Here is a 113,911-nt window from a genome sequence, read left to right as displayed (position 1 = left end):
CGAAACCAACTTCCGCGAAGAATGCGAGACCGACCTCTTCGGCGAGCAGGCCGTGCTGTGCGGTGGCACCACCGCGCTGATCCAGGCCGGTTTCGAAACCCTGGTCGAAGCCGGCTATGCACCGGAAATGGCCTACTTCGAATGCCTCCACGAACTGAAGCTGATCGTCGACCTGCTTTATGAAGGCGGCATCGCGAACATGCGCTACTCGATCTCGAACACCGCCGAATACGGCGACATCAAGACCGGTCCGCGCATCATCACTGAAGAGACCAAGAAGGAAATGAAGCGGGTTCTCGCCGACATTCAGTCGGGCCGCTTCGTGAAGGACTTCGTGCTCGACAACCGCGCCGGCCAGCCCGAGCTGAAAGCCGCCCGCGGTCTCGCCAAGCGCCACCAGATCGAGGAAACCGGTGCAAAGCTGCGTGCGATGATGCCGTGGATCGGAGCGAACAAGCTGGTCGATCAGTCGAAGAACTGATCTTCCCAATCAATTCGAAACTTTTGGAAAGGGCGGCTTCGGTCGCCCTTTCTTTTAGTGCACGACAGGCATCGACGAATGCAGTGGACGACAGAAATGTGATCTATATCACTCCGATCTGGAGAAAATGATCACACGATTCCGCCTTGTACCCCGGCTGACGCTTTGTGCCGCCGCGTTTTGCCTTGATGCCGGGCCAGTTCTTGCCGCGGCCAAGGATATGGCGCAGCGGCCGATACCCCCCGTTGTCAGGACCGAAGCCGGATTGGTCGACACTTGCGGCCAGCGTTCTGCGCAAAAGCTGGTTGGCGCGATGTTTTCGCCCCAGTCACAGGCAGCCCTGATCAAAACCATCGGACACGACCGCATCCGCGTGATCCGGCCGGGAGCAATTATCACGCAGGATCGCCGCGAAAATCGCCTCAACCTGATCGTTGATGATGCCGGACGCCTGATGGCGGCGCGCTGCGGATAGCCGCGCAGGCTTACGCTACGACGCCGGGACTTTTACTTGCGTCGATCACAGCACTTTGGCAACCAAGGCGCTCCTTATCCTCCCCAAGGAGATCCCGATGCCGAAGCTCTCTCGTATGCCACGCCCCCTTTTGCTCGCCCTTCCCCTCGCTCTCGCCGCTGCGGCCGCGCCGATGGTAGCGCAGATGCCGGAGGCCCCTGGCAAGGCCGACAAGGCGCGTGTCGTGGCGGGCTCCTACACTGCCGATGCCGGCCACTCACTGGTGGGGTGGCGCGTGAACCATTTCGGCTTCAACGATTACTTCGGCCTGTTCGGCGACGTTTCGGGCACGCTTGACATCGACCCGGCCAATCCCGCCGCTGCCAAGGTTTCGGTCAAGATTCCGGTCAGCAAGGTCATGACGGCCAGCAGCGGACTCACTGCCCACCTGCTCAAGCCGGCAGCTGACGGCAAGCCCACCGACTTTTTCGGTGCGGCTCCGGCCGACGCGACGTTCGTTTCGACCAGCGTGGCGCCAGGCGCCGATGGCATGAGCGCGAAGATCACTGGCGACCTTACCCTGAATGGCGTGACCAAGCCGGTGACCATTGACGCGACCTTTGCCGGTGCCGGCACCAACCCCTTCAACAAGGCTGCCACGCTCGGCTTCCACGGGAAGGCCACGCTCAAGCGTTCGGACTTCAACGTGAAGTACGGCGTTCCCTTCGTATCCGACGAAGTGAAGCTCGACATCACTGTCGCCTTCGAAAAGAAGTAAGCGTTCAAGGCATCAGCGAAAACGCGGCCCGAAGCTCTTTCACGAAAGCTTCGGGCTGCTCCCACGCGGCGAAGTGCCCACCCTTCTCCTGTTCGCCCCAATAAACCAGCTTAGAGCATGTCCTCTCGAACCACTTGCGCGGGGCCGGGATGATCTCCTTGGGGAACGCGCTGACGGCAACAGGGATGTCGATCTGCACAGGGCTGAAACTGCCGAAACTCTCCCAATATAGACGGGCCGACGATGCGCCCGTAGCAGTCAACCAGTACAACATGAGATTATCGAGAATGTCGTCGCGGCTCAGGGCATCCTCGGCACGCCCGGCATTGTCGGTCCAGGCCCACATCTTCTCGTAAATCCAGCCCGCGAGGCCCGCAGGCGAATCCACCAATCCGTAGCCGACCGTCTGAGGGCGGGTGGATTGCTGCTTGAAGTAGCCTGAATCCCACTCCTGATAATGTTGCAAACGCTCGAGCGCCTTCATCTCGTCGGGGCCGAGCGCGGCCATATCCTCGGGCAGCGGTGTTGCGATCGGCATGTTGAGATGGATGCCGGCGCATCCGTCGACCTTCAGCGCGCCGAGCGCAGTCGTCACTGCCGAGCCCCAATCGCCACCTTGCGCCAGCCACCTGTCATAGCCGAGCCGCCGCATCAATTCGCCCCAGCTTTGCGCGATTTTCTGAACGCTCCAGCCCTTGACCGTGGGTTTGCCAGAGAACCCGTAGCCTGGCAGGCACGGGATCACGAGATGAAAGGCATCCCGCGCCGCGCCGCCATGCTCCTCCGGCTGGGACAACGGGGCGATGCAACGGCGAAACTCGAGGATCGAGCCAGGCCAGCCGTGGGTCAGGAGCAAAGGCCGCGCGCCTGCGTGGGGCGAGCGTAAGTGCAGGAACCGGATGATTACGCCATCGATCTCGGTTTCGAACATGCCCCAGTCGTTGAGCTTCTGCTGGCAAGCGTACCAATCATATTCATGACGCCAGTAGGCGACAAAATCCTGCAGTGCGGCGAGCGGCACGCCTTGCGACCAATCGTCAACCGTTTCCCTCTCCGGCCACCGCGTCATGTCGATGCGCCGGTTCAGGTCTTCGATCGCGGCTTGCGGTATCTCGACGGTGAACGGCGCAATATTCATGGCTCTTCTCTCCCGGTCTGCTTGCATTCATTCTGGACAAGTGGCCTGCGATTCACCATAGGCTTGTGGCATGACCGCTCGACTGGACCTTACCCTGCGACTTATCCGCCCTTGGGCGTGAGCTGACGCGCGGGGACTCCCGGCGCGCACGGCGCCCAGGGGATCAGAAGCTCAACCGCCAAAATCCAGAAAATTCGAGTGCACTCTCATGACCATGCTCAAGAACCCTTCGGCCAAGTACCGTCCGTTCCCGCAGATCGACCTGCCCAACCGCCAATGGCCCGGCCGTACGATCACCAAGGCGCCGCGTTGGCTTTCAACCGACATGCGCGACGGCAACCAGTCGCTGATCGATCCCATGGACGCGGAAAAGAAGAGCCGGTTCTTCGACCTTCTGCTCAAGGTTGGGCTGAAGGAAATCGAAGTCGGCTTCCCGTCGGCCGGGGCCACCGAGTATGATTTCATCCGGGGCCTGGTCGATTCCGGCCGCATCCCCGATGACGTCTTCGTGCAGGTCCTCACCCAGTCGCGCGAAGACCTGATCAAGACCTCGTTCGAAAGCCTGGCCGGAGCCAAGCAGGCGATCGTCCACGTCTACAACGCGGTTTCGCCGCTGTGGCGGAACGTGGTGTTCGGCATGGACCAAAAGGACGTGCGCGAGATCGCCATTGCCGGGGCCAAGCACTTGCGTGATCAGGCCGCTCGTTTCCCGCAGACCGACTGGCACTTCGAGTACAGCCCGGAGACTTTCTCCACCGCCGAACTCGATTTCAGCATCGAGTGCTGCGAGGCCGTGATGGAGATTCTCCAGCCGACGACGGACAAGCCGATCATCCTGAACCTGCCGGCGACGGTCGAGGCGGCGACGCCCAACATCTACGCCGATCAGATCGAGTACTTTTGCCGCAACCTGCCGAACCGCGATCGTGCAGTGATCAGTCTGCACACCCACAACGATCGGGGCACTGGTGTCGCCGCGGCCGAGCTCGGCCTCATGGCTGGGGCCGATCGCGTCGAGGGGTGTCTTTTCGGCAATGGCGAGCGCACCGGCAACTGCTGCCTCGTCACCGTCGGCCTCAACATGTATACGCAGGGGATCGACCCTGAACTGGACTTCTCGGACATCGATGAGGTGATCCAGACGGTCGAATACTGCAACCAGCTGCCTGTCCATCCCCGCCATCCCTATGGCGGCGAATTGGTCTTCACCGCGTTTTCCGGCAGCCACCAGGACGCGATCAAGAAGGGCTTCGCAGCGCAGGAGCAGCGCAACGACGAGCTTTGGGCAATCCCCTACCTGCCAATCGATCCGGCGGATCTCGGCCGCAGCTATGAAGCGGTGATCCGCGTGAATTCGCAGTCCGGCAAGGGCGGCTTTGCCTGGGTGCTCGAACAGGACCAAGGCCTCAAGCTGCCCAAGAAAATGCAGGCGCACTTCTCGCGCCATGTCCAGGAGCTGGCCGACGAACTGGGCCGCGAACTGCAGGCGGCAGACATCTGGGGCGTGTTCCGCAAGGCCTATCGACTCGATGCGCCGCAGCACTTCCAGCTGGTCGACTATGAGGAGGCGCGGGGCCCTGATGGCACACGCATCTTCGCCGGCAAGATCGAAGTCGATGGCAAGGTCCAGTCGGTATCCGGACGCGGCAACGGCCTGATTTCCTCGGTCGTCGCCACGCTCAAGGACGGCTTCGGGGTCGAGATCGACATCACCGACTATTCCGAGCATGCGATGGGTGCCGGCAGCAATGCCCGCGCCGCAGCCTACGTCGAATGCAAGACCGCCGATGGCCGCACGATCTGGGGCGTCGGCATCGATGAAGACGTGGCGACCGCTTCGGTTCGCGCGGTTCTCAGCGCAGCAAACGCTGCTGCATGAGCGCTAAATGGGCGGCCTCCGCGGCCGCCCGTTCAACCGATCGCTTAAATACCCGCTTGCCCGCGCAGATCCTTGCGCCATAGTCTGCCCGTGCCCGCAAGAGGCGCGCAACGGGACAGGACTTTATGGCCGACGAAGCGATTCTCGAACCCGACCTGCCGATCATTGATCCGCATCACCATCTGTGGGACTTGCGCCCGCTGATCGCGGCTTTCCCGCAGCCCCGCCATCCTTTCATCGAGACGCTGACGCACTCGGCCTATTACACGTTCGACCAGCTGCTGGCCGATGCGCGTGGTGGCCATAACGTGGTAGCCACGGTCTACATGGAATGCGGCGCCTTCTACCGCGCCAATGCGGAACCCGCGATGAAGCCGGTGGGCGAAGTCGAGTTTGTGAACGGCATCGCCGCACAAGGTGCGAGCGGCCTTTACGGAAACTTCCGCCCTTGTGCCGTGATGATCGGCCATGCCGACTTGCAATTGGGCGATGCAGCACGTCCTGTCCTCGAAGCGCTCGCGCAGGCAGGTAACGGGCGATTTCGCGGCATTCGCCACCAGGGCGCCTGGGATGCCAATCCTGACGTACTCGGGCCGCCGTTCCATGCGCCGCCTGAGCTTTATCTATCGGAGAGGTTCCGTGAAGGCTTCCGCCACCTCGGCGAGCTTGGCCTCACTTTCGATGCCTGGCTGCTGGAGCCGCAACTGGGTGATGTGCTCAGCCTTGCCCGCGCGTTTCCGGACCAGCCGATCTGCCTCGATCACTGCGGCACCCCGCTCGGCACCGCAAGCTATCACGGCAGGCTGCACGAGCGCTTCGATAGCTGGCGGAGCATGATCCGGCAGATTGCCGAATGCCCTAATGTCACGATCAAGCTTGGCGGTCTTGCCATGTCGTTCTGCGGACTTCCCGAGCAAGGCCCGATGGCGGGGCTGTCCTCGGAGACACTGGCAGCCATGTGGCGCCCCTATATCGAAACCTGCATCGAAGCCTTCGGGCCGGAGCGGGCGATGTTCGAAAGCAATTACCCCGTCGACAAATGGGGCGCCAGCTACACCGTGCTGTGGAATGCCTTCAAGCGACTGGCCCATGGCGCGTCCGAGAGTGACAAACGCGCGCTTTTTGCCGGCACTGCCGCCCGCTTCTACGGCATTGAGGACATGCTCCCCTAGACAGGCGACGTGTCATCACCTAGCATTTTAACTGCTCGATTAAGAACCTTGTGAAGGACACGCGCTGAATGCCCCTGCCCCCGCTGTTCGCAAACCTGCGTCTGCCTGTTATCGCGTCGCCCCTGTTCATCATCTCCTGCCCGGAACTGGTCATCGCCCAGTGCAAGGCAGGCATTGTCGGATCGTTCCCGTCGCTCAACGCGCGCCCGATCAGCCAGCTCGACGAATGGCTGCATCAGATTACCGAGGAACTTGCCGCCCATAACCGCGCCAACCCTGACCGCCCGGCTGCCCCGTTCGCCGTGAACCAGATTGTCCACAAGACCAACAACCGCCTCGACGAAGACATGGCGCTCTGTGCAAAGTGGCAGGTGCCCATGCTCATCACCTCGTTGGGTGCGCGCGAGGATGTCTACAACGCGGCCCATGGCTGGGGCGGCATTGTCCTGCACGACGTCATCAATGATCGCTTCGCCCGCAAGGCAATCGAGAAAGGTGCCGATGGCCTCATCCCGGTTGCCGCAGGCGCTGGTGGCCATGCGGGGGCGCAATCGCCTTTTGCACTGATGCAGGAAATCCGCGAATGGTTCGATGGACTCGTCGCACTTTCGGGCGCGATTGCCCATGGGCGTTCGGTGCTTGCCGCACAGGCGCTTGGTGCTGACTTTGCCTATATCGGCTCTGCCTGGATCGCGACCGAGGAAGCCAATGCCAATGCGGCCTACAAGCAGGCCATCGTGGACAGCCGGGCCGACGATATTGTCTACTCGAACCTCTTCACCGGCGTTCACGGCAACTATCTGCGCTCCTCGATCGTCAACGCAGGGCTCGATCCCGATAACCTTCCCGAAAGTGACCCGAGCAAGATGAATTTCGGATCGGGCGGCAATACCGACGCCAAGGCCTGGAAGGATATCTGGGGTTCCGGCCAGGGCATCGGTGCCGTCACCGCTGTCGAACCGGTCGCAAGCCGCGTGGACCGGCTCGAGCGGGAATATCGCGAGGCAGCAGCGAGACTGACGGAAAATTCTGCCGCGTTCCTGCGTTGATTCAGGTCTAGTTCGCTCGCGCCACGACTGCCGTATCTGTCCAGAACAGCTGGGCCATGTCGTCGAGATGGCTGAAATCGAGCGACGGGTCGCGCGTGTTCAATGGCATGCGCGACCAATTGCGTGGATCGAGGAAGCGCCGGCGCAACGCGCGCTGCAGCAAGTCAAAGCGCATCAGGGCGGTGAAATCGGCCGTTGCCGAACCCTTGCGTCGGGCAAGAGACCAATCCGCTTCGATCTGACCGATTCGCTCGATTACCAGTTGGTTATAGGCACGGTGCGGGCCGCGATGGAGTGGCAACCCTGCGCGCAGCGCCGCGTGTTCGGACCCGGGCAACAATTGGCCGTTGCGGCGGAAGTCGTGAATCCCGATTCGTTCGTGGCCAAGCGTATCGATCATTCTCCGGAAGGCCGGAAGACTCAGAACCTGACGGGGAACGAGGTGATGGCGCTGCTGGTCCGGGCAATATCCTGCCTGGCCAGGGATATTCACGCTGCCGAACGGCAGAGAGGCCCTTTCAGGTTGAAATTGGTTCCGTTTCAGTCGCACCGGGCAAGGATAGGACTGCCGGACTCCGCCTCAAGACTGACTGCCCCCGTTCCGGCAAGAATTGCCCGTGTCGGCTGCAGAACGGGGCCATGGGCGACCAGCCAATCAACCAGCCGAACAGCGGTGCGAGCCAGCAGCGACGGATCTGCAGAATTGCCTGCTTTCAGGATAAATTCCTGCCCCATCAACAGATTAAGCCCGCGAGACGCCATCGAGCCATCGTCCAGGCGATACATTGCGACAAAGGCTGGAGCCGGGAAAGGTCCGCCCTCCAGCCATGGCAACACGGCTTGCCTGAATAATCCCGGTTTTAGAACCAGATGGGCGGGAATCCACGAAATCCCTTCCGCCTGGCTCAATTGCGCAAGCTCAGTCAGAAGCATCGCCGCGACTCGGATGACCGGCAAGAGGCCGCCGGCACCTGCGAGGTGTGGCCCAGGTGCAAGCGTCAGCCATCGCATCTCGCCAAGATCCGGTTGGGCAAGACCAAGGGCAGTAGCGATGGGTGGTGCCGCTGCAGGTGGCCCGTCCTTCAAACCGTGCAGATCGAAGGTCAGTCCGCTGGCAAGCAGTTCCACCCAGCCTTCCGAGGCATCGGGCACGTGGGATGCCGAATATCCGAAGCCACGCTCCGGGCCAGCCAGAATATCGGCGAGGGCTGGCAGCATTTCGGCCCTGTAAAGAAGGGCTGCAATGGGTGCGCAAACTGCAGACCGGTCACTCGCGTCCACTTGCCCACCTTTCAGCCACGGCCCCAATTTGCACAGTCCTCCGGATGCGTCGAGTCACGGTGCATCCGGGAAAGCTTGGTTTTGGTCCATAAGCTCGAAAGCTTTAGAAAACTCCCAATGCGAGACCCGCCGCCAAAGCCCGTCCAAGATTTCGGCAATCGTGCAATAGTGCCTCAGGCACACGCTTAGGGCCAAGGATCTCTTCGGGCGTCTGTGCGCCTGTTTTAACGATCAGAGGTTCTGCCGCCCGCCTGAGCCGCCACCCGGTCACAATACGATCAAGCTGACGTTCCGCGCCGCTTCCGTCCGTGCCGGCTGCAATCATGGCCGCATAGGCCCGGCCCTCGATCCTGCCGAGCAAAGGGTAATAGCACCGATCGAAGAATGCCTTCATCTCCCCGGTCATCGAACCCAGGTTCTCGGGGCAACAGAACAGATAGCCCGCCGCACCGAACAGGTGCTCGGGTACGGCGGAAGCGGCCTCGATCAATCGATAGGCACCTTCGGTTTCAGCCCCGCTGGCGGCGGCCTCGGCCATCGCCCGCGCAGTGCCGGTGCGGCTGTGCCAGATGATCGCGAGGCCACCTGTCATCGCTTAGCAGCCATCCCCGCCAGTGCCGGGCACACCGATGGCGCCGCCGATCGCGCCCCCCAGCAAGCCGCCCAGCCCTTTCTTCTTGGGCTTGCATTGCGGCTTGGGCGCATCCTGCTGGCTCGCGGCGGCCCCTCCAAAGCCTTCTACCCCGACAAGGAAGCCTGTGCTGGACCGATGGCGGATACGCGCCGTCCATTCCGGCACCCATTTGGCCTTCGGATCTGCCGGACGAGGAGGATAGGCGAAGGATTCTTCCGGCCCATAGGCATGGAGCGTTCCGAACATGTAGTCAGGCGCCGCCGCCTTGACTTCTGCAGGGACACTGCACGTTGTGGTCTGCGGAGACATGACCGTCTTTTCGGCCACCAGTTTCGCAACCGTCGACGGTGCCAGCCAATCCGACAATCCTCCGCCGAATTGACGCGTGGCGCTCGACGACCACCATACGATGTCCACCATGTCCTGACCCTTGGGCGCCTGCTTCCCGCCGATGATCATCGCATAGTAGCCTGTGGCGTCGGGAACTGCACCCCAACGCAGCAAGGTGGCGCCAGTGCCCATTGCGCTATTCGAGGCGTTGAGTGGGGCCATGAAGTCCTTGGCCAGGTTGAACGCCAGTTCCGGCGAGTAGTTCGAAACCACACGGTGAGCGCCGATGAGGGATGAATCCGGCTTGGCGGACTTGCCGTCATCGCTCGGCCATGTGCCGTAGGTCCTCGCCGACGAAGGCGAGACCCAGCGGTCGATCGGGGCGGCCGTGGTCCATAGGCCCGGGGGGATCTGCCCCGCGGCAAGCTTGCTGAAATCGATGACTACCGGCTGACCCTTCGGCGCGTGTTCGCCGCAGCCCCAGAAGATCAGCATTCGGCCCTTGGGTCGCTGGAACTCCGTCGTTCCCGGTTCGGCGGGCTTGCTGACAGGTGTCTTGAGCAGCACCGATTTCCCGAGCTTGGCGCCGGCCGGCATGAAGTGTTCGGCTTTCGGCTTGCCGTCCGCTGCCGCACGGGACGTTCCGAGATCGAGCCACAGCATGTGCTGGGCCTTTGGCGTCCCTCCCATGGCCATCGCCAGGGCCGCGCCAGCACCGCCACTGCCAGCGCCCATGCCGCCAAACCCCGACATCGTCTCGGCACGCATCTCGTATCTGGCAACGGGAGCGGTCGCCTGTTGCGCCACGACTCCAGCAGCAATACCGCCAAGCGTCAGTCCGCTTGCAATCACGTAACCGGTCATCACACGCATTCCTGCATCCTCCTCAAGGACTTGCGGCAGACAACCGCCGCGACGGATTCGATGCGACCTTATGCGTCGGGGGCTCTTGCTGGCCGGTGCGCCACCGCACACTCCCTTCCCCTTTCCGCAGGGAGCCCCATGGTATAGCGCAAGATCATGATTCCGGTCACTGCGATAACACGATCTCTTTCGGGCCAGGCCTGGCGCTGGCGCGGAGGCAACATGGACTTTGGGCAAAGCGGCAGCGCCCGAGACGGCGAGGAGGCCATTGTTACCCAATTGCTGCTTTCGCGTGGCGTCTCGCCCGATGATCTCGAACGCCATCGCCGCCCGACTTTGCGCGATTTCCTGCCCGATCCTTCGCTGTTCCGGGACATGGACGAAGCAGCCCACCGCATCGCCGATGCCATCCAGCGCAACGAGCAGATCACGATTTACGGGGACTACGACGTCGACGGCGCGACCAGCGCAGCGCTGCTGATCCTGCTGCTGCGAGGTCTCGGCGTGAGCGCAGGCCACTATATCCCCGACCGCCTGCTCGAAGGCTACGGCCCTTCAGGCGAAGCGCTCGTCCGTCTGGCCCAGCAAGGTAGCGACCTGATCGTCACCGTCGATTGCGGAGCGATGGCGCACGAGGCGCTTGAGGCGGCAGCGCAGGCCGGGGTCGACGTGATCGTTGTCGACCATCACAAATGCCCGCCCGAACTGCCCCGGACAGTCGCCCTGGTTAATCCGAACCGGCTCGACGAATGTGACGAGGCCGCCGCGCACGGCCATCTTGCCGCAGTGGGCGTTGCCTTCCTCCTGGCCGTTGCCATCGTCCGCGAACTGCGGGGGCGCGGATATTTCGAAGGCCGCAAGGCGCCAGACCTCATGGGCCTGCTCGATCTCGTTGCTCTCGGCACCGTAGCCGACGTGGCCCAGCTAAAGGGCCTCAACCGCGCGCTGGTAGCTCAGGGTCTGAAGATCATGGCGCGACGCGAAAATATTGGCCTGTCGGCGCTGATTGACGCCAGTCGCCTGTCGCGCGCGCCCACATGCAGTGACCTCGGCTTTGCACTGGGCCCGCGAATCAACGCAGGCGGCCGCGTGGGTGAAGCAACGCTCGGAGTGCGCCTGCTGACAACGCAGGACCCGGATGAGGCTCGGGAAATTGCGGCGCAGCTGTCTCGGCTCAATGAGGAACGGCGCGCGATCGAGCAGGAAGTGCAGGAAGCGGCCGAAGCACAGATCGCCGCGCAGCATAACCGTGCGGTCATGGTTCTGGCCGGGCGCGGCTGGCACCCCGGCGTGATCGGCATCGTGGCCGGGCGAATCAAGGAAAAGACCGGCAAGCCCTCGCTGGTGATCGCGCTTGATGCTGACGAAGCAGGCATGGGCAAAGGCTCGGGCAGATCCATCGCCGGGGTGGACCTGGGCGCTGCAATCATAGCCGCGCGCGAGGCCGGACTGCTCGTGGCAGGGGGCGGGCATGCCATGGCTTGCGGCCTGACGATCGATCCGTCGCGGCTCAATGCTCTGGCAGACTGGCTGGACGAGCGACTCGCGCGCGATGTAACCGGGGCACGAGACGCTCAATCGCTACTGCTGGATCTGTCGCTGGCGCCCGGCGGCCTGCGCCCCTCGCTGGTCGAAACCCTAGAGGCGGCCGGCCCCTTCGGAATAGGCTGGCCCGGCCCGCGTGTAGCAGTTGGTCCGGTAAGACTGGTGAAATGCGATCTCGTCGGCGCCGATCACGTGCGCATGGTGGCCGCAGGCGCCGACGGCAACTCCTTCAAGGCGATCGCCTTCCGCGCTGCGCAGAGCGAAATGGGCCAGACGCTGCTGCACGGTTCGCGAGGCCGACAGTTCTGGCTGGCGGGGCGTGCAAAGATCGATGACTGGGGCAGCCGCCCCGCCGCAGAACTCCATGTGGAGGACGCTGCATTCGCCGACTGAAATTTTTCTGCAATTCGCCGCTTGACGCCCCGCCATCCTCCCCTTAGAGGCGCGGACCTGCCCAGCGGCGCAAGCCCAGTGGCCCCTTCGTCTAGCGGTCAGGACGCGGCCCTTTCACGGCTGAAACACGGGTTCGATTCCCGTAGGGGTCACCACTTGCTTCCCTCCTTCGGGAGGTGAAGCGGCAGCGCAACGCCAAGGCCTTCCAGCGGAATGGCCCCTTCGTCTAGCGGTCAGGACGCGGCCCTCTCACGGCTGAAACACGGGTTCGATTCCCGTAGGGGTCACCACCGTTCGTGGTGGGAATTTCAAATTCATCGGCACGCGCGTCGCAAAGACCAAATGTGACATTGCACGCCGCGCGCTTGCGCGCCCCACCTGCTCTCGCCTATCCGCGCTGCAACGAAGCCGACACATGGATCGGCGATTCGCGGGCAACAACAATCCACACGGCATGATTCGATGAAGGGTTTGTCGCTGCCACTTCCCAGCATATTCGTTGCGCTCTGCGCAGCCGTCGTGATGTTTTTGGGCGGCACCGGATTCTGGATGTCGCTCGCTGTGCTCGTCGTCTGGCTCGCAACACTGTGGCTGGCGCGCCCCGAACCGGTGGTCGAGACGCTCGATCGCGACGATGGCAGCGTGTCGCGTCAGGCGATGATCGAACTGGTCGAGCCGTTCGGCCTTCCTGTTCTCATGCTTGATGGCCAGCGCATCGCCGCGGCCAATGCCGCTGCGCGAGAGGAACTGGGCGCGCATATCGTCGGGCAGGATGCCCGCGTGGCATTGCGCCATCCAGAAGCCATCAACCTGCTCAAGAAGCCGCAGGGCCGCGCACTCGTACGAGGGCTGACGGGCGCACGCTCCATCTGGCAGGTAAGCCGCGTGCCGATCGACGAGCGGTTCTCGCTGATCGAAATGGTCAACCGCACCGCTGAAGCCGACATCAGCCGCTCGCATACCGATTTCGTCGCCAACGCCAGTCACGAGCTGCGCACGCCTCTCGCCTCGATCATCGGCTATATCGAAACGCTTGCCGATCCGGATGCCAAGGTCGACGAGGCAACGACCGCCAAATTCCACGTAACAGTGCTGCGCGAAGCTCGTCGGCTGCAGAGCCTGGTCGAAGATCTCATGTCGCTCTCGCGGATCGAGGCCGAGAAGCACGAGCTTCCGCGCGATCGCATCGATCTGGGCCAGATGGTGGGCAGCATCGCCAGCGAAACTGCCATGACCGTCGGCGAAGGCCGGGTCGTGGTGCGCGCCGACGAAGGTGTGGTGCTTGGCGATCGTCAGCAACTGGATCAGCTTGTCCGCAACCTGATCGACAACGCCTTGAAATATGGTGACCCGACACAGCCGGTCAGTGTCGACCTTGCCGTCCATGGGAGCGAGGCCGAACTTGTCGTGACCGACAAGGGCGAAGGCATCCACCCAGATCACCTGCCCTACCTGACCCGCCGTTTCTATCGCACCGATCCTGGACGCAGCCGTGCCGCTGGCGGCACGGGCCTTGGTCTCGCCATCGTCAAGCACATCGTGGAACGCCATCGCGGCAAGCTGGATATCGCTTCGACCTTGGGAGTTGGCACAACCGTCACGGTGCGAATCCCGCTGGCGCCGACGGCGAATGTTTCCGCAGATTGACTGCGCATTTCCAGCCTTGTCATAAACCTGTCATGGAACCGTCGCATTGGGCCTTTGCCAACACGGATGAAGGCCAAAGACCCATGTCGAAGATTCGCACGATTTCGCTTTCCGCTGCTGCCCTTGGCGCGCTTGCCCTGGCCGGCTGCGGAGGCCAGCAAGCCGCTACCCGCGATCAGGTTCGCGCCGTCGGTTCTTCCACCGTCTACCCCTTCGCGAAGGCCGTTGCCGAATCGCTGGCCAAGTCCGATCCCTCGCTGAAATCGCCGATCATCGAATCGACGGGCACCGGCGCCGGCATGAAGCTGTTTTGCGCAGGTGTCGGCGCACAGCACCCCGATATCGAGAATGCGTCGCGCCGCATGAAGAAGTCCGAATTCGAGGACTGCCAGAAGAACGGCGTGAAGGACATTGTCGAAATCCAGGTTGGTCTTGACGGCGTTGCCTTTGCCGAAGCGCAAGGCGGCCCCGGCATCGCGCTAAGCCCGGAAGACGTTTACAAGGCCCTCGCCAAGAACCCCTATGGCAAGCCCAACACCGCCAAGACCTGGAAGGACGTCAATCCTTCGCTGCCGAACGAGCCGATCCTCGTCTACGGCCCGCCGTCGACTTCGGGCACGCGCGATGCCCTCAAGGAACTGATCCTGACCAAGGGCTGCGACGAGAACGCCGAGATGAAGGCGCTCAAGGACAGCGACAAGGACAAGCACGACAAAGTCTGCAGCGAAGTGCGCGATGATGGCGCCTACGTCGACGCTGGTGAAAACGACAACCTGATCGTCCAGAAGATCGAGGCTAACCCGAAGGCCATCGGCATCTTCGGCTATTCCTACCTCGAAGAGAACAAGGGCCGTATCAAGGGCCTGACGATGAAGGGCGTCGAGCCGACCTACGCGACGATCTCGGACTTTTCCTATCCCGGTGCCCGCCCGCTCTACATCTATGTAAAGAAGGCGCACCTCAAGGCAATTCCCGGCCTGCAGGGCTTTGTCACCGAATGGTCAAAGCTGTGGGGCAAGGATGGCGCGCTTGCCAAGCTCGGCATGGTGGTTGCACCTGACGATGTGCTAGCGGGGAGCGCGAAGGCTGTTGCCGACCTGCCGGTCCTTGATGGTTCGCAGCTGAAGTAAGAATTGGAGTAAGTCGGGGGCCATGTCGTCATCCATCCTGCTTTTGCTCGCCTTCGGGTTGAGCCTGTTCGGTTGGCTGGCGGCACGCTCGCGCGCCTGGGCTTTCCGCAAGGCGGCGCCCGGGGTGCGCCTCCACTCGCTGCCGAACTTCCACGGCTGGTACGTCGCCCTGTGGATCGGCGTGCCAGCCCTGCTCTTTGCCGTGCTGTGGAACGCGATCAGCCCGACGCTGATCACCGGGCAGGTCCTGGCCGACCCGGCCGCCTCGTTGCTGCCCGGGTTCGGGTTCGAGCGCGAGACGATGCTGGCAGAAGCCAGGGCCGTTGCCGAAGGCCGCGCTTTCGGAGTGTTCAACGAGGAAGCGCAGGGGCTTGTCGCCCCGTTCCGCGCGGCGATCACGCTTTATAACTCCATCGGTCTTGTCGTGACGATCCTCGTCGCCTTTGCCGGTGGCGCATTTGCATTCCTGCGCCTCAAGCCCGATTTTACCGCCCGTACCCGCGTCGAACGCGCGGTCATGGCGCTGCTGCTGATCGCCTCGCTGGTGGCGATCCTGACAACGATCGGGATCATCGTCAGTCTGGTGTTCGAGACCGTGCGCTTCTTCGGCATGGTCTCGCCGCTGGACTTCCTGTTCGGCACGCACTGGTCGCCAGACCCGATGAGTTCAGGCACGCCGGATGGAGCCGATTATGGCGCGATTCCGCTGTTCTGGGGCACGATCTACATCGGCGCGATCATCGCCATGATCGTCGCCATCCCGCTGGGCCTGATGAGCGCGATCTTCCTCACGCAGTATGCCAGCAGCGGCGTGCGCAAGGTGCTGAAGCCGCTGCTCGAAATCCTCGCCGGCGTGCCCACGGTGGTCTACGGCTATTTCGCGGCTCTCACCGTTGCCCCGATGGTGCGCGACGCGGCGCAGGCCATCGGCATATCCAGCGCATCGACCGAAAGCGCCGTGGCTGCGGGCCTTGTCATGGGCGTGATGATCATCCCGTTCGTCTCCTCGATGGCCGACGACTCCATCGCCGCCGTGCCGCAGGCCATGCGCGACGGCAGTCTTGCGATGGGTGCGACCACTTCGGAAACGATCCGCAAGGTGCTGATCCCCGCCGCCCTCCCCGGCATCGTCGCCGGCGTGATGCTCGCGGTCAGCCGCGCCATCGGCGAAACCATGATCGTCGTCATGGCTGCAGGCGCTTCAGCCAACCTTACCGCCAACCCGTTTGAAAGCATGACCACGGTGACGTTCCAGATCGTCGCCATGCTGACCGGCGAAGGCAGCTTCGACCATCCCGCAACACTCTCTGCGTTTGCGCTCGGCATGGTCCTGTTCCTTGTCACCCTCACGCTGAACTTCATCGCCCTGCGCGTGGTGAAGCGCTACCGCGAAGCTTATGAGTGAGCCTGCGATGACCGAGACCACTTCAGACGTGCAGGCGCGCAGGCGGGCGCTGATGGACAAGGGGCTGGCGAAGCGCCGTGCCGCCGACAGGCGCTTTCGCTGGCTCGGTTTTGTCGCTGTCGCCTTTTCGGCGCTGATGCTGGCATTCCTGCTGATCAACATGAGCTCGGCGGGCATTGCCGGTTTCCAGCGCAGCGAAGTGCGATTCGACATTCCGCTGGCGGGCTCGATGCAGATCGACGCCAAGCGCCTTGCCCAGCCCGATCCCATGGGCGGGCTGGAACTTGCAGGGCTGGAGAAGGTCGTCGGCAATGCTGCGAAGACCGCGCTCGGCCCCGAAGCCGACGACCTTGTCGGCCAGGGTGCCTGGCGTGAGGTCGCAACTGCCATTATCGCGGATCCCTCGCTGTTGGGCAGCACCTACAGCGCCTCGCTCCCTGCGAGCGACGACCTTGCTTCTGCACAGCGCGGCGAAGGTGAACCGGAAACGCAGCAGCTTGCCGGGAAACTGGCAAGCGAAGGCAAGCTGGTCCGCGTGTTCGACAAGGGCTTCCTGAGCCGGTCGGATGCCACCAGCCCGCAGTCAGTAGGCATCTGGGGCGCCCTCAAGGGCTCGATCCTGACGATGTTCATCACGCTCGTCCTAGCCTTCCCGGTGGGCGTGCTGTCGGCTCTTTACCTCGAAGAATATGCGCCGAAGAACCGCTGGACCGAATGGATCGAGATTTCGATCAACAACCTGGCGGCAGTGCCATCGATCATCTTCGGCCTGCTTGGCCTTGCCGTGTTCCTGGCCATCTTCCCGCACTATCGCTCTGCCCCGCTGATCGGCGGCATGACGCTGGCGCTGATGACCATGCCGGTCATCGTGATCTCCGGCCGCAATGCGATCAAGGCAGTGCCGCCGTCGATTCGGGATGCCGCGCTCGCCATCGGGGCCAGCAAGGTGCAGGTGGTGTTCAACCACGTGCTGCCTCTCGCCCTGCCCGGTATTCTCACCGGCACGATCATTGGCATGGCCCGTGCGCTGGGCGAAACCGCGCCACTGCTGATGATCGGCATGCGCGCCTTCGTGGCCAGCCCGCCTTCCGGCTTCACCGCGCCTTCCTCGGTGCTGCCGGTACAGATATTCCTGTGGTCCGACGAGATCGACCGCGGCTTCGTCGAGCGCACCAGCGCGGCGATCGTCGTCCTGCTCGTCTTCCTTCTCCTGATGAACGGTCTTGCGATCTACCTGCGCAACCGTTTCGAAAAGCGGTGGTAAAATGAACGCTGAAGCGATCCAGACTGCAGTGAAGCAGGACGACAAGCCCTACCTCGATGCGCCGTCGAAGATGAGCGCAAAGAACGTCTCGGTGTTCTACGGCGAGAAGCGGGCGATTGACGACGTGTCCATCGAGATTCCGCAGCGCTATGTCACCGCGTTCATCGGCCCGTCGGGCTGCGGCAAGTCCACGTTCCTGCGCACGCTCAACCGCATGAACGACACGATCGCCAGCGCTCGGGTCGAAGGCGATATCCTGCTCGACGGCGAGGACATCTACAAGTCCGGCATGGACGTGGTGCAGCTACGCGCCCGCGTTGGCATGGTATTCCAGAAGCCGAACCCCTTCCCCAAGTCGATCTACGAAAACATCGCCTACGGCCCCAAGATCCACGGCATCACCGGCAGCAAGGCCGAGCTTGACGAGATCGTCGAGCAGTCGCTGCGCCGGGCCGGCCTGTGGGACGAGGTGAAGGATCGCCTGAACGACAGCGGCACCGCGCTCTCCGGGGGGCAGCAGCAGCGCCTGTGCATCGCCCGCGCCATCGCCGTCGATCCCGAAGTCATCCTCATGGACGAGCCTTGCTCGGCACTGGACCCCATCGCCACTGCGCGGATCGAGGAGCTGATCGACGAGTTGCGTGGCCGCTATGCCATCGTCATCGTCACCCATTCAATGCAGCAGGCTGCGCGCGTATCGCAGCGGACGGCGTTCTTCCACCTTGGCAAGATCGTCGAATACGGCAAGACTTCCGATATCTTCACCAATCCGCGCGAGGAACGGACGAAGGACTACATCACCGGACGTTACGGGTAAGGGGAAGACATGGTGGCCGAACATACCGTCAAGGCTTTCGACGAGGACATCACCCGGCTGCGCGGCCTTGTCGCGGAAATGGGCGGCCTTGCTGAACTGTCCGTGTCCGAGGCGATGGATGCGCTGCTGCGTGGCGACCATGACCTCGCCGCCGGCGTAATCGCGCGCGACAAGCGGATCGACCAGCTCGAAGCCGAAGTTGACAAGCTCGCCATCCGCGTCCTTGCCCTGCGCGCGCCAATGGCCGATGACCTGCGCGAAGTCATCGCCGCACTAAAGATCGCTGGCGTGATCGAGCGGATCGGCGATTACGCCAAGAACATCGCCAAGCGCGTCGGCATCATCGAAGGGCGCAAGCGCTTCGAACCGCTGACCCTGATTCCGGCGATGAACGACCTCGCCGCAGAGATGGTTCACGACGTGCTGACAGCGTTCGCCGCGCGCGATCCTGTTGCCGCGGCCGAGATCGTCCAGCGCGATGCCAAGGTCGATGCGTTCTACGATTCGATCTTCCGCAACCTCGTCTCGTTCATGGTCGAAAACCCCGCCACGATCAGCAGCGCTGCCCAGCTCCTGTTCGTCGCACGCAATATCGAGCGCATTGGCGACCATGCCACCAACATCGCCGAAATGGTCTACTATGCCGCCACGGGCATGAACCTGCCGGATCGCGAGGAAGTGCTGCCGCCAGCATGAGGCCCTTTTGGGGTTTCGTCACAAGGCGGTAACATTGGTCGTGTCTTGGCAAACTGACCGTCAAGGAGGTTTGCGTGCCTGCTCCGAAGTTGCTGCTGGTTGAAGATGACACCGCCCTGGCCGAACTGGTCGAATACCGGTTTCGCGGCGAAGGCTACGACGTGCGCACCACCGACGACGGTGACGAGGCCCTGCTTCTCGCCGCCGAGGATGCCCCCGACCTCGTCCTGCTCGACTGGATGATCGGTGGCACCAGCGGTATCGAAGTATGCCGCCGGCTGCGTCGCAACAAGGAGACGGCGCACGTTCCGATCATCATGCTCACTGCCCGCTCTGACGAAGACGATCGCATCCGCGGGCTTGAGATCGGCGCGGACGATTACGTCACCAAGCCCTTCTCCCCGCGCGAGCTGATCGCCCGCGTCGGCGCAGTCCTGCGCCGGGTGCGCCCGGCCTTGGCTGGTGAGACGATCACGGTCGGCGATCTGTCGCTCGACCCGACAGCACACCGCGTCATGCGTCGCGGCACACCGATGAAGGTCGGTCCGACCGAGTTTCGCCTGCTCAAGCACTTCATGGAACATCCCGGTCGCGTATTCTCGCGCGGACAGTTGCTCGACGCGGTTTGGGGAAGCGGCAGCGACATCGAGCTGCGCACGGTCGACGTCCACATCCGCCGCCTGCGTCAGGCCATTGCCATCCCCGGTGCGGCCGATCCCGTACGCACAGTGCGCTCGGCTGGCTATGCTCTGGAAGGCGTTTGACCGCTACTTGTCGATGCGGACCAGCACCGCGTTGTAATCGAGATCACCCGCCGGTTCGGTGCACGGCCCTTCCCGCCGGAATACGCAGTACTGCTGCTCGAACAGCGGCTTTTTCGGCGACATGCAGCCGACGAAGCGATAGGCTGGCGGCAACTCCCCCATGTGTTCGGCCGGTGCCACCGCAACGTTGTAGCGCGCCTGCGCCTGCGCCGCGATACGGGGAGCCTGCCGCCCCTCGATCAACAGCGTCTGCCCCTTGCGGTTGAGCACCGCGCGCGAGACGAACGGCACGTCACGGATGCGATAGGTTGCCAGCCCGCAGAAGTTCGGCTGGCTGCGCACGGTCCGCATAGCCCGCAGCGGCGCCTTGCCAACACCCCAGTTGATCACGAAAGGCTCTGTCGCCGCCACTTGCACCGATGCCGCCAGCCACAGGCCAAGGACGAGAACAAGGCCTATCCGGCCCAGCTCCCGCTTGCGCCTGGCGGCCAGGCGCTGCGCAAGATCGACCGAACCGATGGCGGCCACCTGTATCAGCAGCAGCACTGCAAGCAGTATGAAGCGATACTCCTTGTGGCCGATTGCCGAATGGATGGCGATCACTGCCGCTGCCGTTGCCACCAGCATGGGATAGCGCCTCGCCCCGAACAGGAGGGCAGGCACCAGCGCTACTGCGATCCACTGCCACTGCCAGATCAGTACCTGCAGATACCATTCCGGTGCCTCGACCCCATAGGCATGGCTGCGGTTGGCGACGACATTGGCAAAGACATTGTTGTAGATCCAGACCAGCGGCATCTCGCCCATGGCAAGGTTGGCCAGCACGTCGCACAGCACACCGCCGGTTGCGCCGACCAGCAGCGGCAGCCATGCGCGACGCAGTTCAAACCGTCCGGCCCACAGAAACGGGATTGCTAGGGCCGGGCCGAGCGGAAACCGCATGATGAAGCCAAGACCCAGGAGGAACCCGCCGATCAGCGCGTCGCGGCGATTGCCTTGGTCCCGAAACCGAACCAGCAGCGCCAATCCCGGCAGAATGGCGAGGACCGAGAAAGTATCGCTCGAAGTGCGCGAGGCGAAGTAGGCAAAGTCCACCCAGACCGCGGCAACGAACCCGGCCGTTATCGCATGTGTCCGGCTGATCCGCGCGCCAAGCGACCACCCGGCCCAGACCGTCCCCAACGATGCCACCGCCATGCACAGGCGCTGCAGGACCAGGTGCAACTCGCCAGCGGGATCGAGCGCATGCCCAAGCCAGACCGGCCCGACCATGACCAGCGGGATCAACCAGCTGCGAATGCCGAGGCGGATATCCCAGGTGCGGATCCAGTCGCCAGTTATCAAGCCGTAGGCCGGCTCGATATACTGCCATATCTCGTCCGCGTGGTGATAGACGGTGAACAGCGAGATCGGAATTCGGAAGAAAAGCGCGAGGACCAGCAGCCATGCCAGCGCCGGGTCTATCCGACGCTGTCTTGTCTCCCCACTCGTTCCAGCCCCCCCAGCCACAGTCAGTGCGGGAAGTAGGTCGTCAAATCGAGGTCGGCCACGGTGATCCAGCCATTGAAATAGTTCGCATAGAAGAACGCAAACATCGCGGCCGAAAGGATCGTCGCACGGATCGCGATCTTGCGCGGATTGAAGTTGCCAGGCGCACTGTCGGCCTGCCCGAGCACCTTCTCCTGCCCGAGCTCGTCATGCGTGCGCACACCGAACGGGAGGACGATAAACGCCGCCATCACCCAGAACAGCCCGTAAATCGCAATGATCGACGTGATCTTCATGGGTTCAGCTTTCCCGCAGCAGCACTTGCACGACCGGCTTCTTGCCCGACCAGCGTTGTCCGGTGCGACGGACCGCCAGCCTGACGGCTTCTGCCACGGCCACGCGATCCCGCTTGCGATCGCCCTTCAGGTTCCGCACGGCCTGTGATGCCTCGACCTTGGCCTCGGCCACGAAGGCCTCCATATCTTCGTCCAACGGAATGCCGATCGAGGCGATCTCCACGTCAGAAACCAGTTGCCCATCGTGCCGCACCGCAAGCGCCGCCGTGATCAGTCCGTTCTGCGAAAGCTTGCGCCGCGCCACGACGCCCTCGCCATCGGCGGGGGCTATGATGTCGCCGTCGAGCACCAGACGTCCAGCGCGTTCTTCCGAAAGCTTCTTCGGGCCATCGGGTGCAAGCCGGATCAAATCGCCGTTCTTCTGCAGGATCGCCTTGGGAATGCCTTCGTCCAGGCCCAGTTGCGCCTGCTCGGCCATGTGACGAATTTCGCCGTGGACGGGCACGAGGATCTCCGGCCGGATCCAGTCATACAGCGCCACCAGTTCAGGGCGACCGGGGTGGCCCGAGACATGGATCATTGACTGTCGGTCAGTCACGATCCGCACGCCCTTCTCTACCAGCGCATTCTGGATGCGCCCGATGGCAAGTTCATTTCCCGGGATCTGGCGGCTGGAGAACAGGACCACGTCGCCCTTCTCAAGCCGCACCGGGTGCTGATCGCCGGCAATGCGAGCCAATGCTGCGCGCGGCTCACCCTGCCCGCCTGTCGCCAGCACGAGCAGTTCGCCGCGCGGCACGTCCATTGCATCGTCGACATGGACCAGATCAGGGAAGTTCTTGAGATAGCCGCACGATTGCGCAACGCGGATGATACGGTCGAGCGAGCGGCCCGCAACGCACAACTTCCGATTGGTAGCCTCGGCCACCTCACCGAGCGTCTGGAGGCGCGCCACGTTGGAAGCGAATGTGGTGACGACGACGCGACGCCCCTTCTGCGCGCCAACCGCCTCGAGCAACCCCGCCCGCACTTCGCCTTCCGAACCCGATGGCTTGGGATTGAACACGTTCGTGGAATCGCAGACCAGCGCCAGCACGCCCTCGTCACCGATCGCGGTCAATTCCTCCTCGGTCGCCGGGGTGCCGATGCGCGGTTCGTCGTCCAGCTTCCAGTCGCCGGTATGGAAGATGCGACCATGCGGGGTGTCGATGAGCAGCGCATTGCCTTCCGCAATCGAGTGCGCCAGCGGCACGTAGCGAATGCCGAACGGCCCCAGTTCGAAGCGATCAAGGTGGTCGATGACGTTGAGCTCGACCTCTTCCTCGATCCCCGCTTCGACCAGCTTCTCATGCACCAGCTTGGCCGTGAAAGGCGTCGCATAAAGCGGTACGCCAAGGTCCTGCGCGAAGTACGGCACGGCACCGATATGGTCTTCGTGCGCGTGCGTCAGGACGATACCGACAAGGTCATCGAGACGCTGCTCAATGAAATCGAGGTCTGCAAAAACCAGGTCGATCCCGGGGTAATACGGGTCGGCGAAGGTCATGCCGAGGTCGACCATCAGCCACTTGCCGTCACACCCATAAAGGTTGACGTTCATCCCGATCTCGCCCGAGCCACCAAGGGCGAGGAAGAGGAGTTCCTTGGCAGGCTTCACGAATCAGACACTCTTTCAGCAAGGATCGCGAGGCCGTCGAGGGTAAGATCGGTATCCACGTGATCGAAAATCTCGGTATGTTCGTCAAACAGCACGGCCAGGCCGCCCGTAGCAATGATCTTGGCCGGGCGACCGATCTCTGAACGCAGCCGCGCGATCAGGCCTTCCATCATTGCGACATAGCCCCAGAACACGCCGATCTGCATCTGGTCTTCGGTGTTGCGACCAATGACCCGGCGGTCGTTGCCTCGCGGCGGCGCGATTGCAATGCGCGGCAGCTTTGCGGCTGCCGTCACCAACGCATCGAGCGACAGGTTGATCCCGGGTGCGATGATCCCGCCCTTGTAGGCACCATTGAAGTCTACCACGTCGAATGTCGTGGCCGTGCCGAAATCGACGACGATCAGGTCACCAGCATACTTGGCGTGGGCCGCCACGGTATTGACGGCACGGTCTGCGCCAAGTGAGCGCGGCTCGTCGACATCTGCCTCGAAGCCCCATTCCACGGGAGCCTGCCCTGCGATCAGCGGATCGAGCCCGAAGTACTTTTGCGAGAGCACCTCGAGGTTGTGCTGCGCGCGCGGCACAACTGTCGAGATGATGATCTTGCTCACGGCTTTTCGGTCAAAACCCTGCAATTGCATGAGTTGCAACAGCCACACTGCGTACTCGTCAGCCGTGCGGCGTGGATCAGTCGCAACACGCCAGCGTGACTTGATCTCGCGACCTTCGAACAGTGCGAAGACGATGTTGGTATTGCCGACGTCAACCGCCAGAAGCATGAGTTCCCACCATATCTATGTCGCCCGCGTGGATGGCACGGACCGCTCCGTCCGCCAAGCGAAGAAGGGCGACGCCGTCATCATCGATACCGGCAAACGCACCCATGATGGTGCCGTGGTCGCTATCCTTGACCGAAACAAGCGTCCCTGTGGGCAAGGTGCGGGAAATCCACTGCTGGCGCAGCAGCGGCCATTCGCCGTAGTGCCACCGGTCAACTGCATCGCCAAGCCGCGCAGCCAGATCGGCGGCGAACCGGTCGCGGGAAATGTCGATGCCGCAATCGCTCAGCGACGCCGTCGACCGGTCAGGTACTTGGGGTGCTTGCGCGAGGTTTACGCCAATTCCGATGACCACCGCATCACGCTGCCGCTCGAGCAAAATGCCCGCCAGCTTTGCATCACCAACAAGCAGGTCGTTCGGCCACTTCAGCCAGAGATCAGCCAGTGTCGGAGCGATGGCACTGACCGTCTCGTGCACAGCCAGCCCGGCAACCAGAGCCAGCGTCTGGGGCAACGGATCGGAACCACGAAGGTTGACGACCGTCGAACCCATGAAGTTCCCGAAGCCGTCGCTCCACGCCCGCCCTGCGCGCCCGCGCCCAGCGCTTTGCCGGTCAGCAACCAGCCAGTCACCTTCGGCCAACGCCTCTCCCCCGCCAAGGCGCGCGAGCAGCGCACCATTGGTCGAGGGAATTTCGGCGACGGTTTCGATCAAGTGATCAGCCGACCGGGAACAGCGCTGCGGCAGCGTATCCCGCGAGTGTATCGAGGCACTTGGTGCCAAGGTAGCCGAGCGGCGAGATCGCAAGGCTCGACAGCACCAGCAGCACGGTATGCGAAGTCTCGCCAGCGCCCTTCACCACATCCGCCGGTTCGTCGAAGTACATGACCTTGACAACCTTGAGGTAGTAGAACGCACCGATCACCGATGCAGCGATGCCGATCGCGGCGAGCACGATCATGTCGGCTTGCACTGCGGCCTGGAACACCACGAACTTGCCCCAGAAGCCGAACAGCGGCGGAATACCGGCGAGGCTGAACATCACCGACGCCATGGCAAAGGCAATCCAGGGGCGCGTTTTCGAAAGGCCAGCCAGGTCGGAGATCGCTTCGACCTGTTCACCGTTCTCGTCGCGCAGCAGCAGCATCGCCACGAAACCGGCAATCGACATCGCCACATAGATCGCGATGTAGACAAGCATCGCCGAAGCACCGGCGCGCGTTGCCGTCGCAAGCCCAATCAGGATGAAGCCGACATTGTTGATCGACGAATAGGCCATCAGGCGCTTGATGTTGTTCTGGCCGATCGCGCCCAGCGCGCCGATAACGATCGACAGCAGCGAAGCGAAGATCACGACCTGCTGCCAGGCATGCGGCTGGCTACCGAAAGCCTCGAAGCTGACGCGCACCAGCAGGCCCAGCGCCGAGACCTTCGACGCAGTGGCGAAGAACGTCGTTACCGGCGTCGGCGCGCCTTCGTAAACGTCGGGCGTCCACATGTGGAACGGCGCCGCGCTGATCTTGAAGGCAAGACCTGCGAGCACGAAAATGAGGCCGAACGTCGCTCCGGTCGACAGGCCGCCCGCAAGCGCAGCATTGATCCCGCCAAAGCTGGTCGTGCCGGTGAAGCCGTAGGTCAGGCTCATGCCGAACAGCAGTATACCTGAAGCCAGCGAGCCAAGCACGAAGTATTTGAGGCCGGATTCCGCCGACCGCTCGTCGGTGCGCAGGAACGAAGCCAACACATAGGACGCAAGGCTGTTCAGCTCGAGGCCGATGTAAAGCGCCAGCAGATCACCTGCAGACACCATCATGCCCATGCCGAGCGAGGCGAACAGCACCAGCAGCGGGAATTCTGCACGCATTGCGCGAGCCTTGTCGAAGAACGATTGCGCAACGATCAGCGTCACGCCAGCACTGGCGTAGATCAGCAACTTGGCGAACGCGGCGAAGGCATCGGCGCGATGCTGCCCACCGAATGCGATCACGTCCGGTCCCATCGCCTGCCCCCACAGTGCAGGCGCAGTAAGAATGGCGCAAACCGTCAGGACAGCAACGGCAAGGATCGAGATCAGGCGCGAGGCCTTGTCACCGCCCCAGGCGGAGATCAGCAGCAGCACCAGACCCGAAACCGAAAGGAGGATTTCGGGTGAGGTGAGAGCGAGCGAACGGGCGAAGTCCATCAGTGTGCCTCCCCGTGCGCGGCTTCATGTTCAGAATGGGCAGCAGCCATCGGCTTTCCAGCAGTTACTTGCGCATCGCCCTTGGGCTTGGCTTGCGCGAGGCGCGCATCGAGCGCGGCAATGTCCTTGCGCATCGGCGCGATGAAGCTCTCAGGGTAGACGCCCATCCACAGCACCACGGCAGCAAGAGGCACCATCATCGCCCACTCGCGCTTGTCGAGATCGAGCATCGCGGCGGCATCGGCGTTCTTCTGCTCGCCATAGGCAATGCGACGATAAAGGTAGAGCATGTATGCCGCACCAAGGATGATCCCGGTGGTGCAAATCAGGGCAACCCAGCTCGAGATCTGGTAGACGCCCATCAGCGACAGGAACTCGCCAACGAAACCGCTCGTACCCGGAAGCCCGATCGAGGCCATCGTGAACAGCAGCAGGAACACCGCGTAATACGGCATGTTGATCGACAAGCCGCCATAGCGCGCAATTTCGCGCGTGTGCAGACGGTCATAGATCACGCCCACGCTGAGGAAGAGCGCGCCTGCAACCAGGCCGTGGCTCAGCATGATCAGCATCGAACCTTCGAGACCCTGTTGATTGAAGGCAAACAGGCCAATCGTCACGATCGCCATGTGCGCGACCGAGGAATAGGCGATCAGCTTCTTCATGTCGTGCTGCACCAACGCGATCAGCGAGGTGATGACCACGGCCGCCATCGACATGCCGAAGATCAGCGGCGCGAACTGCGCCGAGGCTTCGGGGAACATCGGCAGCGAAAAGCGGATGAAGCCATAGCCACCCATCTTCAGCAGGACACCCGCAAGGATCACCGAACCGCCGGTGGGCGCCTGCACGTGCGCGTCAGGCAGCCAGGTGTGGACCGGCCACATCGGCATCTTCACGGCAAAGCTCGCGAAGAAGGCCAGCCACAGCCAGGTCTGCGCCTGCACCGGGAAGTTGTAGGCCATCAGCGTCGGGATGTCGGTCGTGCCGGCTTCGTTTACCATCCAGAACATCGCGATCAGCATCAGCACCGAGCCGAGCAGCGTGTAGAGGAAGAACTTGTAGCTGGCGTAGATGCGCTCCGCCCCGCCCCACACGCCGATGATCAGGTACATCGGGATCAGGCCGGCCTCGAACATGATGTAGAACAGAAACAGGTCCTGCGCCGCGAACACGCCGATCATCAGCGTTTCCATGAGCAGGAACGCCGCGTAATACTCGCCCTGGCGCTTGTCGATCGAGGTCCAGCTGGCGCCGATGCAGATCGGCATCAGGAAGACCGTCAGCGCGATCAGCAGCAGCGCGATGCCATCGATGCCGAGCTTCCACGAGAAGCCCGAGAAGATCGCGGCGCTTTCCGTGAATTGCCACTGCGCGCCGCCGATGTCGAACTGCGCCCAGAGGATCACGCCCAGAACGAAGTCGATCAAAGTGGCGACAAGCGCAACGGAACGCGCCTGTTCACGAGGAACGACAAGGCAGGCCACTGCCGCAACCAGCGGCACCAGCAGCATCAGCGAGAGGATCGGAAAACCGGTCATTGTGCGATCACCCAGCTGATCGCGCCGACAAGGCCGACGAGCATGACCAGCGCATAGCTATAGAGATACCCCGACTGGAGCTTGGCGGCGGCGCGGCTGCCTTGAGCGACGACCCAAGCGGCACCGTTCGGGCCGAAGCGATCGATCACGCCCTGGTCGACAACCTTCCAGAACACGCGGCCAAGCCACATCGCCGGAACGACGAAGAGGTAGTGGTAAAGCTCGTCGAAGTACCACTTGTTGAGCAGGAACTTGTAGAGGAACCCGAACTGCTCGACGAAGGCGGCCGGGAACTTCGTGTTCTTGATATAGGCGTACCAGGCGATCAGCAGGCCGGTGGCCATGACCGCGAACGGCGCCCACTTAACCCATGTCGGCACTGCGTGCATCGCGTGAAGCGTATGCTCGGCAAAGACCAGCGATCCCTTCCAGAACTCGCCCGTACCTTCGCTGATGAAGGCATGGTGGAACACGAACCCGGCAAAGATGGCACCCAGCGACAGCACGCCGAGCGGCACAAGCATGTTCAGCGGGCTTTCATGCGGGTGATAGCCTGCCGTGCCGTCACTGTGCTCGTCATGATGATGCGCATGAGCGTGGTCATCGTGCCCGTGAGCATGATCGTCATGCCCATGAGCATCGTGTACCGCGTGCTGGATATGCTCGGATTGCTCCCAGCGCGGCTTGCCGAAGAAGGTCAGGAACACCAGACGCCACGAATAGAAGCTGGTCAGCAGCGCTGCAAAGATACCGATGAAGAAGGCAAAGTGCCCCAGTTCGGTGCCCTTGGCATAGGCCGCCTCAAGGATCGCGTCCTTCGAGTAAAAACCTGCAAAACCGAACACATCGACAATGCCGACGCCGGTGATCGCCAGCGTGCCCATCATCATCGCCCAGTAGGTAAGAGGAATGCTCTTACGCAGGCCGCCATAGTACCGCATGTCCTGCTCGTGGTGCATCGCGTGGATCACCGAACCGGCACCCAGGAACAGCAACGCCTTGAAGAAGGCGTGGGTGAACAGGTGGAACATCGCCGCGCCATAGGCCGAGACACCTGCCGCAAAGAACATGTAGCCCAACTGCGAGCAGGTCGAATAGGCGATCACGCGCTTGATGTCGGTCTGCGTCGTGCCGACGGTTGCCGCAAAGATGCACGTCATCGCGCCGATGAAGGTCACGAACGACAGCGCCGTTGGGCTGACTTCGAACATCGGCGACAGACGGCAGACCATGAACACGCCCGCTGTCACCATGGTGGCAGCGTGGATCAGCGCCGATACCGGAGTCGGGCCCTCCATCGCGTCAGGCAACCACGTGTGCAGACCAAGCTGCGCCGACTTGCCCATCGCGCCGATGAACAGCAGCAGGCACAGCACGGTCATCGTGTCGAAGCGGTAGCCAAGGAAACCGATGGTCGAGCCGGCCATGCCGGGCGCGGCTTCAAGGATCGCCGGGATCGACACTGTGCCGAACACCAGGAACGTCCCGAAGATGCCCATCATGAAGCCGAGGTCGCCGACGCGGTTGACCACGAAGGCCTTCATAGCGGCGGCGTTGGCGGAAGGCTTGCGGAACCAGAAGCCGATCAGAAGGTAGGAGGCAAGACCCACGCCTTCCCAACCGAAGAACATCTGCACGAGGTTGTCCGCCGTCACCAGCATGAGCATGGCGAAGGTGAACAGCGACAGGTAGGCGAAGAAGCGCGGCTGATCCGGCTCCTCGCTCATGTAGCCCCACGAGTACAGGTGGACGAGCGCCGAGACGCTGGTGATGACCACCAGCATGACTGCCGTAAGCGTGTCGACCCGGAGCGCCCATGCGAAGTCGAGCGCGCCCGACTTGACCCAGTGCAGCACCGGAGTGACGCTTGCCTCGGCCGTTCCGCCCAGGAAAGAGATAAAGATCGGCCAGGACAGCGCGCACGAGATGAACAGCGCGCCAGTGGTCACCACCTTGGCCGGAACTGCGCCCAGCTTCTTGTTGCCGAGGCCTGCGACGATCGCTGCCAGAAGCGGCAGGAATACAATGATCAGGATGGAAGACATTGGTTCAGCCCTTCATCCGGTTGACATCGTCGACGGCAATGGTGCCGCGGCCACGGAAGTAGATGACGAGAATGGCAAGCCCGATTGCTGCCTCGCCCGCAGCCACCGTCAGCACGAACATCGCGAAGACCTGGCCGACAAGGTCGTGCAGGAACGCGCTGAACGCGACGAGGTTGAGGTTCACCGAAAGCAGGATCAGTTCGATCGCCATCAGGATGATGATGACGTTCTTCCGGTTGAGGAAGATGCCAAGCACGCCCAGCACGAACAGGATCGAGCTGACGACGAGGTAGTGTTCGATGCCGATCATCAGATCTGGACCCCCTTGCCCACTTCCGGCTGGAGATTGACGGTCGCCTCTTCCGGGCGACGTGCGTTCTGCTTCGAGACGTTCTGGCCACGCGTGTCGGTGCGCTGGCGATGCGTCAGCACGATCGCGCCGATCATCGCAACCAGCAGGACAATGCCCGCCGCTTCGAACAGGAACAGGTAACGGCTGTAGAGCAGTGCACCGATTGCCTCGATGTTCGAGGCTTCGGCCAGCGGCGCGGCCGAGCCATCGGCCTTGCCCAGCGCAACCGAACCCGCGCCGCGCACGATCAGGCCGACGAACAGCTCGACGAAAAGCACGACGGCCAGCGCCAAACCGAGCGGGAAGTTCTTGATGAATCCGGCGCGCAGTTCGGCAAAGTCGATGTCGAGCATCATCACGACGAACAGGAATAGCACCGCAACCGCACCGACATAGACGATGACCAGCAGCATCGCGATGAACTCGGCGCCCACCAGCACCATCAGGCCGGCGGCATTGAAGAACGCGAGGATCAGCCAGAGCACCGAATGCACCGGATTGCGCGCAAGAATCGTCACCGCACCGCTGAAGATGCAGAGCGTGGCGAAGAGATAGAAGGCGAATACCTGGATCATCAGCGCGGCCCCCTAGCGATACGGCGCATCGGCTTCAAGGTTCGCGGCTATCGCCCGCTCCCACTTGTCCCCGTTCGCGAGCAGCTTGGCCTTGTCGTAGAGCAGCTCCTCGCGCGTTTCCGTCGCGTATTCGAAGTTCGGCCCCTCGACGATGGCATCGACCGGGCAGGCTTCCTGGCAGAAGCCGCAGAAGATGCACTTCGTCATGTCGATGTCGTAACGCGTGGTGCGGCGGCTGCCGTCCTCGCGCGGTTCGGCTTCGATCGTGATCGCCTGCGCCGGGCACACCGCCTCGCACAGCTTGCACGCGATGCAGCGCTCCTCGCCGTTGGGATAACGGCGCAGGGCATGTTCACCACGGAAGCGCGGGGAAAGCGGGTTCTTCTCGAACGGGTAGTTGATCGTCGCCTTGGGCTTGAAGAAATACTTCAAGGTCAGCCAGTGCGCCTTCACGAACTCCCAAAGGGTGAAGCTCTTGATGAGCTGTCCGACGGTCATGCGAAGTGTCCGGTAGCCATGAGGTAGCCGCTGACGAGGAACACGAACAGCAGCGATACGGGCAGGAAGATCTTCCAGCCCAGGCGCATCAGCTGGTCATAGCGATAGCGCGGGACGGTCGCCTTCACCCAGCTGAAGATGAAGAAGAAGAACAGGATCTTGAGCAGGAGCCACACGAAGCCCGGCACGAGGTAGAGCACCGGAATGTCGAGCGGCGGCAGGTATCCGCCCCAGAACAGCACGGCGTTCAGCGCGCACATCAGCAGCACGTTGGCATATTCGCCGAGCCAGTAGAGCGCGAAGGCCATCGACGAGTATTCGGTCTGATAGCCCGCCACCAGCTCCGATTCCGCCTCGGTCAGGTCGAACGGCGCGCGTGCGGTTTCGGCCATGCCCGAGATCAGGAACATCACCCACATCGGGAACAGCAGCGGGTTCGCGACGAAGCCGTTGATGATCCACACGTGGCTTTGCTGCGCCTTGACGATGTCGTTCAGGTTGAACGTCCCCGCCCACAGCACCACGCAGATCAGGATGAAGCCGATCGAGACTTCGTAGGAGATCATCTGCGCCGAGGCGCGCATCGCCGAGAAGAACGGGTACTTAGAATTCGACGACCAGCCCGCGATCACTACGCCGTAAACGCCCAGCGACGAAATCGCGAGCACGTAGAGCAGGCCGACGTTGATGTTGGCCAGCACCGCGCCAGAATTGAACGGGATCACCGCCCAAGCCATCAGCGCAACGGTGAAGGTGATGATCGGCGCGATCAGGAACAGGCCCTTGTTCGCCGCCGAAGGAATGATGGTTTCCTGAAGGAACACCTTCAGGCCGTCGGCAAACGACTGCAGCAGGCCCAGCGGACCCACCACGTTCGGCCCCTTGCGCAGCGCCATCGCCGCCCAGATCTTGCGGTCGGCATAGATGATCATGGCAACGCCGAGCATCAGCGGAAACGCGATCAGCAGGATCCCGCAGATGGTGGCAATGCCCCAGGCCCACTCGTACGAGAGGCCAAGACCCATGAAGAACTCGGTCATTCCGCGGCCTCCGCGAAGCTTGTCCCGTGGAGCAGTTCCGCCGAACAGCGCTGCAGCGTCGGGCTGGAACGGGCGATGGCGTTGGTCAGGTAGCGATCCTTGATCGGGTAACCCGCGATCACACCCTCAGCCCTGGCACCAGCGGGAGCCGAGGGCAGAGCGCCATAATCGGCCAGACCTTCTATGCCCAGCGCCGGAACTTCAGCCACCATCGCCGCGCGAAGCTGCTCGAAGCTGTCGAAGCCGACCGAAACGCTAAGCGCGTCGGCCATGGCGCGCAGGATCGTCCAGTCCTCGCGCGCATCGCCGGGTGCGAACACAGCCTTCTCCGCATACTGCACGCGGCCTTCGGTGTTGACGTAAGTGCCGTCCTTCTCGCTGAACGCGGCGGCAGGCAGGATCACATCGGCAGCGTGCGCCGCCTTGTCACCATGATGGCCGATATGCACGATCATGCTGTCGGCAAACTTTGTAAAGTCCACCTCATCCGCACCCAGCGAGATGACCATCTTCGGCTTGGCCGCAACCAGATCGGCGAGGCCGCCCGTCTGCGCGTAGCCGAGCATCAAGCCACCCATGCGGCTTGCTGCCATGTGCACGACGTTGAAGCCGTTCCAGCCCTCACGCACCAGATTGAACTGTTCGGCAAAGGCCAGACCAGCAGCAAGCGCGCCCTTGCCCAGAGCCGCGCCGCCTATGATGATCGCGGGCTTCTGCGCCGCACCGAAGGCATCGCTGACTTCGGCTGGCAGGTTGCCCAGCACCGCCAGATCATCACCCAGGAACGTCGCCGGATAGGTCGGGTCCCACTGCGGACCGACCACGAACACCTTCGCGCCCTTCTTCACCGCCTTGCGCAGGCGGGTGTTGAGCAGCGGCGCCTCGTCGCGGATCATCGAACCCACGATCAGCACCGCGTCCGCATCCTCGATGCCAGCGAGGCCTGAGTTGAAGTTCACTGCCGCAAGGTTCGACGTGTCATAGGCAATGCCGGTCTGACGGCCTTCAAGCAGCGTGGAACCCAAGGCCCCTGCCAACTTCTTGGCCGCAAACATCGTCTCGCAATCGACCAGATCGCCCGCGATGACCGCCACCGACGAGCCCGGATTGATCTTCGCAACAGCCTCGAACGCCTCGGCCCAGGTCGCGGCGACCAGCTTGCCGTCACGGCGCAGCCATGGCTTGTCGAGACGGCGGCGGGTCAGTCCGTCGACCATGTAGCGGCCACGGTCGGACAGCCATTCCTCATTCACGTCGTCGTTGACGCGCGGCAGGATGCGCAGCACTTCGCGGCCACGGCTGTCGAGCCGGATGTTTGATCCCAGCGCGTCGGAAACGTCGATGGACAGCGTCTTCTTCAGCTCCCAGGGACGCGCTTCGAACGCATAGGGGCGGCTCGTCAGAGCACCGACCGGACAGAGGTCGATCACGTTGGCGGAAAGCTCGTGCGCCGCAGCCTTTTCCAGATAGGTGGAAATCTGCATCGTCTCGCCGCGATAGAGCGCGCCGATCTCGTCCACGCCCGCCACTTCTTCACTGAAGCGCACGCAGCGGGTGCAGTGGATGCAGCGCGTCATCGTCGTCTTGATGAGCGGGCCCATGTACTTCTCGGTCACCGCGCGCTTGTTCTCGTGATAGCGCGAGGCACCACGACCATAGGCGACCGACTGGTCCTGAAGGTCGCACTCGCCACCCTGATCGCAGATCGGGCAATCGAGCGGGTGGTTGATCAGGAGAAATTCCATCACCCCTTCCCGCGCCTTCTTGACCATCTCGGAATCCGTGCGGATTTCCTGGCCTTCCGTGGCGGGCAGCGCGCAGGACGCCTGCGGCTTTGGCGGTCCGGGCTTCACTTCGACCAGGCACATGCGGCAATTGCCGGCAATGCTCAGCCGCTCGTGATAGCAGAAGCGCGGGATTTCCTTGCCGGCCAGCTCGCACGCCTGCAGGACAGTAGCGCCTGCCGGGACTTCGAGCTCTACGCCGTCGACTTTGACTTTAGGCATTATTCTGCTGCCTCTGACAGTTCTGGCCGAGCGTTCTCGGCAATCCGGCGCTCGATCTCAGGGCGGAAGTGCTTGATCAGGCCCTGGATCGGCCAAGCGGCCGCGTCACCCAGTGCGCAGATGGTGTGGCCTTCGACCTGCTTGGTCACGTTGAACAGCATGTCGATTTCCTCGACGTCTGCATCTCCCGTGCGCAGGCGCTCCATCACGCGCCACATCCAGCCGGTGCCTTCGCGGCACGGCGTGCACTGGCCGCAGCTCTCGTGCTTGTAGAAGTACGACAGGCGGCTGATCGCGCGGACAATGTCGGTCGACTTGTCCATGACGATGACGGCGGCGGTGCCAAGGCCCGAACCCAGCGCGCGCAGACCATCAAAGTCCATCGGCGCGTCCCAGATTTCGGCCGCCGGAACCAGCGGAACCGATGAGCCGCCGGGGATCACGGCGAGAAGGTTGTCCTTGCCGCCACGGATGCCGCCGCAGTGCTTCTCGATCAGCTCGCTGAACGGGACGCTCATCTCTTCCTCGACCACGCAGGGCCGGTTCACGTGGCCACTGATCTGGAAGAGCTTGGTGCCCTTGTTGTTCTCGCGCCCGAACGAGGAGAACCACGAAGCGCCGCGACGCAGGATCGTCGGCGCAACCGCGATCGATTCCACGTTGTTGACCGTTGTCGGGCAGCCATAGAGTCCCGCACCCGCCGGGAACGGCGGCTTGAGGCGGGGCTGGCCCTTCTTGCCTTCGAGGCTCTCGATCATCGCGGTCTCTTCGCCGCAGATGTAGGCGCCCGCACCGCGATGGACGAAGACGTCGAAATCGTAGCCCGAACCACTGGCGTTCTTGCCGATCAGGCCGGCGTCATAAGCCTCCTGCACGGCGGCGAACAGCGTCTCGGCCTCGCGGATATATTCGCCGCGAATGTAGATGTAGGCGGCGCGCGCACGCATCGCATAGCCCGCGATCAGCGCGCCTTCGATCAGCTTGTGCGGATCGTGGCGGATGATCTCGCGGTCCTTGCACGAGCCCGGCTCGGACTCGTCGGCGTTGATAACCAGGAAGCTCGGACGGCCGTCCTTGCTCTCCTTGGGCATGAACGACCACTTCATCCCAGTCGGGAAGCCCGCACCGCCACGACCGCGCAGGCCCGAGGCCTTGATTTCCTCGATGATCGCGTCCTGCCCGCGCTCCATCAGGGCCTTGGTATTGTCCCAGTCCCCGCGCCCCCTCGCAGCGGCAAGGTTCCACGGCTGGAAGCCGTAGACGTTGGTGAAGATGCGATCCTTGTCAGCGAGACTCACAGGGCACCTCTAATCGCAAAAATCCGCTCATCCTGAGCCTGTCGAAGGATGATGGCAAAACGCGACGGCAGCGGGCGGGCTTCGACAAGCTCAGCCTGAGCGGGGTTGGGGTGTTGGTTCATCCTACCACTCCCCTCGGTAATCGTGGTTGGCGTCAACCATCGCCGTCAGGTTGCTGAGCGCACCCGCCGGTTCCACCGTATGACGGCCCGGCAGCTGCGTGCCGGTCTTCGGCTGCTTGCCTGCGGCCAGCTCGTCAAGGATGCGCTCCATGTCGGCGGCGGTCAGGTCTTCGTAGTTGTCGTCGTTGATCTGGACCATCGGAGCCGACGCGCAGTTGCCCATGCACTCGACTTCGGTCAGCGTGAACATGCCGTCTGAGGTGGTGTGGCCCTTCTTCAGGCCCTTGCCCTTGCAGGCGGCCATAATGTCGTCCGACCCGCGCAGCATGCAGGGCGTGGTGCCGCAAACCTGCACGTGGAAACGCCCGATCGGGGCGATGTTGTACATGGTGTAGAACGTCGCCACCTCGACCACGCGGATCACCGGCATGTCGAGATACTTGGCCACGTATTCCATCACCGGGATCGGCAGCCAGCCTTGCGTGTTCAGCTCCGCCCCCACCTGGCGCTGTGCCAGATCGAGCAGCGGCATCACCGCCGAGCGCTGGCGCCCCGCCGGATAGCGCGCGACGATCTGCTTGGCCTTCTCGGCATTCTCGGAAGTCCAAGCGAAGTCGCCCCAGCGGGCGCGCAGTTCGGGGCTGTCCGGTTCGATATAGCGATCAGCCATTGCTCCGCCCCCGCTTGATCAGGATGTCCTGCGCATAGTGGAACAGCTCGAACCCGCCGATGGCGGCGATCAGCATCGGCAGCGTCTCGGTCGCCTGCGCGCCGAGGTACAGTTCGCCGAAGTACCACGCAGCGAGCGCGAGGCCCGTCAGCATGGCCCAGAGGCGCATGAGGTCAAACGTGGACTTCACCGGATAAACTCCACCCGAGAGCACTTGTCGCCCTCGAAAGAATAGACTGCGATCACGTCGAACGGCTCGACCAGTGCCGAACCATCGGTGGCGGGCCCGCGCGTCACATGCTCGCGCATCAGCACGTAGTTGCCGATGGCTTGGGCCTCGACGATTTCGGCATGGTTCTGCGGCCAGCGCGCAAACGCGGCGGCAAGGCCGGAGCGCGTGCCCTCCTTGCCCTGACGCACCACATCCCCGCGATAGTTCGCCTCGCAGGCATCGTCGGTCATGTACGAGACGTAGGTATCCACGTCCTGCGCGTTGTAGGCGGCGATCATCGCCTTGGCGGTTTCGAGATTGCTCACCGGTCGCACTCCCCGAACACCACGTCGATCGCGCCGAGGATGGCGGTCGCATCGGGCAGCATGTGGCCCTTGCACATGAAGTCCATCGCCTGGAGGTGACTGAACGCGGTCGGGCGGATCTTGCAGCGGTAGGGCTTATTCGAACCGTCCGAGACCAGATAGACGCCGAATTCGCCCTTGGGGCTTTCGGTCGCCACATAGACTTCGCCCGCCGGAACGTGGAAGCCTTCGGTGTAGAGCTTGAAGTGATGGATCAGGGCTTCCATCGACTGCTTCATCTCGGCGCGCTTGGGCGGCACCACCTTGCGGTCGGTGCTGGCAATCGGGCCTTCGGGCATCTGCGCGATGCACTGGCGCATGATGCGGGCCGACTGGCGCACTTCCTCGACGCGGACCATGAAGCGGTCGTAGCAGTCGCCGCTGGTGCCGACCGGAATGTCGAACTCCATGCGGTCATAGACGTCGTAGGGCTGGCTCTTGCGCAGGTCCCACGGAATGCCCGAACCACGGATCATCGGGCCGGAGAAGCCCCAGCGCAGCGCGTCTTCCTTGGAAACCACGGCGATGTCGACGTTGCGCTGCTTGAAGATGCGGTTGTCGACCACGAGGCTCATCGCGTCCTCGAACAGCGGGAACAGACGCTCGTCGATCCAGTCCGCCATGTCGGTCAGCAGCTTGAGCGGCACGTCCTGGTGCACGCCGCCGGGGCGGAACCACGCCGAGTGCATGCGGGCACCCGATGCCCGTTCGAAGAAGTTGAGGCAGTCCTCGCGGATCTCGAACAGCCACAGGTTCGGCGTCATCGCGCCGACGTCCATGACATGGCTGCCGAGGTTGAGCATGTGGTTGCAGATTCGGGTCAGTTCCGCGAACAGCACGCGCAGGTACTGGGCCCGGAGCGGCACCTCGATGTTCAGCAGCTTCTCCACCGCGAGCACATAGGAGTGCTCCATCGCCAGCGGCGAGCAATAGTCGAGCCGGTCGAAATAGGGCAGCGCCTGCAGGTAGGTCTTGTGCTCGATCAGCTTCTCGGTGCCGCGATGGAGCAGGCCGACGTGCGGATCGATCCGCTCGATGATCTCGCCGTCAAGCTCCATGACCATGCGCAGCACGCCGTGCGCTGCCGGGTGCTGGGGCCCGAAGTTGATCGTGTAGTTGGAAATGACCTCGTCGCCGGTGGTCGGCGACTGTTCGAGGCTCAGGCTCATGCGCCTTCTCCATCGGTCTTCTTCGCGCGCGTCCGCTTGGGCTTGTCGGCCGCTTCGGTCGCGCCCTCGGTATCGGCAGTCTTCGTTGCGCGCGGCTTCTTCGCCGGGCGAGCCTCGGTCGGCTCGGGCGCATCGGGAGCGTCAATTTCAGTCTTCACCGCAACCGGCTCGCCCTGGCCCTGACCCGCGACAGTCCCGCCGGCGGCCTTCGCATCCGAAACCGGCTTGGCCGCCTCGGCATTGGCCTTCTCGCCAGCGCCGGTGTCGGCGGGCTTGTCGGTCGTCTTGGGCACGTCGGCCTTCGGATCGCCCTTGGTGTCGGGCTTGGTCGCCACCGGAGCCGGAGCAGGCGGCGGGGTCGCGGCCTTCTCGTCACCCGGCAGCACGTAGTCCGCACCTTCCCATGGGCTCATGAAGTCGAACTGGCGCAGATCCTGTGCCAGCTGCACCGGCTCATAGACCACGCGCTTGTCTTCTTCCGAATAGCGCAGCTCGACATAGCCGGTCAGCGGGAAGTCCTTGCGGAACGGGTGACCCTGGAAGCCGTAGTCGGTCAGGATGCGGCGCAGGTCCGAATTGCCTGAGAACAGCACGCCGAACATGTCGTAGACTTCGCGCTCGTACCAGCCGGCGTTCGGCCACAGCGTCGTCACGGTCGGCACCGGCGTCGCCTCGTCGGTCGAGGTCTTGACGATCACGCGGTGGTTCTTCGTCACCGAGAGCAGGCAGTAGCATACGTCGAAGCGCTCGGTGCGCTGCGGGTAGTCGACGCCCGCGATGTCCATCAGCTGCTGGTATTCGTGGCCATCACGCAGCAGACGCAGGGCGTCCTCGACGCTGTCACGCACAACGGTGAGCAGGATTTCGCCATGCTCCTCGTCAGCCGAAACCAGCATCGCGCCCAGCGCAGCCGCCAGCGCATCCTTCACGCCCTCGTTCGAGGACCAGCGCGGCGCGGAGTGGAGAACGGTCATTGTTCCTTGCTCCTCAGCGCTCGATCGTACCGGCGCGGCGGATCTTCCGCTGCAGCTGCATCACGCCATAGAGCAGCGCCTCGGCGGTCGGCGGGCAGCCGGGTACGTAGATGTCCACCGGCACGATGCGATCGCAGCCGCGCACTACCGAATAGCTGTAGTGATAGTAGCCGCCGCCATTGGCGCACGAACCCATCGAGATCACGTACTTGGGGTCCGACATCTGGTCGTAGACCTTGCGCAGTGCCGGGGCCATCTTGTTGCACAGCGTGCCGGCCACGATCATCACGTCCGACTGGCGCGGCGAGGCGCGCGGGGCAACGCCAAAGCGTTCCATGTCATAGCGGGGCATGTTGACGTGGATCATCTCGACCGCGCAGCAGGCAAGGCCGAAGGTCATCCACCACAGCGAGCCGGTGCGGGCCCACTGGAACAATTCTTCGGTGCTGGTGACGAGGAAGCCCTTGTCGTTCACCTCGGCATTGAGGCTGTCGAAAAACGCCTGGTCCGGCGCCGTAACGGCACCGGCATTGGCAGTAACGAGCGGGTTAGTGGCCATGTTGCTCATTCCCAGTCCAGCGCGCCCTTCTTCCAGGCATAGATGAAGCCGATCACCAGTTCGCCGAGGAAGACCATCATGGTCGTCCACCCGGCCCAACCGGTTTCCTTCAGGCTGACCGCCCAGGGAAACAGGAACGCGGCTTCGAGATCGAAGATGATGAACAGGATCGCGACGAGATAGAACCGCACGTCGAACTGGCTGCGCGGGTCTTCGAACGCGGGGAAGCCGCATTCATACTCGCTGAGCTTTTCCGCGGTGGGATTGTGTGCGCCGGTCAGGCGCGACACGCCCATTGGCAGGAACACGAATGCGGAAGAAAGCGCCAAGGCGATCCCGAGAAAGATCAGGATCGGCAGGTATTGAGACAGATCGACCAAAGGGCTGACTCGCGAAGCTGCAGGTTCGCCTGCGCCCTAGTCCCGACCGCGCCTGTACGCAAGTGGGGTGCATTGCACTAAGGGCGGAATTGCCTGCCCTTTTCCCAGTGCAGCGTGATTGGGCGACGTAGGGCCGCCGCCCTGCCATTCGTATGCCTTGCTTACTTCAGCTGCATCTTCAGCGTGCGCGCCGTGGCGGCACCATATGGCGGCTTGAGGCCCGCGATCCTGGCGAGGTCGATCTTCGGTTGGCTGAAGACGGCGCGGGCATGGCTGAACGAACGGAAGCCTTCCACGCCATGATAGCTCCCCATGCCGGAAGGCCCCACTCCGCCGAACGGCAAGTCGTCGGCCGAGACATGAAAAATAACATCATTGACGGTCACCCCGCCCGAGATCGTCCGGCTGAGCACTGACTCACGCTCGGCCCGATCCTCGCCAAAGTAATAGAGCCCCAGCGGCCGGTCGTGGGCATTGACGTAATCGATGGCTTCATCGATCCGCGAATAGGTCTTCACCGGCAGGACCGGCCCGAAGATCTCGTCCTGCATGACCTTCATGTCGTCACTGACGTTGCGCAGGATCGTCAGGGGCAGCTTGTTGCCGTTCAATCCTTCGAAGTTCTCGTTGCCCGGATTTACGACAATCGCCTCGGCGCCCTTTGCCACGGCATCGTCGACCAGCCCCGCCAACCGGTCACGGTGACGCCGGTTGATCACGGAGGTGTAATCGTCGTTCGCCAGCAGCGTCGGGTACATCTGCGCCACGCTCGCCTGCACCGCCCCGATGGCCTTGTGCTCGAGTTCCTCGGGCACCAGCATGTAATCCGGCGCCAGGCAGATCTGGCCTGCGTTCATCATCTTGCCCAGCGCGATCCGCTCCGCCGCCTTGGCAACGTCGGCGCTGCGTCCGAGAATGGTGGGCGACTTGCCGCCCAGTTCCAGCGTCACCGGCACCAGATTGTCCGCTGCCGCGTGAAGCACGTGCTTGCCGATCGAGGTCGCCCCGGTGAACAGGAGGTGATCGAACGGCAGCGAGCAGAAGTCCTGGCCCGTCTGAGGCCCGCCCAGAATGACGGCCACCTCCTCTTCACCGAAGAACTTGGGGAACAGTTCGGCCATCAGTTCCGAGGTCCGCTCGGTAAACTCGCTGGGCTTCAGCATCGCCCGGTTCCCCGCCGCAAAGGCCTGCGCCAGCGGCCCCATCGTCAACCCGACCGGGAAGTTCCACGGCGCGACGATGCCGATCACGCCCTTGGGCTCGTACCGCACCTCGGCCCGCGCCCCGAGCAGGTTCAGCGGGAAGTTGACGTGGCGCTTCTCGGGCTTGCTCCATGCCTTCATCCGCTTCTGCGAATAGCGGATCAGGCTGATCGAGGGCATGATATCGGTCAGCATCGACTGCTCGTGGCTGCGGTGGCCGAAGTCGGCGCTCATCGCTCTGGCGAAATCCTCGCCATGCGCCAGCAGCATCCTGGCGCAGCGCTCCAGACGGTCGTTGCGCGTCGACAGAGGCTCAGGCCGGGCTGCCATAAAGGCCTCGCGCTGCTTGCCGAGCGCAGTCATCATTTCGTCGCGCGCCGTTTCCTTGAACATGTCGCCCCGCTCCCCGAATCGCGTTCAGCCCGGCCCCTGCAAAAGGAATAGCAGCCATGCCGTAGCGGCAAGGCAGGTCCCCAGCGGCAGTGCCGTGTTAGCGTCGATCTTACGCTTGCTGACAAGCATGACAATAGCCGCTGCAATGCCGATGATGCTTGCACCAAGCATCGTCTCGACGACACCCAGCGGCCCCAGCCAGAGCCCGATCGCGCCGAGCAGCGGAGGGTCGCCCGAGCCCATCCCCTCGCGCCCGCGAGCCTTGAGATAGAACCTCGCGATCAGCCACAGCAGAGCATAACCCACCACGCCCCCGGCAACGGCTATACCGATCACTCCTGCGTCATCGATCACTCTGGCGCGGGCGATTGACACAAGCAGCCCGCTTGCGGCCAGCCAGCCCACAAGCAACCGCGGCAACCACAAGTGTCGCAGATCGAGCAACGCCAGCAGCAGCAACTGCCACCCCAGCAGCATGGCGGCGAGCGCCAGGCCTTCACGCGCCAGCAACAGCGATGCCACGCCAATGGCGGCGCCGCCCAGTTCGCAGGCAAGCTGCCATCCGCCGATGCGCGCACCGCAGGAGCGGCACTTCCCCCTTTGCATCATCCACGACAGAACAGGCACCAGTTCGACCACCGTCAGAGCCTTGCCGCACCCGTCGCAGGCGGACCGACCGGTCACGACCGAACGTCCCGAGGGCAAACGCTCCAGAGCAGCGCCCAGAAAGCTCCCGACAATTGCGCCCAGAATGGCCGAACCGACCAGCGGAACGCCTGCAGGCAGGCTCGAAAATGCAGGACCCAGCATCTGTTCGACCAATGCCCCATTTGCGTTCGCTGCAGTGCAGCACTATGTACGCGGATGAACGCGGGAGCACACAAGCCCGCGCATCAGCGCCCAGACACAAGGGCCAAATGCAAAGGTCAGTCAAGACATGGCACAGTTCTCGTCAGCCGATCCCGTCGTCATCCTGTCCTATGCCCGCACCCCCATGGGCGCGATGCAGGGAGCCTTGGCAGATGTTTCTGCCACAGATCTCGGCGCCACCGCAGTCAAGGCCGCGGTCGAGCGCGCAGGCGTATCGCCCGATGGCATCGACCGCATTTACATGGGCTGCGTGCTTCCTGCAGGCCTCGGTCAGGCCCCTGCTCGCCAGGCGGCTATCAAGGCTGGCCTGCCCAAGTCGGTTCAGGCGACCACGGTCAACAAGGTTTGCGGCTCGGGCATGCAGACGATCATCATGGGCGCCGAAGCCCTCGCCTCGGGCAGTGTCGATGTCGTTGTTGCCGGCGGGATGGAATCGATGACCAACGCGCCGTACCTGCTCAAGAAGCACCGCTCGGGCGCGCGCATCGGCCATGACACCGCCTACGACCACATGTTCCTCGATGGCCTCGAAGATGCCTATGAAGCCGGCCGCGCCATGGGCACTTTCGCGCAGGACACCGCCAACGCCTATCAGCTGACCCGCGAACAGCAGGACACCTACACCGTCGAATCGCTGCGCCGGGCCCAGACTGCTGTTGCCGATGGCACCTTCAAGGACGAGATCGCCCCCGTCACCGTCAAGACGCGCGCCGGCGAAGTCACTGTCGACACCGACGAGGCACCCGGCAAGGGCCGCCCGGACAAGATTCCGTCGCTGAAGCCTGCCTTTGCCAAGGACGGCACGATCACCGCAGCCACGTCCTCGTCGATTTCAGACGGTGCCGCCGCTGTCGTGCTGGCCCGTGAAAGCACTGCCAAGGCGGCGGGCCTCGCCCCGGTCGCAAAGGTCGTCGCGCTTGCCGCCCACGCCCAGGAACCCAAGGACTTCACCACGGCCCCCGTCGGTGCGATCCAGAAGGTTCTCGACAAGGCCGGGTGGTCGATCGCCGATGTCGACCTGTTCGAAGTCAACGAAGCCTTCGCCTGCGTTGCCATGTTCGCGATGCACGACCTCGGCATCCCGCACGAAAAGATCAACGTCCATGGCGGCGCAACGGCGCTCGGCCATCCCATCGGTGCGTCGGGCACCCGCATCGTCACCACGCTGATCGCCGCCCTCAGGAAGCATGGCAAGACCAAGGGCGTTGCCAGCCTCTGCATCGGCGGCGGTGAAGCGACGGCCCTGGCCATCGAACTGGTCTGATCGGCAACAGTCCGGCACAACGCCCGGAACAACGAAAGACCCCGACCGCAAGGCCGGGGTCTTTTCGCATCAGGAACAAGGCAGCGTCAGGGCTTGCCCGCGCCCCACACGGCGGTCGCCTTGATATAGCCTTTGCGACCGTCAACGTCGAAGCTGCACCAGCCAGCCTTGCAGTCGCCGATCTTGCCCATGACCCCCGGGGCCACGCGCCAGAGCAGACGCCCGGATCCGTCCTTGTTCTCGCGCAGGCCGGTGATGGTGCCCTTGACGATTCCGGTCTGGTCCCTGCTCAGGAATTGCGCGAGCATCCAGCCGCGCGCGCCATCGGGATCTTCGACCAGGCGCCAGCCCCCCATCACGCGCAGCACTTTCATGGGGACGCCCTTGCGCGTGTAGGTCCAGTTGATCCGATATTCCCGACCCGGTCCCACGCGCATGTTCGCGGTGTCCTTGCGGGTCGATACCCAATACGGCACGCCGTCTTCTGCGTCCTGCGCAAGAGCCGTCGGCGCAAGCAGGGCGCAGGCGACTGATGCGATAACGGCAGCAGGGGCACGACTGTAGCGATTGATCATGTACCAGCCGTCGCAAAAATGACCGGCAAGAGCAACACCACAGCGTGCTCTGTCCACGATGGCGGGCCGTCACCATGCTTGACCGCTGCCCCACCCCGGGCCTAGCTTTGCATCCATGCCGAGTTCCGCCGACTATCGCCCGACCCGCCGCGTCGATGGCACCCCGCGCATCGCCGTCACCCGCCGCCTGCTCCCGGAAACGGAAGCGCGGATGAACGAACTTTTCGACGTATCCCTGAATGCCGAAGACCGCGCCATGTCGCGCCACCAGCTTGTCGCGGCGATGCAATCGGCCCATGTCCTCGTCCCCACCGTAACGGATCGCATCGACGCGGCAATGATCGCCGAAGCGGGTCCGCAGCTCGGCCTGATCGCCAACTTCGGTGCGGGCACCGAACATATCGACCTTGCCGCCGCCCGAGCGCGCAAGATCATCGTCACGAACACGCCCGGCGTATTTACCGACGACACTGCGGACATGACGATCGCCCTGATCATCTCGGTCGCCCGCCGCTTGAACTATGGTGGCCGCACGCTGCGCGCCGGCAAGTGGGAAGGCTGGGCTCCTTCCACCATGCTTGGCCACCGGCTCGCCGGAAAGACGCTGGGCATCATCGGCATGGGGCGCATAGGCCAGGCCGTGGCGCATCGCGCCCGGGCCTTCGGCCTCAATGTCCTCTACAACAGCCGCCACCGTCTGCCCGAAGCGCTCGAGACGATGTTCGGCGCAAGTTTCGAGCCCGACCTCGACAGACTGGTCGCCGAGGCGGACATTCTGACGCTGCACTGCCCGGCAACGCCCGAAACGCATCACATGATCGACGCGCGACGCATCAGCCTGATGAAGCCGCACGCCTACATCGTGAACACGGCAAGGGGCCAGCTGATCGAGGAGGAGGCCCTCATCGCAGCGTTGGTCGATGGCCGCATCGGTGGTGCCGGCCTGGACGTGTTCGAACACGAACCGCAGGTCGATGCGCGTCTCCTGGCCCACCACAACGTCGCAATCCTGCCACACATGGGCAGCGCCACATTCGAGGGCCGCATCGCTTCGGGTGACAAGGTCATCGCCAACATCCGCTTCTGGGCAGATGGTCATCGCCCGCCAGACCAGGTGCTCGAGGGTCTCGTCTGACGACTTGCAATTGTCCGAAACTGGAACCGTTCGTCGCGTTTCGCACAACAAACGGTTGCTGGCGCGCTTGTGCGCTGCCGCAATGTTGCTCTAAAGCCCCGCGCGGAGAGGATCTGGTGCAGCACCGCTGCGCGAGGGGGAGAGTCACGCATGCGTAAACTACTGGCGATGGCCTGCGCTGCAGGAGCAATCCTGCTGCCCGCATTGGCCCATGCCCAAGGCGCTGTCAGCGTCGAAGACGTTGCCGATACCGGCGACACCGCCTGGATTCTGGTTTCCTCCGCCTTCGTGCTGATGATGGCGATGCCGGGGCTTACGCTGTTCTACGGCGGTCTAGTCCGCGCCAAGGGCTTCCTTGCCGTGCTCGTGCAAGTGGGTGCAATCGCGGCCGTCGCGTCTGTGCTTTGGGTGATGGTCGGCTATACTCTGGCCTTCGGCGACGTCTCGGGCGGATGGCTCGGCGCTGGCAACGCCTGGATGCTCCTGAACCTCGGAAACGTCCGCGCCGATACGGCCATTCCCGAAAGCGCCTTCGCACTGTTCCAGATGTGCTTCGCACTCATCACGCCCGCGCTGATGGTCGGTGCCTGGGTCGATCGCGCGCGCTTCGGCTGGGTCGTCGCCTTCTCCGCACTGTGGAGCCTGCTGGTCTATGCACCGGTCGCACACTGGGTCTGGGGCGGCGGCTGGCTGGCAAGCCGCTTCGGCACGCTCGATTTCGCGGGCGGGATCGTGGTCCACACCACTGCCGGCGTATCGGCGCTGGTCGTCGCCATGCTGCTGGGCAAGCGCTCCGGCTTCCCCAAGACGCTGATGCTGCCGCACAGCCCTGCCCTCACCATGGCGGGGGCCGCCCTCCTCTGGGTCGGCTGGTTCGGCTTCAACGGGGGCTCGGCCCTCGCCGCCAATGACGATGCCGCCTCGGCCATCATCAACACGCATCTCGCAGCCTGCGTCGCGGCGCTGGTCTGGATCGGCATCGAAAAGCTCAGCGTCGGCAAGGCCACCTCTGTCGGCTTTGCCACCGGCGCCATCGCCGGCCTCGCCACCGTGACGCCTGCCGCCGGGTTCATTGCCCCCGGTTCGTCCATGCTGTTCGGCGTGGTGGCTGCGGCTGTCTGCTATCCCATGATCCAGCTGGTCAAGCAGCGGCTCGAGATCGACGATTCGCTCGATGTCTTCGCCGTGCACGGCGTTGGCGGAATGATCGGGTCCCTGCTGCTGGCGGTGTTCATCTCGCCTTCCTTCGGCGGCACCGGCTTTGCCGAGGGCATGACACTCGGCCGCCAGGTCGTCGCCCAGGTTGCCGGCGTCGGGATCGTGGCGATATGGAGCGGCATAGCGACCGTCGTCTGTTCGCTCATGGTTTCGATGGTCATCCCCATGCGCGTCAGCGAAGACGAGGAGCGCGAGGGGCTCGACATCACCAGCCATGGCGAACGCGCCTGGGAATTCGATTGATCGGTCGCTGGCAAGGCGTGGCTTGCCCAAGTCGCGCCTTGCAGCGGCCAAAGCCCGGCCATAGTCTGTCGCCATGACCGCAACCGAGGCCGAAGCCCCGTCCCTCCTTGAACAGGATCTGTGCACAGGCTGCGCAGCCTGCTGCGACGGCACGATTTTCACGTACGTCGAAGTCAGCCGCGACGAGGAGCAGGCGCTTGGCGATCGTTTCGCGATGCAATCGCGCGAAACCGATGCAATCTTCTTCCAGCCTTGTCCGCATTCGGTCTGCCAGAGCTGCCAGATCTATACGATCCGCCCCGAAACCTGCCGGAAGTTCCGTTGCAAGACGCTGAAAGCCTTGCGCGCCGACGAGATCGAGAGTGCCGAGGCGTTCCGACGCGTGGACGAAATGTTGAGGGCGCGCGAACAGTTGCAGCCATTCCTGATCGCAGGCGAGACGCTCAACGCTGCACGTGAACGCCGCGGACAGATCGCCGCCAGCGCCGAGCGCACCGCATCAGAAACGGCTTTCGTGCTCAAGCTGACCGCGTTCGACCTCCTTCTGGACCGCTATTTTCGCGATCCCCGCAAGGCGATGTTCCGTCATAAGCCTTCCGGACAGGAGGCCGCGTAACCCGCCACCCTACACCACCTTCCTTTAGTTATGATCGGCACCCTGTAGAATTTTCTGTGATTCCATGACCTTCGATAAGTAGCGAGCCTGCGCTGCCGTCAGTATCATCGCGTCCATGCCCGATGCTGACGACCTTTCCACGGCAAGCAGGCTTTGCCTGGCCTGCGGCCTGTGCTGCGATGGTACAGTGTTCGGCTTTGCCCACATCGAGGAAGAAGAGGTCGAGGACACGGCAGGGATCGGCCTGCAGACCATACGCACGACCAATGACGAGCCGGCATTTCTGCTTGGCTGCCACTATCTCGATGGTACGGCCTGCACCCGATACCGGGATTGGAGGCCCTCGGTCTGTGGCGATTACTTCTGCGAGGTCCAGAAGCGCGTGGGCAAGCAAGAGCTGGCCGAGGATGAAGCTTTCAGCATCATTGCCCGCGCCCGGCAGATGACTGAGGAAATCAAGGCCTTGCTGCCACCGGGGGTGCCAATCTCGCAGGCGCGCGGGCTCTTCAAGGATCTCGCAGCGAAGCGCCCGGATATCGCGCCCGATGAAGCCACCTTCGTCGTCAAGATGTTCGTGCTGGAACGCTTCCTCGATAGCGCGTTCAGAGGAGCGAAGCGTGCTCATCTGCGCAGTGCGGCACAACCGGCACCCTCCCGGCAAGACACCGGCGCAGCATAGCGAACCTCGGTCGCGGCCTTGCCTAAAGTTATCCGGGCTTGGTGACTAATTTCCCCGCCATGCTTGCCTTCCGACAAATGGCGGCACGCCGCTGTCAAATGTATGATAGCCGGGATGTCGGCACCCGCACCTGATCTCACGCTGGAAAGTAGGCTTTGCCTGGCATGCGGCCTGTGTTGTGACGGCACGCTCTACGAAGATGCCAAGATCCGCGAAGACGAAGTCCGCGATGTCGAAAGCATCGGTTTGACGACATCGCGCAACGCGCAAGGCCATCCCACTTTCGTATTTGCCTGCCGTTATCTCGATGGCGCCTGTTGCGCCCGCTATGAACAATGGCGCCCATCGGTCTGTTCAAAATTCTTCTGCAGAGTCCAGCAAAGGGCGCGCGCAGGGGAATTGACCGAGGAACAGGCCATGGAAAAGATTGCAGCTGCTCGCCAACTCGTCACCGAGGTCAAAGCTACGCTGCCTGCAGGCATGCCGATAGTCGAAGCGCGTCATCATTTCACGCGCATTGCCGCAAAGAAGCCCGATCTTTCGCCGATGGAAGCCCGCTTTGCGGTCAAGATGTTCGTGCTCGAACGCTTTCTGGATCTCGAATTCCGCAAGCCAGACAAGGGTCACCTGCCAGCCGAACGCAGATCCAGCATTCCGGCCTGAACGGAGCGTCGCGCCGGCAAAGCGCGGGACGCTCCGTTGGCCGGCAAAGGTCAGTCCCCGGTCAGGATCCGGTCGACGAGCTGCTTCACCGTCGGAGTGAAGTTGTTCGAATAGAACGGATCCTGCTTGAAGCGATAGGCCGCGTGGCCTGCGAACATCAGGTTCCTGTCGATGTCGCCGCCGTGCGCGATGTCCTGCAAGGTCTTCTGGATGCAGAAGCTGCGCGGGTCCGCGAGGCGCCCGGTGGTGTAATCGTCATGGTCTTTCCATGAAGAGAACCCGCAGTGCGACAGGCAACCCATGCAGTCCTTCTGATCCTGCTGGATCTCGTCACGCTCTTCCGGTGTCACAAACACCATGGTGTCGTCCGGCGTGCGCAACGCGTGCACAAACCCCGCGCCATGCCATTCACGCGCCCGGGCCAGATCGTTCGGCGTCACCCAGAAGTTCTTGCCCCGCACACCAACGTCCAGCTGCGCGGTATGCTCACCGGCCTCGACGCGCGAGTACGGGATCTGCCGCTCGGAACGTGCTTCCAGGGCGCGTAGGAAAGGATTGCGCACGGCCGAGGAATAGAAGCCCGTGGGCGAGAAGCGGTGCAGCAGCACGTCGCCCGGCTCAAGCGTGCGCAAGTGATCCTTCCACCCCTGCGGGATCGGACTTTCCTCGGTCAGCAACGGGCGCGTGCCAAACTGGAAGGCAATCGCGCCCAGTTCCGGATTGTCGATCCAGTCGTTCCACTCGCGCAGGAACCACACGCCACCTGCCATAACGATCGGCACGTCATCCGAGACACCCTCGGCGCGCATCACGTCGCGCAGTGCCTTGACGCGGGGATAGGGATCTTCCGGCTTCCTGGGATCTTCCGCGTTGGAAAGGCCGTTGTGCCCGCCCGCCAGCCACGGATCTTCGTACACCACCGCCGCAAGCAGGTGCGAGACCTTGTGATAGGCCCGCTTCCACAGTGCACGAAATGCACGGCCCGAGGACACGATCGGCAGATAGTTCACGTTGAACCGCGCTGCGATCTCGGAAAGCTTGTAAGGCATGCCCGCCCCGCAGGTCACGCCCGTCACCAGCCCGCGGGTCTTTTCCAGCACGCCTTCGAGCACGGCCTGCGCGCCGCCCATTTCCCACAGCACGTTGATGTTGATCGCGCCCTTGCCACCGGCAATGTCATAGGCACGCCTGACCTGCTCGACCGCGCCATCGATGGCGTACTTGATCAGTTCCTCGTGGCGTTCCTTGCGCGTGAGGGCATTATAAACCTGTGGAATGATCTTGCCTTCGGCATCGTAGCTGTCGGCATTGACCGCGCTCACCGTGCCGATACCCCCGGCCGCGGCCCACGCGCCCGAGCTCATGTGATTGGTCGCCGCAACACCCTTGCCACCCTCGACCAGCGGCCAAACCTCGCGGCCGCCATAGAGAATCGGCTTCAACCCCTTGAACGCAGACATCAATTTCCTTTCAACGCGCTTGTCGCGCTCGCACCCTTGGCCGTCTTCAGACGGCACGGCTTTATCTCGCCCGGTTCGGGACGGCTCTTCGCCGCGACGAACTGGGCATAATACCCCGCAATCTCTGGTTTACGGTGAAATTCATCCAAGCGAAAGCCCACGGCTTCCAGTTCGCAGATCAGCAACGCCGGAGGAATGCCGTGCCGGTCGGTCGAACGATCGAGATCGACCACCACGATCTTGCCCCCCGCCTTCAATGAAGGCCACATTCGCCACAGGAACGCATAAGGCTCAGTCACTTCGTGATACATGTGGATCATCAGCACGCGGTCGAAGCTGCGTTCGGGCAAGCGCGGATCGTCCACGCCGCCTGGCTTGATCGAGACGTTGTCCAGCCGGTCATGTTCGACACGTGACCCAAGCCGCCGCAAGGCGTCGCCATCGATGTCCTGCGCCAGCACGCGCCCCTTGCTGCCGACCCGCTCGGCAAGGCGTACGGTGTAGTAACCTTCGCCCGCCCCGATGTCGGCAACGCTCATGCCCGGCTGTATCCCGGCCAGGTTCATCACCATGTCCGCCTCGCCCAGGCGGTCACGTTCCTGCTCGTTGGAAAAAGCGTTGCTGACCACGCCGGAAACGGGGCGGTCAGCGGTAGGAAACTCGCGCGACGTTTCAGGACGCTTGTCGTCCACCTGCGGCTTGCACGCAGCAATGGCCAGCGACGCCAACACGGCGAGTGCGACTGAACGATGGGCCGAAGCCCGCCGCATCAGTCGTCATCCTCCACGGTCACCTTCTCGCCCGTCACCTTCTGCGAAAGTGCGGCAGCCATGAACGGGTCAAGCGCGCCATCGAGAACTTCGGTCGGGTTGGTGGAGACCACCCCGGTCCGCAGGTCCTTCACCTGCTGATAAGGCTGCAGCACGTAGGACCGGATCTGGTGCCCCCAGCCGATCTCGGTCTTGGCGGCATATTCGCCGCTCGCCGCAGCCTCGCGCTTGGCCAGTTCTGCTTCGTAGATGCGCGCCTTCAGCATGCCCATCGCGGTTGCACGGTTCTTGTGCTGGCTGCGGTCGTTCTGGCTGGCAACGATGATCCCGGTCGGAATGTGCGTGATGCGCACCGCCGAATCGGTAGTGTTGACGTGCTGCCCGCCCGCACCCGAAGCGCGATAGGTATCTATCTTCAGGTCCGCCGGGTTGATCTCGACCTCGATGTTGTCGTCGATCTCGGGATAGACCCAGACCGAACTGAACGAGGTGTGTCGCCGCGCCGAACTGTCATAGGGGCTGATGCGAACCAGACGGTGCACGCCGCTTTCGGTCTTGGCATAGCCATAGGCGTTCTCGCCCTTGATCAGCAGGGTGGCAGACTTGATGCCTGCGGCTTCGCCCGCGTGATAATCGACCAGATCGACCTTGTAGCCATGGCGCTCCGCCCAGCGCGTATACATGCGCTGCAGCATTTCCGCCCAGTCCTGGCTTTCTGTCCCGCCGGCGCCGGCATGGACTTCAAGGAAGCAGTTGTTGGCGTCAGCCTCGCCGGCAAGCAGGGCCTGCACCTTGTCGTTGTCGGCACGGTCGGCCAGCGCGGCAAGCGTGGCGAGGCCTTCGTTTACCGTGGCCTCGTCGCCTTCCATTTCGCCAAGCTCGATGAATTCTATTGCATCGGCCATTTCCTGACCGATCTCGTTCACCGTCCCGATCGAGGCCTCGAGCCGCCTGCGCTCGCGCATCACCTCTTCGGCCTTCTTGGGATCATCCCACAGCTTCGGGTCCTCGACGCGGGCGTTCAACTCGTCGAGACGGCGCACGGCGCGATCCCAGTCGAGGAACTTGCGCACCAGCGCCAGCGCGGCATTGATGCGGTCGATATGGGCCTGCCCTTCGGCACGCATGGGGCTGAACTCCGGTCAATTCGAAACAAAACGAACTGCGCCGCTTAGCGAAGCGGGCAGGCATGTAAAGCCCAAGCGTGAAATGCCGAGTGCGTAATGGGGCGCGCGTTCAGCCCTTGAGCTTGCGCACCGCAGCAAGCGTCATCTTAACGTGGTCGCGATAGTCCATGTCGGAATGAACCATCACGATCTTGCCGTTGCGGGCGATGACATAGCTGGTGCGCTTGGTCAGTCCGGTCGAGGAACCATCGGGCTTGCGCAGGTCCACATCATAGGCCTTGATCAGCGCGGGGCTGGCGCTGGCTACAGCAAACTTGTCCCGGCACGCCTCGGTCGAGAACTTCTGCAACGTCGCCACGTCGTCGTTCGACATGCCGATGACCGTCGCGCCCGCCGCCTTGAACTGCGCGGTCGCTTCGGCAAAGGCGTGCGCTTCCAGCGTGCACCCTTGCGTGAAGGCCTTGGGGTAGAAGTACAGCACCACCGGTCCCTTCTTCAGCGCCTGATGCAGCTTGAACGAGAACGGCTTGCCAGCCAGCGCCCCTTGCGCTGCGAAATCCGGCGCTCTCGCACCGGTCGGCAGCTCGGCAAGGGCCGGAGCGGAAACGGAAACGGCGAAGGCTGCGGCGGCAGCAAAGAGGGTGCGGATCGTCATGCGGGGACGCTAACAGACCTCACCCCTCATCGCCAATGCCTTTCGGGGCAGCTCTCCGCTCTTCGGCTGATCAGTAGATTCCGCCCTGCTCCTCCAGGAAGTCCTGCTCCACCGGCGCTTCCTCGGCGCCGCCTTCCGGAATGCCGCGCGCGGCACGCGCTCTGCGCAATGCGTCAATCACCGCCTGCTTGGCACTGACTTCACCTTCGCGGGCCGTGCGGCGGGGTTCGGTGTCCGGCTTGAAGGCTTCCCAGATGACCGACGCCTTCGCCACGTCGTTCTCGGGCGTCCCACCGAACACGCGCTTGCCTGAAACGCGGTCGATCTTGACCATTCGCACGCCCTCGGGAACTGCGAAGGGAATGTCCTTCCAGCGCGCCCGGGTCTCCTGTACCAGCTGCTTGAAGACCGGCGCCGCGATGCGCCCGCCCTGTGCGTATCCGCCAAGGCTGCGCGGCTGGTCGTAACCGATATAGACGCCCGCGATGATGTCCGGCGAGCCCCCCACGAACCACACGTTGGTCGGGCCGGAGGTCGTCCCGGTCTTGCCGAACAGCGGCAGGTTGAGATCGCGCAACGTCACCGCCGTGCCGCGCACCACCACGCCTTCAAGCATGTGGACCACCTGATAGGCCGTGCGCGCGTCCATGACCTGCTTGCCGGTCGGCTTGAAGCGCGGCATCGGCTTGCCGTCCCACTGCGCCATGGAGCAGTTGTCGCAGCGGCGGTTGTCGGCGCGCCAGATCACCTTGCCGTTGCGGTCCTGCACGTAGTCGATCAGGCTCGGGTTGTGCTGACGCCCCTGGTTGGCCAGCGCCGCATAGGCGTTGACCATCTTGAGCACCGTAGTGTCCCCGGCGCCAAGCGCCATTGAAAGGTAAGGCTCGTACTCGCCGATCCCGACGTTCTTGATCGTGCGCACCACCTTGTCCATGCCCACGTCGTTGGCCACCCGCACCGTCATCAGGTTGCGCGATTGCTCGAGCCCCCAGCGCATGGTGTGACTGCCCGATCCGCCTTCGTTGCCGAAGTTGCGGAAGCATTTCTCGCCCAGTGCCGCGCCCTGATAGACGCAGAAGGTCCCGTCGACGACCATCGAGGCCGGCGTCATCCCGTTGTCCAGCGCCGTGGCATAGACGAACGGCTTGATCGTCGAGCCCGGCTGGCGGTTGGCCTGCGTCGCGCGGTTGAACGAGCCCAGCCGCGCGTCGAACCCGCCCTGCATCGCCAGCACGCGGCCGTTCTGCGGGTCCTCGACCACCATGCCGCCCGAAACCTCGGGTACCGTGCGCACGGCGTAGGTCGAGCCATTGACCGGCGCCACCGCCGTCACGTCACCCGGCTTGATGCTGTCCGGCAGCCCGATCAGACTGGCAGTCTGTCCATCCGAAAAACCCACCTTGCCCGAAGAGCCGCTGCGCGAAAGCAGCACGCCGATCCGCCAGTTCTGGTAGTTGATCGAGATGTTGCTGGTGATCAGCTCGGTCTGCCAGCGATCGTTATCCACATCCAGCCGTGCGATCGGCCCATGCCAGGCGCGACCACCGGAGTAGCGCAGCAGAGCCGCCCGCAGCGAATTCTGCGCCGCGGTCTGCAACTGCGTATCGAGCGAAGTGCGCACCCACAGCCCCCCGGCATAGACGCTGTGCGGGCCGTCCTCGGCCTTCTCGCCGAATTTCTCGATCAGCTGGCGGCGCACTTCTTCCAGGAAGTAGCCCGCATCGGCCGTGTAGTTCTCCGCCCGACGCGGCTTGAGCCCCAGCGGCATGGCCTGCGCGGCGGCGGCTTGTTGCGGCGTCGCCCAGCCGTTCTTGACCATCTGGTCGAGCACCCAGTTGCGACGCTCGATGGCCATGCTTTCATACTGCGCGCGCCCATAGCGTTCCGGGGCCTTGGGCAGGATCGCAAGGAACGCGGCCTCATGCAGCTGCAGGTCACCCACGTCCTTGTCAAAGTAGGCACGCGCTGCAGCCTGCACGCCGAAGCTCTGCCGTCCCAGCGGAATCTCGTTGAGATAAAGCTCAAGGATCTGCTGCTTGTTCAGCACGCCCTCGATCCTGCGCGCGAGGACCATTTCCTTGAGCTTGCGCGTGATCGAATACTCGTCGCCGATCAGGATGTTCTTGGCCACCTGCTGGGTGATCGTCGAACCGCCGCGCGCACGTTCGCCCGAGCCGTACTTGGTCACATAGTCGACCACCGCCCCGGCAAAGCCGAGGTAGTCGATCCCGCCATGGCTCCAGAAGGTCTTGTCCTCGGCCGAAAGGAACGCATTGATCATCGGCTCGGGGAAATCGACGAAACGCAGCTGCACGCGGCGTTCGCGGGCATAGCTGGAAACGATTTCGCCATCATTGCCCCGCACCATCGTCGGCAAGGGCGGCTGGTAGGTGAGCAGCGTGTCAGCCGAAGGCATCGTGCGGATCACCGCCACCCACAGCACGAACCAGCCTACCAGAATCGCGCCAATGGCGTAGTTCAGGAAGCGGAAGCGGCGGCTCTCGCCCCACTTTGTGCGATACCACCGGGAAAGGTTACCCCACCGTGCACGACCTTCGTCGCGGATGAGCTTGAACCGGGATTGCTGGGACGTCTCTTCGGCCATGTTGCAGGGCCTCTAGCACGCCCGCGCCGTGGCAAGCCAGAGCGAACCTGCAGCCAATGCACTCAGGGCATCGCACTATTCGGCGAAGCGCCAACCTGCCCCTCGGCAAGGAAAATCTCGATCGCCCGCGCCACCGATCCGGAAAACGCGCGCCGCCACGCCGGATCGCGCATCTTCTGCGCATCGTCCACGTTGCTGATATAGCCTGCTTCGATCAGCGCAGAAGGCAGATCGAGCGACTTCAGGACAACAAAAGCCGCTTCGCGCTGGGGCGTCTGGTGAAAGCGTACCGTCTCCTGCCCTTCCCGGACGACCAGTTGCCCGAACCGCAACGACCGTTCCCGCATTTCTCGCCGGGCCAGATCGACAAGGATCGAGGACACTTGCGCCCCCTGCCCTTCAAGGTTCACGCCATTGACAGTGTCGGCCTTGTTCTCCCGCGCCGCCAGCGCCTCGGCAACACCGTCCGACGCCTTGTCGGAAAGCGTGTAGACCGTCGCACCTTGCGCCAGGTCATTCTGCGCAGCGTCGGCATGGACCGATATGAACAAGTCTGCCGCAAGGCGGTGCGCAATGTCGGCACGCTCTTCCAGCACCAGAAACCGGTCCGAGTTCCGGGTCATCGCCACCCGCACCTTGCCATCGGCCAGCAGCGCATCGCGCAGGGATTGCGCCAGCAACAGGGTCAGGTCCTTTTCGCGCTCCCCCGCCGAACCGCTCGCACCGGGATCGTGGCCGCCATGCCCGGCGTCGATAACCACCAGTGGCCGGCTGACATCGGCCGGCCCTTCGACCGGCGGAAGCCCGACACGCCCACTGCTTGGCGGCATCTCCAGCCGCAGCACGGATCGCGGTTCGATTTCGGCAAGGCCCGATGAAAATGCCGCCCACATCAGTGCCGCCGCCGCAACCGGCGCGGCAAAGACCGCGATCAGGACCCCCTTGTTCTCCATCTGAACCGGTCTATGCCCCGCCCCACCCCTGCCGGTCCAGACCCAAAACGTTGGCATGGTTAACGGGCCGTTCCCGGCATTGTTTTAATTGCCGGTTTGCAATTGGGGTGCTAGCACCCATCTACCGGGGCAAGCCAGCACCGGCGCATCCACGCCGAAACCGCCGGAAAGCGCACATCTTGCGCCGCGGTGGGCGAGGGAAAGCCCGCTGGTGAAGATCCCGCCAACGTGGAGAGAAAGAAGCGCAAGCGCCCTCCTCCGCGCCACAAGGTTGATGCCGTGATGATGAGCCGTGTTTCGTTCCTGCCTAGCTGCCCCACTGGGGCGGTCGCGGCTTGGACGCTTGCCGGCACGCGCACTTCGCCGCGAGTTGTCTTCACAGCAGACACAAACCAACCGCCGCCGGGCGGCGAGCGACAGGGCAAGGCAGTCGATACGCTGCGCGCCGCAACGCTCCGATCCGGCAAACCCGCATTCGCGAATGACATTCGCAACGGAGTGATCCGTGCAATTGCCGTTCGTGCATCCCAAACGAACCGCGCCAGAAACGCATTGGTAGCCCCAGAGGCAATCCAGCGGCAGCGCGGCTGGAGTATTTGTAATGACCACGCGCATGCTGATCGATGCGCGCCACCAGGAAGAAACCCGGGTGGCGGTGCTGAAGGGCAATCGGATTGAAGAATTCGACTTTGAATCTGCTGATCACAAGCAGATCAAGGGCAATATCTACCTCGCCAAGGTAACCCGTGTAGAACCCTCGCTTCAGGCGGCGTTCGTCGATTTCGGCGGCAATCGCCACGGTTTCCTGGCGTTCAGCGAAATCCACCCTGATTACTACCAGATCCCCAAGGAGGATCGCGAGGCCCTGCTGGCGGAAGAAGCCGCACACGCCGAAGAAGAAGCCGCCCTGCGTGCCGCTGAAGACGCGGAAGACGAAGACTACGCCGATGGCGAAGGGTACGATTCTGATGAAGGCGTGACCGAAGTCGACACGTCCGAAAAGGACCAGGTCGCCACCATCGAAGGCGGCGTCGTCGAGAACGGTTTCGACCACGAAGGTGAAGAGGGCGACGAAGGCGAGGAAACCTCGCAAGCTTCGGACGAAGGCGAAGAGGGTGACAGCAACCGCCGTCGCGGCCGTCAGGGCCGTCGCCGTCAGGGCGGTCGTTCGCAGGGCAAGGAAGCCGACGAACTGCGCGCCAAGCGCATGGCGCTGCGCCGTCGCTACAAGATCCAGGACGTGATCCAGCGCCGCCAGGTCCTGCTCGTCCAGGTCGTCAAGGAAGAGCGCGGCAACAAGGGCGCCGCCCTCACTACCTACCTCAGCCTCGCCGGCCGCTACTGCGTGCTCATGCCGAACAGCAGCCATGGCGGTGGCATCAGCCGCAAGATCAGCTCCTCGGCCGATCGCAAGCGCTTGAAGACGATCATCTCCGAAATGGAACTGCCGCGCTCGATGTCCTGCATCGTCCGCACGGCCGGCCTCCAGCGCACCAAGCCCGAAATCAAGCGCGACTTCGACTACCTCGCCCGCCTGTGGGACGAGATCCGCGAACGCACGATGAAGTCGGTCGCGCCCGCCCTGATCCATTCGGATTCCGACCTGATCAAGCGCGCCATTCGCGACATCTACAATCGCGAGATCGAGGAAGTCGTGGTCGAGGGCGAGCATGGCTATCGCGCCGCCAAGGACTTCATGAAGCTCCTGATGCCGAGCCACGCCAAGCGCGTGAAGGCCTATGCCGATCCGGTGCCGCTGTTCCAGCGCTATGGGGCCGAAGACCAGCTCACCGCGATGTACGACCCGGTCGTGCAGCTCAAGTCTGGCGGCTACCTCGTCATCAACCCGACCGAGGCCCTGGTCTCGATCGACATCAACTCGGGCCGCTCCACCAAGGAGCACGGCATCGAGCAGACCGCGGTTGCCACCAACCTCGAAGCCGCGCGCGAAATTGCCCGCCAGCTCCGCCTGCGCGACATGGCCGGCCTCGTCGTGATCGACTTCATCGACATGGAATATGGATCGAACATCCGTAAGGTCGAAAAGGCGATGAAGGACGCGCTCAAGAACGATCGCGCCCGCATCCAGGTCGGTCGCATTTCCGGCTTCGGCCTGATGGAAATGAGCCGCCAGCGTCTGCGCACCGGCGTGCTCGAGGCCACCACCCGCGCCTGCCCGCACTGCGACGGCTCGGGCCTCGTCCGCACCGCTTCGTCGGCCGGCCTGTCCGCGCTGCGCCTGATCGAGGACGAAGCCGCCAAGGGCAAGGGCAACGTCGTCACGCTCTACGCCAGCCAAGAAGCCGCAATCTACGTCCTCAACGCCAAGCGCGGCGATCTGGCCGAGATCGAGGAGCGCTACGGCGTCACCGTCGAAGTGATCCCCGAAGGTGAGAACGAAGGCGCCAAGATGCGCGTCGCCTCGCGCGGGCCCAAGCCTGAATTCGTCCCCCGCTTCGAACCGATCATCGAGCCCGAAGAGGACGATCTGGTGGAAGAGGACTTCGACGACGAGGAAGAAACCGAAGAGCAGCCCCGTCAGCAGCGCTCGCGCGACGGTGACGAGGGTGACCGCGAGAGTCGCCGCAAGCGCCGCAAGCGCCGCCGTGGCCGCAACCGCGATCGCCGCGATGAGAACGGCGAGACCGAAAGCTCGGCCGAAGAAGGTGACGAGGCCGAAGGCGAAGAAGCTGAAGGCAGCGAAGCCGAAGGCACCGAAGGCGCTCACACCGACGAAGGCGATGACGGCAACGACCGTGGTCCGCGCAAGCGCCGCCGTCGCGGTCGTCGTCGGCGCGGTGGCCGTGAGAACGGCGAAGGCGCTGGCGAACACGCTGAAGGCGATCAGGGCGAAGTTGGTGCCGAGCAGGGTGAACCTGCCGAAGCCTCGGCAGAGCCCGCCCCGGCCGAACCCGTCGTCGCCGAACCGCTCGTCGCCGAACCGGTCGCAGCCGAAGCGCCTGCCCCGGTCGAGGCCGAAGCCGCTCCTGTTGCAGAAGCAGCACCGGCCAAGCCCAAGCGGACGCGCAAGAAGAAGGCTGATGTCGCAGGTGAAGCCGAGGCTGCCCCTGTAGCCGAGGAAGCTCCTGTTTCTGCCCCTGCAGTCGAGGAAGCCGCGCCTGCGCCGGCCAAGCCCAAGCGCACCCGCAAGAAGAAGGTGGAAGCCGCTCCCGAAGCGCCTGCACCTGAAGCCGAAGCTGCGCCCGTCGAAGCTGCGCCAGTAGAAGCTCCTGCGGCCGAAGCTGAAGCCCCGGCGGAAAAGCCCAAGCGCACGCGCCGCAAGAAGGCCGATGCCGTGGCTTCCGAAGCTGCTCCGGCAGAAACGGTCAGCGCAGAAGCGCCGGTCGCCGAAGACGCCGCGGCAGAGGCGGAAGCCGGCGAACAGTCTGCACCGCGTCGCGGCTGGTGGCAGCGCACCTTCGGCGCCTGACCATCGGCTCCTGACCACAGGCTCCGGCCCCAGACAGAAAGGCCCCGCCAGCAATGGCGGGGCCTTTTGCTATCGGCTCAGCACCCATGCTGCTCTGGTTGACCGGCGCTGTCGGCCCCGCCATGGTAACGCAAACAGCATCTGGGAGATGGACATGCGCAAAGGATACCTGACCACGGCGAGAGCCCTCGGACTGGCCCTCGGACTTGGCTTGGGCGCGATGGCCCCTGCTGCGACGCCCCCCTGCCGCGCCGGTGCTTGATTGCCCCCTCGGCCGCCAGCCGCTCTCCACCCAATCCCCCCTGGCCGACGTGCTCTCTGTTCCCGCCGGCAAGGCGGTGGTCGAAGCCGCCTCGCCCGGCCTTGCCGATGCCATGATGCACCCCTTCGGCGGCGGCGCCCTGCCTCCCGGCTTCGATCGCATCGTCACCCCGCGCTCGGTCCTCGCCATGCTCGGCAAGACCGACCCCGCCCTCAGCGCCCGGCTCGACAAGGACTTGGCCAAGGTGCGCCTCACCAATGCCGATGTCGCCATCCGCTGCCGCACCTACGACAATGACCGCCCCGCGATCCCCGCCGATCTTCCGCGCCCGGCCATCCTCGTCTTCGGCAAGATCACCGGCTTTCGCGACAGCCCCTCGGTCAATGCCGCCGAAACCGCGCTCAAGGGCATCGCGGCCCGCCATGGCTGGGGCATCGTCTTCACTGACAGGGGCGGCGTCTTCAACGCAGCGGACCTTTCCCGTTTCGACGCTGTGGTGTGGAACAATGTCAGCGGCGATGCGCTGACGATCCCACAGCGCGCCGCGTTCCGCAAATATGTCGAAAGCGGCGGCGGCTATGCCGGCATCCACGGCTCGGGCGGCGATCCGCAGTTCTTCTGGAACTGGTACGCCGATACCCTGATCGGTGCGCGCTTCATCGGCCACCCGATGGCCCCGCAGTTCCAGGAAGCCCGCGTCGTGATGGAAGACCGCGCCCACCCGGCAACCCATGGCCTGCCCGGCGAATGGCGCATGACCGAAGAATGGTACTCCTTCGATCGCAGCGTCCGCCCGCTGCCCCGCACCCGCGTCCTCGCTTCGCTCGATGAAACCACCTACAAGCCCGGCGAAGGCTTCGGTCGCAACATGGCGATGGGCGATCACCCGATCGCGTGGACCCGCTGCCTCGGCAAGGGCCGCAGCTTCTACACCGCCATCGGCCACCGGCCCGAGAACTACAGCCAGCCCGAAAGCCTGCAACTGCTCGACCAGGGCATCCTGTGGGCCATGGGCCTCAGCCCCGAAAGCTGCGCCGCGAAGTGAAATCCCCCGGCGCGGCCGATTGCGCCGCGCCGACCTCTTTGCCAGTCTGTCATCATAACAGACGGGGAAATGGGATGGGATTGAAAGCCGTTTGGGACGCGCACGTCGTTCCGCGCGTGATCAAGTGCGCCTGCGCTTCACCGGCCATCATGGAGCTTCTCGCCGGCGTCGTGCCTCGCGCGCAGGGCCGCGTGTTCGAGATCGGCTGCGGCGGCGGCCTCAACCAGCAGTTCTACGATCCTGCCCGCGTCACCGGATTTGCCGGGATCGACCCGTCGGGCAAGCTGCTCGACTATGCGCGCGAGGCCGCCGCCCGCAAGGGCTGGCAGGCCGACATCCGCGAAGGCGTGGGCGAGGACATTCCTTTCGGTGACGAGACCTTCGACACCGCCGTCTGCACCTACACGCTCTGTTCGGTCGATGATCCGGAGCAGGTCCTGTCCGAACTGCGCCGCATCCTGAAACCCGGCGGCACCCTGTTGTTCCTCGAACACGGCCTCAGCCCCGATGCGAACGTGGCGAAATGGCAGCGCCGGATCGAGCCTGTCTGGAAACCCCTGATGGGCGGCTGCCATCTTTCCCGCGCCGTCACCGCCCCGGTCCTCGGTGCCGGCTTCCAGCTCGAACACCCGGGCCACCAGTACATGCCCGGCATGCCGAAGTGGGCCGCGTGGATGGAATGGGGCGCCGCCACCAAACTGCGCTGACCCCATTCCTCCCCGGTGCGCCTGTCCCTGCGGAGGCCGGGAGGAAGAGGGACCATCGAAGATGGTAGAGGGGCAACCCCGCTTCAATTCCTCCCCGCCCCGGGGAGGGGGACCACCGCAGGTGGTGGAGGGGCACCCGCAAGACCACACACCCGCACGTCGCGTCCCGCTAATCCTTCGCCTATCGCAGGATCATGCGACGTCTGTTAGACGGAAGATTTCCTGCACAGCTAGGGCGCGCCAGCCCGTAACTCGCAACAGGATGGCACGTCCGTCACTCCAACGCGCGGTATTGGAAATTGCGGAACAGGACTCGGCCATCGCCCGAAGCGAAAAGCGCAGGCCGCAGGCTCAGCAGGTTGTCGACAGTGTTGGCGTTATAACCGGTCACTTCCGAGCGTACCCCGTGGCGGGTCCAGTTCTTGCCATCGAGACTATAGTAGAATGTCACCACCTGATCGCGGTTGGTGATGCGCATGAACATGCGGCGGGCCGGTGGTGCAGGCTCCGGCCAATAGGACGCCTTGCCACCGCGATAGCTGGTCATCCGCGTGCCATCGATGCCCATGCCGAGGTAAAGCCGGTCGTCAAAGAACAGCAGAAGGCCGCCGGTGACCTGGCCTTGAAGTTCGACATCCACGGTCACCTCGTAGGCGCGGTCACCGACCTGCTGGGTGACGACCACGCCGTTCGACGGACCGGTGCCCTTGGCCTTCAGCGAAAGTGTGCGATCGGCAACGGCGATGCGGGCTTTCTCGGCAGGCGTGCTACCGTAAAGGCTCCACAGCGTGCCGAAACGGTCGCTCTCGAAGGCGTCGGAATGCGGCATCCCATGCACTTCTGCCGCAGCCGCAGGCTTGGGCAGCGGCTTCGAAAGGTCCCCGCCCGTCGCGCGGAACCATCCGTCGGCAGTCCATTCGATCGGTTCGAGCAGGGTCTGGCGGCCGAGCGTGTGATAGCCGTTCTCATAGCCGTGGTAGATCATGTACCACTTGCCGCCCGGCCCTTCGACGCACGTGGCGTGCCCGCGTGACCACCACATTTCATCCTTCGAAAGCGTGCGCTGGATCGGATTGTGCGGGCAATGCTCCCACGGTCCGTTGATCGAACGCGACCGCGCCGCGACGATCATGTGACCGGTGGCCGGGCCGCTGGTGCCGCCGACCGCATTGACCAGATAGAAATAGCCGCCCTTGCGGAACAGCTTCGGGCCTTCAGGAGACCACGCCTCGGTGATCCAGTCATCGGGATATCGCCAGGCCTCGTAGACGGTCTCGATCGGGCCGGCCGTGGCAAGGCCATCGGCGGTGAGGCGAACGCGCTTGCCATCGTTGAAGAATAGGTAGCGGTGGCCGTCCTCGCCGACGACGTGGCCCGGGTCGATCAGTCCGCCAACCTTGAGGTCGATCGGATCGCTCCAAGGGCCGGCCATCGAAGGCGCATGAATCACGTAAGTGTTTGCGAAACTTGGGAGATCGGGCGACCATGGCGCTTTCATGAAAGGGATGTAGATGAAATAGCGCCCGTCATGCTTCGCGATGTCGACCGCGAACACCGTCCCCAGTGGCTTGGCCAGAGCCGGGCCGACCGGACGCCAGTTCACCAGATCGCGCGAATGCCAGATCAGCAGCCCGGGCGCAGAATCGAACGAGGAGTGCGTCATGTAATAGTCGTCGCCGTCCTTGAGCACGGACGGATCGGCGTAATCGCCCGACAGGATCGGGTTCAGATAGCGCCCGTCACCCAGGTCTGCGATGCGCTGGCCTTCGATACCAGTTCGCCATACGGGTGTGGCTGCAGGCTTGGATTTGCCAACGGAACATGCCCCCGCGGACTTGGCGGAAGCGCTGGCGCGAGACCCGGGCAAGCCTGCAATTGATCCCAAGGCACCTGCTGCGGCAAGCTTTATCAACGTTCTGCGCGATTCCACGACCCACTCCCAGAAATTAGGATGCAAATTCTATTTCATAGTGGAGAGCCTTGCAATCCTACAAGGACATTCCTCGAACAACAGGTCGGCGCCTTTGCAAGTGGAGACAGCCGACCACTCTTTGCTGTCCTACACGGCGGCGAAATGGCATGGTGGCGAAATGAGCGCTCAACCCTCTCCGCCTGCCTTCCGGCGCGAAACCTCTCACAAGGACCCCCCCAATTTTTCCGAAGGACAAATGGGAGGGGTGGCTGCCGCCCCAGCGACTGACGGGGGGCACTGCGCTCCACTTCACATATGCGAACAAAACCTGAACACTGCGTCAGGAATCCCCCGAAAGCGCCCAAATCCGACCCACCCCGAATTTCCCTGGACCGTGTAAACCCCGTAAACCCCTCTTCACATCCATGAAGAACCGCACCTCTACCAACGGGCAGTTCAGAGCCTCTTGCCCCCCGCGCTGCAATCGCTAAGGACGACTCAGCAAGCCGCAAAGCACGCAACACAGGACAGAACGATGGCGACCTTCTCGCTCCCGAAGAACTCCACGATCACCGGCAAGGCCCGCCACCACGCGTCGGCCACCAACGGCAAGATCCGCAAGTTCAAGGTCTATCGTTACGATCCCGACAGCGGCGAGAACCCGCGCTATGACACGTTCGAGATCGATCTCGACCAGTGCGGCCCGATGGTGCTCGATGCGCTGATCAAGATGAAGGGTGAACAGGACCCCACCCTCACCTTCCGCCGCTCCTGCCGCGAAGGCATCTGCGGTTCGTGCGCGATGAACATGAACGGTCGCAACGGCCTCGCCTGCACCACCGCGATCGAGGACCTGTCCGGCGAAATCCGCATCACCCCGCTGCCGCACATGGAGGTGATCAAGGACCTCGTCCCCGATTTCACCCACTTCTACGCGCAGTACGCCTCGATCCGCCCCTGGCTGCAAACCGTCAGCCCCACGCCTTCGGGCAAGGAGCGTCTGCAGTCGCCCGAACAGCGTGAAAAGCTCGACGGTCTTTACGAGTGCATCCTGTGCGCCTGCTGCAGCACCTCGTGCCCGAGCTACTGGTGGAACTCCGACAAGTTCCTCGGCCCCGCCATCTTGCTCCAGGCCTATCGCTGGCTGGCCGACAGCCGCGACGAGATGACCGGTGAGCGTCTGGACGAGCTGGAAGATCCCTTCCGCCTCTATCGCTGCCACACGATCATGAACTGCGCGAACGTCTGCCCGAAGGGCCTCTCGCCCGCCCGCGCCATCGCCGAAATCAAGAAGATGCAGGCAGAGCGTCTCGTCTGATCCGGTGAGCGAGCAAGCCTTCCGTTACGAGCCGGCCGAGGACCACCCCGGCTGGTTCACCTGGAACCTGACCGACGAGACCCGCTTCAACGCCCAGACCATGGGCCGGATGCTGACGCGGATCGAGGAAGGCGCCGATGGCATCCGCCGCGCCCGCCTGCGCATGTTCCCGGAGCGTCGGCACTCCAACCTGCTCGATGCGGTCCACGGCGGCGTCACCCTCGCCCTCATCGACATCGCGCTCTTCGCGGCGATGCGCACTCTCCTTTCGGGCGACGCTGCAGGCTCGGTCACCCTCGACTTGTCCAGCCAGTTCATCGGTGCAGGCCGCATCGGAGAGCCACTCGATGCGGTAACGGAAGTGCTCCGCGAAACCGGCCGCTTGGTGTTCCTTCGCGGTCTCGTCGTTCAGGGCGATGACACGATCGCCGCATTCAACGGCACGATCCGCAAGCCGACCAAACGATGATCTCGGTCCTGCAGCGCTACCGCGAGCTGGTGACGGCGGGCGAGTTGCGGCCTGATCCCGAACAGGCCGCCGCCGCTGCTCGGCTTGACGCGCTGCAGCAGGAACTCGAAACGCCGCCGCCCTCACCTGGCCTGTTCGGCAAGCTCTTCGGCGCGAAGCCAGCGCCGCCGCCGCGTGGGGTCTACATGTGGGGAGGAGTTGGGCGCGGTAAGTCCATGCTGATGGACTTGTTCCACGACAACCTCGCTCTACCCGCCAAGCGCCGCGCGCACTTCCACGAGTTCATGCTCGATGTCCACGCCCGCCTGCGCGAGGAGCGCAAGAAGGAAAGCGGCGACCCGATCATCCCCGTCGCGGCGGCCATCGCGGCGGAGACGCGCGTGCTCTGCTTCGACGAAATGGTGGTCAACAACAGCGCCGACGCGATGATCATGAGCCGCCTGTTTACCGCGCTGATGGTCGAGGGCGGCGTAACGGTCGTCACCACCTCCAACCGTGCGCCACAGGATCTCTACAAGAACGGTCTAAACCGCGAACACTTCCTCCCCTTCATCGAACTGATCGGAAGCAAGCTCGACGTCCTCACCCTCAATGGGCCCACCGACTACCGGCTGGAACGCATGCGGGGCGTGGGCACCTGGCACGTGCCGGTTGGACCAGAATCGACCGCCAAGGTGCGCGATGCCTTCTTCCGCCTGACGGACTATCCGCCGGAAGACAGCGAACACGTCCCTTCTTGCGATCTTGACGTCGGCGGCGGTCGCAAGCTGCACGTCCCGAAGAGCCTGAAGGGCGTCGGCGTGTTCAGTTTCAAGAAATTGTGCAGCGAAGCTCGCGGAGCGGCGGACTATCTGGCGATTGCCCGCAATTTCCACACCGTGATCGTCGTCGCGATACCGCGTCTTGGCCCGGAATTGCGCAACGAGACAGCACGCTTCATCACGTTCATCGACGCGCTTTACGAGCACAAGGTGAAGTTGATCGCCACCGCTGATGCCGAACCGGCAGACCTTTACGACTGGGGCGGAAAGGGCGACGACGAAGGTCGCTTCATGTTCGATCGCACGGTCAGCCGCCTGATCGAAATGCAGAGCCAGGACTATTTGGCGCTAGGCCACGGCGAAGACTGACAGATTCTGAAGCGTTAACCAACTCCGTCAACGCGGCTAACCACGAATCGCGTCAAACCTCACGGTGATCCAATGAAACAGGCGCTGCCGCTCATGGAGCGGGCAGCGCCTTTTCGTTTAAGCCCGTGTTTCTCAATGAAAAACTAGGGCCGAAATAGCCTTACTGGAAGATCCAGCGCAGGATTTCGATAACGGCGTTTACTGCGGACATTCGTGCCTCCATCCACGATTGGAGACACATGGTTAACACCGACCTGTATGGTTAACAACTTCTAAACGAAACCAAATCGGCGCTGTCCCATTTTGAGAAGCCCCTGACAGAACTCTGGAAAAGCTTGCGGCCGGCCGAGGTAGTAGCCCTGCCCGACGTCACAGCCCAAATCAACGAGAGCGCGATAGGTCGCGTCATCCTCGATCCCCTCCGCGACAACGGTCTGGCCAAGAGCATGCGCGAGACCAATGGTTGCGCTTATGATGCTGCGTTCGCGATCGTGCGTTAACAGGCGTGAAACAAAACGCCGGTCGAGTTTGAGTTCGTCGCTAGGCAGGTCAGCAAGGTATGCCAGACTCGCCTCACCAGTCCCGAAATCGTCAATTGAAAGGCGAAAGCCCATGGCACGGAGTTGGGAGAGGTTCTGAACTGCGGCGGGACGATTTCGCACGCTCGACGTTTCAGTCACTTCGATCGTCAACAGCCTGGCGTCGATGTTTCGACGACGGACGATCTCGGCAAAGTTGGAGACGAGAGATGGCTTGTCCACCATCTGTGCTGACAGATTGATGCTCATTTGAAAACGTTGGTCCGCTGCATTGAGAGCCAAGGCAGCGGTGATCGCCTCGTCTACCACCCAGTAAGTCAGTGCATCAATTCGGCCAGCGCGCTCCGCTTGCAGTATGAACGCATCGGGTGCGATTGGCCCCCGGGTCGGGTGATTCCATCTGATGAGAGCTTCAGCACCGCAAGCGTGACCCAATCGCATGTCCCACTGGCTTTGGTACGCAAGCCAAATTTCGCCGTTTCGCAATCCTTCATCTATGCGAGCATGAAGCGATAACTCCCAACTCGCTTCGGCAAGCCGTTCCGCTTCGAACAATTCCACAGAGCGGCCAGAACTGAGCGCATCGTTCGCACTCGCGAGCGCCGAATTGACGCGAGTCTGGGCATCCAGCCCTTCATTTCGATCGAGTCCGAAATGAATGTTGGTGTCAAAAGTATAGGTGCCGATCTGCAAAGCCGCAGAAAACAGTGCACGCAGACCTTCAAGGTGATTGAGTTGCATTTCGAGCGGACGTGCTTCTTCGGTCCACGCAAAATGACCACCCTCCCCGTTGAAGATTGTCTCGATACCCGAGCCGACGGATAATCTCCTCGCAATCTGGCGAGCGCATTCTCCATGAAGATCACGCGGCAACGTTGCCAGAATCTCCTCGTAGCGACCGATGACAGCGACGATGACGTCACGTCCGACTTCGAAAGGCTGGGCGCTAAGGGCCAGAAGGTTGGGCAGGCCAGACGTGCTGGTATGCTGGACTCGCCTTACCCGGACTTGCCAGGCGCGAGCCCCGCCATAGATCATAAGCGACAGGAACGCTGCGCCAGTATCAACGGTGACGCCAATCAGCTGAAGAGCCGGAGCAATGACGAAAGGAGCGAACGCTGCAAGAGCGTGCAGTGTGAACTTCGACTTTCGAGAGCCTGCTCGGGATCCCGCTCTGATCAGCAACCACGAAATGAGCAGCAGCGGCAGTTGCCCCAGAGAGAGCGAGATCGGCTTGGCCAGGCCAGATGCCCCCGCGATATCGACGGCCAGAGGGTGTATGCGCCCCTTGCCATAATACCCGATTGTTGGGACATTCTGGGATTGCGTGACCACGATCGTACGACCGGTGAGCAGCCCTGGCGTGTAGGACCCGCTAAGCAGCATCCTCTCGCCGACCTTGGGGATCGTGTCAGGATCGACCAGAAAATCCGGTTCAAAGGTGTCCTGAAGCCCGGAGTACTTCCCAGCAAGGGACGCTGCAAATGTGGGGTAATCGCGCCCGGCGATATTCACTGAATATGGGGACGACACGGCATAATCGATAAAGTTGCCGTTCCACACGGAGATAACTATTGGCGCCACGTCCGACAGCGCCTTTGGCGGCATGCGGACATCTCGAATCGTGAATGTGTGGCCTAGACTCCCGACCGTCTGACCACGCGCCACGAGAGAAACCCCTGATCCAAACGATCTGACTGTTTCAGCCAACAATCGATCGCCCGCAGCATCTGTGCCGTACTTTACTGGTGCGTCTACATAGACCCGATAGGGCATCTGGGGACGGAGCTGCTCCAGCACCCGCGCTAGCCTGGGTGTAGCAACCGTGTCGGAATCGGGGTGGTCACTGTCGCTCTCAAGTTCGACGATGACCGTGGAGCCGTTGGCTTGGCGTTGGTTCAGCTTGTACCTGACATTCCAATAACCATGATCAATAGGTGTCAGAAAATCGGTAAGCGCCAGCAACGCCGGGATCAGCAGCGCGAGATACAGGGGGGTGCGCAGTTTCTTCAGCATGGACCCACAGGCGTTGTTTCCACACCCGATTAGTCCGCAATGGTGAAGATCACCTTACCGAGCAGATAGACTTAATGGCCGGTCAACCAAGGCGATCCAATGATTTCCGCAGCATGAGAAGCTGCCAGATCAATCGGCTGTGGTCGGCACGGCCCGTCATGTGGGCCTCGGCAAGCGCGTCGATGCGTGTGCTGTTGAACCAGCCGGTGGCAGCTAGAGATCCGCTGGCAGCAAGACCGCGCGCTTCCGCTGCCAAGGGACCGCGCAGCCACTGCGCAATCGGCGTGACGAATCCCATCTTCGGGCGAAACAGCACGTCCTGCGGCAGATAACGGCGCATTGTCTGCTTCATGAGCCACTTGCCCGTACTGCCTCGCACACGCATTCGTTCGGGCAGTCGCGCGCCGAATTCGACAAGCCGATGATCAAGCAGCGGTTCGCGCGCTTCCAGACTGACCGCCATGCTCGTCCGGTCGACCTTGGTCAGGATATCGCCGGGCATGTAGAACTTGAGGTCCGCATACTGGGCACGGTCCAGGCCAGAGCGGGCGGGAGCCTTGCGCATCAACTCCATCAACGGCTGTTCGGCCCGGTATTCACCGCGCAGCGACATGAAATCAGGCGTATAGAGCGTGTCTCGCAAGTCCGCCGACGTCACGGCTAGGGCGCGCGCGTATCCTTCCTCACCGCTGCCGGCGAGGCTGAGCAGCGTCGTCCTTGCGCGAAGCGGACGAGGTGCCCAGTCCGCCTTTGGCCACAGACGGCCCATGGTCCCGAACACCGGCTTTCGCAGCGCGGAAGGCAACAGGCCCCTCGCCTGTTCCTCGCGGTGCTGGAATGTCTGCCTGCGGTAACCGGCAAAAGCCTCGTCCGCCCCGTCGCCGGAAAGGGCCACCGTGACATGCTCGCGCGCCAGCTCGCAGACCCGGAATGTCGGGAGCGCCGACGCATCGGCGAAAGGCTCGTCGAACATGGCAGCAAGCCGATCAACCAGCGAGAAGTCTTCCGGCGAAACCGTGCGCTTCCAGTGCTGGGTGCCATATTGCGCGGCGATCCGATCCGCATAAGCGGTCTCGTCGAGCGCTGCGACATCGAAACCGATCGAACAGGTCTTTACCGGTGCCGTACTTGCCTCGGCCATGAGCGCGACGACGCTTGAACTGTCAACCCCGCCCGAAAGGAACGCCCCCAAGGGCACGTCGGCGAGCATGCGCGAAGTGACGGCCTCGCGCATATGGTGGAGCAGATGGGCCTCAAGATCCTGCCGACTGCCGGTGGCACGATCGGCGAAGGACACGTCCCACCACTGCACCGGCGGCGATGGCGGTGCATCGGCTCGAAGCAACTGGTAATGCCCGGCAGCAAGCTTCTGCACGCCCTTGAGGATCGAGCGGTGATCCGGGACATAGCCCCAGGCAAGGTAATCTTCGACAGCCAGCGGATCGATTTCACGCCGCAGCGACGGGTGCGCGAGCAGCGCCTTCAGTTCCGAACCAAAGATGACGGCGCCGTCGGCAAGGCGCGCGGTGAACAGCGGCTTTACGCCAAAGCGATCTCGCGCCAGCAAGGTAGTGCGCTGGCGCAGGTCGTGCAGCGCGAAAGCGAACATGCCGTGAAGGCGCGGCAGGCAGCCGACGCCCCAATGCCGCCAGGCCTGGAGAATGACCTCGGTGTCGCCATCGGTGCGGAAGGTTGCGCCGAGCGCAATCAGGTCACTGCGAAGTTCCCTGTAGTTGTAGATCTCGCCGTTGAAGACGATGGCCGCATCGCCTTCGGCCGCGAGCATCGGCTGTGGCGATCCGGCGAGGTCGATGATGGACAGGCGGCGATGGCCGAGGCCGACGCCCGGCGCCGTCCAGACGCCTTCGCCATCAGGCCCGCGATGGGCGATGGCATCGCACATCCTCCGGACCCGTTCCGGATCGACAGGCTTGAGACCTTCGGTATGGATGATTCCGGCAATTCCGCACATGCGAACGTGACCTAGCGCCCTGCAGCCGTGCGGTCCATCCACGCTTCGACCGGGCCGATCGCGGCAATGGCGGCGCGAAGGGAGGCTTCGGCGGGAGGCTGGCCGGGAACCCCGTCTTCCGCGGACAGGATCAGCGCGGCCGTGCTGCGGGTCCGCAGCAGCAGACGGTCAACGATGTTGGCAAGCTTCAGGCGCGTGTTGCTACCGGTGATGAGCGGGCCGGAGCGATAGTAGCTCTCGGCAAGACGATGGACCGGACCTGCTGCCTGGATGCGCTCAGCAAGGCCTCCGGCGAGCGGAGCAGCGGACCTTTCCCACGCCCACCCGCTGTCGAGCGGTATGGCGCCCTGTCCGAAACCGCCAGCCTCGCGGCCATCGGCCTGCGCCGCGTAGAGCGCGAACGAAATGTCGACGACATGGCCGGAACTATCGCGGAAACGCCCGAGAAGGACGTGCGAGGCGCCGGAATGCAGCGGCTTCCATGGCACCTGAGGCGTGAAGTCGATCTGCTGCCAGCCAGGGATCGGGGCAAAGTCTATCCGTGCCGGCATCGGTGCCTCGAGGCGAACGGCCCAGGCGCTCCACCCGGTAAAGATCAGCGCCAGAGCTGCGAGCGCCGCAAGCGCCCTCGGCGGTCGGATCCGATATTGCGAAAGTGCACTCAGCAGACGGTTGGCCTGGATGGCTTCGGCATCGATCATGCGATCATCGATCGCGCGGTCGAAAAAGCGCCAGGCGATGACCATGACCAGCGCCATCACCAGCGCGAAGAAGATCCATCCGTAGAAGATGTGATCGAACCCGGCGGCGAATTCGATGCCGCGGTGTTCGGCGATGAAGATGGTGCCCCAGGCCCGCACGCCATTCGCCAGGATCGGCATGGCGATGCTCAAGCCCATGAACGCAATGCGACGGCTCCACGAGGCGAAGCAGACGTTGGCGACCAATGCGCCGTACGCGATCATCGCGATGAGGAACTTGACGCCAGAACAGGCCTCGGCCACTTCGAAATAGCCGCCCGGCGTGGTGATGAAGACACCTTCGATATGCGCCGGCACCTGGCTCGCATCGAGCAGCGCCATCGTCATCTGTGCGGTAATCGTCTGCAGGAACGGGATCAGCTCGTCTCCGGCCGGCACCAGAAACAGCATGTAGGCAATCGGAAAGAGCAGACCGGCGCAGACCCTGGGGCCGAGGAGGACCACTGCACTTGCCTGCGCCATCAGGACAACGCCAAGCTGCGTGGCCAGTGACAGACCCGCAAATGTTCCGAGAAGCCAAAGAAACGCCGCACCGCCAAAGAACACCAGACCAGGCCACCAGCCCTGCGGCTCGAGCTTCACCACCTCGCGCCAGCGTAGCGAGATCAGCCAAGCCAGGATGAAGGGGATCAGGAGGACGTGATTGTAAGTCGAGCTGTCCCACCATTGCAGGAACATCTCGCGCCAGTCGGTAGCGAAAAGCGCGACGTTGCAGGCCCAAGCGATGGCAAGACAAGCGAGCGCGTGGCGCCACGCTGCGGGCAGATTGGCCCAGCGCTGCTGGAGCGGCGCTTTCAGGGTCAGATCAGGCTGCGGCACGTGAACCCTCAGGTGCCGTAAGACCGAGCAAGCCGGCCAGCGGGGCAAGTACGCCTGCCCAGCCGCACTTCTCTACGACGAAGGAGCGGGCAGACTGACCGATCGTGCCCGCCCGGACCTTGTCGTGAAGCAAGCTCAGCGCGGCTTTCGCCAAGGCTTCGGCGCCGTTTGCGACTACGAGTTCCTGCCCGTCGCGCGCGGGGATGCCGGTGGCGGCTTCGGGCGTGGCCAGCACCGGGCGTGCCATCGCCATGGCTTCGAGCACCTTGTTCTGCACGCCGCGCGCGATGGTCAGCGGAGCAACGACCAATTCCGCGCCAGCCAGCCACGGTCGGACATCGATCACCGCGCCGGTCACGCGAGTGCCGTGGACGCCTTCGAGCGCGCGAACGGCGAGCGTCGGCGCGCGGCCCACGACGTTGAAGCGGGCTTGCGGAAATACCGCGCGGATCTGCGGCATGACCGCCTGCGCAAACATCTCCACGGCCGCGATGTTCGGGGGGTAGTCCATCTGGCCAGTGAAGGTGATGTGCGGCCCCTGCCCCTCAAGCTCGGGAGCAAGCGGCACTCCTTCAGGGTCAAAGAAGTCGGTGTCGATGCCATTGCCCAGCGCCAGAACGTCGGGGTCAGCGCCCGGCAGAAGGCGCTGGCGAAACAGGGCGGCTTCTTCCGGCGTCACCAGCAGGCTTGCATTGACACGGCGAGCAACATCGCTTTCGAAACGCGACAGCAGCCGAGCTTCACGCGCGTAGAGATGAGCCAAAGGAAAGCGGGCCTGCCCTGCGTAGGATTCGAACTTTGCCGAATCGACGTCGACAAAGTCCATCACGACACGACCTGCGAAGTCCGTCGGCACGTATTGGGCCATCTGGCCGGAGAAAACGTAGATGGCCGAGATCGGACGGGTGGCGAGAACCTTGGCCACGTAAGCCGAGATGCGCTTGTCCGCGAAAGCCGTCAGGCTCACGGGCTTGCCCGACGCCAGCGCCTCAAGCGCGGCGATCTTGAGCGAGCGCGACCGCCGGACAAGGCAATGGGAAGCGGCGACGGCGGCAAGGTCAGGCTCGTGCGCCATATCGCCCTCGTCGTCGGCGAAGCACGCCACGTGCACCGGTGCAAGGCCTGCAATGTGCCGGAGGACGTGGCACGACCGGATCTTGTCGCCGCGATCGGGCGGAAACGGGATGCGATGGGCAAGGAACAGGACCTCGCTCATGCCAGGCCTTGCGCGATCAGCGGGCCGACACGGTTGGCGAGGCCAAGCGGCAGCTTCTGCCACAATGCGATCTTGGCCTTGTACTGCGGGCTGAGCGGATTGACGTCGCGCGGAGCGTGCCCATCGGCGGTCCACGTCGCATAAGCCAGTGGCTCTGGCGTGAAGCCCCAGTTGCGCTTGAAGTGGTAGGCGCCGGTATCAACCTTGGACCTGCCAAAATCGAACCGATCGCAGCCCCGCACGCGCGCATGGTTCATCAGCGCATAGTACATCACATCGTTGGCACGCATCGTCCGCGCCGCGAAGGTGCCGCCGCCCCAGTAGGGCATGACTGCGCCGCGGTGATAGAGGCTCAGTACCGAGGCGAGCGGCTGCCCGTCACTGACCACGGTCAGGATGTCAGCGTCATCGCCGAAGCCGTCCAGCACTGCATCGAACAGGCGTTTCGGGAACACCGGCGTACCGAGATTGCGGACGGATTCGGCATAGACCGCATAGTGCATCGCGCGATCCTCGGCGCTGCTGCCGGTCCGCACTTCCATGCCATAACCCAGGCCACGCCGCACCTCGGCGCGCTGCTTGCGCGGGATGGCCAGTAATTGCGCTTCATCATCTGCGGCAAGCGCCGTGACGAAGCCTGCGTGGCTGTCTGTCTTGATGTGCCAGCCCTCGCCTTCCGGCAAGGGACCGCCGCGAAGCTCGATGGTCGGACAGTTCAGGCGCACCGCCAGTTCCTGCGCGGCAATGAATAGCGCCGGGCTGCCCTCACCGACAACGCCGCCGCCCACGCCAAAGCCGGTGGAGACCAGCGCGCGGCCGAACAGCGGTGAATGGACTTCGTGCAAGGGCAAGACCGCCCGGATCACACCGTCCTGCTCCGAAATCAGGTTATGGCTGCGGTGGCCAGTCGATCGCTCGACCGCGTGAAGCCATTCTGGCCGGTGAAAGGCAGTGGTGTCGGGATGATCGGTCAGAAAGCGCGCCACAGCCCCCCGGTCATCGGGACCGCCGAGGCGTACAACGGAACTGGCGAGAAAGAATGGCGCGTTCATGCTGCGCGGCTCAACGGCGTTCGCGCAGATTCCGTGGCGGCAACCTCGTCCATCCGGCCCCAGCGGAACTCACGCACCAGACGCGACAGCTTTGCCGCCATGACATCAAGATTGGTGTAGTGCCGCAAGCGCGACTTGAGCGGGGCGACGGCGGGGCGCGGCTGGTCGGGGTCGATTTCCCAGGGGTGGAAATAGAACACCGCCGGCCGGCCATCGCGTTCGTTGACCTGGCGGATCGCCCAGCGCGAGACGGCATAGGGCAGCAGCCGGAAGAAGCCGCCACCGCCTGCCGCCATCCGTCTCCCTGCCACCTCTGCCGTCGTGACCGGTATCTCGATCAGGTCCGCGCCCTCGATGGGGCGGAACGCAAACCGCGGTGCCTCGCGCCAGCCATAGTGGTCATGCACGACAGGCGCGACCGAGGAGGAATAGACGTAGCCCTGCTCTGCCAGCACTTCATGCGCCCAGGGAGTGCGGGCATCGATGGAAAAGCTTGGCGCGCGATAACCGGTGACGCGCTGCCCGGTCACGTCTTCCAGCACCTTGCGCGCGCGTGCGATGTCGGCAGCAAAGGCTTCGCGGCCCAGCATGAATACGCGGGCGTGATCCCAACCATGGCTGGCGATCTCGTGCCCTGCGCCAGCGATACGGCGCATCATCGCCGGGTAGCGCTCGGCAATCCAGCCAAGCGTGAAGAACGTTCCCTTCACGCCCGCTTCCTCGAACAGAGAAAGGATCTGCTCGCAATTGCGCTCGACCCGGCAATCGAGCCCGTCCCAGTCCTTGCGGTCAATCACGGTTTCGAACGCGCCGACCTGGAACCAGTCCTCGACGTCGACAGAGAGTCCGTTCAGCATCTGGCCATTCAGCACTTGGCCGTTCAGCACCCCGGACGACATCTGTTCACCCCTTATGACGCCGCTCACGCAGCGGCGCGATGGAAGTCTTCGGCCTCGATCCACTCGATCAGCATGGTCAGGGTGTGGCGAATGGCCTGTTCCTGCTCGCTGGTCCGTGATTCCAGCGCGGCAATCGTACGCTGGGCCTCTGCCAGTGCAGCCAGCACACCGTCATCGCCGGGACGTGCTTCGAGAGCGGCGATGCGGCGATTGGCTTCTTCAAGCTGCGCGGCAAGATCGAAGTCCGGCAGCGGCGCGACTGGCGCGGCGCGCATGTCGGCCAGTTCGATGATCGCCTGCTGGAGTTCGGCAATCTGCTCGTCGCGTTCAGCCAGAGCGGCACGCCATGCGCTCTCGTCCAGGGCCGGCGCGGCAACAGGCGCCTGAGCGGCCGGGAGGTCAACCTGGGGCACATCGGCCAAGGGAGCGGGGGCGACCGAGACCTGCGGCTTGCCGAAAGCGCCGTCGCCCGCAAGGTCCGCCAGCACGGCCTGCAGCATCGCCGCATCGATATGATCGCGCTGCTCCACCGCGCCCATCAGCATCAGGCGGTTGACGATCTGGTTGATCCGGCGGGGCACGCCGCCGCTGGCCTTGGCGAGATCGGCATAGACGCGCGCATCGAACTGCGGACGCCCCTGCCAGCCTACCAGCGCAAGGCGATGCTCGACATAGCTGCCGACTTCAGCCGGCTCCATCGCATCAAGGTGATGCGATGCGATGACGCGCTGGCGCAATTGCTCGAGCTCGGGCGACGTCTGGATCAGCGTGCGGAACTCAGGCTGGCCGAGCAACAGGATCTGCAGCAGCGGGTGCGCGCCCAACTGGAAGTTGGAAAGCATGCGCAGCTCTTCGAGCGCTTCGACCGAAAGGTTCTGCGATTCATCGACCACCAGCAGGCAGCGGCGGCCTTCGCGCGCTTCATGATGCAGGAACGCCTCGATCTGGGCGAGTGCGGTGGCCTTGTCGTGGCCCGCCACTTCCAGTCCGAAGGCGCGAGCGGCGACGTGAATCAGTTCCTCGCCATCGAGCGCCGAGGTGACGATCTGGGCAGCGGTGAGTCGCTGGCGATCGACCGTCGCCATGAGGTGCGCTGCGAGCGTCGACTTGCCCGCGCCGACTTCGCCGGTGATGACGATGAAGCCCTCACCCTGAGCAAGGCCATAACCGAGGTAAGACAAGGCCTTACGGTGCGTTCCGCTCTCGAAATAGAAGCGCGGATCGGGCGTCAGCTGGAACGGACGGCCGGTAAGTCCATAAAATTCATCGTACATCGAAGCCGTCTCCGGGCATCAGAAGGAATAGCGCAGGCCAACAAGGCCCGATGCGATTACTTCGTCTTCAATCACTTTACGGTTAACACTATCCAAACCGACCGCTGCGGTCGCCACGAGGCGGTCCGTCAGGTTGCGGAAGTAGGCGGCGTTGACGCCCACCGTGGTCACGTCGCCAAGGCTCGAAGCGCCTGACTCGAACCACGCGGCATAAGCCGAAACGGCGAAGCTCGACCGCCGGTCGATCGGGCCGTTGAGCCCGGCGTCGACATAGAAGCTTTCGTCCACCAAGCCATTCGCAGCGCCAAGAACCGAATCCTCCCGAGCGATGTACTTGCGGCGGATGTAGCCTGCGCCAACCCCGGCCTGCAGGCGGCCGAGGCGGTGGGCATAAGTGGCGTTGACGCCGCGGGCGCGGAACACCGAACTTGCGACCGAGGACAGCGCGTTGTTGACGCAGCCGCCGGATTCGGAGCCGATGGCGCAACCGCTGATCTGGCCGTTGAACGGATCGCGGTTGACCTGGAAATCGGTCGGCAGATCGCGCAGCGCGCGGTTCACCTGCCCGCCAAAGCCCGACACGTTGTCGTAGACGGCGACTGTCAGCGAGCTGCGCACGTTCGGGTTGTAGGAGAAGCTGCCGTAGTAGGTCGTGCTGTCATAGCGGCGGCCGACAAAGCCAGAGAGTGCAGTGCGTCGGCTCGGCCGCCACATCACGCCTGCGTCCCAGGTAAAGCCTTCGGTATCGTAAGCCAGCTTGCGGGCCTGCGACTTGTCGGTGACGTAGCGGCCGTTGCTGCCGATCACCGGCACGCCAGCGGCATCGCGCACGGCATCACGGGCAGATACCTCCACATCCTCGTATCCGACCGCGGCAACGAGGGCGAGTTCCATCGTGACGGGATAGGTGACCTGCACGCCTGCGCGCATGTCACGCACGCGCTGATCGAGGTTGCTCACGTCTTCCTGGTAGTACGATCCGCTGGCCGTGATGCCCACCGGAAGGACCGTATCAGGCGCAATGCCTGCAGAGACTTGCGCCGACTGCGATACGGAATCGTCGAAGATGTCGGTCAGTGCCTGCCCCGGGGAAAGCTGGAGGGCATCTTTCTGCTGCACCTTGGTGTAACCGAGGATGTAGGAGCCAGACAGCGCAACGTCGCCCACGTGGGTGGAAACGGCAGGTCCGGCGTAGAGCGAATAGACCTGGCTTACCGCGTCGTCGGCGGCGAGCGGATTGAGCGTCGACGCGCCGCTGCCCTCGACGCGTGTGCGGGCAGCAAGCGCACCAGCTTCGACCGAGAGAGTGCGCGGGATCAGGTCATGCTTGACGCGCGCGAGGCCGGAAAGCGTATCCCCGTCACGCACGCGATCCGTCTGCGATATCCGCCGCTCATAGCGGATGGAGACGGCGCCTTGTGTGCGACGACCGTTGAGCGTCATGTCGACACCGGCCGCGATCGTGCTGTAGGTCAGCACTTCGTCGCCGGGCGAGAGCTCCCACAGCACGTTCTGCGTGGCTTCGATGTAGGGCGTGATCGTGGCGCGAGGGCCGCCACCGGCACCGCGCGAGGTCAGGCCCCCGCCCTTGCGCGGAGCATCGGCCTTGCCCGACGGCGCATCACCATCGACGCTCTCGTAATCGAGCGATTGCGCGTGAAGCGGACCTGCCACGAGCATCGCCCCGGGAAGCGCGAGCAGGCGCAAAGGAAGCCGCATCCGGGTCATTCCTTGTATCCATAGTAAGTGCCGAAGCGGCGACCGGTGGTCGAGAACCGCGTGCCGTTGAGCAGGAGCTTGATGTCCTCGCAGGCCGAGAGCAGGCTCACGGCATCGCGCAGCGCGGCTTCGCCGGTGATATCGGCGCGCACCACCATCACGGTCTGCCCGACGTGATTGGCCAGGACGCTGGCAGGCGAAGCTGCCAGTACCGGCGGCGAATCGAATATGACCACGCGGTTCGGGGCATGGGCCGTCAGCCGGGCCAGCACAACCTCGGTACGGGCGGAGGCGAGGTATTCGGTGTCGGACCCCGTCGCATTGCCGGCTGGCAGGACGTAGAGCCCGGCGATGTCGGTGCCGATCACGCAGTCTTCCACGGCAATGTCCGGATCGGCCAGCGCGTCCATCAAACCCTTCCCGCCCGGCAGGCCGAGCGTGGAGAGAACCGAAGGCTTGGCGAAATCGGCATCGACCAGCAGGACTTCGGTGTCCTTCTCCGCCGCCATCGACAGCGCGAGGTTGACCGCACAGAAGGTCTTGCCCTCACCCGGGTGGGCCGAAGCGACAAGAATGCGCTCGCCATGCTCGACCCGCTCGTCTGCCGCCGTGCGCAGCAACTGGCGCTTCACGATGCGAAATTCCTCGAGCAGGCCGGTCACCCCGCCCTCGGGCTCGATCAGGCACTGTTCGCGCAAATGCGCGCGGTCGATCGCGTGGCGCTCGCCAGTGAACGGACGCACCGGCGGCTCGGACCGGACGATCGGTTCAGGCGTGACGGGCTCGGCCACAGACCTGGGCGCTGGCACTGGCGCGACCTTCGGCACCGGCGCGGGCGGAAGGTCGGGCACGACCGGGCGCGTCAACGTGCGGAAATCGAAGGTGCCCGAAGCGCGCTCGATCAGCGAGGGGCCGCTTGCCGGGAGAGGAATCTTGCTCTGATCGGTCATCGCATGTCTCCTCAGGCCACCATGCCGCGCTTGAGCATCTCGACGCCGAGCAGGACGAAGAGGACCACGAACAGGCCCGCCACGCCGCCTGCCCAATATTTCAGGCGCTTGGCGCGCTGGGCACGGGTTTCGCGCGTGATCGCCTCGGAAATCGCGCCGAGCACGGGCAGGCCGGTGGCACGCTCCAGCTGGCCGGTGGTGGAATAGGCGGACTTGAGCTGGCCCAGCGCAAAGGCGCCGCCACAGCCCGCGCCGATGCCGACGATCAGCACAAGGAACAACAGCAGCGGCCGGTCTGGCGCAGCAGGACCGCGTGGCATCGTCGGCGGATCGATCACCTCGAACTTCACCGCATCGCGCTCGGTCTCGACCTGGCCGCGCAGGCGCAGCTGCTCACGGTCGCGCAGGAGCTTGTCGTATTGCTCCTTGAACACGTCGTAATCGCGATTGATGCGCGCAGCCTCGGCTGCCACGGTCGGCTCGCTGTACTGCTGCGCGGTCAGTTGCGAAATTTCTGCCTGAAGCGACGCGCGGCGCGATTGCAAGGAAACGAGGCTGGCCTCGCGGTCGGCCTTGATCGACACGAGCGAGCTATAGGCAGGGTTGGGCGCACCGCCGCCACCGCCCTCGCCTGCCGCAGCCTTCTGCAGGTTGGCAATTTGCGCCTTGGCCGAGATCACGTCGGGATGGCTGTCGGTCAGCCCCCGCGCGCGCATCGATCCCAGATCCGACATGGCCTGGGCCAGAGCGCCCTTGGCCCCGCCCGAAACGCCGGGAATGGCAATGGTCTGCGGGGTGCCCGAAAGCTGGCCGTTGATCGAGGCCAGCGCGCTCTGTGCCGCGAGCAGGTTGGATTCGACATCGCGCATCTGGTTGCGCGCGGCCTCGAGCCGGGTGGTCAACGAACCTGCGCCGGGGATGAAGCCAGCATTCTTCGATTCGAACTCGGTGCGCTTCAGTTCTGCTTCTTCGAGGGCCTTCTTCCGGTCGGCCAGCTGCTGGTCCATGAAGGCCAGCGTGTCGGTCATCTCGCCACGGCCGCCTGCAAGGTTCTCCTCGCGGAAGATGTCGATCATCTTCTGGACCACGTCCTGCGCAAGCTTGGCGTTCTCGCCATCGTTGCGGCCACCGCCTCCAGCCGTGCCGGTAATCTCGAACAGGTTGTCCTGCTGGCTGACCACCGTCACCTGCTTGCCGAGGCTCTCGACCGCGGCCTGCATCTGCTTGTCGGTCGTAACCTTGTCGCCCAGCCGGGTTGCGCGGACGACCTTTTCAAGGTTCACCGCGCTCGTCAGGGTCTGGCGGACACGCTCGATATCGCGCTTTCGGTCGCCACCAATGCCGATCTGGTCGGCCAGGACGTCATCGATCTGGACGAAGATGCGCGCCTTGGATTCATAGCTGTTGGGCACCATCGCCACCACCAGCCAACCGAGCAGGCAGACGGCCCATGTGATGCCCAGCGCAATCCAGCGCCGGTGCCAGATGCCATGGAGCGCAATGCGCACTTCCTCGTAAATGCTGGTCATCGGCGCGCGCTCAGAACGTGCTCTCGGGGATGATGATCACGTCGCCGGGCATAAGCAGCACGTTGGCCTTGGTATCGCCCTTGCGCAGCAGATCGCCGATGCGCACCGCGTATTCCTTCTGCGCGCCCGACTGCTTGTCGAACCGCACCAGCCGCGCCTTGTTGCCCGCGGCATATTCCGAAAGCCCGCCAACCGCGATCATCGCGTCCAGCAGCGTCATGTTGGCGCGGAACGGGATCGAGGCCGGTTTCTCGGTCGCCCCGACGATGCGCACCTGCTGACTGAAGGTCCCGGCAAACTTGTTTACGATGACCGAGACGATGGGCTCCTGGATGTACTGCGAGAGCTGAAGCTTGATGTCCTCGGCCAGCATGGAGGGCGTCTTTCCGACCGCAGGCATATCGGTGATCAACGGCGTGGTGATGCGCCCGTCCGGCCGGACCTGCACGCTCGCGCCGAGTTCAGGATTGCGCCAGACGAAGATGGTCAGTTCATCGAGCGGGCCGATCACATATTCCTCGCCGGGGCCCTCCTGCAGCGCCACGAACGAGGCAGGTGGCAACTGCGGACCTGCCCCAACTCCGCCACAGCCAGACAGGGCAAGGCTCAGCATGGCCGTGCCGGCAAGCATACGGGTCAGGCGGGAATTGAACGGCATGAACTGTCCTTCTTGCTGCGGTGGCTCCTGCGCAAAAGCCTCGTCAGCCGCATGCGCAGGTCCGCAAATCACCGCTGGCTATCGCCAAAAAGGGTGAAGATTGCGTTAGCCTTGATTGCTTGAAGGCGTGACGCCAAGCGCCCATTCGCCGCCGTCCCGTAACGGGACTGGCGCGGAGTCATCCGTTAACAGCCGGAACCTATGCTCTTGTCAGACAAGCATTTCCGCGGCCGGCCCCTGGCCAAGGAACATCGCCGGGCTGGCGCTCGCTCCATAGGCACCGGCGCAGAAAATGGCGACGATATCGCCGGCATCAGCCCGCGGGAAACCACCCTTGTCGGCCAGCCGATCGAGCGGAGTGCACAGGCATCCGACAATGCTCGCCTCCTCCTCTACCGGCCCGTCGAAGCGCGTGGCGATGGCACTGGGATAATTGCGCCTGACCACTGTGCCGAAGTTGCCCGAGGCGGCTAGCTGGTGATGCAGGCCGCCATCGGTGACGAGGTAGATCTCGCCATGGCTCTCCTTGCGATCCACCACGGTCGCAAGATAAACGCCTGCTTCGCCAACGAGATAGCGGCCAAGCTCGATGCAGAAGGCCGTGTCGCGCAGAACTTCGGGCAGATCGGCAAAGCGCTCGGCCAAGGCCGCGCCGACCGCGCAGATGTCGACCGGTTCATCCCCCGGGAAATAGGGAATACCGAACCCGCCGCCGAGATTGCACTTCGGCAGAGGAACCCCGGTTTCCTCGGCAAGGCGCGCCGCCAGTGCCAGGGTCTGGCCCTGAGTCTCGATGATCGCGTCGGCTGAAAGCGCCTGGCTTCCGGCAAAGATATGGAAACCCTGCCAGTCCGCTCCTGCAGCAAGCAACTTGCGCGCGAGCGCCGGTACGCGTTCCGCATCGATGCCGAAGGGCTTGGCCCCGCCGCCCATCTTCATGCCCGACCCTTTGAGGTCGAAATCCGGATTGACCCGAATGGCAAGCCGGGGACGAACGCCCACTCGTTCGGCAATGGCCAGAGCGCGGCTGGCTTCCCCCTCGGATTCGAGGTTCAGGGTTGCTCCCGTCGCAATCGCTGCCTCAAGCTCCGCGTCGCGCTTGCCGGGGCCCGCGAAGCTGACCCGGGCCGGGTCAACGCCCGCCGCGCGGACGATGGATAGTTCGCCGCCTGAGGCGATATCGAAACCATCCACCAGCCCGAGCATATGCTTGAGCAATGGCCCGTAAGGGTTTGCCTTGACTGCATAATGGATGGAAAGCCGTTCCGGCATCGCGGCGCGCAATGCCGCCACCCGCGCCGTCAGAAGATCGCGCGAATATACGAACAGGGGCGTTACGCCCGCTTCCGCAACAAGTTCGGTCGCCTTGCGCCCGGCGATTGCCAGGACACCGTCGATGGCGGTGTAACCCGATGGAATAGGGCCGAGCGGCTTCATGCCTGCGTCTCCTCGGCCAGTTCTGCAGCCAGCGCAACCCGGTCAAGCTTGCCATTGGAACTCACGGGCATGATCTCCCGCCAATGGACGTGGCGCGGCACCATGAAATTCGGCAAGACGCGGGTCAGGGCAGGAACCAGGCCGTCCTTGTCGGCACCGAGCATCGCTCGCGCCACGAGATGGATCGCTTGCCCCAGTTGCGGATCAGGCAATCCCAGCGCTACCGCCTCGGCAACGATGCCTGTCGCAACTGCCGCTTCTTCCACTTCCTGCGGGCTGACTCGATTGCCGCTGGTCTTGATCATGGCGTCACGCCTGCCGACGAAATGCAGCAACCCTTGCGCATCGCGCTTCACCCGGTCCCCCGACCAGACGGCCATGCCGCCAAGCTTCGAGAACGCCGGCGCAGGCCTGAACCGCTCCGCCGTGCGCTCTGCGTCCTGCCAGTATCCTTGCGCAACCAGCGGCCCTGCGTGGACCAGTTCACCTTCTTCCTCGGCTTGAGCTTCTTCGCCCAAGTCATTGATGACAAGAACTTCTGCAAAGGGAATGGCACTACCGATCGAGGTGGGGTGCTCGTCGACCAGCGCGGGATCGAGGTAGGTCGACCGGAAGGCCTCGGTCAGCCCGTACATGGGATAGAGGTCGGCCGCCGGGAATTTTGTCCGCAGCGCGCGGACCAGCGATGGCGTCAAGGCGCCGCCGCTGTTTGTCAGTCGGTTGAGCGATTGCGCGGCGTCCTGCGGCCATTCCAGTTCCACCAGTTGCAGCCAGAGCGGCGGCACTGCAGCGATTGTGGTGATGCCATGCCGGGCAACTGCTTTTACCACATCGCGCGGCGTGAGGTAATCCAGCGGTACCACGCTGCCCCCGGCGTACCACGTGGACAGCAGCTGATTCTGACCATAGTCGAATGCGAGCGGGAGTACGGCAAGCACGCGGTCCTGTGGCGCGATCCGCAGGTAATGCGCAACGCTGACGGCCCCCAGCCAAAGATTGGCCTGGCTGAGCATCACTCCCTTCGGACGCCCGGTAGAGCCACTGGTATAGAGAATGGCGGCAAGGCTGTCCGGCCCTGCATCAGACGGCGGAAGTGTGCCACCTTCGGCCTCCGCTTCGGCCCATACAGCAGCCTCCTCAATCGCCCGGCAAGGTGCGTCGCCCTCCTCCAGCGTATCGAGGCGGCCCTTGTTCGAAATCAGCAGCGCGGCCCCGCTGTCGGCCAGGATGTGCGCCGCCTGTGCGCGCTTGAGCAGCGGGTTGATCGGTACGTGGACCAGCCCTGCCCGTACCGCAGCCAGTGGCATCAGGCAGGCAAGCTCGGTCTTGGGCAGCCAGGTCGCCACCCGGCCACCGGGTTCGCCGACGCGCGATTTCAACCACTTCGCAAGGGTTCCTACACGTGCATTTAACGCTTCATGGCTAAGCGTGCGGTCCTTGAGCACCAGTGCAGGGGCATCACGCCCGCCGCGCAAGGCAAGGTGGTCGAGCGGATACACGGTGGGATCGGGCGTTTGTGGCACTCGGGTCTCGATAGGGAATGGCAAGAGCGTTGGACGTCTATCACGCCAGTCTTAAGGAAGCGCAAGCGGACCCGCGCGTTATCGCGGCTCAGGGCGCTTCGCCGTTTGAGCGGCTCGACTGGCTTGCCCTGCTCGCAGCGCATTGCCTCGACGAGGCGAAAGCGCGGGTCACCATTGCCGCGGACGAGCAGGGATGCACCGCCATGCCTTGGCTGGAAGACCATGGGCAGATTGCAACGCTTGCCAAATGGTACAGTTTTTTCGTGCGTTTTCTGGGTGATGGAAGACATCTCTCAGAGATCGTGCGAAGCCTTCCCCATAACCGGGCGATGTTTGCTCCTTTGCCGGAGGACGACGCCACAGCCCTTGCTTCCGCATTCCGCAAGGCTGGCTGGATCGCGCTCGCCGAGCCCTGCGACAGCAACCACGTGCTTGCCGTGAACGGACGGAGCTTTGCCCAATACTGGGTAGATCGCCCCGGGGCATTGCGCGAAACCTTCCGGCGCAAGAGCCGGAAAGGCGAAGTCACGCTGCGGCTCGCAACGCAATTTTCCCAAGCCGATTGGGACGCTTACGAGACGGTCTACAAGCTGAGCTGGAAGCCCGGCGAAGGATCGCCCGATTTCCTTCGGGCATGGGCCGAAATGGAGGGCAAGGCCGGCCGCTTGCGCCTTGGCATTGCCAAGGTGGATGGCCAACCAGTCGCCGCGCAGTTCTGGACTGTCGAGGGCGGCACCGCTTTCATTCACAAGCTTGCGCATGATGAACGCTTCCGCAAGCAATCGCCGGGAACGCTGCTCAGCGCGGCAATGTTCGAGCATGTAATTGACCGCGATGCTGTCACGCTAATCGATTTCGGCACTGGCGATGATCCCTACAAGCGCGACTGGATGGAAGATGTGCGGATCCGCTGGCGCGTGCGGGCATGGCGCAAGAACGCCATCCGTCACTGGCCCTCGCTGGTCCGTGCGCTTGCCGCACGAACACTGCGCCCCCTTGTCTCCAGGAACCGCCATGGTTAAGGGCCCGATGAAACTGATAACGGCAGCTGGACACTGATGAGCGACACCGACAGCACCCTGCGCGCGATCCTCAAGGACGTTCTTGGCCTTTCGGCCGAGCGCGTGGCCGCTTTCGATGCCTCGACCGGCCTGTTCGGGGAACTGCCCGAGCTTGATTCGATGGCCGTGGCCGGCCTGCTCACCGAGATCGAGGACCGGCTCGACATCGTGATCGAGGACGACGAGGTCGATGGCGAACTGCTGGAGACCTTCGGCAACCTGCGATCGTTCCTGGAAGCCAAAGTCACGGCGTGATCGCGCGCTGGCCTTGCCCCGGCCCCGAAGGCCAGAGCGAGGAGTATGCGCTTGCCTTCGATCGCGGCCGTGAAAAACGCCTGCTGATCGTCCCGCCTTTGTTCGACGAAGCCAACCGCATGCGGCGGATGCTGGTCGATGCCATGCGCCTGCTGGATGACGCAGGAATCGACAGCTTCCTGCCCGACCTGCCAGGTTGCCACGAAAGCCTGCAGCAGTTCGAGGCGCAGAGCCTCCACGGTTGGCGCAGCGCGATGCAGCTGGTGTCACGCCACTTCCGGGCGACCGACGTGCTGGCGGTGCGTGGTGGCGCTCTGGTGTTTCCCAACGCGCTGCCGGGCTGGGCGCTCGAACCTGCAAAGGGTGCGGCGATCCTGCGCCAGATGATCCGCGCCCGCGTGATCGCCTCACGCGAAGCCGGTGTGCAGGAGGACAGTGCGGCGCTGCTCGAACTTGGCCGCAGCGAAGGGCTGGAACTTGCCGGATGGCGCTGCGGTGCGTCGCTGATTGCCGGGCTGGAGAATGCCTTGCCACAAATCGAGGGGCACCACCTCATTGCGCAGGGCCAGCTTGGCGGTGGCGGCTTGTGGCTGCGGGCAGAACCAGCGGCGGCGCCCGAACAGTCCGCCGCCCTCGTCCGCGTGATCCTGTCCGAGATCGACGCATGACCAGGCGCCACCTCACCTTCACGTGCGATGGGGCGACGCTTATCGGCACGCTTGACCGCGAGGCCGCGAGTCACTCGACCGGTCTGCTGATCGTCTCCGGCGGCAATGAACTGCGCGCGGGCGCCTGGAGCGGACAGGCGCAACTGGCCGCTCGCATCGCCAGCGAGGGCTATCCGGTGTTCCGCTACGACCGACGCGGCGTCGGCGACAGTGAGGGCGAGAATCTTTCGTTCCGCCACTCCGGGCCGGATATTGCAGCAGCCCTCGCCGCATTTCGCGCCGCAGCACCGCATGTTGCCCGCATCGTCGCGTTCGGCAATTGCGATGCGGCCGCAGCGCTGATGCTGAACGCGCCTGCGCTGCCGATCGATGCTCTCGTGCTCGCCAACCCTTGGACGATAGATGGCGAGGAAGCCCCAAACGCCATGCCCGCCTCGGCTATCCGCAGCCGTTATCTCGCCAAGCTCGCCAACCCGCGCGAGGTCTGGCGGCTGCTGACCGGAGGGGTGAACCTCGCAAAGCTCGCCAGAGGGCTACGCAGCGCGGCATCGCCGACGCCTGCTCCAGCGGGCCTTGTCGAGGAGATGAGGACAGGCCTTGCGGCTTTCAGCGGCGCCGCAACGATCCTGCTCGCCAGCCGCGACCGGACGGCGCAGATGTTCAGCGAAGTCTGGGACAGCGCCGACTTGCGCATCCAGCGCATCGACAGCGCGTCCCACAGCTTTTCAGACGAAGCCGCGCGCGAATGGCTTCACGCGCGGCTGATCGAGGTGCTTGGGCCCTAAACTGCTGCGACTTCCGCCTGAGCGGCCTTGAAGTCCAGCTCGGCAAGGAAGCGTTCGGAATCTAGCGCGGCCATGCAGCCGGTCCCGGCCGCCGTCACGGCCTGGCGATAGGTGTGGTCCATGACGTCGCCGCAGGCGAAAACGCCGGGAATCGCGGTCTTCGGCGTGCCGGGTTCCACCACGATGTAGCCGCTCTCATCGAGTTCGAGCTTGCCCTTGAACAGTTCGGTCGCCGGGGCATGGCCGATTGCCACGAAAGCGCCATCGGTCTCGACGACGCTTTCCGCGCCAGTCACGGTGTCGATCACCTTCACGCCGGCCAGGCCCTTGCCCGCCTCGCCGATGAAGCTGTCGACCTTCTGGTTCCACAGCACCTTGACGTTGGGGTGAGCGAACAGACGGTCCTGCAGGATCTTCTCGGCGCGCAGGGAATCGCGGCGGTGGATCAACGTCACGTCGGGCGAATGGTTGGTAAGGTACAGCGCTTCCTCGACGGCAGTGTTGCCACCGCCGATCACCACGACCTTCTTGCCGCGATAGAAGAACCCGTCGCAGGTGGCGCAAGCTGACACGCCCTTGCCCGAAAATTCCTGCTCGCCCGGAACGCCGAGCCACTTGGCCTGCGCGCCCGTGGCGATGACAAGCACGTCGCCCTCATAGATGTCGCCGCTGTCGCCGACGGCGCGGAACGGGCTGCCATCCAGGCTGACTTCAAGGATCGTGTCCCACATCATCCGCGTGCCAACATGTTCGGCCTGGGCCTGCATTTCCTGCATCAGCCACGGGCCCTGGATCACGTCGCGAAACCCCGGGTAGTTCTCGACATCGGTGGTGATGGTCAGCTGGCCGCCGGGCTGCAGCCCCTGCACCACGATCGGCTGCATCCCCGCGCGCGCGCCATAGATCGCGGCGGAAAGCCCGGCCGGGCCGGAACCGATGATGAGCATGCGGGTCTTGTGCGTGGTCGCCATGGGAAAAGTCCTCCAGTCGCCAGCGAGATAAGCAGCGCAGGGCGCAAAAGCCAGTCCGCGCCCCCCGCTTTTTCCGCAGCTATCCGACAGATTTTCTTTATTCGACGAGGTTGGCTTCGATCGCGGCGAGCACCTGCGGTGTCACGCCGAGCACCTCCCGCGCATAGGCCTCCATGCTGCCGTGGCGTTCCCGGATCGCTGCGAACGCGCGCTCGAGAAATTGCGCCTCGACGCCCATCAGCACGCGCACCGCGGCATCATCCATCGATATGCCGAAACCCTCGCGCACATGCCGCGCCCCGGCTTCGATGCGCGCCTCGGCATTGCCCGCAGTATTGGTGAGCAGATAGTCCGCCACGATATCATCGTGGTGCACGCCCAGCATATCGTGGACCAGCGCAGCGGCGAGGCCGGTCCGGTCCTTGCCGGCCAGACAGTGCAACAGGCTCGGCGTTTCGCGTTCGGCCAAGGCGTGCATGTACAGACGGTAGGTCCCGACCAGGACAGGCCGGAATGGCAGCGTTTCGTAAAGAGCAAGCATGGCCTCTCGCGCATCGTCGGCAGTGCGCACATCGCGCGCCATCTCTTCGTGCACCGCGCGCCCAGCCGCACTTGCAGTTTCGCCAGGATGGAAAAGCACGCTGCCCTCGAACTCGGGGTGCCTGAGGCAGCGATTGGCAGCGCGCTCGCTATCACCGCGCAGGTCGATGACGGTGGCGATCTGCAAGGCGTGGACTTTCTCGAGATCCTCAGCCGTTGCCTCGCTATGCTGACCCGAGCGCCACAGGACGCCCTTGCGCAACCGACCACCGCGCGCGGCATAGTTGCCATAGTCCCGGAAATTGTGGATTCCGGCCATCGCCAGCACCCTGGCCTGTTCCTGCTCGCTCATTTCACCGTCCTTGCCTGCGCTCAGCAATGGCAGCTTTGCCCAAGCGTGCAAGCGGGTCCGTCTGACGTTTCACGTCGTGGCAATGCCTCGTGACCCGTAGCGGGTTTGGCCCTTTATTGCCGCACGGCCAGCGGTTCGAGCGCGCGCGCCACAACTACTGCGGCCGGTGTCGGCTTGGGCACCAGGGTTCCGCCCAGCCGCCGGACGGCTTCATCCATGCGATCAAGGTCGCCGGTGTGAAGGACGTAAGGAACGCCCATTGCCGCAAGCGTCCGTGCCACCTGCTCGCAGGTTTGCCCTTGGCCCAGCGAAACGTCGAGAATGGCTGCGGAAATCGCGTTGTTCTGGACGATGGAGAGCGCCTCCATCAGATCGAGTGCCGTCAATGGCTTGCACCCGGCATCTTCGACCGCAAATTCCAGATCGAGCAGGATGAGCGGTTCATCATCAAGCACGAGAACGCGGCACGGCTCCGACGAAGCGTGATGCATCCCGCTCATTCGCCGGCATCCCGCAAGGGGATGCTGAGCCGGGCGTGAAGCCCTTCGCTGTTCAGTTCTCTCACAATTCCTCCCCTGGCCATGCCAAGCATGCGATCCACGATACCATCCACCCCGACCGAACCTGCCGCCGCCTCTTGCAGCAAAGCGTCGGTTCCGCGCCCATGTTCCACCCAGTCGATGCGTATCGCCGGGCTCTCGGCAGAACCATTGCGCTGCCAGCCGACCGTAACGCGCCCGTCATCCCGACTGAGGGCGCCGTAACGGATGGCGTTCACCGCCAGTTCGTGAAGCGACAGTCCGAGCACCGAGACCGATGCAAAATCCGACCTGAGCCCGTTGCCCTCGAAAATGATGCGCGTCCCATCCGGATCGTAAGGCGCCAGGACGGCACGGATGGCCTGGCCAACCTCGACCGTGCCGCGATGAGAATCATCGAGGGTCGTTTCGTAAGCCCGGCCAAGCGCCTGGATTCTGTCATTGATTTCCCGCGCTTCGACCTCGATGCCGCGAACCCTGCCGGTGAAGTTGACGATGCCGCCGATCACGGCAAACATGTTCTTCATGCGATGCGACAGTTCGCGTGCCAGCTCGCGCGCGTGCAACTCGTCGGCCCGCGCCGCGCGCACGTCGGAAACATCCCACTGGCTGCCGAAGAAATAGACCAGTTTTCCTTCGGCGTCGTAGACCGGCCCCAGATGCAGGGCATTCCAGAACGAGCTGCCGTCCTTCCGGTAGTTCAGCAGTTCGACAACCGTTACGTCCTCGCGATCCAACGCGTTGCGGATCCGCACCAGAGAGGCACGATCGCTTTCCGGGCCCTGCAGGAAGCGGCAATTGCGTCCGACGATTTCGTCTTCCTCATATCCGGTGAGGTGACGGAACGCCCGATTGGCAAAGACGATGGGCATGTCATCCTGATGCGGATCGCACAGGCAGATCGCCATGCGCGTCTGCGCCATCGCCTGCTCGAATAGAACGCCAGATGCTCCGTCGAACGTATCTTCGGGGTGTTGCGCACGAAAACGCGCCACGGCTGGATCAAACACGGTATGGGCCTGATCGATCGGGCCGGACTCAGGGATGTTATCTGAAGTGTTACGGTTCATATCAGTGGCTACCTGCCACCGAAAATGCAGTTCCTACTGCTTGGTTCCGGAAAAAAGCATTAAATTCATGGGCATCATTTTCGTTCCAGCGGAATGACGGCGAGTGTCAACCGGGATATACAAGCGAGCTTGTCCAGTTCATCGACGATGCGGATGGACCAGACGTGGGTGCTACGCCCCAAGGCCTCGGGTCGTGCAGTCGCGTAAACCCAACCGTCGCGCACCGGTCGCAGGTGGTTGGCGTTGATTTCCATCCCCACGCAAGCGAACCGTTCAGGGTCCACCACCATGGCTCCGGCCATCGAGCCGATCGTTTCTGCCAGCGCAACCGATGCGCCACCGTGCAACCGGCCAAAAGGCTGATGCGTGCGATGGTCGACCGGCATGCGCGCGGAAATCCAGTCATCGCCACAGTCATGGAACTCGATGCCAAGGTGCGCCGGCATCGAGGAACTGCCCAATTTCGTCAGTCGCTCGAGCGAGGGCTTCTCACCATTCCACCAGATCAAGCAGCAAATCCTTCAGCAAGAAAACGCCCGGCGCATCCGGCCAGCATGGCAGTGCCGAGCGGCAACACGCTTTCGTCCACCATCATTCTGGTGGAGTGGATCGAACAGCAAGAGCGCCAGTCTACGCCTTCATGAGCCACGCCAAGGAAGAACATCGCTCCGGGCACCTTTTCAAGCACATAGGAAAAGTCTTCCGCCCCCATGATCGGGGCGTCCAGCCGGTGAAAGCCATGCTCGCCGGTTAGATCGCGAACCACCCTCTCGCCAAGGTCAACCGCGCGCCCATCGCATACGGTGACAGGGAACCCCGGCGTGATCGCGACCTCGGCCGTCATTCCGTGGGCCGCGGCGATGTTCGTCGCCACCAGCTTCAATGCTTCATGGATGCGCGCGCGATTGGTGGCAGAAAGCGTGCGCAATGTGCCGCGCATGGCGACCCGGTCGGCGATCACGTTGTGGGCCGTACCCGCCTCGATTTTCGCGACTGTGGCGACGACGGGATCGCTCACCGGGAACTTCCTCGTGACGACCGTCTGGAGCGCGGTGACGATCTCACAGGCCACTGGCACCGGATCGAGCGCATCGTGCGGCATCGAGGCATGGCCGCCCCGGCCGTGCACGACGATGTCGAACTGGTCTGCCGAAGCAAGCAATGGCCCTGCCCGACCGGCCACAAGGCCATGCGGACTATTGGGCATGATGTGCAGGGCAAAGGCAGCATCGGGCAACGGATCTATCAGCCCGTCATCGAGCATGAAGCGAGCGCCGTGGAATCCCTCCTCGCCCGGCTGAAACATGAACTGCACCTCGCCTGCAAGGCCATCAGCCCGGGCGCAAAGCAGTTCGGCGGCACCTGCCAGCATGGCGGTGTGCGTGTCATGGCCGCAGGCGTGCATTGCGCCCGGGATGGTGGAGGAGAATTCGAGCCCGGTCTCTTCGGTCATGGGCAGCGCGTCCATGTCGCCGCGCAGGAGGACACGCCGTCCAGGTCCGGCCCTGCCTTTCAGCGTGGCCACCAGCCCGGTCGTCGATGGCCCCTCACGCCATGTCAGTGGAAGATGAGCGAGCGCGGCGCGGACCTTGTCCCGGGTCTTGGGCGTGTGCAGGCCGAGTTCGGGTTCGGCATGGATCGCACGGCGCAGCGCGACGATCGAATCGGAAAGGCCTCGCGCCTGTTCGAGCAAGTCGGGATGAAGCATCGGAGGCCTCTTGTGGAAGGGATCGACACTAGGCTGGCACGTTGCAGCGCTGCTGTCGAGACTTGGCCTTGGGACTTGCACCAGCGGGCAGAGCGCGTTAATCGTTCGATTAAATAGTCCACTGACGGAGAGAGTCCCGATGCCCGAAGCCTATATCATCGATGCCGTCCGCACTCCGCGCGGGGTCGGCAAGCCCGGCAAGGGCGCGCTTTCGCACCTGCACCCGCAGCACCTCGCCGCGACTGTCCTCAAGGCCCTGAAGGAGCGCAACAATCTCGATACCGCGACGGTGGACGACATCATCTGGTCAACCTCCTCGCAGGTCGGCAGGCAAGGCGGCGACCTCGGCCGCATGGCGGCGCTGGCAGCGGGGTACGACATCAAGGCGTCGGGCACGACGCTTGACCGCTTCTGCGGCGGCGGCATCACCTCGGTGAACCTGGCCTGCGCCTCCGTGATGTCGGGGATGGAAGACTGCGTCATCGCCGGCGGTACCGAAATGATGAGCTTCACCGCCGCGCACGGAGCGGAACAGGCCAATGCGGGCATCAAGCCACTGGGCATGGGCTCAGGCAACCTGGCGCTCGACGCCTTGCATCCGCAATCGCACCAGGGCGTGTGTGGCGATGCCATCGCCAGCATCGAAGGCATCAGCCGCGAAGCGCTCGACGCGCTTGCCCTCGTCAGCCAGCAGCGCGCCGACCGCGCGATCAAGGAAGGCCGCTTCAACAAGTCGGTCGTGCCGGTCCTGAACGAGGACGGTTCGGTCGCGCTCGACCGCGAGGAATTCCCGCGCCCCGAAACAACTGCCGAAGGCCTCGCCGCGCTGAAGCCGAGCTTTGCCGGCCTTGCCGACTTCGATCTTGGCGGCACGTCTTTCCGCAAGCAGATCAACCGCCGTTATCCTGACGTGGAAATCCAGCACTTCCATCACGCGGGCAACTCCTCGGGCGTGGTTGATGGCGCAGCGGCGCTGCTGATCGTTTCGCCCACCTATGCCGAAAAGCACGGCCTCAAGCCGCGCGCCCGCATTGTCGCTTACGCCAACCAGGGCGATGATCCGACGTTGATGCTGAACGCGCCCGTGCCTGCCGCCAAAAAGGTGCTGGCCAAGGCCGGGCTTTCCAAGGACGATATCGACGTCTGGGAAATCAACGAAGCCTTTGCTGTCGTTGCCGAAAAATTCATCCGCGACCTCGAACTCGATCGCGAAAAGGTGAACATCAACGGCGGCGCCATGGCGCTTGGCCACCCGATCGGCGCAACCGGTTCGATCCTGATCGGCACCGCTCTCGATGAACTCGAACGTTCGGGCGGACGCTACGGCCTTGTAACGATGTGTGCTGCTGGCGGCATGGCACCGGCGATCATTATCGAACGCATTTAACCAAAGTAAATACTCGAGACAATTAGTGGCCCGGCGATCGAATGCCGGGCCATTGTTTTTCAAGAAGTTGCAAATGTTACGTTGCAATACGTCGCCAGCGCTGGCATTTGTCGAGCTAATATGCCCGCATTTCCGCGAACTCTTGTCAGACCCCTGCGCGGTAAGCTGTCCGGCTACGCCGTAGCGATTGGCCTTGCGATAATCGCCACGATACTCAGGCAGGCAGCCGACAATCTTCTACCTCCCGGCTTCCCGTTCCTGACGTTCTTTCCCGCCGTGATCGTCACCGCATTTGTCGCCGGACGCGGCCCCGGCGCGCTCTGTGGCGTGCTTAGTCTGTTGTCTTCATGGTATTTTTTCATTCCGCCAGCGAATACTTTCGTGCTCTCTGCTCCAGTGGCGACCGCGCTGCTATTCTTCGCAGCAGTGGTGATTGTGGATGTCCTTCTGATCGACGGGCTGCAACAGCGCCAGGAGCAGCTGGTCGAAAGCCAGCGCCAGCTGAGCGCGATGGCAGACCAGCAAACCCTGCTTTTTCAGGAACTTCAGCACCGCGTGGCGAACAACCTCGCCTCGGTCTCCTCGATGCTGCGCATCCAGCGCCGACAGATCGAGCGGACGCCGGAAATCGCTCTCACGGTCCTTGAAAGCGCCGACCAGCGCATCGAACTGATGGGCCGCGTGCATCGCCAACTTTACAATCCGGCGGCCCGTGAGATTCCCCTGCCCGAACAGATCGAAAATGTCGTGGCTCAGGCGCAGGACGTGGCCGGGGCCGAGGACGTCAAGGTAATCATCAACGCTGTCGATGCACCCCTTGCCGTAGACCGTATGATGACGCTGATGCTGCTCATCACGGAAGTGCTCAACAACTCGATAAAGCACGCTTTTCCGGAAGGTTCGTCCGGTGAGGTTCGTCTCACGCTGGAACCCGCCAGTCACGGGCGGCTGCGCCTGACGATTGCAGACAACGGGCGCGGCCTTTCTCCGGAACACGCCGACGTCCCGCGCCATCGCGGCCTCGGCACTGCCATCACCAAGGGCTTTGCCACCCAGCTCGGCGGCACGATCACTGTCGACGGCAGCAACGGGGTGAGGACGATTGTCGAGTTTCCGGAGGGCTGAGGGCAGTTTCCAACTCTCCCCCAACTCTACCGCAACTCACCCCTAACTCCCCCCTGACTCGTGTAGGCAAACGCCCCACTGGGCGGGGCTTTGCCCATACACGATCACGGTGCCGCAGCGATCGGTCCCGCTTCGTTGGCGACGACCTTCAGGACCTCGGCCCAGGCAGCGACATTTTGCGCCAGTTCGGCGGGATCGACCTTGTCCAGGGTGTCGTCAGGCGTGTGATGAAGATCGAAGTAATGGGTGCCGTCCTGGTTCAGGTCGACCACGCTGAGCTTCTGCTTTTCGATCACCGGCTCGACGTCGGTCCCGCCATCGGCCTTGCCGCTCCCACGGACGATACCCATCGGTGACAAGGCAGCGGCGATGCGGTCGGACAGGGCCTTGTCGGCCATGTTGAACTGGACGCGCCAGACGCGGGCGGCGCCGAAGTCGCTCTCCATCGCGAGGGCGTGGGGTTCGCTGTGCTTTTCCGCGTAAGCCTTGCCGCCGAAGCCGCCGAGTTCCTCCGAGCCTGCCCAGAGAACGCGGATGGTGCGCAAGGGCGCGCCGCCCTCCTGCGCCTTCAAGGCGGCAGCGGTGATGATGGCGCACCCCGCTGCGTCGTCAATCGCGCCGGTGCCGAGATCCCAGCTATCGAGGTGGCAGCCGAGCAGAATCGGCGGGAGCGAAGGATCGCGGCCCGGCAGATCGCCGATGACGTTGCCCGAGGGAAGATTGTCGGTGGTCTTGCCGGTGAGCGTGAGACTGAGGCGGATTGCCTTGCCGCTGCGCGCTATGCGGGCGATCAGGTCGGCATCCGGATTGGAGACCGCGCCTGCCGGGATCGGCTTGACGCCATCGGGGAACGTGGTGCCGCCGGTATGGGGGTTGCGGTGACTGTCGGTGCCGATGGAGCGGATCACCACGCCGATCGCGCCCTTGCCCGAGGCGATAGCTGGCCCCGCACGGCGGACCTGCCCGTAGGGACCATAACCGCTGCCGTCCTGGTTGCGCTTCATCGCGTGGTCGATGAAGGCGATCTTGCCGCTGAGCGAGCCGGCCGGCGCCGCCTTCAGCGCATCGAGCGTGGGGAAATAGACGACATCGCCTTCGATGCCCTTTTCCGGGGTAGTGCCGCTGTAGCCCAGTGCAGTGATCGCAAGCTTGAACGGGATCGGCGCGAGAAGGCTGCCTTCGTCCCGACCGCGCACGTAGCCGCGGATCTTGAACGGCTCGACCGCGACCTTGCTGAAGCCCAGCGCCTTCAATCGCGCTTCGGCCCAGACGCGGGCGCGCGCTTCGGCTTCGGACCCGGGCATGCGCGGCCCGACTTCGCTGGTAAGCCCGGCGAGCAGGTCCCAGGCGACATCGCCTTTCGGATCCTGCGCATAAGCGGTTGAGACGGAAAGGGTGGCGATGAGCGCAAGGGCGCGAGCATGGTTTCTCATGCAACCGTGCTATCGCCCGCCCCACCGCCTGCCAAGCCCTGCCCGCCGCCCTTGTCGCACAAGCCCCGCTTGCCCGACCCTTCGCGCTCGGATAGAGGGCGCGCAACAGTTTTTGCCTTCTACCCAAGGACCCGAGATGGCTGCCCAATACGCCTACGTCATGAAAGACATGACGAAGACCTTCCCCGGCGCGCAGAAGCCGGTGCTGAGCAATATCAACCTGCAGTTCTATCAGGGTGCCAAGATCGGCATCGTCGGCCCGAACGGTGCCGGTAAATCCACCCTGATCAAGATCATGGCCGGGATCGACAAGGACTTCACCGGCGAAGCTTGGCCGGGTGAAAACATCACCGTCGGCTACCTTGAGCAGGAACCGCAGCTCGACGAGAGCAAGACCGTGCTCGAGAACGTCAAGGACGGTGCGCGCGAGATCGCCGACATGGTCGAGCGCTTCAACCAGATCGGCATGGAAATGGCCGAGGAAGATGCCGACTTCGATGCGCTCGGTGCCGAGATGGCCGAGTTGCAGGACAAGATCGACGCGGTGGATGGCTGGACGCTCGACAACCAGCTCGAAATCGCGATGGAAGCGCTGCGATGCCCGCCCGGCGACTGGTCGGTGGCGAGCCTTTCGGGCGGTGAAAAGCGCCGCATCGCGCTGACCCGCCTGCTGATCCAGAAGCCTTCGATCCTGCTGCTGGACGAACCGACCAACCACCTTGACGCTGAATCCGTCGAATGGCTGGAAAACCACCTCAAGGACTATGCCGGCGCGGTGCTGATGATCACCCACGACCGCTACTTCCTCGACAACGTTGTGGGCTGGATCCTCGAACTCGACCGCGGAAAGTACTTCCCCTACGAGGGCAACTATTCGACCTACCTCGAAACCAAGGCCAAGCGCATGGCCCAGGAAGAGCGTGAGGAAAGCGGCAAGCAGAAGGCGCTGCAGCGCGAACTCGAGTGGATCCGCCAGACCCCGGCCGCGCGGCAGACCAAGTCCAAGGCGCGTATCCGCAAGTTTGAGGAACTGCAGAACGCCCAGGACAACCGTCCGGTCGGCAAGGCCCAGATCGTCATCCAGGTGCCGGAGCGCCTTGGCGGCAAGGTGATCGAGGTGAAGAACATCTCGAAGGCCTATGGCGACAAGCTGCTGTTCGAAGACCTGTCGTTCATGCTGCCGCCCGGTGGCATTGTCGGCGTGATCGGGCCGAACGGTGCGGGCAAGTCCACGCTGTTCAAGATCCTGACCGGCAAGGAAACGCCCGACAGCGGCACGGTGGAAATCGGCTCGACCGTCCACCTCGGCTATGTCGACCAGAGCCGCGACGACCTGAACCCCGCCAACAACGTGTGGCAGGAAATCTCGGACGGCCTCGATTACATGAAGGTCAACGGTCAGGACATGTCGACCCGCGCCTATGTCGGCGCGTTCAACTTCAAGGGTCCCGACCAGCAGAAGAACGTCGGCAAGCTTTCGGGCGGTGAGCGCAACCGCGTGCACATGGCCAAGATGCTGAAGGCCGGCGGCAACGTGCTGCTGCTGGACGAACCGACCAACGACCTTGACGTGGAAACGCTGGCCGCACTGGAAGACGCGATCGAGAACTTCGCCGGTTGCGCGGTGGTCATTTCGCACGACCGCTTCTTCCTTGACCGTCTGGCAACGCACATCCTGGCGTTCGAGGGCAACAGCCACGTCGAATGGTTCGAAGGCAACTTCGCGGCCTATGAGGAAGACAAGCGCCGCCGCCTGGGTGACGCGGCAGATCGTCCGACCGCGTTGGCGTACAAGAAACTGACGCGCTGATCTTCTTTGTCAGTAATGGACGCGCCCCGCTGGCCATCTTGGCGGGCGGGGCGTCATCCTATTTCGTCACCCTGAACTTGCATCAGGGTCCATCTCGCCACACGCACGGACGGTGTTTGGCGAGGGATGGATGCTGAAACAAGTTCAGCATGACGGTGAGAATGCACCGACCTGCCGCACAAGATGACGACCAAGGGGATCAGCCCTTGCGGCGGAAGCGGAAGGTGAGGGTTTCGGTCTTGCCGCCTTCCTTGACCGTGACCGAGGCGGTCATGGTGTTCTTGCCGGTGCGTTCGTAGACTAGGCCGGAAAAATCGAGGCGGTCGCCCTTGCGCTCGATCAGCGGGAAAGAGACGACCTTGCCCTTCTCCTCCCAGCCGGTGAGATCGGCGTTGAAGTGCTTGAGACGGCAGGCGAGCGAGCCGCCTTCTTCGACGATGGTGATGAGTTCATAGAACATCACCGTGCCGTCCTTGTTCAACTGGCGAAAGTGGCCGACCATCTGCCCGCCAGCTGCCGGGGCATAGGCTTCGAGCGCGGGTGCGCCTTCGATGCCCTCACCTTCCCAAGAACCCTGCAGCCAGGCGACGTCCGCCAATGTTGCGGGCGGCGCGGCGCGGCGGTGATCGGGGTGAGCAGCAAGGCGGCGAAGGCGGACAAGAGCAGCTTCATGGTTTCCTCCCTCAATCGAGCGCCAGTGGCAGATAGACGTGCGCGCGCTGGTGTGGCGGGGCGACCTCGTCGGCATCGTCGAGGTAGTTGATCAGGACAGGTCCCTCACCCAGTTCCAGATCGCGCGCGAGCAGCTCTGCGTAGAGCGTGTCGATCAGGCCATGCAGGTCGTCATAGTCGCCGGTAGCGAAGAACGAGAGGTGCGGGCCGCCCCGAATCTGGCGCTCTTCAAGGTCGCCGCCGGGTGTGCCGAGACCGCCGGTATCGAGGGCGCAGGTAAAGCGGCAGGCTTCGGGTGCGGCGTGGCGGGGATCGTCGTGCGGCATGCCCCAGATCGCCTGCAGGCTTTCCGGCCGCAACTGGGCAAGCGCGAGTTCGAACAGCCGTCCAAAGCCGCGGTTCAGTTCGGAATAGGCGCCGACATTACGGACGGAGAGCAGGCGCAGCGGGGCGAGTTCGACGATCTCGATGCGCAGCGCGCTCTGCGGGTCCGATCGGGGCTCGCCCAAGGCTTTGGCGGTGTTGCTGAGGCTTTGCGGGTCACTGCCGAGGGCAGACGGAGTCTGGCCCGTCGTGGCACGCAGGGCGCGGGCATAGGCTTGCGTGGTGGCATAACCGCTCTGCCCGGTGGCGGCGCTGATGCCTTGCGCTGACAGAGCGGGCAGGCTTCCGGCGAGGCGTGCGCGGGTAATGGCGGCACCGGGAGCTTCGCCGGTCATCAGGCGAAATATCCGGTGAAAGTGATATTCCGACATCGCCGCTTCTGCTGCAAGGTCCGCGAGGCTTGGCACTTCGCCTGTGGCGAGACTGCGTTCGAGCAGGGCAATGGCGCGTTCGATGCGAGTGGCGTAGCGGCTGCGTTGGTCAGGCTTCATGCGCGTCCTTCCGGGTCTCATGCACTGCCCTCATGTCTCGCTGCCGGGGTCTTGTCGTTCCCGATCTTGCGCTTTCTAGGGAGCGAGCCACGCAGCTTGCCACGGAGAGGCTGCGTCTTGGCGGGTGAAGCGGGCGCGGGTGCCGCCTTCGTGGGTGAGGTGCAACCAATCAAGGCTGCGCACTTCGACCAGCAGGACGGCGAAGTTGCCGCGGCCGGGCAAGGTTTCATCGATGGTCGGCGCGCGGTGCAGGAGGTGTTCGGGAATGGTCGACCCGGCGGCCTCCAGCACGGCGCCCGGGCCTTCCCCGGCGAGGTAACAGCGACGGCTCGAGGCGGTGGCGCACTGCCATGCGGCATCGGCGACAGGACCGCGATGTTCGATCCGCCCTTCACCGCGCATGCGGATCTGGACGCGGGTTTCGGGATCGTAGGCAAGGACGCTGACCGGGGCGCAATTGCCGATCAGCGCGCACTTGGGACTGCGCAGGTCGGTGTGGAAACGCAGGGTCAGGTCCGGTGTCGCCTCGCGCAGGACCATCATCCTGAGATCGCCATCAGCAGTGCCGACGACGGGCGTGTGCATTGCACTGCGGCGCTGCCTTGCAGCCTTGGCAAGGCGATCGGTAGCATCGGCAAGAACGCTATCGAGCGTCAACTCCATTCATCTTTCCCCATACGAACCTGAACAAAAGGCTACCAACCCGGTTCAGACATCGGACAGCGCGAATCGTTTATTACCATCGTATTAAAGCTGCGAAGGGTGTCGCGGCTCTTCATATCGGGAAAGGGTCGGTCACGATGTCCGGCAAGTCAATCTTCAGAAGCAGTGCACTTTACGCACTGGCTGTGGCCATGACCGCAACAGCAATTCCATCCACGGCATTCGCCCAGCAGCAACAGCGCGAAGAGCGTGGTGGCGGTTGGCAGCGCGGCGGTGAAAATCGAGGCGGTGAGAACCGCGGTGGTGGCAACTGGCGCGGTGGTGGTGATTTTCGCAACCAGCAGGCGCAACGCCCGCAGGCACCACAAGTGCAGCGTCCCGCCGCACCGCAGGTTCAGCGTCCGGCTTGGGGCGGGTCCAACCCCCAGGCGCAGGCAAGGCCAGAGCAATCACGGCCTGACCAGTCACGACCCGCATGGCGGGGGCGGACCGAGGGTTCGCAGCGGGATTGGGGACGTTCGCAGGGCCGCGACTGGCAATCGGGCACCGTGAACCGTCCGGCACCGGCGCAGAACGCGGGCAGGCCTGCCGTGCCGCAGCGCGGTTGGGACGGCAGACAGTGGAACGGGACCAACCCTGGCAACCAGAACGCCGGGCGGGATTGGAACCGCGACGGTCGTGACTGGAACCGTGACCGTGACCGGGACGGGCGCAACTGGAGCCGTGATCGCGACGGGCGTGACTGGAACCGCGACAACTGGCGACGCGACGATCGCCGGGGCGACAACTGGCGCAACAGTTATCGCGGGGACTATCGCCGCTGGAGCAATGACTGGCGGCGGGACAACCGCTACAACTGGAACCACTACCGCAGCGTGAACCGCGGGATCTACCGGATGCCACGGTACTACTCGCCCTATCGTGGGTACAACTACAGCCGCCTGTCGATCGGCATTTTCCTGAACTCTGGCTTCTATGGCCAGAACTACTGGATCAATGATCCCTGGGCTTACCGCCTGCCCCCCGCATACGGTCCGTATCGCTGGGTGCGTTACTGGGACGACGTGCTGCTGGTCGATGTCTATTCCGGCGAAGTGGTGGACGTGATCCACGACTTCTTCTGGTAAGTCGGGCAACCCATCCGGCCCCTGCACCAGACGGTGCGGGGGCCTTTTTCGTGCGCGGTCAGGCCCTGCTGTACTCCGCCAGCGCGCGCAGCACGTTTGTCATCATTTCACGTCCTTGCCCCGTCAGCCGCACATAGCGGCGGCGGGCATCAGTACTATCCGGTTCGCGAAAGATCAGCCCTTCCTCTTCAAGGCGAGCAATCCAGCGCAGGATAGTCGTCGACGGAATTCCCGCATCGAGACAGACGCTCGACACCTGGATATCGGTGCGGCGGCAGTCGGCGATGAACAGATCAAGAAGGATGTCCCAGCCGGGCTCTGCGAAAAGGCCTGGTCGCCCGCTTGCCTCGTCACGTTTGCGACGCAGGTTGTAGAGCGCCTTTGCAAGACGAAGGATTTCGGCGTTGGGATCTACGTAAGCGTCCAAGCAATGCTCCATGCGAGCGACAAGAAATCACGAGGAGCGTGCTGGCACCCGGCGCCGACAAGTGGCATTGCGGCTTTGCAGATACCGACCCTTGAAGGTCTGGCAGCGTTCATGATCTATTGGTGACCCGAGATGACCTCATAAGGAAGTTTGGTTAACGCAAAGGACTGCAGAAAGCTTCGCCAAATCCATAGTATTAGTCCGGTTCGGATCAATGGAACTGGATTGCGGTGACGAGCCGATTCCAACATGAGATCGTGCAATATGGGATTGTTTTCAAAGAAGAGTCAGTCATATGCAGAGACCTCGGCGCTGCGTTCGATCGGAGAGACAGTCCGCAAGCGTCTCGCAAACGACTCTGGCGTCTATCGTATACCGGTGGATGGGCTCGAGATCTTTGGCGTGGCGGATTTCTTTTCGGCCGCAGAGTGCGAAAGGCTGATCGCCATCGTCGACAAGGTGGCGCGCCCCTCCCCCACCTACAAAGGTACGGACGCGACTGGCCGAACCAGCTATACCGGGGACGTGGATCCGTTTGACCCTTTCATCCTCATGCTGCAGCGCCGGATTGACGACCTGATCGGAATCGATCCCGCGTTCGGCGAGACGATCCAGGGGCAACGCTACGAACCGGGACAGGAGTTTCGTGGCCACTATGACCACTTTCTGCCTTCGCAGCACTTCTGGGATACGGAACAGAAACGCGGCGGCCAGCGTAGTTGGACGGCCATGGCGTATCTCAACGCCGTGGAGGAAGGCGGGACAACCGACTTCACCCGTGTCAACCTCTCCATCCCGCCGCAACCGGGTGCGCTCTTGCTCTGGAACAACATGAAGCCCGACGGCACACCAAATCCTGATGCCCTGCACGCCGGAACGCCGGTTGTGCGCGGCAAGAAGTATGTCCTGACCAAGTGGTACAGGTCGCGCCCGTGGCACTGAAATGGGGGGGCTGGCACGGCCTGATTGCACTCGCTTTGCTGCAGCCGGGCGCAAGCCATGCTGCCACTGCTGCCACAGGTTCTTCCGTTGTCGCCGCGCAGATCGACAATGGCCCGCAGGCATCATCCGGTCTTCCGGAAAATGCCCAGCTTGAGCGGATCTTTGCCGATGAAATGCGGCAAGGCTTCGCGCTCGATCCTGTTGGCGCCCTGCAGCAAGGCCAGCGCGTTTCGGTCGAGGCATTCCTGCAGTTGTTCTCGCCAGAACTTGCCAGGGAGCGGCGCGAGGCAAATGCGCAACTGCTGGCGCGGCTGCGGCAAATAAGCCCCAGCAAACTGGACGAGCCACATCGCCTGTCGCGCGAAGTGCTGATCGATGCAAAAAGCGCAGACGCCGCACTGCTGCAACCCGACCTTCTGGCATTGACCGAGGTTCGCCCGTTCAACCACTTTGGCGGTTTCCACGTTTCCTACCCCGAACTGTCATCTCCGGGCAGCGGCATCGCCCTGGAGACGACGCGCGATTACGAGCTTCTGATCGCACGGCACCGCGTGCTCGGGCGCGTCTTTGATCAGGCTACTGCGCGCTTCCGCGAGGGAATGGCAAGCGGAGTGACCGAGCCGAGGCTGACGGTGGACAACATGATCGCCCAGATCGATGCCCTGCTGGCCCAGCCGGTCGAGCGATCGCCATTCACCAGCCCGGCGCGCAGCTTTCCCAGCACCTTTTCAAGCGCGGAGAAACTGCGGCTGCGCAGGGATCTGTATGCAGTCACACGGCGCGACATCTACCCGGCCTATCGGAAGCTGCGTCGGTTTCTGGCGGATGACTATCGCCCTGCAGCCCGCGAGCAGGTGGGCCTCTCTGCCTTGCCGGGAGGTGGCCCGCTCTACCGCGAACTGATTCGGGCCTATACCACGCTCGATCTCGACCCCGAGACCGTTCACGCAATGGGCCTGGGCGAAGTGTCGCGAATCCAGACCGAGATGGAGCAGGTCAAGACGGAGCTGGGCTATACCGGTCCCTTGCGCGGGTTCTTCGACGATCTGCGAACCAATCCGCGCTACCACCCCAGAACCGAACAACAGCTCGCGGAGGGCTTTCGCGCGGTCGGTCGCAAGGTTGACGCTCTGGCTCCACGCTATTTCCTGCAGTTGCCGCGCACGCCCCTGCAGATCCAGCCCTACCCTGCCTACCGCGCGAAGTTCGAAGCAGGTGGCAGCTATGCGCAAGGGACGCCCGACGGCGTGCAGCCGGGCACGTTCTTCTTCAACACCTACGACCTCAAGAGCCGATACCTGACGGGCGTGACCACACTTTACCTGCATGAAGGCGCGCCGGGCCATCACTTCCAGATCAGCCTTGCCCAAGAGAACACGGCCCTGCCCGATTTCCAGCGCTTTGGCGGCAATAACGCCTACATCGAAGGCTGGGCGCTCTACGCCGAAACCCTGGGTTTCGAGATGGGTCTCTACAAGGACCCGATGCAGCATTGGGGCACCTTGGACGACGAGATGCTGCGGGCGATGCGGCTGGTGGTGGATACGGGCCTTCACGCAAAGGGGTGGACCCGCGAGCAGGCGGTAGATTACATGCTTGCCAATTCGGGCATGGGCCGCAGCGACGCCGAGGCGGAAGTCGACCGCTACATTGCCATTCCGGGACAAGCGCTATCGTACAAGATCGGGGCGCTTACGATCCAGCGGCTGCGCAAGGAAGCAGAGTCTGCGCTTGGCCGAAAGTTCGACATCCGCGCATTCCACGACCAGGTGCTGGGGAGTGGAGCGCTGCCGATGAAAGTGCTGGAAGGCAAGGTGCGCGGGTGGATCGCACGCACCCGCGCTGCCCGTTGATCAATCGCCGAGCGCTTCGGCGATCAGCTTGCGAGTATTGCTGACGCCGTAGAGCGCAATGAAGCTGCCCATGCGCGGTCCGGCGCTGGAGCCCAGAAGCGTTTCATAGAGGCACTTGAACCAGTCGCGGAGCTGCTCGAACCCGTAATGCGGGTCCTTGCCGATCTCGTAGACGATGTTCTGCAGTTCCTCTGCGGTGGCATCGTCGGACGTACCGGCGAGTTCCTCGTCGAGCGCTGCCAGAGCCTTTGCCTCGTTCTCCTCCGGCTTGCGGCGCTGCAAAGTCGGGGCGATGAAATCGCGGTTGTAGGCCAGAGCGCGGGTGACGAGGCCATCGAGTGCGGGGTGCGCTGCAGGATCGGCGTTCTCGACATAGTTGCCAAGATACGACCAGACCTGATCGCGCGTGGCCTGCGCGCCCAATACGCCGACGAGGTTGAGCAGCAGACCGTACGTGACCGGGAGCTTTTCGCCCTCACCCTCGGCCGGACCGTTGGTGCGCAACAGGTGCCATACCGGGTTGCCGAGCTGCTGTTCGATCGGTTGGGTCGGGATCTTTTCGCGGAACTGCCAGTATTCGTCGACCGCGCGGGGGATGATCCCGACGTGGAGCGACTTGGCGCTCTTGGGCTCACGGAAGAGGTAAAAGCCCAGGGACTCCTCACTGCCGTATTCGAGCCACTGCTCGATGGTCAGGCCGTTGCCCTTGGACTTGGAGATCTTCTCGCCCTTCTCATCAAGGAAGAGTTCGTAGATCAGGCCCTCGGGGCGCTGGCCGCCGAGCACGCGGGCGATCTTGCCCGACTGCGTGACGCTGTCGGTGAGGTCCTTGCCGCACATCTCGTAATCGACGCCAAGCGCGACCCAGCGCATCGCCCAGTCGACCTTCCACTGCAGCTTGGACCAGCCGCCGAGGATGGTGTGCTCGATGGTTTCGCCATTGCTGTCGGTGAAGCGGACAATGCCGGCTTCGGCATCGACCACCTCGACCGGCACCTGCAGCACTTCGCCGGTGGTCGGCGAGACCGGCAGGACCGGCGAATAGGTCTTCCGGCGCTCCTCGCGCAAGGTGGGGAGCATGATGTCCATGATCGCCTGCCAGTTGCGCAGCACGCCCTTCAATGCGTCGTCGAAGGCGCCGGAATTGTAGCGGTCCGAAGCCGAGACGAACTCGTAATCGAAGCCGAAGCGATCGAGGAAATCGCGCAGCATGGCGTTGTTGTGGTGCGCGAAGCTTTCGAACTTCTCGAACGGATCGGGGATGCGGCTGAGCGGATGGCCGAGATGGGCATCGAGCAGCGCCTTGTTCGGCACGTTGTCCGGCACCTTGCGCAAGCCGTCCATGTCATCGGAAAAGGCGACGAGGCGTGTGGGATGGCCTCCCGTCAGCACTTCATAGGCGCGGCGAACCAGCGTGGTGCGCAGGACTTCCTGGAACGTGCCGATGTGCGGCAGGCCCGAAGGACCATAACCGGTTTCGAACAGAACCGGGACCAGTTCGCCTGACGCATCGCGTTTGCCGCCGGGGAACCGCTTTATGAGCTTGCGGGCTTCCTCGAAGGGCCAAGCCTTGGAGGTCTGGGCGGCGGTGCTGATTGCGTCTGTCATGGTGCCCGCCCTTTTGCGCGTGGGCGCGACGGGTGCAAGAGAAAACCGGGGATGACCAGACGACGAAAGGGCGGGCGCCACGCTCACGCGACGTCCGCCCTTCCGTGGAGGCTTCTGAGGGAGGCTTACTTCAGAAGCGAGAGCACGTTCTGCTGGGCCTGGTTGGCCTGGGCGATCATGGCGGTCGACGCCTGGCTGAGGATCTGTGCCTTGGCCATGGCGGTGGTTTCCGCCGAATAGTCGGTATCGAGAATGCGCGAGCGGGCATCCGACAGGTTGGTGATGTTGTCGTTGAGGTTGTTGATCACCGATTCAAGACGGTTCTGCCCTGCACCAAGCAGCGAACGCGCGCCCGAGATCGAGTCCAGTTCGGAGTCCAGCGTACCGAGCAGGGTGTTGGCCGCGGTTGCCGTCGATACATCGTATGAGCCGGCAGCACCGCCCGAGGCCTGCAGCGTGGTGAGATCGGCGATCTCGAGGATGACCTGGTCCGAAGCGTCCGAGCCTGCCTGGATCGTGATTGACGTGACGGTGCCGTCGAACAGCTGCACGCCATTGAAATTGGTGTTGGTGATGATCTGATCGACCTGCGCGGTAAGCTGGTCGACTTCGCTCTGCATGTAAACGCGGTCGGTGGCGTCCTGATAGGTGCCCGAGGCCGATTGGACGGCCAGTTCGCGAATGCGCTGCAGCATTGCGGTCACTTCGTTCAGCGCGCCGTCGGCGGTCTGAGCAAGGCTGATGCCGTCGTTCGAGTTGCGGACGCCCTGGCCCATGCCCTTGATCTGCGAGGTCATGGTCGTGCTGATGGCGAGGCCTGCGGCGTCGTCCTTCGCGCCGTTGATGCGCTTGCCGGTCGACAGACGCTCCATCGCTGTACCCAGCATCTTGTTGGCCGAGTTCGAAGCATTCGTAGCGCGTATGGCGCTGATATTCGTGTTGATGACTGCCATTTCCCATTCTCCACTATGGGCCGGAGCATCTGGTGGGACACGCCGGTATTGGTTGCTGTGGAGAAGGACGGCTGCGGGGCGCAGGTTTTAAGGGGGACGGTAAATCGCGGCGAAAGGCTCTGTTTTGGCTGGCCGTGGGGTTGTGCGGTGTTCCATTCCTGTTCTAACGCTGCGGGGTGACCGAACGCCCTGCCCTTGCCCTGCCAGCGATTCATGCAAGCCACGGCGGATGCTGGCTGCGTGACGGCTTTGCCACGCGCGGACTTGGCAAGGGCGAGGCGATCGTGGCAGCAGCCGATACGCCGCTGCTTATGCTCAATGCACCGCTGGTGGCAAGCAGGCTCGGCTATCCGGACCTTTCGGGGCTCGATCTTCTGGAGCTGTTCGCGTTCGTGCATCCGGCGCGGTTCATGGTGCCGACGCCGAAGGGCCTGGCCCATGCTCTGGGGCTTGAGGAGCCATCCGGCGACGACAAGGTGCCGCAACTGCTGCAGGAAGCCGCAGAGGCGTTACTTGCCACATGCGAGAGCGCCGACTGGGCCGAGCGGGAGGGAGCGTGGACAGCGCTGCAATCGCTGGTTCGGATGCGCTGGCCTTGGGGCACCTTGCTGACCCCGCGCATTCGCAAGCCGGACCGGGCCGAGCGCTGGCTGTTCGCCAAGCTGCCGGAGTGGGAAGAGGCGGCCGAGCGGCCTCAGCCGGCGCAGGTCGTATTGGGCGAAGCGGCAGTGGTCTCGCGACTTGCCGAGCTGACAGGCGCCGGGGCCGAAGCCCGACCGACGCAGCAGGACTACGCGCGCGAGGCCTCGCGCATGTTCGCACCGCGACAGGGACAGGGCCAGCCGCATGTCGTGCTGGCGCAGGCGGGCACGGGCACGGGCAAGACATTCGGCTATCTCGCGCCATCCTCGCTGTGGGCGGAGCAATCGGGCGGGACGGTCTGGGTCTCGACCTACACCAAGGCGCTGCAGCGACAGTTGCGGCGCGAGAGCCGGCGCGCGTTTCCAGCCTCGCGCAACGGCAAGCCGCCCGTGGTGGTGCGCAAGGGGCGCGAGAACTACCTGTGCCTGCTCAATCTGGAAGACGCGCTGCAGGGCGGGTTTGCCGGGCGGGCAGCGATCCTGGCGCAGCTGGTGGCGCGCTGGGCGGCCTATAGCCAAGATGGCGACATGATCGGCGGTGACCTGCCCGGCTGGCTCGGCACGCTGTTCCGCAAGCGCGGCATCGCGGCGCTGACGGACCAGCGCGGAGAGTGCGTTTATGCCGGGTGCCCGCATTACCGGAAGTGCTTCATCGAGCGCGCCGCGCGGGCCTCTGCCGATGCGGAACTGGTGATTGCCAATCATGCGCTGGTGATGGTCAACGCCGCACGCGGGCGCGACGCTGCGCAGCGGCCGACGCGGATCGTTTTCGACGAAGGGCACCATGTGTTCGAAGCGGCGGATTCGACGTTCTCGGCGGCACTGACGGGCGCGGAGACAATCGAGCTGCGGCGCTGGGTGATCGGGCCTGAGGGCAAGTCGCGCGGAAGGCGGCGCGGGCTTTCGGCCCGGCTTGCCGATGTGGCGAGCTATGACGAGGAAGGCGAGCGCGCGATTTCGCAGGCGCGTGAGGCGGCTGAGGCTCTGCCCTCGGAAGGCTGGCTGGCGCGGGTGGTGGAAGGCACGCCTTCAGGGCCACTGGAGGAGCTGTTGAGCGCGGCGCGGGCGCTGGCCTATGCGCGCGACGAAAGCGGCGGGCAGGAAGCGGGCTATGGGCTCGAGACCGAGATCGCGCAACTGGACGGCGGGTTCATCGAGGTGGCTGGGCGCGCGCAGGAGGCGCTGGAGGCCTTGCGCAAGCCGCTGGTGCGGCTGGGGCTGCGGCTGGAGGCCATTGTCGAGGACGGACCGGACTGGCTCGATGGTCCGGCGCGAGCGCGGATCGAGGGGGCGCGCAGTGCGATCGGCTGGCGCAGCGATCTCATCGCGGGATGGATTGCGCTGCTGGCGCGGCTGGGTGGGCCGGGCGACCCCGATTTCGTCGACTGGATTGCGGTGGAGCGTTCGGACGGGCGTGAGTGGGATGTCGGGCTGCACCGGCATTACCTCGATCCGATGAAGCCCTTTGCCAATGCCGTGCTGGCGCCTTCTCACGGGGTGATGATGACCTCGGCCACGTTGCGTGATGGCGATGACTGGCAGAGCGCGGTCGAGCGCAGCGGGGCGCCGCATCTGGACATTGCGCCGCGCCTGTTCACGGCGGACAGTCCGTTCGACTATGCGTCCCAAGCCGAAGTACTGATCGTGACCGACGTGCCCAAGGGCGACATTCCGGCACTGGCAGCGGCCTATGGGCGGCTGATCGAAGCGTCGGGCGGCGGGGCGCTGGGGCTGTTCACCGCGATCAGGCGGCTGCGCGCGGTCTATGGCCGCATTGCCGACCGCCTGGCGCGGGGCGGATTGCCGCTGTTCGCGCAGCATGTCGATCCGATAGACACCGGCACGCTGGTCGACATCTTCCGCGACGATCCGCGCGCCTCGCTGCTCGGCACCGATGCCCTGCGCGACGGGGTGGACGTACCCGGGGATTCACTGCGGCTGGTGGTTATGGAGCAGGTGCCGTGGCCCAAGCCTTCGATCCTGCACCGCGCGCGGCGACTGGCCGGCGGTGGTTCGGCCTATGACGACAGGATCATCCGGGCCCGTCTGGCGCAGGCCTTCGGGCGGCTGATCCGCTCAGCGGGGGACAAGGGACATTTCGTGGTGCTGTCCTCGGCCTTCCCTTCGCGGCTGCTTTCGGCCTTTCCGGCGGGAACGCCGATCCGCCGCGTGACGCTCGATGTGGCTTTACAAAGCGTCGGTGCCAGTGTTTCTGGACGCGAGAGTGTTCAGACACCGCGCGAGGGGATTTCGTGAAGACACTGGCCCTGTTTCGCCACGCCAAATCGGACTGGAGCGATGCGCGCGCGCGGGATTTCGACCGCCCTTTGAACGAGCGCGGCAAGCGCGGGGCGCGAGCGATGGGCGAATATATCCGCGATACCGGCCGCACCTTTGACCGCATGATCGCCAGCCCTGCCGTCCGCGCCGCCGAAACGGTCGAGGAAAGCAGCAAGGCGTGGAAGTGCACGTTCAAGATCGAATGGGACCGGCGCATCTACCTTGCCAGCTCGGCCACGCTGATCGACCTGCTGAAGGAACTGTCCGGCGATCCGAAAAGCGTCCTGATGATCGGGCACAATCCGGGGCTGGAGGACCTGATCTTCGACCTCGTGCCCGATGATGGCTCCAGCCCTTTGCGCGAAGTGGTGGAAGAGAAGTTCCCGACCGCGACGTTTGCGGTGATGGAACTTGATGTGGACGACTGGGCGGACGTAACCGAGGGTTGCGCACGGTTGGTGGAGATCAAGCGGCCGCGCGATCTGGACCCGACGTTGGGGCCGGTTTTGGTGGATTGAGGTTGTTACGGATGATTGGCAGCTTTGCCGCCGAGTGTCTGCTATTCAACTATTTGCAGCGAAAGCCGACTTTCCGGAAATGGCGCCGTTGCGGGCGTAAGACTCAACTGCGCAGATGCGCAGATGCGCAGATGCGGTATGTTTCCATCATCATTTTTCTGACTACACTGGCTAGTTGTGCCTCGTCTCAAAGGGATAGCCATTCAGCCTTGATGGACGAGATCGAAAGCGCGATACAGCTACCACCCGAAGCAGAGCCTTTAGAAAGCTATGCGCGCTACTACTCTGAGTATAAAGGGTCGGTGCGCGGAGCCTACACAACCCAAGTAGAACCGCCCAGGCCCTCCGACTACGGCTGCGAAGAGGTACAATCGGATGGCAGCTTAAAGACGGTCGACTGTCCTGCGCCAGCCGACGCTAGACCTGGCGAACGACGGTGGGTGAAGTTTGATGACTACCCTGCTGTTGCAGGTGAGAACTGCACTGCAATTCAGCTAGAGTATGATCTCCGGACAAGGAAGATTACCTACCTCGAATGTGCGCGACCTTATTATTGACGCTCATCGTCAACTAGCCTGGCTCGCAGCAATCTTGCCGAAGGTCCTTTACCAACACTATCTTTAATCTGAAGTCTACCAACCACCACCGGGGGCCGTTCAATCGGTAGTGAAAGGTCAGCGCGCCCTACTCTTCCAACGCAGCAGCCAGCCGGTCGCGGATGGATTGCAAGTAAGTCACGAGTGGGGCGGCGGATTGTTCATCTGGAGCCATGGGCGCAGGCTCTGCCGACGGGGCTGCGTTCGCAGCAGTCCCCTTCCTCCCCCGCAGCGCTTGCCTTGCGCCCTTGATCGTGAAGCCTTCCTTGTGGAGGAGGCGGTGGATTTCTGTGATGAGGGCGACGTCTTCGGGGCGGTAGTAACGGCGGCCGCCCGCTCGGGTGAGCGGGCGGAGCGTGGGAAATTGCTCTTCCCAATAGCGCAGGACGTGCTGACGGATGCCGAGCGCCTTGGCCACTTCGCCGATTGTGCGGAAAGCTGCCGGGTCTTTACCGTCGTCCGGAATAGGTCCGGCATCGGGAAGTTCGGGGACGCTCATCCGCTGGTGATCAGCCCTGGCCGATGCGGTCCTTCAGCATCTGGCTGGCGCGGAAGCTGAGGACGCGGCGCGGCGTGATCGGCACTTCGATGCCGGTCTTGGGATTGCGGCCGATCCGCTCTGCCTTGTCGCGCAGAAGGAAGGTGCCGAAGCCGGAAATCTTCACGTTTTCACCCTCAGCCAGTGCATTGCACATGTGCTGAAGAATGGATTCAACCATTTCGAGCGAATCCGCACGGGAAAGCCCCACGCGACGGTTGATGCTCTCGGCCAGATCGGCCCGGGTCAGTGTACCTACAGAACGCATCCTTTATTCCCCCCAGAAGTCAGAAGACGCCAAGGGGGCTGACAATAACGCTGATTCTGCGGAACGCAATGCAATCCATTGCTTGCGAACGATAAGACTGGCTCGACGTGGGACGTCCCGAGTCCGTCAGATCGAGTCCGTCAGATGCGGACGAGGCTGGCGCCCCAGGTGAAGCCGCCGCCCATGGCTTCGAACATCACCAGATCGCCCTGCTTGATGCGGCCATCGCGCATCGCGACATCGAAGGCGAGCGGCACCGAAGCAGCGCTGGTGTTGGCATGTTGGTCGACTGTGACGACCACCTTTTCAGCGGGAAGATCGAGCTTGCGCGCCGTGGCGTCGAGGATGCGGAAGTTGGCCTGGTGCGGTACGACCCAGTCAATCTCGCCGGCATCGTGGCCCGTCGTCTCAAGCACTTCGCGCAGGACATTGGCGAGATTGGTGACAGCGTGGCGGAAAACCTCGCGGCCTTTCATGCGGACCTTGCCGACTGTACCGGTTGTTGACGGACCGCCATCGACATAGAGCAGTTCGTTGTGCGCACCATCGGCGTGAAGGCGCGAGGCCAGTACGCCAGGAGAATCGGGATCGGATTCGTCAACGTCCTGCGCTTCGAGCACGATAGCGCCGGCACCATCGCCGAACAGAACGCAGGTGGTGCGATCTTCCCAGTCGAGAATCTTGCTGAACGTCTCAGCGCCGATGACCAGCGCGCACTTGGCCATCCCTGTACGGATCATCGAATCCGCAGTGGCCATTGCATAGAGAAAGCCCGAGCAAACCGCCGCAACGTCAAACGCGATGCCGCCGTTGCAGCCGAGGTTGTGCTGAACGATGGTGGCGGTTGCCGGAAAGGTCTGGTCGGGCGTGGCGGTGGCAAGGACGATCAGATCGACCTTCGCCGCTTCAATCCCGGAAGATTCGAGCGCGCGACGGGCAGCCTCGGTGGCGAGGGTGGAAGTGGTCTCTCCCTCCCCTGCAAGGTAACGCTGGCGAATCCCGGTGCGCTCGACGATCCATTCGTCGGTCGTATCGACCATGGTCGCCATTTCGGCATTGGTGACGCAGCGCTGTGGCAACGCCGAACCGCTGCCGCGAATGATCGAACGTACGGTCATGCCGCGTCCTCACCGGTTGCGGCAGGGGCCGCGCTGCGCCCACCGCGACCGGAGGTGCGGCCAGAAGTCCTGATCGTCTCGGCGCCAAGGCGCGCGAGGTCGGCTTCGATACGCTCGGTCAGGTTTTCCTC

Annotated in this window: 104 protein-coding genes and 2 tRNA genes (2 of these 106 cut by a window edge); 40 read left to right on the top strand and 66 right to left on the bottom strand. The window is 63.5% G+C overall.

Features of this window, described 5'->3' with window-relative positions; translation table 11 throughout:
- From ilvC to IM701_RS06125, 3 genes are all read left to right on the top strand, one after another.
- On the top strand, positions 1 to 481 hold the 3' end of the coding sequence (gene ilvC, locus IM701_RS06135) for a ketol-acid reductoisomerase (protein WP_039331297.1). The gene continues 539 nt to the left of window position 1, outside the view; only the last 481 of its 1,020 coding nucleotides appear in the window; the start codon falls outside the window, past its left edge; it ends in the stop codon at positions 479 to 481.
- A gap of 127 nt (positions 482 to 608) precedes the next feature.
- Positions 609 to 956: an I78 family peptidase inhibitor gene (locus IM701_RS06130; RefSeq protein WP_039331301.1), complete on the top strand. Its 348-nt coding sequence runs from the start codon at positions 609 to 611 to the stop codon at positions 954 to 956.
- A 97-nt stretch (positions 957 to 1,053) separates the two neighbouring features.
- On the top strand, positions 1,054 to 1,713 hold the full coding sequence (locus IM701_RS06125; protein WP_193828101.1) for a YceI family protein: 660 nt from the start codon (positions 1,054 to 1,056) through the stop codon (positions 1,711 to 1,713).
- Positions 1,714 to 1,717: 4 nt separating this feature from the next.
- Here IM701_RS06125 and IM701_RS06120 read toward each other — a convergent pair whose 3' ends face one another.
- Positions 1,718 to 2,851 (bottom strand): epoxide hydrolase family protein, encoded by a 1,134-nt coding sequence (locus tag IM701_RS06120; protein WP_193828100.1) that lies wholly within the window; start codon positions 2,849 to 2,851, stop codon positions 1,718 to 1,720.
- Positions 2,852 to 3,059: 208 nt separating this feature from the next.
- Between IM701_RS06120 and leuA the strand changes: the two genes are divergently transcribed.
- The 3 genes from leuA to IM701_RS06105 all read left to right on the top strand — a co-directional run bounded on the left by leuA (position 3,060) and on the right by IM701_RS06105 (position 6,951).
- Entirely contained in the window at positions 3,060 to 4,730 is a 1,671-nt protein-coding gene (leuA, locus tag IM701_RS06115) for a 2-isopropylmalate synthase (protein ID WP_039331306.1), read from the top strand.
- Between the two features lie 125 nt (positions 4,731 to 4,855).
- Positions 4,856 to 5,902: an amidohydrolase gene (locus IM701_RS06110; RefSeq protein WP_193828099.1), complete on the top strand. Its 1,047-nt coding sequence runs from the start codon at positions 4,856 to 4,858 to the stop codon at positions 5,900 to 5,902.
- A gap of 68 nt (positions 5,903 to 5,970) precedes the next feature.
- Positions 5,971 to 6,951 (top strand): nitronate monooxygenase family protein, encoded by a 981-nt coding sequence (locus IM701_RS06105; RefSeq protein ID WP_193828098.1) that lies wholly within the window; start codon positions 5,971 to 5,973, stop codon positions 6,949 to 6,951.
- A 7-nt stretch (positions 6,952 to 6,958) separates the two neighbouring features.
- On the opposite strand, the gene IM701_RS06100 is transcribed toward IM701_RS06105, so the two are convergent.
- From IM701_RS06100 to IM701_RS06085, 4 genes are all read right to left on the bottom strand, one after another.
- The gene (locus IM701_RS06100; RefSeq protein ID WP_230487821.1) at positions 6,959 to 7,444 is read right to left on the bottom strand and encodes an AHH domain-containing protein; all 486 of its coding nucleotides are present in this window, start codon (positions 7,442 to 7,444) and stop codon (positions 6,959 to 6,961) included.
- Positions 7,445 to 7,491: 47 nt separating this feature from the next.
- Complete coding sequence (locus tag IM701_RS06095) at positions 7,492 to 8,079, bottom strand: hypothetical protein (RefSeq protein ID WP_193828097.1); 588 nt, start codon at positions 8,077 to 8,079, stop codon at positions 7,492 to 7,494.
- 256 nt (positions 8,080 to 8,335) lie between these two features.
- Positions 8,336 to 8,770 carry a flavodoxin family protein gene (locus tag IM701_RS06090; protein WP_370584352.1) on the bottom strand — a complete coding sequence of 145 codons (435 nt, stop codon included), beginning with the start codon at positions 8,768 to 8,770 and terminating at the stop codon, positions 8,336 to 8,338.
- Positions 8,771 to 8,827: 57 nt separating this feature from the next.
- On the bottom strand, positions 8,828 to 10,060 hold the full coding sequence (locus IM701_RS06085) for a hypothetical protein (RefSeq protein WP_193828095.1): 1,233 nt from the start codon (positions 10,058 to 10,060) through the stop codon (positions 8,828 to 8,830).
- Positions 10,061 to 10,216: 156 nt separating this feature from the next.
- On the opposite strand from IM701_RS06085, the gene recJ reads away from it, so the two are divergent.
- The 10 genes from recJ to phoB all read left to right on the top strand — a co-directional run bounded on the left by recJ (position 10,217) and on the right by phoB (position 19,721).
- On the top strand, positions 10,217 to 11,998 hold the full coding sequence (recJ, locus tag IM701_RS06080; RefSeq protein ID WP_193828094.1) for a single-stranded-DNA-specific exonuclease RecJ: 1,782 nt from the start codon (positions 10,217 to 10,219) through the stop codon (positions 11,996 to 11,998).
- An 80-nt stretch (positions 11,999 to 12,078) separates the two neighbouring features.
- Positions 12,079 to 12,153: transfer RNA gene (locus IM701_RS06075), tRNA-Glu, on the top strand.
- Between the two features lie 60 nt (positions 12,154 to 12,213).
- Positions 12,214 to 12,288: transfer RNA gene (locus IM701_RS06070), tRNA-Glu, on the top strand.
- Positions 12,289 to 12,547: 259 nt separating this feature from the next.
- Positions 12,548 to 13,645 (top strand): cell wall metabolism sensor histidine kinase WalK, encoded by a 1,098-nt coding sequence (locus IM701_RS06065; RefSeq protein WP_230487820.1) that lies wholly within the window; start codon positions 12,548 to 12,550, stop codon positions 13,643 to 13,645.
- An 83-nt stretch (positions 13,646 to 13,728) separates the two neighbouring features.
- Positions 13,729 to 14,775, top strand: a complete 1,047-nt coding sequence (locus tag IM701_RS06060) for a substrate-binding domain-containing protein (protein WP_082734345.1) — start codon at positions 13,729 to 13,731, stop codon at positions 14,773 to 14,775.
- A 22-nt stretch (positions 14,776 to 14,797) separates the two neighbouring features.
- On the top strand, positions 14,798 to 16,180 hold the full coding sequence (gene pstC, locus IM701_RS06055; protein WP_062342132.1) for a phosphate ABC transporter permease subunit PstC: 1,383 nt from the start codon (positions 14,798 to 14,800) through the stop codon (positions 16,178 to 16,180).
- A 7-nt stretch (positions 16,181 to 16,187) separates the two neighbouring features.
- Positions 16,188 to 17,444, top strand: a complete 1,257-nt coding sequence (pstA, locus tag IM701_RS06050) for a phosphate ABC transporter permease PstA (RefSeq protein WP_230487819.1) — start codon at positions 16,188 to 16,190, stop codon at positions 17,442 to 17,444.
- Between the two features lies 1 nt (position 17,445).
- Positions 17,446 to 18,261 carry a phosphate ABC transporter ATP-binding protein PstB gene (gene pstB / locus IM701_RS06045; RefSeq protein ID WP_193828091.1) on the top strand — a complete coding sequence of 272 codons (816 nt, stop codon included), beginning with the start codon at positions 17,446 to 17,448 and terminating at the stop codon, positions 18,259 to 18,261.
- Between the two features lie 9 nt (positions 18,262 to 18,270).
- Positions 18,271 to 18,957, top strand: coding sequence for a phosphate signaling complex protein PhoU (gene phoU / locus IM701_RS06040; protein ID WP_039331329.1), 687 nt, complete (start codon positions 18,271 to 18,273; stop codon positions 18,955 to 18,957).
- 74 nt (positions 18,958 to 19,031) lie between these two features.
- Complete coding sequence (phoB, locus tag IM701_RS06035) at positions 19,032 to 19,721, top strand: phosphate regulon transcriptional regulator PhoB (protein ID WP_039331331.1); 690 nt, start codon at positions 19,032 to 19,034, stop codon at positions 19,719 to 19,721.
- Between the two features lie 3 nt (positions 19,722 to 19,724).
- Here phoB and IM701_RS06030 read toward each other — a convergent pair whose 3' ends face one another.
- The 23 genes from IM701_RS06030 to IM701_RS05920 form a co-directional block, all read right to left on the bottom strand.
- Complete coding sequence (locus tag IM701_RS06030) at positions 19,725 to 21,230, bottom strand: glycosyltransferase family 39 protein (RefSeq protein WP_193828090.1); 1,506 nt, start codon at positions 21,228 to 21,230, stop codon at positions 19,725 to 19,727.
- Between the two features lie 2 nt (positions 21,231 to 21,232).
- Positions 21,233 to 21,505: a DUF1467 family protein gene (locus tag IM701_RS06025; RefSeq protein WP_039331332.1), complete on the bottom strand. Its 273-nt coding sequence runs from the start codon at positions 21,503 to 21,505 to the stop codon at positions 21,233 to 21,235.
- Between the two features lie 4 nt (positions 21,506 to 21,509).
- Positions 21,510 to 23,162 (bottom strand): ribonuclease J, encoded by a 1,653-nt coding sequence (locus IM701_RS06020; protein ID WP_062342126.1) that lies wholly within the window; start codon positions 23,160 to 23,162, stop codon positions 21,510 to 21,512.
- The gene (locus IM701_RS06015) at positions 23,159 to 23,944 is read right to left on the bottom strand and encodes a type III pantothenate kinase (protein ID WP_039331337.1); all 786 of its coding nucleotides are present in this window, start codon (positions 23,942 to 23,944) and stop codon (positions 23,159 to 23,161) included. Before IM701_RS06015 ends, IM701_RS06020 begins: the two co-directional genes overlap by 4 nt.
- The gene (locus tag IM701_RS06010; protein WP_193828089.1) at positions 23,928 to 24,659 is read right to left on the bottom strand and encodes a biotin--[acetyl-CoA-carboxylase] ligase; all 732 of its coding nucleotides are present in this window, start codon (positions 24,657 to 24,659) and stop codon (positions 23,928 to 23,930) included. The genes IM701_RS06015 and IM701_RS06010 overlap by 17 nt, the downstream gene beginning before the upstream one ends.
- A 4-nt stretch (positions 24,660 to 24,663) precedes the next feature.
- Positions 24,664 to 26,127 carry an NADH-quinone oxidoreductase subunit NuoN gene (gene nuoN / locus IM701_RS06005; protein ID WP_193828088.1) on the bottom strand — a complete coding sequence of 488 codons (1,464 nt, stop codon included), beginning with the start codon at positions 26,125 to 26,127 and terminating at the stop codon, positions 24,664 to 24,666.
- Positions 26,127 to 27,668, bottom strand: coding sequence for an NADH-quinone oxidoreductase subunit M (locus IM701_RS06000; RefSeq protein WP_193828087.1), 1,542 nt, complete (start codon positions 27,666 to 27,668; stop codon positions 26,127 to 26,129). The genes nuoN and IM701_RS06000 overlap by 1 nt, the downstream gene beginning before the upstream one ends.
- Positions 27,665 to 29,713, bottom strand: a complete 2,049-nt coding sequence (nuoL, locus tag IM701_RS05995) for an NADH-quinone oxidoreductase subunit L (RefSeq protein ID WP_193828086.1) — start codon at positions 29,711 to 29,713, stop codon at positions 27,665 to 27,667. Before nuoL ends, IM701_RS06000 begins: the two co-directional genes overlap by 4 nt.
- Before the next feature lie 4 nt (positions 29,714 to 29,717).
- Complete coding sequence (nuoK, locus tag IM701_RS05990) at positions 29,718 to 30,023, bottom strand: NADH-quinone oxidoreductase subunit NuoK (RefSeq protein WP_011445933.1); 306 nt, start codon at positions 30,021 to 30,023, stop codon at positions 29,718 to 29,720.
- Positions 30,023 to 30,640, bottom strand: coding sequence for an NADH-quinone oxidoreductase subunit J (locus IM701_RS05985; RefSeq protein WP_039331347.1), 618 nt, complete (start codon positions 30,638 to 30,640; stop codon positions 30,023 to 30,025). The genes nuoK and IM701_RS05985 overlap by 1 nt, the downstream gene beginning before the upstream one ends.
- A 12-nt stretch (positions 30,641 to 30,652) precedes the next feature.
- Entirely contained in the window at positions 30,653 to 31,138 is a 486-nt protein-coding gene (nuoI, locus tag IM701_RS05980; protein WP_039331348.1) for an NADH-quinone oxidoreductase subunit NuoI, read from the bottom strand.
- A complete protein-coding gene (nuoH, locus tag IM701_RS05975) occupies positions 31,135 to 32,178 on the bottom strand; it encodes an NADH-quinone oxidoreductase subunit NuoH (protein WP_039331349.1) in 1,044 nt (347 codons plus the stop codon). The genes nuoI and nuoH overlap by 4 nt, the downstream gene beginning before the upstream one ends.
- Positions 32,175 to 34,184 carry an NADH-quinone oxidoreductase subunit NuoG gene (nuoG, locus tag IM701_RS05970; protein ID WP_193828085.1) on the bottom strand — a complete coding sequence of 670 codons (2,010 nt, stop codon included), beginning with the start codon at positions 34,182 to 34,184 and terminating at the stop codon, positions 32,175 to 32,177. The genes nuoH and nuoG overlap by 4 nt, the downstream gene beginning before the upstream one ends.
- On the bottom strand, positions 34,184 to 35,482 hold the full coding sequence (nuoF, locus tag IM701_RS05965) for an NADH-quinone oxidoreductase subunit NuoF (RefSeq protein ID WP_193828084.1): 1,299 nt from the start codon (positions 35,480 to 35,482) through the stop codon (positions 34,184 to 34,186). Before nuoF ends, nuoG begins: the two co-directional genes overlap by 1 nt.
- 123 nt (positions 35,483 to 35,605) lie before the next feature.
- Complete coding sequence (locus IM701_RS05960; RefSeq protein WP_193828083.1) at positions 35,606 to 36,274, bottom strand: NAD(P)H-dependent oxidoreductase subunit E; 669 nt, start codon at positions 36,272 to 36,274, stop codon at positions 35,606 to 35,608.
- The gene (locus IM701_RS05955) at positions 36,267 to 36,464 is read right to left on the bottom strand and encodes a hypothetical protein (protein WP_062342107.1); all 198 of its coding nucleotides are present in this window, start codon (positions 36,462 to 36,464) and stop codon (positions 36,267 to 36,269) included. Before IM701_RS05955 ends, IM701_RS05960 begins: the two co-directional genes overlap by 8 nt.
- Positions 36,461 to 36,811: a nuclear transport factor 2 family protein gene (locus IM701_RS05950; RefSeq protein ID WP_193828082.1), complete on the bottom strand. Its 351-nt coding sequence runs from the start codon at positions 36,809 to 36,811 to the stop codon at positions 36,461 to 36,463. Before IM701_RS05950 ends, IM701_RS05955 begins: the two co-directional genes overlap by 4 nt.
- Positions 36,808 to 38,019 carry an NADH-quinone oxidoreductase subunit D gene (locus tag IM701_RS05945; RefSeq protein ID WP_193828081.1) on the bottom strand — a complete coding sequence of 404 codons (1,212 nt, stop codon included), beginning with the start codon at positions 38,017 to 38,019 and terminating at the stop codon, positions 36,808 to 36,810. Before IM701_RS05945 ends, IM701_RS05950 begins: the two co-directional genes overlap by 4 nt.
- Positions 38,016 to 38,993, bottom strand: coding sequence for an NADH-quinone oxidoreductase subunit C (locus IM701_RS05940; protein ID WP_193828080.1), 978 nt, complete (start codon positions 38,991 to 38,993; stop codon positions 38,016 to 38,018). Before IM701_RS05940 ends, IM701_RS05945 begins: the two co-directional genes overlap by 4 nt.
- Before the next feature lie 13 nt (positions 38,994 to 39,006).
- Positions 39,007 to 39,561 carry an NADH-quinone oxidoreductase subunit B family protein gene (locus tag IM701_RS05935; RefSeq protein ID WP_039331362.1) on the bottom strand — a complete coding sequence of 185 codons (555 nt, stop codon included), beginning with the start codon at positions 39,559 to 39,561 and terminating at the stop codon, positions 39,007 to 39,009.
- Positions 39,558 to 39,932, bottom strand: coding sequence for an NADH-quinone oxidoreductase subunit A (locus IM701_RS05930; protein WP_039331365.1), 375 nt, complete (start codon positions 39,930 to 39,932; stop codon positions 39,558 to 39,560). The genes IM701_RS05935 and IM701_RS05930 overlap by 4 nt, the downstream gene beginning before the upstream one ends.
- Positions 39,933 to 40,093: 161 nt before the next feature.
- On the bottom strand, positions 40,094 to 41,527 hold the full coding sequence (locus IM701_RS05925; protein ID WP_193828079.1) for a coniferyl aldehyde dehydrogenase: 1,434 nt from the start codon (positions 41,525 to 41,527) through the stop codon (positions 40,094 to 40,096).
- A 24-nt stretch (positions 41,528 to 41,551) separates the two neighbouring features.
- A complete protein-coding gene (locus tag IM701_RS05920) occupies positions 41,552 to 42,337 on the bottom strand; it encodes an A24 family peptidase (protein WP_193828078.1) in 786 nt (261 codons plus the stop codon).
- Positions 42,338 to 42,464: 127 nt separating this feature from the next.
- On the opposite strand from IM701_RS05920, the gene IM701_RS05915 reads away from it, so the two are divergent.
- A complete protein-coding gene (locus IM701_RS05915; RefSeq protein ID WP_193828077.1) occupies positions 42,465 to 43,661 on the top strand; it encodes an acetyl-CoA C-acyltransferase in 1,197 nt (398 codons plus the stop codon).
- A gap of 86 nt (positions 43,662 to 43,747) precedes the next feature.
- On the opposite strand, the gene IM701_RS05910 is transcribed toward IM701_RS05915, so the two are convergent.
- Complete coding sequence (locus IM701_RS05910) at positions 43,748 to 44,236, bottom strand: SH3 domain-containing protein (RefSeq protein ID WP_193828076.1); 489 nt, start codon at positions 44,234 to 44,236, stop codon at positions 43,748 to 43,750.
- 115 nt (positions 44,237 to 44,351) lie between these two features.
- Here IM701_RS05910 and IM701_RS05905 point away from each other — a divergent pair, with 115 nt between their 5' ends.
- The 5 genes from IM701_RS05905 (at position 44,352) to IM701_RS05885 (ending at position 48,790) form a co-directional block, all read left to right on the top strand.
- Positions 44,352 to 45,371, top strand: a complete 1,020-nt coding sequence (locus IM701_RS05905; protein ID WP_193828075.1) for a D-glycerate dehydrogenase — start codon at positions 44,352 to 44,354, stop codon at positions 45,369 to 45,371.
- A 150-nt stretch (positions 45,372 to 45,521) separates the two neighbouring features.
- Positions 45,522 to 46,832, top strand: a complete 1,311-nt coding sequence (locus tag IM701_RS05900) for an ammonium transporter (RefSeq protein WP_193828074.1) — start codon at positions 45,522 to 45,524, stop codon at positions 46,830 to 46,832.
- 73 nt (positions 46,833 to 46,905) lie between these two features.
- Complete coding sequence (locus IM701_RS05895; RefSeq protein WP_039331373.1) at positions 46,906 to 47,448, top strand: YkgJ family cysteine cluster protein; 543 nt, start codon at positions 46,906 to 46,908, stop codon at positions 47,446 to 47,448.
- Positions 47,449 to 47,563: 115 nt separating this feature from the next.
- Positions 47,564 to 48,127, top strand: coding sequence for a YkgJ family cysteine cluster protein (locus IM701_RS05890; protein WP_193828073.1), 564 nt, complete (start codon positions 47,564 to 47,566; stop codon positions 48,125 to 48,127).
- 114 nt (positions 48,128 to 48,241) lie between these two features.
- The gene (locus tag IM701_RS05885) at positions 48,242 to 48,790 is read left to right on the top strand and encodes a YkgJ family cysteine cluster protein (protein ID WP_193828072.1); all 549 of its coding nucleotides are present in this window, start codon (positions 48,242 to 48,244) and stop codon (positions 48,788 to 48,790) included.
- 50 nt (positions 48,791 to 48,840) lie between these two features.
- Here IM701_RS05885 and IM701_RS05880 read toward each other — a convergent pair whose 3' ends face one another.
- The 6 genes from IM701_RS05880 to IM701_RS05855 all read right to left on the bottom strand — a co-directional run bounded on the left by IM701_RS05880 (position 48,841) and on the right by IM701_RS05855 (position 56,360).
- A complete protein-coding gene (locus tag IM701_RS05880; RefSeq protein ID WP_193828071.1) occupies positions 48,841 to 50,250 on the bottom strand; it encodes a nitronate monooxygenase family protein in 1,410 nt (469 codons plus the stop codon).
- Positions 50,250 to 51,020: a methyltransferase domain-containing protein gene (locus tag IM701_RS05875; protein WP_039331380.1), complete on the bottom strand. Its 771-nt coding sequence runs from the start codon at positions 51,018 to 51,020 to the stop codon at positions 50,250 to 50,252. The genes IM701_RS05880 and IM701_RS05875 overlap by 1 nt, the downstream gene beginning before the upstream one ends.
- Entirely contained in the window at positions 51,020 to 52,147 is a 1,128-nt protein-coding gene (prfB, locus tag IM701_RS05870) for a peptide chain release factor 2 (RefSeq protein WP_039331382.1), read from the bottom strand. Before prfB ends, IM701_RS05875 begins: the two co-directional genes overlap by 1 nt.
- 109 nt (positions 52,148 to 52,256) lie before the next feature.
- Complete coding sequence (locus IM701_RS05865) at positions 52,257 to 52,802, bottom strand: peroxiredoxin (RefSeq protein WP_062342086.1); 546 nt, start codon at positions 52,800 to 52,802, stop codon at positions 52,257 to 52,259.
- 70 nt (positions 52,803 to 52,872) lie between these two features.
- Positions 52,873 to 55,407, bottom strand: a complete 2,535-nt coding sequence (locus IM701_RS05860; RefSeq protein WP_193828070.1) for a penicillin-binding protein 1A — start codon at positions 55,405 to 55,407, stop codon at positions 52,873 to 52,875.
- Positions 55,408 to 55,469: 62 nt separating this feature from the next.
- Positions 55,470 to 56,360, bottom strand: a complete 891-nt coding sequence (locus tag IM701_RS05855; protein ID WP_230487818.1) for an N-acetylmuramoyl-L-alanine amidase — start codon at positions 56,358 to 56,360, stop codon at positions 55,470 to 55,472.
- Between the two features lie 601 nt (positions 56,361 to 56,961).
- Between IM701_RS05855 and IM701_RS05850 the strand changes: the two genes are divergently transcribed.
- The 3 genes from IM701_RS05850 (at position 56,962) to IM701_RS05840 (ending at position 61,804) form a co-directional block, all read left to right on the top strand.
- Positions 56,962 to 59,790 carry a ribonuclease E/G gene (locus IM701_RS05850; protein WP_193828069.1) on the top strand — a complete coding sequence of 943 codons (2,829 nt, stop codon included), beginning with the start codon at positions 56,962 to 56,964 and terminating at the stop codon, positions 59,788 to 59,790.
- Positions 59,791 to 59,996: 206 nt separating this feature from the next.
- A complete protein-coding gene (locus IM701_RS05845) occupies positions 59,997 to 61,097 on the top strand; it encodes a ThuA domain-containing protein (RefSeq protein WP_193828068.1) in 1,101 nt (366 codons plus the stop codon).
- Between the two features lie 74 nt (positions 61,098 to 61,171).
- Entirely contained in the window at positions 61,172 to 61,804 is a 633-nt protein-coding gene (locus IM701_RS05840; protein ID WP_193828067.1) for a class I SAM-dependent methyltransferase, read from the top strand.
- Between the two features lie 274 nt (positions 61,805 to 62,078).
- Here IM701_RS05840 and IM701_RS05835 read toward each other — a convergent pair whose 3' ends face one another.
- Positions 62,079 to 63,734 (bottom strand): family 43 glycosylhydrolase, encoded by a 1,656-nt coding sequence (locus IM701_RS05835; RefSeq protein WP_193828066.1) that lies wholly within the window; start codon positions 63,732 to 63,734, stop codon positions 62,079 to 62,081.
- A gap of 517 nt (positions 63,735 to 64,251) precedes the next feature.
- Between IM701_RS05835 and IM701_RS05830 the strand changes: the two genes are divergently transcribed.
- The 3 genes from IM701_RS05830 to zapE are packed head-to-tail and all read left to right on the top strand — an operon-like array spanning position 64,252 to position 66,633.
- The gene (locus tag IM701_RS05830; protein WP_039331396.1) at positions 64,252 to 65,034 is read left to right on the top strand and encodes a succinate dehydrogenase iron-sulfur subunit; all 783 of its coding nucleotides are present in this window, start codon (positions 64,252 to 64,254) and stop codon (positions 65,032 to 65,034) included.
- A gap of 4 nt (positions 65,035 to 65,038) precedes the next feature.
- Positions 65,039 to 65,503 carry a PaaI family thioesterase gene (locus tag IM701_RS05825; protein WP_193828065.1) on the top strand — a complete coding sequence of 155 codons (465 nt, stop codon included), beginning with the start codon at positions 65,039 to 65,041 and terminating at the stop codon, positions 65,501 to 65,503.
- Positions 65,500 to 66,633, top strand: a complete 1,134-nt coding sequence (gene zapE / locus IM701_RS05820; RefSeq protein WP_193828064.1) for a cell division protein ZapE — start codon at positions 65,500 to 65,502, stop codon at positions 66,631 to 66,633. The genes IM701_RS05825 and zapE overlap by 4 nt, the downstream gene beginning before the upstream one ends.
- 272 nt (positions 66,634 to 66,905) lie before the next feature.
- On the opposite strand, the gene IM701_RS21835 is transcribed toward zapE, so the two are convergent.
- The 13 genes from IM701_RS21835 to IM701_RS05755 all read right to left on the bottom strand — a co-directional run bounded on the left by IM701_RS21835 (position 66,906) and on the right by IM701_RS05755 (position 84,997).
- Positions 66,906 to 69,188, bottom strand: coding sequence for an EAL domain-containing protein (locus IM701_RS21835; RefSeq protein ID WP_230487817.1), 2,283 nt, complete (start codon positions 69,186 to 69,188; stop codon positions 66,906 to 66,908).
- A gap of 82 nt (positions 69,189 to 69,270) precedes the next feature.
- Complete coding sequence (locus IM701_RS05810; RefSeq protein WP_193828063.1) at positions 69,271 to 71,160, bottom strand: XrtA/PEP-CTERM system amidotransferase; 1,890 nt, start codon at positions 71,158 to 71,160, stop codon at positions 69,271 to 69,273.
- A gap of 11 nt (positions 71,161 to 71,171) precedes the next feature.
- Positions 71,172 to 72,740, bottom strand: coding sequence for an exosortase A (xrtA, locus tag IM701_RS05805; protein ID WP_230487816.1), 1,569 nt, complete (start codon positions 72,738 to 72,740; stop codon positions 71,172 to 71,174).
- Positions 72,727 to 73,956: a TIGR03087 family PEP-CTERM/XrtA system glycosyltransferase gene (locus IM701_RS05800; RefSeq protein WP_193828062.1), complete on the bottom strand. Its 1,230-nt coding sequence runs from the start codon at positions 73,954 to 73,956 to the stop codon at positions 72,727 to 72,729. Before IM701_RS05800 ends, xrtA begins: the two co-directional genes overlap by 14 nt.
- Positions 73,953 to 75,008, bottom strand: a complete 1,056-nt coding sequence (locus tag IM701_RS05795; protein ID WP_193828061.1) for a FemAB family XrtA/PEP-CTERM system-associated protein — start codon at positions 75,006 to 75,008, stop codon at positions 73,953 to 73,955. The genes IM701_RS05800 and IM701_RS05795 overlap by 4 nt, the downstream gene beginning before the upstream one ends.
- Complete coding sequence (locus tag IM701_RS05790; protein ID WP_193828060.1) at positions 75,005 to 75,907, bottom strand: XrtA system polysaccharide deacetylase; 903 nt, start codon at positions 75,905 to 75,907, stop codon at positions 75,005 to 75,007. The genes IM701_RS05795 and IM701_RS05790 overlap by 4 nt, the downstream gene beginning before the upstream one ends.
- A 23-nt stretch (positions 75,908 to 75,930) precedes the next feature.
- The gene (locus IM701_RS05785; RefSeq protein ID WP_039331405.1) at positions 75,931 to 77,181 is read right to left on the bottom strand and encodes an XrtA/PEP-CTERM system-associated ATPase; all 1,251 of its coding nucleotides are present in this window, start codon (positions 77,179 to 77,181) and stop codon (positions 75,931 to 75,933) included.
- Between the two features lie 18 nt (positions 77,182 to 77,199).
- Positions 77,200 to 78,900 (bottom strand): preprotein translocase subunit YajC, encoded by a 1,701-nt coding sequence (locus tag IM701_RS05780; protein ID WP_230487815.1) that lies wholly within the window; start codon positions 78,898 to 78,900, stop codon positions 77,200 to 77,202.
- 5 nt (positions 78,901 to 78,905) lie between these two features.
- Entirely contained in the window at positions 78,906 to 79,850 is a 945-nt protein-coding gene (locus IM701_RS05775) for an AAA family ATPase (protein WP_193828058.1), read from the bottom strand.
- A gap of 11 nt (positions 79,851 to 79,861) precedes the next feature.
- Complete coding sequence (locus tag IM701_RS05770; protein ID WP_193828057.1) at positions 79,862 to 81,379, bottom strand: XrtA system polysaccharide chain length determinant; 1,518 nt, start codon at positions 81,377 to 81,379, stop codon at positions 79,862 to 79,864.
- A 10-nt stretch (positions 81,380 to 81,389) separates the two neighbouring features.
- Entirely contained in the window at positions 81,390 to 82,037 is a 648-nt protein-coding gene (locus IM701_RS05765; RefSeq protein WP_062346206.1) for an XrtA/PEP-CTERM system exopolysaccharide export protein, read from the bottom strand.
- 210 nt (positions 82,038 to 82,247) lie between these two features.
- Positions 82,248 to 83,474, bottom strand: coding sequence for a pyridoxal-dependent decarboxylase, exosortase A system-associated (locus IM701_RS05760; protein ID WP_193828056.1), 1,227 nt, complete (start codon positions 83,472 to 83,474; stop codon positions 82,248 to 82,250).
- A complete protein-coding gene (locus IM701_RS05755; protein WP_193828055.1) occupies positions 83,471 to 84,997 on the bottom strand; it encodes an acyl-CoA ligase (AMP-forming), exosortase A system-associated in 1,527 nt (508 codons plus the stop codon). The genes IM701_RS05760 and IM701_RS05755 overlap by 4 nt, the downstream gene beginning before the upstream one ends.
- Before the next feature lie 17 nt (positions 84,998 to 85,014).
- Here IM701_RS05755 and IM701_RS05750 point away from each other — a divergent pair, with 17 nt between their 5' ends.
- The 4 genes from IM701_RS05750 to IM701_RS05735 are packed head-to-tail and all read left to right on the top strand — an operon-like array spanning position 85,015 to position 87,766.
- The gene (locus IM701_RS05750; protein WP_193828054.1) at positions 85,015 to 86,019 is read left to right on the top strand and encodes a GNAT family N-acetyltransferase; all 1,005 of its coding nucleotides are present in this window, start codon (positions 85,015 to 85,017) and stop codon (positions 86,017 to 86,019) included.
- 36 nt (positions 86,020 to 86,055) lie between these two features.
- On the top strand, positions 86,056 to 86,313 hold the full coding sequence (locus IM701_RS05745) for an acyl carrier protein (protein ID WP_039331417.1): 258 nt from the start codon (positions 86,056 to 86,058) through the stop codon (positions 86,311 to 86,313).
- Positions 86,310 to 86,981: a hypothetical protein gene (locus tag IM701_RS05740; protein ID WP_193828053.1), complete on the top strand. Its 672-nt coding sequence runs from the start codon at positions 86,310 to 86,312 to the stop codon at positions 86,979 to 86,981. Before IM701_RS05745 ends, IM701_RS05740 begins: the two co-directional genes overlap by 4 nt.
- Entirely contained in the window at positions 86,978 to 87,766 is a 789-nt protein-coding gene (locus IM701_RS05735) for a hydrolase 1, exosortase A system-associated (RefSeq protein ID WP_193828052.1), read from the top strand. The genes IM701_RS05740 and IM701_RS05735 overlap by 4 nt, the downstream gene beginning before the upstream one ends.
- On the opposite strand, the gene trxB is transcribed toward IM701_RS05735, so the two are convergent.
- The 6 genes from trxB to IM701_RS05705 all read right to left on the bottom strand — a co-directional run bounded on the left by trxB (position 87,763) and on the right by IM701_RS05705 (position 92,946).
- The gene (trxB, locus tag IM701_RS05730) at positions 87,763 to 88,737 is read right to left on the bottom strand and encodes a thioredoxin-disulfide reductase (protein ID WP_193828051.1); all 975 of its coding nucleotides are present in this window, start codon (positions 88,735 to 88,737) and stop codon (positions 87,763 to 87,765) included. The two genes, IM701_RS05735 and trxB, sit on opposite strands and share 4 nt — an antisense overlap.
- A 97-nt stretch (positions 88,738 to 88,834) precedes the next feature.
- The gene (locus IM701_RS05725; RefSeq protein ID WP_193828050.1) at positions 88,835 to 89,629 is read right to left on the bottom strand and encodes a tyrosine-protein phosphatase; all 795 of its coding nucleotides are present in this window, start codon (positions 89,627 to 89,629) and stop codon (positions 88,835 to 88,837) included.
- A 113-nt stretch (positions 89,630 to 89,742) separates the two neighbouring features.
- Positions 89,743 to 90,129, bottom strand: a complete 387-nt coding sequence (locus IM701_RS05720; RefSeq protein ID WP_118074107.1) for a response regulator — start codon at positions 90,127 to 90,129, stop codon at positions 89,743 to 89,745.
- Positions 90,126 to 91,238 (bottom strand): PAS domain-containing protein, encoded by a 1,113-nt coding sequence (locus tag IM701_RS05715; protein ID WP_193828049.1) that lies wholly within the window; start codon positions 91,236 to 91,238, stop codon positions 90,126 to 90,128. The genes IM701_RS05720 and IM701_RS05715 overlap by 4 nt, the downstream gene beginning before the upstream one ends.
- 74 nt (positions 91,239 to 91,312) lie before the next feature.
- A complete protein-coding gene (locus tag IM701_RS05710; RefSeq protein WP_193828048.1) occupies positions 91,313 to 91,747 on the bottom strand; it encodes a hotdog fold thioesterase in 435 nt (144 codons plus the stop codon).
- Positions 91,744 to 92,946 (bottom strand): M20 family metallopeptidase, encoded by a 1,203-nt coding sequence (locus IM701_RS05705; protein WP_193828047.1) that lies wholly within the window; start codon positions 92,944 to 92,946, stop codon positions 91,744 to 91,746. The genes IM701_RS05710 and IM701_RS05705 overlap by 4 nt, the downstream gene beginning before the upstream one ends.
- 139 nt (positions 92,947 to 93,085) lie before the next feature.
- Between IM701_RS05705 and IM701_RS05700 the strand changes: the two genes are divergently transcribed.
- Together IM701_RS05700 and IM701_RS05695 are read left to right on the top strand one after the other, a co-directional pair.
- A complete protein-coding gene (locus tag IM701_RS05700; RefSeq protein WP_193828046.1) occupies positions 93,086 to 94,333 on the top strand; it encodes an acetyl-CoA C-acetyltransferase in 1,248 nt (415 codons plus the stop codon).
- Positions 94,334 to 94,453: 120 nt separating this feature from the next.
- Positions 94,454 to 95,458 (top strand): sensor histidine kinase, encoded by a 1,005-nt coding sequence (locus IM701_RS05695; protein WP_082734678.1) that lies wholly within the window; start codon positions 94,454 to 94,456, stop codon positions 95,456 to 95,458.
- A gap of 104 nt (positions 95,459 to 95,562) precedes the next feature.
- Here IM701_RS05695 and IM701_RS05690 read toward each other — a convergent pair whose 3' ends face one another.
- Positions 95,563 to 96,891, bottom strand: coding sequence for a M28 family peptidase (locus tag IM701_RS05690; RefSeq protein ID WP_193828045.1), 1,329 nt, complete (start codon positions 96,889 to 96,891; stop codon positions 95,563 to 95,565).
- 136 nt (positions 96,892 to 97,027) lie between these two features.
- Between IM701_RS05690 and ettA the strand changes: the two genes are divergently transcribed.
- Positions 97,028 to 98,701 carry an energy-dependent translational throttle protein EttA gene (gene ettA / locus IM701_RS05685; RefSeq protein WP_039331432.1) on the top strand — a complete coding sequence of 558 codons (1,674 nt, stop codon included), beginning with the start codon at positions 97,028 to 97,030 and terminating at the stop codon, positions 98,699 to 98,701.
- A 199-nt stretch (positions 98,702 to 98,900) separates the two neighbouring features.
- Here the strand turns inward: ettA and IM701_RS05680 are convergent, their stop codons facing one another.
- The 3 genes from IM701_RS05680 to IM701_RS05670 all read right to left on the bottom strand — a co-directional run bounded on the left by IM701_RS05680 (position 98,901) and on the right by IM701_RS05670 (position 100,911).
- A complete protein-coding gene (locus IM701_RS05680; RefSeq protein ID WP_193828044.1) occupies positions 98,901 to 99,299 on the bottom strand; it encodes a DUF6265 family protein in 399 nt (132 codons plus the stop codon).
- Between the two features lie 85 nt (positions 99,300 to 99,384).
- Complete coding sequence (locus tag IM701_RS05675) at positions 99,385 to 100,248, bottom strand: GyrI-like domain-containing protein (RefSeq protein WP_193828043.1); 864 nt, start codon at positions 100,246 to 100,248, stop codon at positions 99,385 to 99,387.
- A gap of 75 nt (positions 100,249 to 100,323) precedes the next feature.
- Positions 100,324 to 100,911, bottom strand: a complete 588-nt coding sequence (locus IM701_RS05670; RefSeq protein WP_193828042.1) for a flavin-binding protein — start codon at positions 100,909 to 100,911, stop codon at positions 100,324 to 100,326.
- 191 nt (positions 100,912 to 101,102) lie between these two features.
- Between IM701_RS05670 and IM701_RS05665 the strand changes: the two genes are divergently transcribed.
- On the top strand, positions 101,103 to 102,038 hold the full coding sequence (locus tag IM701_RS05665) for an RcnB family protein (protein WP_039331511.1): 936 nt from the start codon (positions 101,103 to 101,105) through the stop codon (positions 102,036 to 102,038).
- Between the two features lie 58 nt (positions 102,039 to 102,096).
- Here IM701_RS05665 and IM701_RS05660 read toward each other — a convergent pair whose 3' ends face one another.
- Positions 102,097 to 102,465 (bottom strand): MarR family transcriptional regulator, encoded by a 369-nt coding sequence (locus IM701_RS05660; RefSeq protein WP_039331512.1) that lies wholly within the window; start codon positions 102,463 to 102,465, stop codon positions 102,097 to 102,099.
- A gap of 264 nt (positions 102,466 to 102,729) precedes the next feature.
- Between IM701_RS05660 and IM701_RS05655 the strand changes: the two genes are divergently transcribed.
- Positions 102,730 to 103,407 carry a 2OG-Fe(II) oxygenase gene (locus IM701_RS05655; protein WP_193828041.1) on the top strand — a complete coding sequence of 226 codons (678 nt, stop codon included), beginning with the start codon at positions 102,730 to 102,732 and terminating at the stop codon, positions 103,405 to 103,407.
- The gene (locus tag IM701_RS05650; protein ID WP_193828040.1) at positions 103,398 to 105,260 is read left to right on the top strand and encodes a DUF885 family protein; all 1,863 of its coding nucleotides are present in this window, start codon (positions 103,398 to 103,400) and stop codon (positions 105,258 to 105,260) included. The genes IM701_RS05655 and IM701_RS05650 overlap by 10 nt, the downstream gene beginning before the upstream one ends.
- Here the strand turns inward: IM701_RS05650 and IM701_RS05645 are convergent, their stop codons facing one another.
- Together IM701_RS05645 and IM701_RS05640 are read right to left on the bottom strand one after the other, a co-directional pair.
- Complete coding sequence (locus IM701_RS05645; protein ID WP_193828039.1) at positions 105,261 to 106,868, bottom strand: lysine--tRNA ligase; 1,608 nt, start codon at positions 106,866 to 106,868, stop codon at positions 105,261 to 105,263. It lies immediately after the preceding gene.
- Positions 106,869 to 106,993: 125 nt separating this feature from the next.
- On the bottom strand, positions 106,994 to 107,821 hold the full coding sequence (locus IM701_RS05640; protein WP_039331445.1) for a flagellin: 828 nt from the start codon (positions 107,819 to 107,821) through the stop codon (positions 106,994 to 106,996).
- Positions 107,822 to 107,997: 176 nt separating this feature from the next.
- On the opposite strand from IM701_RS05640, the gene IM701_RS05635 reads away from it, so the two are divergent.
- A complete protein-coding gene (locus IM701_RS05635; RefSeq protein WP_193828038.1) occupies positions 107,998 to 110,718 on the top strand; it encodes an ATP-dependent DNA helicase in 2,721 nt (906 codons plus the stop codon).
- Positions 110,715 to 111,260, top strand: coding sequence for a histidine phosphatase family protein (locus tag IM701_RS05630; RefSeq protein ID WP_039331447.1), 546 nt, complete (start codon positions 110,715 to 110,717; stop codon positions 111,258 to 111,260). Before IM701_RS05635 ends, IM701_RS05630 begins: the two co-directional genes overlap by 4 nt.
- Positions 111,261 to 111,944: 684 nt before the next feature.
- Here IM701_RS05630 and IM701_RS05625 read toward each other — a convergent pair.
- The 4 genes from IM701_RS05625 to plsX all read right to left on the bottom strand — a co-directional run.
- A complete protein-coding gene (locus IM701_RS05625; protein WP_193828037.1) occupies positions 111,945 to 112,355 on the bottom strand; it encodes a MerR family transcriptional regulator in 411 nt (136 codons plus the stop codon).
- Positions 112,356 to 112,365: 10 nt separating this feature from the next.
- Positions 112,366 to 112,662, bottom strand: a complete 297-nt coding sequence (locus tag IM701_RS05620; protein WP_174544584.1) for an integration host factor subunit alpha — start codon at positions 112,660 to 112,662, stop codon at positions 112,366 to 112,368.
- 140 nt (positions 112,663 to 112,802) lie between these two features.
- Entirely contained in the window at positions 112,803 to 113,780 is a 978-nt protein-coding gene (locus IM701_RS05615) for a beta-ketoacyl-ACP synthase III (RefSeq protein WP_193828036.1), read from the bottom strand.
- Positions 113,777 to 113,911: the 3' portion of a phosphate acyltransferase PlsX gene (plsX, locus tag IM701_RS05610; protein WP_062346192.1), read on the bottom strand. It continues 969 nt past the right edge of the window; 135 of the gene's 1,104 nt are visible here — the last part of the coding sequence; the start codon falls outside the window, past its right edge; its stop codon occupies positions 113,777 to 113,779. The genes IM701_RS05615 and plsX overlap by 4 nt, the downstream gene beginning before the upstream one ends.

It is taken from the genome of Novosphingobium sp. ES2-1 (genome assembly GCF_015169775.1).
Classification (GTDB): Bacteria; Pseudomonadota; Alphaproteobacteria; order Sphingomonadales; family Sphingomonadaceae; genus Novosphingobium; species Novosphingobium subterraneum.
The sequence above is the reverse complement of the archived record's forward strand: the minus strand, read 5'-3'. Positions and strand labels throughout refer to the sequence as shown.

What these genes read in the sequence shown, in the direction of transcription:
- IM701_RS05880 (WP_193828071.1), bottom strand. Translation starts at nt 50,250, where the DNA reads ATGTCTGCGTTCAAGGGGTTGAAGCCGATTCTCTATGGCGGCCGCGAG.
- nuoK (WP_011445933.1), bottom strand. Translation starts at nt 30,023, where the DNA reads ATGATCGGCATCGAACACTACCTCGTCGTCAGCTCGATCCTGTTCGTG.
- IM701_RS05670 (WP_193828042.1), bottom strand. Translation starts at nt 100,911, where the DNA reads ATGGAGTTGACGCTCGATAGCGTTCTTGCCGATGCTACCGATCGCCTT.
- IM701_RS05765 (WP_062346206.1), bottom strand. Translation starts at nt 82,037, where the DNA reads ATGCCGTTCAATTCCCGCCTGACCCGTATGCTTGCCGGCACGGCCATG.
- pstC (WP_062342132.1), top strand. Translation starts at nt 14,798, where the DNA reads ATGTCGTCATCCATCCTGCTTTTGCTCGCCTTCGGGTTGAGCCTGTTC.
- phoU (WP_039331329.1), top strand. Translation starts at nt 18,271, where the DNA reads ATGGTGGCCGAACATACCGTCAAGGCTTTCGACGAGGACATCACCCGG.
- IM701_RS05640 (WP_039331445.1), bottom strand. Translation starts at nt 107,821, where the DNA reads ATGGCAGTCATCAACACGAATATCAGCGCCATACGCGCTACGAATGCT.
- IM701_RS06085 (WP_193828095.1), bottom strand. Translation starts at nt 10,060, where the DNA reads ATGACCGGTTACGTGATTGCAAGCGGACTGACGCTTGGCGGTATTGCT.
- IM701_RS05875 (WP_039331380.1), bottom strand. Translation starts at nt 51,020, where the DNA reads ATGCGGCGGGCTTCGGCCCATCGTTCAGTCGCACTCGCCGTGTTGGCG.
- IM701_RS05840 (WP_193828067.1), top strand. Translation starts at nt 61,172, where the DNA reads ATGGGATTGAAAGCCGTTTGGGACGCGCACGTCGTTCCGCGCGTGATC.
- trxB (WP_193828051.1), bottom strand. Translation starts at nt 88,737, where the DNA reads ATGGCGACCACGCACAAGACCCGCATGCTCATCATCGGTTCCGGCCCG.
- IM701_RS06060 (WP_082734345.1), top strand. Translation starts at nt 13,729, where the DNA reads ATGTCGAAGATTCGCACGATTTCGCTTTCCGCTGCTGCCCTTGGCGCG.
- nuoH (WP_039331349.1), bottom strand. Translation starts at nt 32,178, where the DNA reads ATGACCGAGTTCTTCATGGGTCTTGGCCTCTCGTACGAGTGGGCCTGG.
- IM701_RS05675 (WP_193828043.1), bottom strand. Translation starts at nt 100,248, where the DNA reads ATGAAGCCTGACCAACGCAGCCGCTACGCCACTCGCATCGAACGCGCC.
- IM701_RS05795 (WP_193828061.1), bottom strand. Translation starts at nt 75,008, where the DNA reads ATGAACGCGCCATTCTTTCTCGCCAGTTCCGTTGTACGCCTCGGCGGT.
- IM701_RS06105 (WP_193828098.1), top strand. Translation starts at nt 5,971, where the DNA reads ATGCCCCTGCCCCCGCTGTTCGCAAACCTGCGTCTGCCTGTTATCGCG.
- IM701_RS05900 (WP_193828074.1), top strand. Translation starts at nt 45,522, where the DNA reads ATGCGTAAACTACTGGCGATGGCCTGCGCTGCAGGAGCAATCCTGCTG.
- IM701_RS05810 (WP_193828063.1), bottom strand. Translation starts at nt 71,160, where the DNA reads ATGTGCGGAATTGCCGGAATCATCCATACCGAAGGTCTCAAGCCTGTC.
- IM701_RS05790 (WP_193828060.1), bottom strand. Translation starts at nt 75,907, where the DNA reads ATGTCGTCCGGGGTGCTGAACGGCCAAGTGCTGAATGGCCAGATGCTG.
- IM701_RS05960 (WP_193828083.1), bottom strand. Translation starts at nt 36,274, where the DNA reads ATGGCTGATCGCTATATCGAACCGGACAGCCCCGAACTGCGCGCCCGC.
- IM701_RS05775 (WP_193828058.1), bottom strand. Translation starts at nt 79,850, where the DNA reads ATGACCGATCAGAGCAAGATTCCTCTCCCGGCAAGCGGCCCCTCGCTG.
- IM701_RS21835 (WP_230487817.1), bottom strand. Translation starts at nt 69,188, where the DNA reads ATGCTGAAGAAACTGCGCACCCCCCTGTATCTCGCGCTGCTGATCCCG.
- nuoI (WP_039331348.1), bottom strand. Translation starts at nt 31,138, where the DNA reads ATGACCGTCGGACAGCTCATCAAGAGCTTCACCCTTTGGGAGTTCGTG.
- IM701_RS06130 (WP_039331301.1), top strand. Translation starts at nt 609, where the DNA reads ATGATCACACGATTCCGCCTTGTACCCCGGCTGACGCTTTGTGCCGCC.
- pstB (WP_193828091.1), top strand. Translation starts at nt 17,446, where the DNA reads ATGAACGCTGAAGCGATCCAGACTGCAGTGAAGCAGGACGACAAGCCC.
- IM701_RS05895 (WP_039331373.1), top strand. Translation starts at nt 46,906, where the DNA reads ATGACCGCAACCGAGGCCGAAGCCCCGTCCCTCCTTGAACAGGATCTG.
- pstA (WP_230487819.1), top strand. Translation starts at nt 16,188, where the DNA reads ATGACCGAGACCACTTCAGACGTGCAGGCGCGCAGGCGGGCGCTGATG.
- IM701_RS05910 (WP_193828076.1), bottom strand. Translation starts at nt 44,236, where the DNA reads ATGATCAATCGCTACAGTCGTGCCCCTGCTGCCGTTATCGCATCAGTC.
- IM701_RS05905 (WP_193828075.1), top strand. Translation starts at nt 44,352, where the DNA reads ATGCCGAGTTCCGCCGACTATCGCCCGACCCGCCGCGTCGATGGCACC.
- IM701_RS05750 (WP_193828054.1), top strand. Translation starts at nt 85,015, where the DNA reads ATGGCAAGAGCGTTGGACGTCTATCACGCCAGTCTTAAGGAAGCGCAA.
- ettA (WP_039331432.1), top strand. Translation starts at nt 97,028, where the DNA reads ATGGCTGCCCAATACGCCTACGTCATGAAAGACATGACGAAGACCTTC.
- IM701_RS05915 (WP_193828077.1), top strand. Translation starts at nt 42,465, where the DNA reads ATGGCACAGTTCTCGTCAGCCGATCCCGTCGTCATCCTGTCCTATGCC.
- IM701_RS05700 (WP_193828046.1), top strand. Translation starts at nt 93,086, where the DNA reads ATGCCCGAAGCCTATATCATCGATGCCGTCCGCACTCCGCGCGGGGTC.
- IM701_RS05935 (WP_039331362.1), bottom strand. Translation starts at nt 39,561, where the DNA reads ATGAGCAACATGGCCACTAACCCGCTCGTTACTGCCAATGCCGGTGCC.
- IM701_RS05725 (WP_193828050.1), bottom strand. Translation starts at nt 89,629, where the DNA reads ATGAGCGAGCAGGAACAGGCCAGGGTGCTGGCGATGGCCGGAATCCAC.
- IM701_RS05715 (WP_193828049.1), bottom strand. Translation starts at nt 91,238, where the DNA reads ATGAACCGTAACACTTCAGATAACATCCCTGAGTCCGGCCCGATCGAT.
- IM701_RS05890 (WP_193828073.1), top strand. Translation starts at nt 47,564, where the DNA reads ATGCCCGATGCTGACGACCTTTCCACGGCAAGCAGGCTTTGCCTGGCC.
- IM701_RS05655 (WP_193828041.1), top strand. Translation starts at nt 102,730, where the DNA reads ATGGGATTGTTTTCAAAGAAGAGTCAGTCATATGCAGAGACCTCGGCG.
- IM701_RS05745 (WP_039331417.1), top strand. Translation starts at nt 86,056, where the DNA reads ATGAGCGACACCGACAGCACCCTGCGCGCGATCCTCAAGGACGTTCTT.
- IM701_RS05620 (WP_174544584.1), bottom strand. Translation starts at nt 112,662, where the DNA reads ATGCGTTCTGTAGGTACACTGACCCGGGCCGATCTGGCCGAGAGCATC.
- nuoN (WP_193828088.1), bottom strand. Translation starts at nt 26,127, where the DNA reads ATGGACTTCGCCCGTTCGCTCGCTCTCACCTCACCCGAAATCCTCCTT.
- IM701_RS06090 (WP_370584352.1), bottom strand. Translation starts at nt 8,770, where the DNA reads ATGGCCGAGGCCGCCGCCAGCGGGGCTGAAACCGAAGGTGCCTATCGA.
- IM701_RS06065 (WP_230487820.1), top strand. Translation starts at nt 12,548, where the DNA reads ATGTCGCTCGCTGTGCTCGTCGTCTGGCTCGCAACACTGTGGCTGGCG.
- IM701_RS05770 (WP_193828057.1), bottom strand. Translation starts at nt 81,379, where the DNA reads ATGACCAGCATTTACGAGGAAGTGCGCATTGCGCTCCATGGCATCTGG.
- IM701_RS05785 (WP_039331405.1), bottom strand. Translation starts at nt 77,181, where the DNA reads ATGTACGATGAATTTTATGGACTTACCGGCCGTCCGTTCCAGCTGACG.
- IM701_RS06000 (WP_193828087.1), bottom strand. Translation starts at nt 27,668, where the DNA reads ATGACCGGTTTTCCGATCCTCTCGCTGATGCTGCTGGTGCCGCTGGTT.
- IM701_RS05615 (WP_193828036.1), bottom strand. Translation starts at nt 113,780, where the DNA reads ATGACCGTACGTTCGATCATTCGCGGCAGCGGTTCGGCGTTGCCACAG.
- IM701_RS05920 (WP_193828078.1), bottom strand. Translation starts at nt 42,337, where the DNA reads ATGCTGGGTCCTGCATTTTCGAGCCTGCCTGCAGGCGTTCCGCTGGTC.
- IM701_RS05735 (WP_193828052.1), top strand. Translation starts at nt 86,978, where the DNA reads ATGACCAGGCGCCACCTCACCTTCACGTGCGATGGGGCGACGCTTATC.
- IM701_RS06110 (WP_193828099.1), top strand. Translation starts at nt 4,856, where the DNA reads ATGGCCGACGAAGCGATTCTCGAACCCGACCTGCCGATCATTGATCCG.
- IM701_RS05940 (WP_193828080.1), bottom strand. Translation starts at nt 38,993, where the DNA reads ATGACCGTTCTCCACTCCGCGCCGCGCTGGTCCTCGAACGAGGGCGTG.
- IM701_RS05855 (WP_230487818.1), bottom strand. Translation starts at nt 56,360, where the DNA reads ATGGAGAACAAGGGGGTCCTGATCGCGGTCTTTGCCGCGCCGGTTGCG.
- IM701_RS06015 (WP_039331337.1), bottom strand. Translation starts at nt 23,944, where the DNA reads ATGCTTCTGGCGGTTGACGTCGGCAATACCAACATCGTCTTCGCACTG.
- recJ (WP_193828094.1), top strand. Translation starts at nt 10,217, where the DNA reads ATGATTCCGGTCACTGCGATAACACGATCTCTTTCGGGCCAGGCCTGG.
- IM701_RS05665 (WP_039331511.1), top strand. Translation starts at nt 101,103, where the DNA reads ATGACCGCAACAGCAATTCCATCCACGGCATTCGCCCAGCAGCAACAG.
- IM701_RS05945 (WP_193828081.1), bottom strand. Translation starts at nt 38,019, where the DNA reads ATGAGCCTGAGCCTCGAACAGTCGCCGACCACCGGCGACGAGGTCATT.
- IM701_RS05705 (WP_193828047.1), bottom strand. Translation starts at nt 92,946, where the DNA reads ATGCTTCATCCCGACTTGCTCGAACAGGCGCGAGGCCTTTCCGATTCG.
- IM701_RS05860 (WP_193828070.1), bottom strand. Translation starts at nt 55,407, where the DNA reads ATGGCCGAAGAGACGTCCCAGCAATCCCGGTTCAAGCTCATCCGCGAC.
- IM701_RS05985 (WP_039331347.1), bottom strand. Translation starts at nt 30,640, where the DNA reads ATGATCCAGGTATTCGCCTTCTATCTCTTCGCCACGCTCTGCATCTTC.
- IM701_RS05625 (WP_193828037.1), bottom strand. Translation starts at nt 112,355, where the DNA reads ATGAGCGTCCCCGAACTTCCCGATGCCGGACCTATTCCGGACGACGGT.
- IM701_RS06120 (WP_193828100.1), bottom strand. Translation starts at nt 2,851, where the DNA reads ATGAATATTGCGCCGTTCACCGTCGAGATACCGCAAGCCGCGATCGAA.
- prfB (WP_039331382.1), bottom strand. Translation starts at nt 52,147, where the DNA reads ATGCGTGCCGAAGGGCAGGCCCATATCGACCGCATCAATGCCGCGCTG.
- IM701_RS05850 (WP_193828069.1), top strand. Translation starts at nt 56,962, where the DNA reads ATGACCACGCGCATGCTGATCGATGCGCGCCACCAGGAAGAAACCCGG.
- IM701_RS05695 (WP_082734678.1), top strand. Translation starts at nt 94,454, where the DNA reads ATGCCCGCATTTCCGCGAACTCTTGTCAGACCCCTGCGCGGTAAGCTG.
- IM701_RS06125 (WP_193828101.1), top strand. Translation starts at nt 1,054, where the DNA reads ATGCCGAAGCTCTCTCGTATGCCACGCCCCCTTTTGCTCGCCCTTCCC.
- IM701_RS05885 (WP_193828072.1), top strand. Translation starts at nt 48,242, where the DNA reads ATGTCGGCACCCGCACCTGATCTCACGCTGGAAAGTAGGCTTTGCCTG.
- nuoL (WP_193828086.1), bottom strand. Translation starts at nt 29,713, where the DNA reads ATGTCTTCCATCCTGATCATTGTATTCCTGCCGCTTCTGGCAGCGATC.
- IM701_RS05760 (WP_193828056.1), bottom strand. Translation starts at nt 83,474, where the DNA reads ATGAAGCCGCTCGGCCCTATTCCATCGGGTTACACCGCCATCGACGGT.
- IM701_RS06025 (WP_039331332.1), bottom strand. Translation starts at nt 21,505, where the DNA reads ATGAAGATCACGTCGATCATTGCGATTTACGGGCTGTTCTGGGTGATG.
- IM701_RS05800 (WP_193828062.1), bottom strand. Translation starts at nt 73,956, where the DNA reads ATGAGCGAGGTCCTGTTCCTTGCCCATCGCATCCCGTTTCCGCCCGAT.
- nuoG (WP_193828085.1), bottom strand. Translation starts at nt 34,184, where the DNA reads ATGCCTAAAGTCAAAGTCGACGGCGTAGAGCTCGAAGTCCCGGCAGGC.
- leuA (WP_039331306.1), top strand. Translation starts at nt 3,060, where the DNA reads ATGACCATGCTCAAGAACCCTTCGGCCAAGTACCGTCCGTTCCCGCAG.
- IM701_RS05645 (WP_193828039.1), bottom strand. Translation starts at nt 106,868, where the DNA reads ATGACAGACGCAATCAGCACCGCCGCCCAGACCTCCAAGGCTTGGCCC.
- IM701_RS05780 (WP_230487815.1), bottom strand. Translation starts at nt 78,900, where the DNA reads ATGCGGCTTCCTTTGCGCCTGCTCGCGCTTCCCGGGGCGATGCTCGTG.
- IM701_RS05720 (WP_118074107.1), bottom strand. Translation starts at nt 90,129, where the DNA reads ATGAGCGGGATGCATCACGCTTCGTCGGAGCCGTGCCGCGTTCTCGTG.
- IM701_RS05865 (WP_062342086.1), bottom strand. Translation starts at nt 52,802, where the DNA reads ATGACGATCCGCACCCTCTTTGCTGCCGCCGCAGCCTTCGCCGTTTCC.
- IM701_RS05925 (WP_193828079.1), bottom strand. Translation starts at nt 41,527, where the DNA reads ATGTTCAAGGAAACGGCGCGCGACGAAATGATGACTGCGCTCGGCAAG.
- IM701_RS05830 (WP_039331396.1), top strand. Translation starts at nt 64,252, where the DNA reads ATGGCGACCTTCTCGCTCCCGAAGAACTCCACGATCACCGGCAAGGCC.
- IM701_RS05690 (WP_193828045.1), bottom strand. Translation starts at nt 96,891, where the DNA reads ATGAGAAACCATGCTCGCGCCCTTGCGCTCATCGCCACCCTTTCCGTC.
- zapE (WP_193828064.1), top strand. Translation starts at nt 65,500, where the DNA reads ATGATCTCGGTCCTGCAGCGCTACCGCGAGCTGGTGACGGCGGGCGAG.